Annotated in this window: 100 protein-coding genes, 1 tRNA gene and 5 pseudogenes (2 of these 106 only partly in view); 47 read left to right on the forward strand and 59 right to left on the reverse strand. The window is 73.6% G+C overall.

Going from position 1 to position 111,855, the window contains the following annotated elements:
* Both ACIBCA_RS20225 and ACIBCA_RS20230 read left to right on the forward strand, forming a co-directional pair.
* Positions 1-1,653 carry the 3' portion of an amino acid adenylation domain-containing protein gene (locus ACIBCA_RS20225; RefSeq protein ID WP_396284303.1) on the forward strand. Its footprint begins 201 nt before the window's first position, so only the last 1,653 of its 1,854 coding nucleotides appear in the window; its start codon lies beyond the left edge, outside the window; its stop codon occupies positions 1,651-1,653.
* Positions 1,650-4,502 (forward strand): condensation domain-containing protein, encoded by a 2,853-nt coding sequence (locus ACIBCA_RS20230; protein ID WP_396284304.1) that lies wholly within the window; start codon positions 1,650-1,652, stop codon positions 4,500-4,502. Before ACIBCA_RS20225 ends, ACIBCA_RS20230 begins: the two co-directional genes overlap by 4 nt.
* A gap of 121 nt (positions 4,503-4,623) precedes the next feature.
* Here ACIBCA_RS20230 and ACIBCA_RS20235 read toward each other — a convergent pair whose 3' ends face one another.
* From ACIBCA_RS20235 to ACIBCA_RS20245, 3 genes are all read right to left on the reverse strand, one after another.
* Positions 4,624-5,874 (reverse strand): VWA-like domain-containing protein, encoded by a 1,251-nt coding sequence (locus ACIBCA_RS20235; RefSeq protein ID WP_396284305.1) that lies wholly within the window; start codon positions 5,872-5,874, stop codon positions 4,624-4,626.
* Positions 5,871-7,112 carry an AAA family ATPase gene (locus tag ACIBCA_RS20240; RefSeq protein ID WP_396284456.1) on the reverse strand — a complete coding sequence of 414 codons (1,242 nt, stop codon included), beginning with the start codon at positions 7,110-7,112 and terminating at the stop codon, positions 5,871-5,873. Before ACIBCA_RS20240 ends, ACIBCA_RS20235 begins: the two co-directional genes overlap by 4 nt.
* An 81-nt stretch (positions 7,113-7,193) precedes the next feature.
* Complete coding sequence (locus tag ACIBCA_RS20245) at positions 7,194-8,531, reverse strand: hypothetical protein (protein ID WP_396284306.1); 1,338 nt, start codon at positions 8,529-8,531, stop codon at positions 7,194-7,196.
* Between the two features lie 298 nt (positions 8,532-8,829).
* Here ACIBCA_RS20245 and ACIBCA_RS20250 point away from each other — a divergent pair, with 298 nt between their 5' ends.
* Positions 8,830-9,414 (forward strand): DUF1772 domain-containing protein, encoded by a 585-nt coding sequence (locus ACIBCA_RS20250; RefSeq protein WP_396284307.1) that lies wholly within the window; start codon positions 8,830-8,832, stop codon positions 9,412-9,414.
* Between the two features lie 252 nt (positions 9,415-9,666).
* The gene (locus ACIBCA_RS20255; RefSeq protein ID WP_396284308.1) at positions 9,667-10,353 is read left to right on the forward strand and encodes a polysaccharide deacetylase family protein; all 687 of its coding nucleotides are present in this window, start codon (positions 9,667-9,669) and stop codon (positions 10,351-10,353) included.
* A 9-nt stretch (positions 10,354-10,362) separates the two neighbouring features.
* On the opposite strand, the gene ACIBCA_RS20260 is transcribed toward ACIBCA_RS20255, so the two are convergent.
* A complete protein-coding gene (locus ACIBCA_RS20260) occupies positions 10,363-10,857 on the reverse strand; it encodes a DUF1772 domain-containing protein (protein WP_396284309.1) in 495 nt (164 codons plus the stop codon).
* 199 nt (positions 10,858-11,056) lie between these two features.
* Here ACIBCA_RS20260 and ACIBCA_RS20265 point away from each other — a divergent pair, with 199 nt between their 5' ends.
* Positions 11,057-12,076, forward strand: a complete 1,020-nt coding sequence (locus tag ACIBCA_RS20265; RefSeq protein ID WP_396284310.1) for an AraC family transcriptional regulator — start codon at positions 11,057-11,059, stop codon at positions 12,074-12,076.
* A gap of 30 nt (positions 12,077-12,106) precedes the next feature.
* On the opposite strand, the gene ACIBCA_RS20270 is transcribed toward ACIBCA_RS20265, so the two are convergent.
* On the reverse strand, positions 12,107-13,078 hold the full coding sequence (locus tag ACIBCA_RS20270) for a phosphotransferase family protein (RefSeq protein WP_396284311.1): 972 nt from the start codon (positions 13,076-13,078) through the stop codon (positions 12,107-12,109).
* Between the two features lie 121 nt (positions 13,079-13,199).
* Here ACIBCA_RS20270 and ACIBCA_RS20275 point away from each other — a divergent pair, with 121 nt between their 5' ends.
* Entirely contained in the window at positions 13,200-14,195 is a 996-nt protein-coding gene (locus tag ACIBCA_RS20275) for a zinc-dependent alcohol dehydrogenase family protein (protein ID WP_396284312.1), read from the forward strand.
* Between the two features lie 173 nt (positions 14,196-14,368).
* On the opposite strand, the gene ACIBCA_RS20280 is transcribed toward ACIBCA_RS20275, so the two are convergent.
* Positions 14,369-15,574 carry an MFS transporter gene (locus ACIBCA_RS20280; protein ID WP_396284313.1) on the reverse strand — a complete coding sequence of 402 codons (1,206 nt, stop codon included), beginning with the start codon at positions 15,572-15,574 and terminating at the stop codon, positions 14,369-14,371.
* A gap of 190 nt (positions 15,575-15,764) precedes the next feature.
* On the opposite strand from ACIBCA_RS20280, the gene ACIBCA_RS20285 reads away from it, so the two are divergent.
* Positions 15,765-16,130, forward strand: coding sequence for an ArsR/SmtB family transcription factor (locus ACIBCA_RS20285; RefSeq protein ID WP_396284314.1), 366 nt, complete (start codon positions 15,765-15,767; stop codon positions 16,128-16,130).
* A gap of 158 nt (positions 16,131-16,288) precedes the next feature.
* On the forward strand, positions 16,289-16,768 hold the full coding sequence (locus ACIBCA_RS20290; protein WP_396284315.1) for a hemerythrin domain-containing protein: 480 nt from the start codon (positions 16,289-16,291) through the stop codon (positions 16,766-16,768).
* 1 nt (position 16,769) lies between these two features.
* On the opposite strand, the gene ACIBCA_RS20295 is transcribed toward ACIBCA_RS20290, so the two are convergent.
* Positions 16,770-17,324: an NUDIX hydrolase gene (locus ACIBCA_RS20295; RefSeq protein ID WP_396284316.1), complete on the reverse strand. Its 555-nt coding sequence runs from the start codon at positions 17,322-17,324 to the stop codon at positions 16,770-16,772.
* 510 nt (positions 17,325-17,834) lie between these two features.
* Between ACIBCA_RS20295 and ACIBCA_RS20300 the strand changes: the two genes are divergently transcribed.
* Positions 17,835-18,740: a neutral zinc metallopeptidase gene (locus tag ACIBCA_RS20300; RefSeq protein WP_396284317.1), complete on the forward strand. Its 906-nt coding sequence runs from the start codon at positions 17,835-17,837 to the stop codon at positions 18,738-18,740.
* Positions 18,741-18,879: 139 nt separating this feature from the next.
* Positions 18,880-19,245 carry a hypothetical protein gene (locus tag ACIBCA_RS20305; RefSeq protein ID WP_396284318.1) on the forward strand — a complete coding sequence of 122 codons (366 nt, stop codon included), beginning with the start codon at positions 18,880-18,882 and terminating at the stop codon, positions 19,243-19,245.
* 108 nt (positions 19,246-19,353) lie between these two features.
* Here the strand turns inward: ACIBCA_RS20305 and ACIBCA_RS20310 are convergent, their stop codons facing one another.
* The gene (locus ACIBCA_RS20310) at positions 19,354-20,265 is read right to left on the reverse strand and encodes an MBL fold metallo-hydrolase (RefSeq protein WP_396284319.1); all 912 of its coding nucleotides are present in this window, start codon (positions 20,263-20,265) and stop codon (positions 19,354-19,356) included.
* Between the two features lie 136 nt (positions 20,266-20,401).
* On the opposite strand from ACIBCA_RS20310, the gene ACIBCA_RS20315 reads away from it, so the two are divergent.
* On the forward strand, positions 20,402-21,370 hold the full coding sequence (locus ACIBCA_RS20315) for an AraC family transcriptional regulator (protein ID WP_396284320.1): 969 nt from the start codon (positions 20,402-20,404) through the stop codon (positions 21,368-21,370).
* 54 nt (positions 21,371-21,424) lie between these two features.
* Here the strand turns inward: ACIBCA_RS20315 and ACIBCA_RS20320 are convergent, their stop codons facing one another.
* From ACIBCA_RS20320 to ACIBCA_RS20330, 3 genes are all read right to left on the reverse strand, one after another.
* Positions 21,425-23,062: an alkaline phosphatase D family protein gene (locus ACIBCA_RS20320; protein WP_396284321.1), complete on the reverse strand. Its 1,638-nt coding sequence runs from the start codon at positions 23,060-23,062 to the stop codon at positions 21,425-21,427.
* A 296-nt stretch (positions 23,063-23,358) separates the two neighbouring features.
* Complete coding sequence (locus ACIBCA_RS20325) at positions 23,359-23,832, reverse strand: hypothetical protein (RefSeq protein WP_396284322.1); 474 nt, start codon at positions 23,830-23,832, stop codon at positions 23,359-23,361.
* Between the two features lie 74 nt (positions 23,833-23,906).
* Positions 23,907-24,137, reverse strand: coding sequence for a hypothetical protein (locus ACIBCA_RS20330; RefSeq protein ID WP_396284323.1), 231 nt, complete (start codon positions 24,135-24,137; stop codon positions 23,907-23,909).
* 667 nt (positions 24,138-24,804) lie between these two features.
* Between ACIBCA_RS20330 and ACIBCA_RS20335 the strand changes: the two genes are divergently transcribed.
* Positions 24,805-28,722 carry a Pls/PosA family non-ribosomal peptide synthetase gene (locus ACIBCA_RS20335; protein ID WP_396284457.1) on the forward strand — a complete coding sequence of 1,306 codons (3,918 nt, stop codon included), beginning with the start codon at positions 24,805-24,807 and terminating at the stop codon, positions 28,720-28,722.
* An 874-nt stretch (positions 28,723-29,596) separates the two neighbouring features.
* A complete protein-coding gene (locus ACIBCA_RS20340) occupies positions 29,597-30,199 on the forward strand; it encodes a hypothetical protein (protein WP_396284324.1) in 603 nt (200 codons plus the stop codon).
* A gap of 1,263 nt (positions 30,200-31,462) precedes the next feature.
* On the opposite strand, the gene ACIBCA_RS20345 is transcribed toward ACIBCA_RS20340, so the two are convergent.
* Positions 31,463-32,449, reverse strand: a complete 987-nt coding sequence (locus ACIBCA_RS20345) for a hypothetical protein (protein ID WP_396284325.1) — start codon at positions 32,447-32,449, stop codon at positions 31,463-31,465.
* 436 nt (positions 32,450-32,885) lie between these two features.
* Positions 32,886-33,509, reverse strand: coding sequence for a carbonic anhydrase (locus ACIBCA_RS20350; RefSeq protein WP_396284326.1), 624 nt, complete (start codon positions 33,507-33,509; stop codon positions 32,886-32,888).
* Positions 33,510-33,739: 230 nt separating this feature from the next.
* Between ACIBCA_RS20350 and ACIBCA_RS20355 the strand changes: the two genes are divergently transcribed.
* On the forward strand, positions 33,740-34,108 hold the full coding sequence (locus ACIBCA_RS20355) for a helix-turn-helix transcriptional regulator (RefSeq protein ID WP_396284458.1): 369 nt from the start codon (positions 33,740-33,742) through the stop codon (positions 34,106-34,108).
* A 10-nt stretch (positions 34,109-34,118) separates the two neighbouring features.
* A complete protein-coding gene (locus ACIBCA_RS20360; protein WP_396284327.1) occupies positions 34,119-34,556 on the forward strand; it encodes a VOC family protein in 438 nt (145 codons plus the stop codon).
* A 39-nt stretch (positions 34,557-34,595) separates the two neighbouring features.
* On the opposite strand, the gene ACIBCA_RS20365 is transcribed toward ACIBCA_RS20360, so the two are convergent.
* The 4 genes from ACIBCA_RS20365 to ACIBCA_RS20380 form a co-directional block, all read right to left on the reverse strand.
* A complete protein-coding gene (locus ACIBCA_RS20365) occupies positions 34,596-34,838 on the reverse strand; it encodes a hypothetical protein (RefSeq protein WP_396284328.1) in 243 nt (80 codons plus the stop codon).
* Between the two features lie 324 nt (positions 34,839-35,162).
* The gene (locus tag ACIBCA_RS20370; protein WP_396284329.1) at positions 35,163-35,732 is read right to left on the reverse strand and encodes a maleylpyruvate isomerase N-terminal domain-containing protein; all 570 of its coding nucleotides are present in this window, start codon (positions 35,730-35,732) and stop codon (positions 35,163-35,165) included.
* A gap of 1,355 nt (positions 35,733-37,087) precedes the next feature.
* Entirely contained in the window at positions 37,088-38,335 is a 1,248-nt protein-coding gene (locus ACIBCA_RS20375; RefSeq protein WP_396284330.1) for an FAD-dependent monooxygenase, read from the reverse strand.
* A 174-nt stretch (positions 38,336-38,509) separates the two neighbouring features.
* Positions 38,510-39,457 (reverse strand): hypothetical protein, encoded by a 948-nt coding sequence (locus ACIBCA_RS20380; RefSeq protein WP_396284331.1) that lies wholly within the window; start codon positions 39,455-39,457, stop codon positions 38,510-38,512.
* 2,208 nt (positions 39,458-41,665) lie between these two features.
* Between ACIBCA_RS20380 and ACIBCA_RS20385 the strand changes: the two genes are divergently transcribed.
* From ACIBCA_RS20385 to ACIBCA_RS20395, 3 genes are all read left to right on the forward strand, one after another.
* Entirely contained in the window at positions 41,666-41,878 is a 213-nt protein-coding gene (locus ACIBCA_RS20385) for a hypothetical protein (RefSeq protein ID WP_396284332.1), read from the forward strand.
* Positions 41,879-41,900: 22 nt separating this feature from the next.
* Positions 41,901-42,803: a helix-turn-helix domain-containing protein gene (locus ACIBCA_RS20390; protein ID WP_396284333.1), complete on the forward strand. Its 903-nt coding sequence runs from the start codon at positions 41,901-41,903 to the stop codon at positions 42,801-42,803.
* Positions 42,804-42,966: 163 nt separating this feature from the next.
* Complete coding sequence (locus tag ACIBCA_RS20395; protein ID WP_396284334.1) at positions 42,967-43,374, forward strand: sigma factor-like helix-turn-helix DNA-binding protein; 408 nt, start codon at positions 42,967-42,969, stop codon at positions 43,372-43,374.
* A 38-nt stretch (positions 43,375-43,412) separates the two neighbouring features.
* Here ACIBCA_RS20395 and ACIBCA_RS20400 read toward each other — a convergent pair whose 3' ends face one another.
* Entirely contained in the window at positions 43,413-43,853 is a 441-nt protein-coding gene (locus ACIBCA_RS20400; RefSeq protein ID WP_396284335.1) for an XRE family transcriptional regulator, read from the reverse strand.
* 504 nt (positions 43,854-44,357) lie between these two features.
* Here ACIBCA_RS20400 and ACIBCA_RS20405 point away from each other — a divergent pair.
* The 3 genes from ACIBCA_RS20405 (at position 44,358) to ACIBCA_RS20415 (ending at position 46,865) form a co-directional block, all read left to right on the forward strand.
* The gene (locus ACIBCA_RS20405) at positions 44,358-45,104 is read left to right on the forward strand and encodes a hypothetical protein (protein ID WP_396284336.1); all 747 of its coding nucleotides are present in this window, start codon (positions 44,358-44,360) and stop codon (positions 45,102-45,104) included.
* Between the two features lie 89 nt (positions 45,105-45,193).
* Positions 45,194-45,709: a hypothetical protein gene (locus ACIBCA_RS20410; protein ID WP_396284337.1), complete on the forward strand. Its 516-nt coding sequence runs from the start codon at positions 45,194-45,196 to the stop codon at positions 45,707-45,709.
* A 352-nt stretch (positions 45,710-46,061) separates the two neighbouring features.
* Complete coding sequence (locus ACIBCA_RS20415) at positions 46,062-46,865, forward strand: DUF4253 domain-containing protein (RefSeq protein WP_396284338.1); 804 nt, start codon at positions 46,062-46,064, stop codon at positions 46,863-46,865.
* A gap of 225 nt (positions 46,866-47,090) precedes the next feature.
* Here ACIBCA_RS20415 and ACIBCA_RS20420 read toward each other — a convergent pair whose 3' ends face one another.
* Positions 47,091-48,035: an NAD-dependent epimerase/dehydratase family protein gene (locus ACIBCA_RS20420; RefSeq protein ID WP_396284339.1), complete on the reverse strand. Its 945-nt coding sequence runs from the start codon at positions 48,033-48,035 to the stop codon at positions 47,091-47,093.
* Positions 48,036-48,129: 94 nt separating this feature from the next.
* On the opposite strand from ACIBCA_RS20420, the gene ACIBCA_RS20425 reads away from it, so the two are divergent.
* From ACIBCA_RS20425 to ACIBCA_RS20445, 5 genes are all read left to right on the forward strand, one after another.
* Positions 48,130-48,651 (forward strand): peptidylprolyl isomerase, encoded by a 522-nt coding sequence (locus ACIBCA_RS20425; RefSeq protein ID WP_396284340.1) that lies wholly within the window; start codon positions 48,130-48,132, stop codon positions 48,649-48,651.
* A 572-nt stretch (positions 48,652-49,223) separates the two neighbouring features.
* The gene (locus ACIBCA_RS20430; RefSeq protein WP_396284341.1) at positions 49,224-49,985 is read left to right on the forward strand and encodes a hypothetical protein; all 762 of its coding nucleotides are present in this window, start codon (positions 49,224-49,226) and stop codon (positions 49,983-49,985) included.
* 70 nt (positions 49,986-50,055) lie between these two features.
* Positions 50,056-50,976: a hypothetical protein gene (locus ACIBCA_RS20435; protein WP_396284342.1), complete on the forward strand. Its 921-nt coding sequence runs from the start codon at positions 50,056-50,058 to the stop codon at positions 50,974-50,976.
* Positions 50,973-51,839, forward strand: a complete 867-nt coding sequence (locus ACIBCA_RS20440) for a hypothetical protein (protein WP_396284343.1) — start codon at positions 50,973-50,975, stop codon at positions 51,837-51,839. Before ACIBCA_RS20435 ends, ACIBCA_RS20440 begins: the two co-directional genes overlap by 4 nt.
* Positions 51,836-52,864 (forward strand): hypothetical protein, encoded by a 1,029-nt coding sequence (locus ACIBCA_RS20445; protein WP_396284344.1) that lies wholly within the window; start codon positions 51,836-51,838, stop codon positions 52,862-52,864. Before ACIBCA_RS20440 ends, ACIBCA_RS20445 begins: the two co-directional genes overlap by 4 nt.
* Positions 52,865-53,271: 407 nt before the next feature.
* Here ACIBCA_RS20445 and ACIBCA_RS20450 read toward each other — a convergent pair whose 3' ends face one another.
* The 3 genes from ACIBCA_RS20450 to ACIBCA_RS20460 form a co-directional block, all read right to left on the reverse strand.
* The gene (locus ACIBCA_RS20450; RefSeq protein WP_396284345.1) at positions 53,272-53,574 is read right to left on the reverse strand and encodes a DUF6087 family protein; all 303 of its coding nucleotides are present in this window, start codon (positions 53,572-53,574) and stop codon (positions 53,272-53,274) included.
* A 446-nt stretch (positions 53,575-54,020) separates the two neighbouring features.
* Positions 54,021-54,620 (reverse strand): ATP-binding protein, encoded by a 600-nt coding sequence (locus tag ACIBCA_RS20455; protein ID WP_396284346.1) that lies wholly within the window; start codon positions 54,618-54,620, stop codon positions 54,021-54,023.
* Positions 54,621-54,934: 314 nt separating this feature from the next.
* Positions 54,935-55,171, reverse strand: coding sequence for a hypothetical protein (locus ACIBCA_RS20460; RefSeq protein WP_396284347.1), 237 nt, complete (start codon positions 55,169-55,171; stop codon positions 54,935-54,937).
* Between the two features lie 344 nt (positions 55,172-55,515).
* Between ACIBCA_RS20460 and ACIBCA_RS20465 the strand changes: the two genes are divergently transcribed.
* Both ACIBCA_RS20465 and ACIBCA_RS20470 read left to right on the forward strand, forming a co-directional pair.
* Positions 55,516-56,391: a helix-turn-helix transcriptional regulator gene (locus tag ACIBCA_RS20465; protein ID WP_396284348.1), complete on the forward strand. Its 876-nt coding sequence runs from the start codon at positions 55,516-55,518 to the stop codon at positions 56,389-56,391.
* Positions 56,360-56,488 (forward strand): DUF397 domain-containing protein, encoded by a 129-nt coding sequence (locus ACIBCA_RS20470; RefSeq protein WP_396284349.1) that lies wholly within the window; start codon positions 56,360-56,362, stop codon positions 56,486-56,488. The genes ACIBCA_RS20465 and ACIBCA_RS20470 overlap by 32 nt, the downstream gene beginning before the upstream one ends.
* A 375-nt stretch (positions 56,489-56,863) precedes the next feature.
* On the opposite strand, the gene ACIBCA_RS20475 is transcribed toward ACIBCA_RS20470, so the two are convergent.
* From ACIBCA_RS20475 to ACIBCA_RS20490, 4 genes are all read right to left on the reverse strand, one after another.
* On the reverse strand, positions 56,864-57,157 hold the full coding sequence (locus ACIBCA_RS20475; RefSeq protein ID WP_396284350.1) for a DUF6087 family protein: 294 nt from the start codon (positions 57,155-57,157) through the stop codon (positions 56,864-56,866).
* Positions 57,158-57,427: 270 nt separating this feature from the next.
* Entirely contained in the window at positions 57,428-57,868 is a 441-nt protein-coding gene (locus ACIBCA_RS20480; RefSeq protein WP_396284351.1) for an NUDIX hydrolase, read from the reverse strand.
* A gap of 21 nt (positions 57,869-57,889) precedes the next feature.
* The gene (locus tag ACIBCA_RS20485; protein WP_396284352.1) at positions 57,890-58,687 is read right to left on the reverse strand and encodes an STM4013/SEN3800 family hydrolase; all 798 of its coding nucleotides are present in this window, start codon (positions 58,685-58,687) and stop codon (positions 57,890-57,892) included.
* Positions 58,684-58,923 carry a hypothetical protein gene (locus tag ACIBCA_RS20490; RefSeq protein ID WP_396284353.1) on the reverse strand — a complete coding sequence of 80 codons (240 nt, stop codon included), beginning with the start codon at positions 58,921-58,923 and terminating at the stop codon, positions 58,684-58,686. The genes ACIBCA_RS20485 and ACIBCA_RS20490 overlap by 4 nt, the downstream gene beginning before the upstream one ends.
* A gap of 215 nt (positions 58,924-59,138) precedes the next feature.
* Between ACIBCA_RS20490 and ACIBCA_RS20495 the strand changes: the two are divergent.
* A pseudogene (locus ACIBCA_RS20495) lies at positions 59,139-59,966 on the forward strand (helicase DnaB); the annotation flags it as partial.
* 81 nt (positions 59,967-60,047) lie between these two features.
* Positions 60,048-60,494 (forward strand): hypothetical protein, encoded by a 447-nt coding sequence (locus ACIBCA_RS20500; RefSeq protein WP_396284354.1) that lies wholly within the window; start codon positions 60,048-60,050, stop codon positions 60,492-60,494.
* Between the two features lie 72 nt (positions 60,495-60,566).
* Here ACIBCA_RS20500 and ACIBCA_RS20505 read toward each other — a convergent pair whose 3' ends face one another.
* Positions 60,567-64,325, reverse strand: a complete 3,759-nt coding sequence (locus ACIBCA_RS20505) for a helix-turn-helix domain-containing protein (RefSeq protein WP_396284355.1) — start codon at positions 64,323-64,325, stop codon at positions 60,567-60,569.
* Positions 64,326-64,657: 332 nt separating this feature from the next.
* Here ACIBCA_RS20505 and ACIBCA_RS20510 point away from each other — a divergent pair.
* Positions 64,658-64,771: transfer RNA gene (locus tag ACIBCA_RS20510), tRNA-Phe, on the forward strand.
* Positions 64,772-64,937: 166 nt separating this feature from the next.
* A pseudogene (locus ACIBCA_RS20515) lies at positions 64,938-66,078 on the forward strand (IS30 family transposase); the annotation flags it as partial.
* A gap of 106 nt (positions 66,079-66,184) precedes the next feature.
* Here the strand turns inward: ACIBCA_RS20515 and ACIBCA_RS20520 are convergent.
* Both ACIBCA_RS20520 and ACIBCA_RS20525 read right to left on the reverse strand, forming a co-directional pair.
* Positions 66,185-67,471 carry an MFS transporter gene (locus ACIBCA_RS20520; RefSeq protein ID WP_396284356.1) on the reverse strand — a complete coding sequence of 429 codons (1,287 nt, stop codon included), beginning with the start codon at positions 67,469-67,471 and terminating at the stop codon, positions 66,185-66,187.
* Positions 67,468-68,373 (reverse strand): DMT family transporter, encoded by a 906-nt coding sequence (locus ACIBCA_RS20525; RefSeq protein WP_396284357.1) that lies wholly within the window; start codon positions 68,371-68,373, stop codon positions 67,468-67,470. The genes ACIBCA_RS20520 and ACIBCA_RS20525 overlap by 4 nt, the downstream gene beginning before the upstream one ends.
* A gap of 130 nt (positions 68,374-68,503) precedes the next feature.
* Between ACIBCA_RS20525 and ACIBCA_RS20530 the strand changes: the two genes are divergently transcribed.
* Positions 68,504-69,409, forward strand: coding sequence for a LysR family transcriptional regulator (locus tag ACIBCA_RS20530; protein WP_396284358.1), 906 nt, complete (start codon positions 68,504-68,506; stop codon positions 69,407-69,409).
* 290 nt (positions 69,410-69,699) lie between these two features.
* Here the strand turns inward: ACIBCA_RS20530 and aspA are convergent, their stop codons facing one another.
* The 5 genes and pseudogenes from aspA to ACIBCA_RS20555 all read right to left on the reverse strand — a co-directional run bounded on the left by aspA (position 69,700) and on the right by ACIBCA_RS20555 (position 75,179).
* The gene (aspA, locus tag ACIBCA_RS20535; protein ID WP_396284459.1) at positions 69,700-71,112 is read right to left on the reverse strand and encodes an aspartate ammonia-lyase; all 1,413 of its coding nucleotides are present in this window, start codon (positions 71,110-71,112) and stop codon (positions 69,700-69,702) included.
* A gap of 54 nt (positions 71,113-71,166) precedes the next feature.
* Positions 71,167-72,183, reverse strand: a pseudogene (locus ACIBCA_RS20540) (asparaginase); the annotation flags it as partial.
* An 11-nt stretch (positions 72,184-72,194) separates the two neighbouring features.
* Entirely contained in the window at positions 72,195-73,652 is a 1,458-nt protein-coding gene (locus ACIBCA_RS20545; protein WP_396284359.1) for an amino acid permease, read from the reverse strand.
* Positions 73,649-74,326 carry a FadR/GntR family transcriptional regulator gene (locus ACIBCA_RS20550; RefSeq protein ID WP_396284360.1) on the reverse strand — a complete coding sequence of 226 codons (678 nt, stop codon included), beginning with the start codon at positions 74,324-74,326 and terminating at the stop codon, positions 73,649-73,651. The genes ACIBCA_RS20545 and ACIBCA_RS20550 overlap by 4 nt, the downstream gene beginning before the upstream one ends.
* Positions 74,327-74,693: 367 nt before the next feature.
* Positions 74,694-75,179 carry an Imm1 family immunity protein gene (locus ACIBCA_RS20555; RefSeq protein WP_396284361.1) on the reverse strand — a complete coding sequence of 162 codons (486 nt, stop codon included), beginning with the start codon at positions 75,177-75,179 and terminating at the stop codon, positions 74,694-74,696.
* A gap of 260 nt (positions 75,180-75,439) precedes the next feature.
* Here ACIBCA_RS20555 and ACIBCA_RS20560 point away from each other — a divergent pair, with 260 nt between their 5' ends.
* Complete coding sequence (locus ACIBCA_RS20560) at positions 75,440-75,616, forward strand: hypothetical protein (RefSeq protein WP_396284362.1); 177 nt, start codon at positions 75,440-75,442, stop codon at positions 75,614-75,616.
* Between the two features lie 140 nt (positions 75,617-75,756).
* Here ACIBCA_RS20560 and ACIBCA_RS20565 read toward each other — a convergent pair whose 3' ends face one another.
* On the reverse strand, positions 75,757-76,620 hold the full coding sequence (locus ACIBCA_RS20565; protein ID WP_396284363.1) for a helix-turn-helix domain-containing protein: 864 nt from the start codon (positions 76,618-76,620) through the stop codon (positions 75,757-75,759).
* A gap of 550 nt (positions 76,621-77,170) precedes the next feature.
* Between ACIBCA_RS20565 and ACIBCA_RS20570 the strand changes: the two genes are divergently transcribed.
* Complete coding sequence (locus ACIBCA_RS20570; protein ID WP_396284364.1) at positions 77,171-79,579, forward strand: HelD family protein; 2,409 nt, start codon at positions 77,171-77,173, stop codon at positions 79,577-79,579.
* Positions 79,580-79,634: 55 nt separating this feature from the next.
* Here the strand turns inward: ACIBCA_RS20570 and ACIBCA_RS20575 are convergent, their stop codons facing one another.
* From ACIBCA_RS20575 to ACIBCA_RS20585, 3 genes are all read right to left on the reverse strand, one after another.
* Positions 79,635-80,726 carry a polyprenyl synthetase family protein gene (locus ACIBCA_RS20575; protein WP_396284365.1) on the reverse strand — a complete coding sequence of 364 codons (1,092 nt, stop codon included), beginning with the start codon at positions 80,724-80,726 and terminating at the stop codon, positions 79,635-79,637.
* Positions 80,727-80,809: 83 nt separating this feature from the next.
* A complete protein-coding gene (locus tag ACIBCA_RS20580; RefSeq protein WP_396284366.1) occupies positions 80,810-81,250 on the reverse strand; it encodes a hypothetical protein in 441 nt (146 codons plus the stop codon).
* Between the two features lie 158 nt (positions 81,251-81,408).
* Positions 81,409-82,080: a TetR/AcrR family transcriptional regulator gene (locus ACIBCA_RS20585; protein WP_396284367.1), complete on the reverse strand. Its 672-nt coding sequence runs from the start codon at positions 82,078-82,080 to the stop codon at positions 81,409-81,411.
* A gap of 114 nt (positions 82,081-82,194) precedes the next feature.
* On the opposite strand from ACIBCA_RS20585, the gene ACIBCA_RS20590 reads away from it, so the two are divergent.
* Together ACIBCA_RS20590 and ACIBCA_RS20595 are read left to right on the forward strand one after the other, a co-directional pair.
* The gene (locus ACIBCA_RS20590) at positions 82,195-82,872 is read left to right on the forward strand and encodes an NADPH-dependent FMN reductase (protein WP_396284368.1); all 678 of its coding nucleotides are present in this window, start codon (positions 82,195-82,197) and stop codon (positions 82,870-82,872) included.
* A gap of 4 nt (positions 82,873-82,876) precedes the next feature.
* Positions 82,877-84,265: a DHA2 family efflux MFS transporter permease subunit gene (locus tag ACIBCA_RS20595; protein ID WP_396284369.1), complete on the forward strand. Its 1,389-nt coding sequence runs from the start codon at positions 82,877-82,879 to the stop codon at positions 84,263-84,265.
* 96 nt (positions 84,266-84,361) lie between these two features.
* Here the strand turns inward: ACIBCA_RS20595 and ACIBCA_RS20600 are convergent, their stop codons facing one another.
* Together ACIBCA_RS20600 and ACIBCA_RS20605 are read right to left on the reverse strand one after the other, a co-directional pair.
* Positions 84,362-85,075, reverse strand: coding sequence for a hypothetical protein (locus tag ACIBCA_RS20600; RefSeq protein WP_396284370.1), 714 nt, complete (start codon positions 85,073-85,075; stop codon positions 84,362-84,364).
* 163 nt (positions 85,076-85,238) lie between these two features.
* Positions 85,239-85,469 carry a hypothetical protein gene (locus tag ACIBCA_RS20605; RefSeq protein WP_396284371.1) on the reverse strand — a complete coding sequence of 77 codons (231 nt, stop codon included), beginning with the start codon at positions 85,467-85,469 and terminating at the stop codon, positions 85,239-85,241.
* A 118-nt stretch (positions 85,470-85,587) separates the two neighbouring features.
* Between ACIBCA_RS20605 and ACIBCA_RS20610 the strand changes: the two genes are divergently transcribed.
* The gene (locus tag ACIBCA_RS20610) at positions 85,588-86,778 is read left to right on the forward strand and encodes a UDP-N-acetylglucosamine--N-acetylmuramyl-(pentapeptide) pyrophosphoryl-undecaprenol N-acetylglucosamine transferase (protein ID WP_396284372.1); all 1,191 of its coding nucleotides are present in this window, start codon (positions 85,588-85,590) and stop codon (positions 86,776-86,778) included.
* 289 nt (positions 86,779-87,067) lie between these two features.
* Here ACIBCA_RS20610 and ACIBCA_RS20615 read toward each other — a convergent pair whose 3' ends face one another.
* The 4 genes from ACIBCA_RS20615 to ACIBCA_RS20630 form a co-directional block, all read right to left on the reverse strand.
* A complete protein-coding gene (locus ACIBCA_RS20615) occupies positions 87,068-87,913 on the reverse strand; it encodes a hypothetical protein (RefSeq protein ID WP_396284373.1) in 846 nt (281 codons plus the stop codon).
* Positions 87,914-88,100: 187 nt separating this feature from the next.
* Positions 88,101-88,541: a helix-turn-helix domain-containing protein gene (locus ACIBCA_RS20620; protein WP_396284374.1), complete on the reverse strand. Its 441-nt coding sequence runs from the start codon at positions 88,539-88,541 to the stop codon at positions 88,101-88,103.
* A gap of 187 nt (positions 88,542-88,728) precedes the next feature.
* A complete protein-coding gene (locus ACIBCA_RS20625; RefSeq protein WP_396284375.1) occupies positions 88,729-89,871 on the reverse strand; it encodes a Fic family protein in 1,143 nt (380 codons plus the stop codon).
* Between the two features lie 308 nt (positions 89,872-90,179).
* Positions 90,180-91,145: a serine/threonine dehydratase gene (locus tag ACIBCA_RS20630; protein ID WP_396284376.1), complete on the reverse strand. Its 966-nt coding sequence runs from the start codon at positions 91,143-91,145 to the stop codon at positions 90,180-90,182.
* Positions 91,146-91,242: 97 nt separating this feature from the next.
* On the opposite strand from ACIBCA_RS20630, the gene ACIBCA_RS20635 reads away from it, so the two are divergent.
* Complete coding sequence (locus ACIBCA_RS20635; protein ID WP_396284377.1) at positions 91,243-91,758, forward strand: DUF6879 family protein; 516 nt, start codon at positions 91,243-91,245, stop codon at positions 91,756-91,758.
* Between the two features lie 225 nt (positions 91,759-91,983).
* On the opposite strand, the gene ACIBCA_RS20640 is transcribed toward ACIBCA_RS20635, so the two are convergent.
* The 4 genes from ACIBCA_RS20640 to ACIBCA_RS20655 form a co-directional block, all read right to left on the reverse strand.
* Complete coding sequence (locus ACIBCA_RS20640; RefSeq protein ID WP_396284378.1) at positions 91,984-92,451, reverse strand: NUDIX domain-containing protein; 468 nt, start codon at positions 92,449-92,451, stop codon at positions 91,984-91,986.
* A 108-nt stretch (positions 92,452-92,559) separates the two neighbouring features.
* The gene (locus ACIBCA_RS20645) at positions 92,560-93,654 is read right to left on the reverse strand and encodes a protein-L-isoaspartate O-methyltransferase (protein ID WP_396284379.1); all 1,095 of its coding nucleotides are present in this window, start codon (positions 93,652-93,654) and stop codon (positions 92,560-92,562) included.
* A 9-nt stretch (positions 93,655-93,663) separates the two neighbouring features.
* A complete protein-coding gene (locus tag ACIBCA_RS20650) occupies positions 93,664-93,816 on the reverse strand; it encodes a hypothetical protein (RefSeq protein WP_158845688.1) in 153 nt (50 codons plus the stop codon).
* A 558-nt stretch (positions 93,817-94,374) separates the two neighbouring features.
* Positions 94,375-94,914, reverse strand: coding sequence for an ATP-binding protein (locus ACIBCA_RS20655; RefSeq protein ID WP_396284380.1), 540 nt, complete (start codon positions 94,912-94,914; stop codon positions 94,375-94,377).
* A 230-nt stretch (positions 94,915-95,144) separates the two neighbouring features.
* Here ACIBCA_RS20655 and ACIBCA_RS20660 point away from each other — a divergent pair, with 230 nt between their 5' ends.
* Both ACIBCA_RS20660 and ACIBCA_RS20665 read left to right on the forward strand, forming a co-directional pair.
* Positions 95,145-96,512, forward strand: a complete 1,368-nt coding sequence (locus ACIBCA_RS20660; RefSeq protein ID WP_396284381.1) for a tetratricopeptide repeat protein — start codon at positions 95,145-95,147, stop codon at positions 96,510-96,512.
* Between the two features lie 27 nt (positions 96,513-96,539).
* Positions 96,540-96,833 (forward strand): annotated as a pseudogene (locus ACIBCA_RS20665) (YdcF family protein); the annotation flags it as partial.
* 420 nt (positions 96,834-97,253) lie between these two features.
* On the opposite strand, the gene ACIBCA_RS20670 reads toward ACIBCA_RS20665, so the two are convergent.
* Positions 97,254-98,234, reverse strand: a complete 981-nt coding sequence (locus ACIBCA_RS20670; protein WP_396284382.1) for an NADPH:quinone reductase — start codon at positions 98,232-98,234, stop codon at positions 97,254-97,256.
* 22 nt (positions 98,235-98,256) lie between these two features.
* Complete coding sequence (locus ACIBCA_RS20675; RefSeq protein ID WP_396284383.1) at positions 98,257-98,829, reverse strand: PadR family transcriptional regulator; 573 nt, start codon at positions 98,827-98,829, stop codon at positions 98,257-98,259.
* 113 nt (positions 98,830-98,942) lie between these two features.
* Between ACIBCA_RS20675 and ACIBCA_RS20680 the strand changes: the two genes are divergently transcribed.
* Positions 98,943-99,362 carry an ester cyclase gene (locus tag ACIBCA_RS20680; RefSeq protein ID WP_396284384.1) on the forward strand — a complete coding sequence of 140 codons (420 nt, stop codon included), beginning with the start codon at positions 98,943-98,945 and terminating at the stop codon, positions 99,360-99,362.
* A gap of 118 nt (positions 99,363-99,480) precedes the next feature.
* Here ACIBCA_RS20680 and ACIBCA_RS20685 read toward each other — a convergent pair whose 3' ends face one another.
* Entirely contained in the window at positions 99,481-99,681 is a 201-nt protein-coding gene (locus ACIBCA_RS20685; protein WP_396284385.1) for a hypothetical protein, read from the reverse strand.
* Between the two features lie 35 nt (positions 99,682-99,716).
* Here ACIBCA_RS20685 and ACIBCA_RS20690 point away from each other — a divergent pair.
* Together ACIBCA_RS20690 and ACIBCA_RS20695 are read left to right on the forward strand one after the other, a co-directional pair.
* Positions 99,717-100,097, forward strand: a pseudogene (locus ACIBCA_RS20690) (YdcF family protein); the annotation flags it as partial.
* Positions 100,098-100,373: 276 nt separating this feature from the next.
* A complete protein-coding gene (locus tag ACIBCA_RS20695) occupies positions 100,374-100,997 on the forward strand; it encodes a GNAT family N-acetyltransferase (RefSeq protein WP_396284386.1) in 624 nt (207 codons plus the stop codon).
* Between the two features lie 140 nt (positions 100,998-101,137).
* Here the strand turns inward: ACIBCA_RS20695 and ACIBCA_RS20700 are convergent, their stop codons facing one another.
* Both ACIBCA_RS20700 and ACIBCA_RS20705 read right to left on the reverse strand, forming a co-directional pair.
* Positions 101,138-101,980: an aminoglycoside phosphotransferase family protein gene (locus ACIBCA_RS20700; RefSeq protein WP_396284387.1), complete on the reverse strand. Its 843-nt coding sequence runs from the start codon at positions 101,978-101,980 to the stop codon at positions 101,138-101,140.
* Between the two features lie 64 nt (positions 101,981-102,044).
* On the reverse strand, positions 102,045-102,740 hold the full coding sequence (locus ACIBCA_RS20705) for a TetR/AcrR family transcriptional regulator (RefSeq protein WP_396284388.1): 696 nt from the start codon (positions 102,738-102,740) through the stop codon (positions 102,045-102,047).
* Between the two features lie 37 nt (positions 102,741-102,777).
* Between ACIBCA_RS20705 and ACIBCA_RS20710 the strand changes: the two genes are divergently transcribed.
* Positions 102,778-103,104, forward strand: coding sequence for a rhodanese-like domain-containing protein (locus ACIBCA_RS20710; protein WP_396284389.1), 327 nt, complete (start codon positions 102,778-102,780; stop codon positions 103,102-103,104).
* 201 nt (positions 103,105-103,305) lie between these two features.
* Here the strand turns inward: ACIBCA_RS20710 and ACIBCA_RS20715 are convergent, their stop codons facing one another.
* A complete protein-coding gene (locus tag ACIBCA_RS20715; RefSeq protein ID WP_396284390.1) occupies positions 103,306-103,707 on the reverse strand; it encodes a hypothetical protein in 402 nt (133 codons plus the stop codon).
* 152 nt (positions 103,708-103,859) lie between these two features.
* Positions 103,860-104,411 (reverse strand): SRPBCC family protein, encoded by a 552-nt coding sequence (locus tag ACIBCA_RS20720; RefSeq protein ID WP_396284391.1) that lies wholly within the window; start codon positions 104,409-104,411, stop codon positions 103,860-103,862.
* A gap of 218 nt (positions 104,412-104,629) precedes the next feature.
* On the opposite strand from ACIBCA_RS20720, the gene ACIBCA_RS20725 reads away from it, so the two are divergent.
* Positions 104,630-105,541, forward strand: a complete 912-nt coding sequence (locus tag ACIBCA_RS20725) for a LysR family transcriptional regulator (RefSeq protein WP_396284392.1) — start codon at positions 104,630-104,632, stop codon at positions 105,539-105,541.
* Positions 105,542-105,571: 30 nt separating this feature from the next.
* On the opposite strand, the gene galE is transcribed toward ACIBCA_RS20725, so the two are convergent.
* The 4 genes from galE to ACIBCA_RS20745 all read right to left on the reverse strand — a co-directional run bounded on the left by galE (position 105,572) and on the right by ACIBCA_RS20745 (position 110,582).
* Positions 105,572-106,609 (reverse strand): UDP-glucose 4-epimerase GalE, encoded by a 1,038-nt coding sequence (gene galE / locus ACIBCA_RS20730; RefSeq protein ID WP_396284393.1) that lies wholly within the window; start codon positions 106,607-106,609, stop codon positions 105,572-105,574.
* Between the two features lie 186 nt (positions 106,610-106,795).
* A complete protein-coding gene (locus tag ACIBCA_RS20735; protein WP_396284394.1) occupies positions 106,796-107,275 on the reverse strand; it encodes a ricin-type beta-trefoil lectin domain protein in 480 nt (159 codons plus the stop codon).
* A 629-nt stretch (positions 107,276-107,904) separates the two neighbouring features.
* Positions 107,905-109,008 carry an NADH:flavin oxidoreductase/NADH oxidase gene (locus ACIBCA_RS20740; protein ID WP_396284395.1) on the reverse strand — a complete coding sequence of 368 codons (1,104 nt, stop codon included), beginning with the start codon at positions 109,006-109,008 and terminating at the stop codon, positions 107,905-107,907.
* Positions 109,009-109,187: 179 nt separating this feature from the next.
* Positions 109,188-110,582: a uracil-xanthine permease family protein gene (locus ACIBCA_RS20745; RefSeq protein ID WP_396284396.1), complete on the reverse strand. Its 1,395-nt coding sequence runs from the start codon at positions 110,580-110,582 to the stop codon at positions 109,188-109,190.
* Between the two features lie 649 nt (positions 110,583-111,231).
* Here ACIBCA_RS20745 and lanKC point away from each other — a divergent pair.
* Positions 111,232-111,855 carry the beginning of a class III lanthionine synthetase LanKC gene (lanKC, locus tag ACIBCA_RS20750; protein ID WP_396284397.1) on the forward strand. It continues 2,028 nt past the right edge of the window, so the window shows 624 of its 2,652 coding nt (coding positions 1-624); the start codon lies at positions 111,232-111,234; the stop codon falls past the right edge of the window.

Raw genomic sequence — 111,855 nt, forward strand, 5'->3', positions numbered from 1 at the left:
GGCGTCGGCCCCGGCCACGCCGTCGGCCTGCTGTGCGCCCGAACCGCCCGCCTGGCCGTCGCCCAGCTCGCCGTCTGGCGCGCCGGCGGCCACGTCGTCCCGCTCGACCCGGCCTACCCGCGCCCGCGCCTCGCCGAGACGATCGAGGACGCCGGAGCGCGGCTCGTCCTCGGCGACAAGGCCCTGCTCGCCGAGACGGGCCTGCCCGCCGAGCGCACCCTCGTCCTCGGCGAGCACGACGGCGACTCCGCCTGGGGAGCCGCCCCCGACACGGCCCGCGCCGACGGGCTCGCCCTCGTCTTCCACACCTCCGGCTCCACCGGCCGGCCCAAGGGCGTCCTCGTCCCGCACAGCGCCGTCACCGACCTGGTCACCGCCCCCGACGCGCTCGCCCTTGGCCCCCGCGACCGGGTGCTGTGCCACTCCGCCCTCGGCTTCGACGCCACCACCTTCGAACTGTGGGCCCCGCTCGCCCACGGCGCCGCCGTCGCCGTCTCCTCCGCCGACCGGCCCACCGCCGAGGACCTGGTCCGTGACGTCGAACGGTACGGCGTCACCACCCTCTTCCTCACCACCGCCCTCTTCCACCACCTCGCCGCCCGGCAGTCCCGCGTCTTCGGCGTGCTGCGCACCCTCGCCGTCGGCGGGGAGGCCCTCTCGCCCGAGTACGCCGGCGCCGTGCTGCGGGCCTTCCCCTGGCTGGAGCTGTACAACGTCTACGGCCCCACCGAGGCCACCACCTTCACCTCCCTGCACCGCATCACCCCCGCCGACTGCACCGGCGAGGCGCCCGTCCCCATCGGCCGGCCCTTCGGCGGCGCCCGCGCCCTCGTCCTCGACGAGCGTCAGGAGCCCGTGGCCCCCGGGGAGAGCGGCGAACTGTGGATCGCCGGCGCCCGCGTCGCCCAGGGTTACCTCAACCGGCCCGAGCTCACCGCCGAACGCTTCCGCGACCTGCCCGGCGCCGGCCGCGCCTACCGCAGCGGCGACGTCGTGCGCCAACGGCCCGACGGCGCACTGGAGTTCCACGGCCGCACCGACGACCAGGTCAAGGTGCGCGGCTTCCGCATCGAGCCCGGCGAGGTCGAGCAGGCGCTGCTGCGCCACCCCGAGGTCGCGGAGGCCGCCGTGGTCGTCCGCCACCCCGGCGCGCCCGACGCCGCGCTCACCGCCTGCGTCGTCCTCGCCGAGGGCCACCGCCCCTCGGTCGCCACCCTGCGCGAGCGGCTCGCCGCCCAACTGCCCGCCCACCTGGTGCCCACCGCCTGGGCCGTGCTCGACGCACTGCCGCTCAACGGCAGCGGCAAGGTCGACCGCAAGGCGCTCGCTCACCCGGGCCCCGCCACGACGGCCGACCCCGTCGAGGCGGGCGCCACCGCCGGCCTCACCCCGATCCAGCAGGTCGTCGCCGACGCCTGGGCCCGCGCCCTCGGCCGGCCCGTCACCGACCCGGCCGCCGACTTCCTCACCGAAGGCGGCCACTCCCTGCTCGCCATGTGGATCGTCGACGACCTGCGCGAGGACCTCGGCGCCGAACTCTCCCTCGCCGACTTCCTCGGCCACCCCACCGTCGCCGCCCAGGCCGACCTGCTCGAACAGGCCCTGCGCGCCGCCCACGGCACCGACTCCGACGGGGAGGAGCCCGCCCGATGAGCATCGTCGACCAGAGCGACCTGCTGCGCCGCGCCCGCAGCCGCCCCGTCAGCCCCGCCGCGCCGCGCCCCGGGGGCGGTGACCTCGGCCCCGCTCCGCTCTCCCACGCCCAGCAGCGGATGTGGCTCATGGACCGCCTCGGGCAGGGCGGCGCCCTCTACAACGTGCCGCTCGCCACCCGGCTGCGCGGTCCCCTCGACTCCGGCGCCCTCGCCGTCGCGCTCACCGCCCTCACCGAGCGGCACGCCGCGCTGCGCACCCGCTACCCGCAGCGGGGCGAGGAGCCCTACCAGCAGGTCGACCCGGCGGCTCCGGTGGAGCTGGTGATCGAGGAGCTGGTGATCGAGGGGCTCTCGGCCGAGGGGCCGGTGATGGAGGGGCTTTCGGCCGAGGCGTTCGCGGCCCGGCTCGCGGAGGAGGCCGCCAGGCCCTTCGACCTGACGGCGGGACCGGTGCTGCGGGCGCTGCTGCTGCGACACGCGGCAGAGGACCACACACTGCTGCTGGCGATCCATCACATCGCCGTCGATGGCGGCTCGTTGCCCGTGCTCGCCGAGGACCTCGCCGCCCTCTACGCCGCCGCCCTCGACGGCTCCGCGCCCCAACTCCCGCCGTCCGCACCGCCGTACACCACCTACGCCCGGGAGGAGCGCGCCCGCGACGCCGAACTCACCGCCGCCGCCGACGCCCGCGCCCGCCAGCTGGCCGGCGCCCGCCCGCTCCCGCTGCTGCGGCCCGTCCCGCCCGGGGCGCGCGAACGCCGCGCCGCCCTGCACACCGCCCCGCTCGCCCCCGGCACCGTCGAGGGCCTGCGCCGCCTCGGCGCCCGGCACGGCGCCACGCTGTACGCCGTCCTCCTCGCCGCCGCCTTCGCCACCCTGCGCACCGCCACCGGCGAGGACGACCTCACCCTGGCCTGCGCCAGCGGCCACCGTGCCCGGCCCGCCCTGCGCCGCACCGTCGGCCTGGCCGTCAACACCCTGGCCGTCCGCGCCGACCTGGCGGGCGATCCCGCCTTCACCGAGGTCCTGAACCGGGCCAGGGCCGCCCTGCTGGACGCCCAGCAGCACCACGACGTGCCCTTCGACCTGGTCGTCGAGCGCCTCGGCACCGCCGCCCGGGGCGCCGACGGCACCCCGCTGCTGTCCGTCAGCTGCGACCTCGTCCAGGCCCCGGCCCCGCTCACCCTGCCCGGACTCGCCGCCGAGAGCGTCGAACTCGACCTGGGGCTAGCCAAGTTCGGGCTCGCGCTGCTGCTGGAGGACGGGCCGCAGCCGCGCTGCCTGCTCCAGCACGACCGGGACGCGCTGGACGAAGCCACGGCCGCCCGGCTGCTCGGCGGCTTCGCCGAGCTGCTGACCGCCGTGGCCGAGGACGGGGACCGGCGGTTGAGCGACCTGCCCGGCGAGCGCCTCGCCGCCTCCGGGCACCCGGTCGTCGAAGCCCTGCTCGCCGATCTGCGGGTGTCCGACGCGGCCGTGGCCGAGACCGGCGACGGGCCGCCCCTCGCCTACGCCGTGGTGCGCGGCCCCGTCGCGCCCAGCGGCACCGACCTGCGCGCAGCGCTGCGCGGGCGGATCTCCTCCGGCCAACTCCCGTACGCCGTCACCCTGATGGACCGCCTGCCGCGCCACCCGGACGGCAGCCTCGACCACGGACGCCTCCCCGGGGCGCGCCCGGCCGCCTCCGGCCCGATCGAGGAGGTCCGCACGGCCTTCGGCGAGCTGCTCGGCGCCACCCCGCCCGCCGACGGCGACTTCTTCGCCCTCGGCGGCCACTCCCTCGTCGCCGTCCAGCTCGCCGAGCGGCTGCGCACGGTCCTGGGCCTCCCGCTGACGGGCCTCGACATCCTCGAACAGCGCACCCCGCGCGCCCTCGCCGCCCTCCTCGCCGCCCGCGCCGAGGAACGCCGCGCCGCGGGGCCCCGCGCTGGTGGGTCCCGTGCTGGTGGGCCCCGTGCCGGTGGGTCGGCGCGTCGCACCGGCACCGTCCTGGTGACCGGCGCCACCGGCGGGGTCGGCGCCGCCGTCCTCCAGGAACTCATGGCCCAGGGCCGGCCCGTCCGCGCCCTGGTCCGCCCCGAGTCCGCCCACCTTCCCGCCCTGCACGGCGCCGACCTCGCCGAGGGCGACCTCGCCGACCCGGACAGCCTGCGCCGCGCCGTCGAGGGCGCGGACGCCGTGATCCACGCCGCCTGCACCTTCACCGACCACGACACCGACCGCGCCGCGATGCGTGCCCTCCTCGACGGCTGGAGCGGCCGGGGCCCGTTCGTCTTCGTCAGCAGCATCGACGCCTACGGCCGCCCGGACGCGACCGACGTCCCCGAGGGCGGGCCCGCCGGCGCGGGCGTCAGCCCGTACGGGCAGGCCAAACTGGACTGCGAGCGGCTGCTGTTCGAAGCCGCCGGTCGCGGCCCGGTCACCGCCGTGCGCGCGCCCATCGTCTGGGGCCCGCACCAGCGGCTGCGCGACCAGTTGCGCTGGGGCTCCACCGGCGCGCTCTACCAGGCCGCGCTGGCCGGCGAACCGATCATCCTCCCGGAGGTGCCCTCCCGCGCCGCCTGGGTGCACGCCGCCGCCCTCGCCCGCGCGCTCGCGGGCTGCGCCACGGCGGGACACCCCTCCGCCGGACGCGTCGTCAACGCGGTCGGCGGCCATGTCTCCTGGCAGGAGTTCACCGCCGAACTGGTCCGGCTGCTCGGCTCCACCAGCGCCGTCACCGCCGGCCCGGACGCCGACCCGGAGCTGCGCCGCCCCTGGCACTACCGTGCCGAAACCCTCGCCGGCCTCCTCCACCCGGAACCGGGTGAGGACTGGCGTGCCGTCCTGGCTGCCATGGTCGGCTGACCCGACCCTCTCCGGGCCCCTCCCGCCGCCCCGCTGTCTGGGCTGCGGGAGGGGCTGGGCCGCCACTATGCCTGTAGTGTCACTACGTCAGTAGTGGCACTACAGGCATAGTGCGAGGTGGTCACCCGATGGTGACCACCCGCGCCCAGTCCGGCGGCTGGTCCGGCCGGTAGTCCGGGTCCCACTCCCGCGCCCGCGCGGGCCGGGGGAAGAGGCCGACCACCGTCCGGCACGGCGGCGCCGCCGTCGGCCACGGCGTCTGCCCGTCCGTCAGCACGACCACGACGTCCGGCGCGGGCCGGGCCCGCAGGGCGGCCGCGAAGCCCGTCCGCAGGTCCGTGCCGCCGCCCCCGACGAGTTCGATGCCCTCGGCCCGGCACAACTGCTGCACGGCCTGCGCCGCCGCGTCGCAGGAGAGTACCGAGACCTGGTCCCGGCGGCCGCCCACCGCCTTGCCGATCGCCGCCACCTCCAGCAGGGCGCTGCCCAGCTCCGCGTCCGAGACCGACCCCGAGGTGTCCACCACCACCGCCACCCGCGGCGGGCGCCGCCGCAGGCTCGGCAGGACCACGCCGGGCAGCGAGGCCGAGCGGCGCGCCGGGCGGCCGTAGCTGTAGTCCTCGCCCGCGCCGCCCGAGGCCAGCGCGGAGCGCAGCGCGGCGCCGAGCACCTCGCGCCAGGGCTGCGGCGGGTGCAGGGCGTCCTCGGCCCAGCGGCGCCAGCCCTTCGGCGCGTCGCCGGGCCGGCCCCGGATGCCCTCGGCGACGCGGAAGCGCACGGCGTCCCGTTCCTGCGGGCTCAGGCCGTGGCCGCCGTCGGGGCCGAGCTCCCAGGGGCGGGCGAGCCCGTCGGCGCCGGCGCCGCAGTCCAGCCAGGCCACGTACGGGTCGTGCGGATTGACGTGCACGCTCCGGACGTAGTCCTCCATCAGCCGGCCCGCCGGCAGGTTCAGCAGGGCAGGTGCGACCGCGCCCTCGGGGGCGATCAGGCCGTCGCCGTACGCGTCGTCGTTGATCTCGCAGTCGGCGGCGATGTTGACCCGCAGCCGCCAGGCCGGGCCGTCCTCGCCGAGGCGCTTCGCCAGGCGGTCGCCGCGCCCGTGGTGGTCGCGCAGCAGGTGGGACACCTCGTGCACCCACACCGAGGCCAACTCCTCGACCGGGGTGCGGGCGACGAAGGCGGGGGAGGCGTAGCAGCGCCAGTACGGGTCGACGGCCATCGTCGGCACCCGGTGGGACTCGACCACGTGCAGCGCGAACAGGGCCGTCGCCAGGTACGGCCGGGCGCGGGTGGCGTGCAGCCGGGCCGCGTACAGCTTCTCGAGGTCCAGGCCGGGCGGGGCGGCGGCAGTGGTGGCAGTGGCGCCGCTCATCCGCGACCCTTCGCGGCGAGGGCGTCCGCCCGCCGGGAGATCGCGAGCGTCGGGGCCAGACGCTCGATCGACTCCGGCACCTCCCAGTCCTCCCGCCGCAGCGAGGCGAGCGTGGTCGCCGGGACGACCAGCAGGTCGGGCGCGCCCGTGCGCAGCGCCCCGGCCAGCAGCTCCCAGGCCGCGTCCCAGCGTTCCCGCTCCGGCCGCCGGCGTACGGCGGCCACCACCGCGTCCAGCACCACCTGCCGCAGGTCGCCGCGCTCGGGCAGGACGGCGGCGGAGGGGTCGGCGAGCAGGTCCTCCGGGTCGGGCAGGTCCATCCGGTCCAGGTACGCCATCAGCTCCAGCCCCGGGCCGTCCCCGACCGTGCCGCGGACCAGCAGCGACAGCACCTCCCGGGAGGAGCCCGCGGCGGTGGCGAAGGCCGTCAGCCGCAGCGTCATGTCCCAGCTGCGCGGGGAGGGCCAGGCCCCGCCGCGCCTGGTCTCGGTGCTGGGCAGCCGGTGCACCAGCTCCGGGCGGGCGGCCAGCAGCCCGCACACCGCCCGCCGGGCCAGTGCCACCGCCGGCTCCAGCGCCTGCGGGTCGAGCCGGGGCAGCGTCGCCACCGGCCACACGCCGCCGAGGCCCCGCACCACCACCTCGGGGTCGTGCGCCCACTGCAGGTGCACGAACCGGTTCGCCAGCGGCGGGCTCAGCTCCCACCCGTCGGCCGCCGAGGAACGCGGGTTGGCGGCGGCCACGATCCGTACGCCCGGCGGCAGTCGGAGCGCACCGATGCGCCGCTCCAGGACGAGCCGCAGCAGCGCGGCCTGGACGGCGGGCGGCGCGGTGGACAGCTCGTCCAGGAACAGCAGGCCCCGCCCGGCCCGGACCAGGCGCACCGCCCAGTCCGGTGGCGCCAGCGGGACGCCCTGCTGCGCCGGGTCGTCGCCGATGATCGGCAGTCCGGCGAAGTCGGAGGGCTCGTGGACGCTCGCGATCACCGTCGTCAGCGGCAACTCCAGGGCGGCGGCGAGCTGGTGGAGCGCGGCCGTCTTGCCGATGCCGGGCTCGCCCCAGAGCAGGACGGGCAGGTCGGCGGCGACGGCGAGGGTCAGCGCCTCCAGCTGGTCGTCGGGGCGCGGCTCGGTGCCGGTGTCACCGAGGAGACCGAGCAGCCGGGCGGCGACGTCGAGCGGGGCGGCCGGGGGAGTGGACGTGGATTCGGACGTGGATTCGGACGTGGACGTGGGCATGGGCATGCGTCATCACCTCGTGAAGTCGTGTCGAGTGAGAAGGCGTCGAGTGAGAACGTGTCGAGTGAGAAGGTGTCGGGCTCAGCGCCCGGTGGTCTCGCGCGGGTGGGACCGGTGGTTCTTCGGCCGGCGGCCGCGGTGGTACGCGGAGTCGCCCTGCGCGGTCAGGCCGTTGCGATAGAGCCCGTACGTGACGCGCCGCTCCGCGATCGCGTCCAACTCCGCCCGCAGCGGGCCCTCGGGTAGCCGTGCCCGCGCGCCGAGCAGGGCTTCGACCTGGGTGAGCGCCCCGGCGTGGTCGCCGTGGTGGAGCCGTTCGCGGATGTCGGTGAGCTCCGAGGGCCGCCGGTGCGCCTGTTCGACGGCCCGCAGGCAGGGCAGCGGGGTGCCGGAGAGCGCCGACAGCAGCCGCTCGCGCCGCAGTTGGGCCGGATCGTGGTCGAGCGGGGTGAGTGCCCCGTCGACGACGGCGATCCGGTGCACGGCCCCTCGGCAGTCCACCAGCCGCTGGGTGGGCGGGAGTTGCGGCCCGCCAGGCCCGCCAGGCCCGCCCGTCCCGGCCGAGGGATGCCCGGACGGCGCCAGCGCGGCGGCCACCAGCGGGTGCAGCAGATCGGCGCCGAGCACGCCGCAGCGCAGCAGGTCCAGATCCGGCGGCACCCAGGTCGCGGCCTCCGGCAGCAGCGGCAGCGCCTTCACGTCACCGGTGGCCTCGACCGGCCGGGCGTCGCCGTCCGGGTCGATCAGCAGCCGACGGTGCCCGCCGAGCCGCACCACGACCGGCCCGGCGGGCCTGCCCTCGGCACGCAGCAGCAGCGAAGCCTCGGCGGCCCAACGGTCCACGGCGGGGCGCAGGTTGACCGGGTCGGAGTCCGCCGCCGGCTCCCCGCGCCCGGCCCGCAGCGCCAGCTCCCCGCTGCGCCCGGCGTCCCACAGGTGCCGGTGCAGGTCGAGGCGGAAGCGCCGACTGGGGTGCGGATGCGGGTGCGGGGGCGCGCCGGACGGCGAGCCGTCCCAGAGCGCCAGGCTGATCCGCTGGCCGAACTCCGCCCAGGCGGGGGGAGTCCGGACGACGAGCGTGAGCGGCCGTTCGCCCGGGTAGCGGGCCAGCGGCACGGTCAGGCCCGCCCGCAGCAGCCCGTCCGGGGCCGTTCTGGGCAGGTGCCAGCGCAGCAGGTCCGGCGCCAGGCGGCGCAGGTCGTCCCGTACGCGGTGGGTGAGGTCCCGGCCGTGGACGCGTGCGACGTCCCGGAGCCGGAACTCCACGTCGACGCGGGCGGCGGAACACGCTCCGGCCCAGTCGCCGACGAGGCGGCGGGCGGTGGCGGTCTCGATCATCTCCGGCGGGACGGCGTAGTCGCGCACCCGGCGCCAGAGGGAGAGGTGGGAGGTGTGCCCGTCCAGGGCGGGAGTGCTCATCAGCACTCACCTTGCGTGGACGGGACCTCCGATCTGCGGAGGGCGTGAGTCTTCATCGCCGGGAGCATAACCACAACCACGGCGCGTCCGCCAGGCGGATTCCGGCTCTGGAGGCCCGCTGGAGAGGTGGTCGAAGCCGCTGGCTCGCGCGGTGGAGGCCGTGCTGTGGTGGTCGGCGGAGCCGCTGCGTCCGGGTGCGTCCTGCCCTGGCCGCCGCCGCCCAGGGGGCCTGCCGTTCAGGCCAGTTGACCGCAGGGCCCGCGCCCGACGCGGGCCGGGGAGAATCGAAGGACCGCCGATGACCTGGAACCAGAGTGCGACCCCGGGGTCGCACAGCACCGCACCGCCGCCGGCCGCCCTCGCAGCCGACACCGCCGCTTCGGGGAGTCGGGCCGCCGGTCCGGTGCTGGTGGGGGCGACGATCGCGATGGGGTTGATGGCGGGGCTGTTCTTCGCGTTCGACGTGTCGGTGATGCCGGGGCTGGCGGCGGGGGACGACCGGACGTACGTGACGGCGATGCAGCACATCAACAAGTCGATCGAGAACGGGGTGTTCTTCCTGGTCTTCACGGGCGCGTTCGTCGCCGCCGGCGTCGCGGTGTGGCTGCAGCACCGGGCCGGGCGGCGGCGGGTGGCGCTGTGGGCGGGGGTGGCGACGCTGCTGTACGCGGTGGCGCTGCTGGTCACCATGGGCGTGAACGTGCCGCTGAACAACGAGCTCGCGGCGGCCGGTGACCCGGCGCGGATCCACGATCTGGCCGCCGTGCGGGAGAAGTTCGCGGGCACCTGGGTGGCGACGAACATGCTGCGTACGGCGCTGTGCACGGCGGGCCTGGGCGCGCTCGCCCGGGCGCTGGTCCTGCACGGCCGCGCCACCCGCTGAACCACCCGCTGAGCCACTCGCTGAACCACCTGCTGAACCACTCGCTGAACCACCGTCGGGCCCCCGGTGCACGCCGGGGGCCCGCTGTTCCTTCAGCTCCCGCCAACTCCCGTTCTGATTGGCCGAATCAACGCCCAACCGACCCGCAGTCCCTCGCCGCGCGGCCCCCTCGGCGCGCACACTGGCCGTAGCCGGACATGCCCGGAAGGACCGGGAGGTGCCGGCAGTCACCGACCACAGGGGGGTTGGCCAATGGCCTTACGAATCGGCAGGCGCAGCGCGGCCGGCAGGTTCCGCACCGCGATCGGCGCACTCGTCGTCGCCCTGACCGCCGGTGCGGTCGTCGCCGTGCCCGCCGCCGAGGCGGACGCGGCGGGATCGAAGGTGGTCTACCTGACCTTCGACGACGGCCCGAGCACCGCCTACACGCCCAAGGTCCTGAACGTGCTGGCCCGTTACGGCGTGCGCGCGACCTTCTTCGAGGTCGGGCAGGAGGTCACCGCCCACCCCTCCGTCACCGGCCAGGTCGCCGAACAGGGCCACAGCGTGCAGAACCACTCCTGGTCCCACCCGGACCTCAGCCGGCTCTCCGCCTCCGCCGTCACCTCCCAGGTGTCCAGGACCGACCAGGCCATCCGCGCGCAGACCGGCCGCACCCCGTCCTGCCTGCGCCCGCCCTACGGGAGCCTCAACTCCACGGTGCGCTCGCGGGCGGCGGCCCTCGGCAAGCAGGTCGTGCTGTGGTCGGTGGACCCGCAGGACTGGGCCCGCCCCGGCACGGGCGCGATCGAGTCGCGGGTGCTGCGCAACGTCCGCCCCGGCTCGGTGATCCTGATGCACGACGGCGGCGGCAACCGCAGCCAGACCGTGGACGCGCTGCCGACGATCATCTCCACCCTCAAGGCACGCGGCTACACCTTCGGCGTCCTCTGCCGCTGAACTCCGCTCTCAGCCGCGCCCGTTCAGCACCAGCGCCCACACCAGGCAGGCCAGGGCGCCGGTGCTGAGCAGGGTGCGCAGCAGGTTGAAGCGCACCCACCGCGCCTCGAACCGGGCCCGCACCGCCGCCGGATCGGCGATCAGCGAGGGCTCGCCCGCGGCGGCGAGTGCGTCGTTGAGCGGGATGTTGACGGCCCGGGTCACGCCGATCACCGCGCCGTACAGGACGAGGGCGGCGGCGCTCGGCCCGAGCGCCCGGTGCCCCTCGGCGGGCAGGTGCAGGGCCACGGCCACGGCCGTGGTCAGCAGCGCGCCGACGAAGCCGAGGAAGAACCAGCCGTTCAGGATCGCGACGTTGATCCGCTGCATGACCTCGACGAACGTCCGGTCCCCCGCTCCGGCCAGGGCGGGCATCACCGAGCAGGAGTAGGCGTAGAACAGTCCGGCGGACAGGCCGCAGGTGACGGTGGCCGCCACCAGGGCGAGCGTGCGTGCCAGTTCCATGATCGGGTGCCCCCGGGTGGTCGCGCGGATCGGTTCGCGGTCGATCATCGGGCATCGGCGGCCACCGGGCCAGCCCCGCCGCTCAAGAGTCCCTCGAAATGACGGTCCGTCAACTGATGACAGGTCATCTGCTGTTGCCGCCGATCGCCCGCCGATTGGCCTCCGAACGGCCGTCGATCACCGCCGTTACACTGGGTCGATGGACACGCTGACCGGACTCCTCGACGGCCCCAAGGCCCGCGGCGCCTTCCTGCTGCGCTCGGTCCTGACCCCGCCGTGGGCCCTGCGGATCGAGGACGGGGCGCCCCTGTCGGTGGTCACGCCCGTGCGCGGCGACAGCTGGATCCTCCCCGAGCACGGCGCCCCGCTGCTGCTGCACCCCGGGGACGTGGCGATCGTGCGCGGCCCGCAGCCGTACACCGTCGCCGACGACCCGGCCACCCCGGTCGACGTGGTCGTCGGCCCCGGGCAGGTCTGCACCCGCGAGGGCGAGGACGTCTCCGCCTCCCTCTCGCTCGGCCTGCGCACCTGGGGCGACGGCAGCGAGGCCGACGAGCACGCCTCCGTCCTCCTGTCCGGCACCTACCAGGCCGAGCACGAGATCGGCCAGCGGCTGCTCGGCTTCCTGCCGACCCTGCTGGTCCGCCCGGCCGGCACCGGCGCGGACGACACCCTGGTGCGGCTGCTCGCCGCCGAACTCGGCCGCGACGAACCGGCGCAGGAACTCGTCCTCGACCGCATCCTCGACCTGCTGGTGGTCTCCGTCCTGCGCTCCTGGCTCGCCGACCCCGACTCCGGAGCCCCCGCCTGGTACCACGCCCAGCACGACCCGGTGGTCGGGCCCGTCCTGCGGCTGATGCACGACGACCCGGCCTCGGCCTGGACGGTCGCCGACCTGGCCCACCGGGTCGGCGTCTCCCGGGCGGGCCTCGCCCGGCGCTTCACCGCCCTGGTCGGCGAGCCGCCCATGGCCTACCTCGCGGGCTGGCGCCTGGCGCTGGCCGCCGACCTGCTGCGCGATCCGGACTGCACCATCGCCTCCGCCGCCCGCAAGGTCGGCTACAGCAACGCCTTCGCGCTCTCGGCCGCCTTCAAACGGGTGCGCGGCCTCAGCCCGCAGGAGCACCGCCGCCTGGCGGCCGCCGGGCAGGCCCCGGCCCGTCCGCCGGAGGCGGCCGCGGGGTCGTCCGTTCCGCGCACGGTGATCCTGGCGGGCTGAGCGGGGCTGAGCGGGGCTGAGCGGGTTGAGCTAGTTCCCGAAGCGGTCGAAGAGCGCCTGGAGGTAGTCCTCCAGCCGGCCGGCGAGCACGGCCGGCGTCAGGTCCTCGCGGCCGAGTTCGCGCCAGGGGACGGCGACCTTCTCGGCGTCCGGGGCGAAGGCGAGCGCGTCCAGGAGGCGCCAGTACAGGTGGTCGCCGGGCTCGGGGCTCAGCAGACCCCCGGCCTCGCGGTAGCGGTCGGCCAGGGACGTCCCGGCCTCCACGCCGTGCAGCAGCGCCAGTGCGGTGGAGCAGTGGGCGACGTCCAGGTCGGCCGGGCCCCAGGAGGTCTCGACCCAGTCGACGACCCCGCTGATCCGGGTCTCCGCGCCCGAGCCGGTGAACAGCACGTTGCCCGGGTGGAAGTCGCGGTGCAGGAAGCAGGCCCGGTGCGCGGGCGCCTCGCGGTCGATCGCGGCGATGGCCCGCGCCCACAGGTCGGGCCGCGCGGTGTGTTCGGGCACCGCCACGCGTTCGGGCGCCGTCCACGGCTGCCAGGCGCGGGGGCGCCGGTCCTCCGGGGGCGTCACGGCGTGCACGGTGGCCAACTGCCGTGCGAGCAGCTCGATCCGGTGTCCGATCTCAGGGCCATCGGCCAGCCGCAGGGTGCCCGGCAGCAGGGACATCACCAGCGAGGGGTGGTCGCAGTGCTCCGCCGTCGCGTCGACGCCGTACACCCGCGCGGCCGGGACGGGCCCGGGGGCGAGCAGGCGCAGGATGTCGGCCTCGCGGTTGAGCAGGCCCTCGGCGTGGCGCAGGTAGAACGGCTTGACGAAGGAGCGCAGCACCAGGGTGCGGCCCTCGCCGCCCTCGCTGTCCACGTCCAGGCGGCGCATCACCGAGGTCCACCCGCCCCGCAGTGTCCGTACGGTGCCTATCCGTTCGCCGGGCGCGAGCAGGCCCTCCACCCAGCGGCGCGTGGCGCCCCACTCCGGCGCGGTCTCCCCGTTGTTCTGGATCATGTGGGTCACCCTATGCCAGGGTATTTCGACGATCGTCGAAATTTGACAGAGTGCCGTGACGCGGGGTTGTGTGGTGCCCGATCGATCCGTCAGCAGCAGTCCGCAGCAGGGGAGTTGCGCCATGCCCAGGAGCGTCGTCTTCGCCACCGTCGGAGGACCGGAGGTCCTCACCGTCCGCCCCGCCGAACTCCCGGAGCCCGGGCCCGGTGAACTGCGGCTGCGCGTCGCGGCGATCGGACTCAACCGGGCGGAGGCGCTGTTCCGCGCCGGGCTCTACCTCGAGCAGCCGAAGCTTCCCTCCACCCTCGGGTACGAGGCGTCCGGCACCGTCGAGGCGGTCGGCGAGGGCGTCACGGGCTTCGCGCCCGGCGACCGGGTCGACGTCGTCCCCGCGTTCTCGCAGACCGACTACGGCACCTACGGCACCCACGTGCTCGTCCCGGCGAGCGCCGTCGTCCACCACCTCGCGGGACTCACCCCGGCCGAGGGCGCGGCCGTCTGGATGCCGTACCTCACGGCGTACGGCGCCCTCGCCGAGGACGGGCACCTGCGCCCGGGCGACTTCGTGCTGATCACGGCCGCGGCCTCCGGCGTCGGCCTCGCCGCCATCCGCACCGCGCGCCGCCTCGGGGCGGTCCCGATCGCCACGACGCGCACCGCCGCCAAGAGGCAGCGCCTGCTGGACGCCGGGGCCGCCCACGTCGTCGTCACCGGCGAGGAGGACCTCGTGGCCTCCGTCCTCGACGCCACCGGCGGCCGGGGTGTACGCACCGTCTTCGACCCCGTCGCCGGCCCCGGCGTCCTCGACCTCGCCCGCACCGTCACCCCCGGCGGCCGCCTCATCGTCTACGGCCGCCTCGACCCCACCGACACCCCGCTGCCCGGCCAGGACACCTTCGTCTCGGTGCTCAGCCGGTTCTACTCCATGCACGAGGTGACCCACGACGCCGAACGCCTCCGCCGCGCCCACGCCTTCGTGACGGCGGGGCTGGCCGACGGCAGCTTCGTACCGGTGATCGACCGCGTCTTCGAGGGCCTGGACACGGTGGTCGAAGCCCACCGCTACCTGGAGGCGGGCGCCCAGGTCGGCAAGATCGTCCTCACCGTGACGGACTGAGGCACCGCCTCCACCTTCGTGTCCCGGTCGGCTCCGGCTTTGGATGGATCGGCTCCGGCCAGGAGGCGTCTCCTGGCCGAACGGCTCCCGGAACTACGGAAGTAGTGCCACTACGCGAGTAGTGGCACTACTTCCGTAGTGGCCGGCCAGGCTCTCCGGGCCGCCGCCTACCCCTACGGAGCCGGCTGCGGAGCCGGCTGCGGAGCCGGCTCGCGCGGCGCCGCGCCGGAGGCCGGGACGCCGGCCGACCGCGTGGTCGCCGCCGCCGTGGCGCAGGCGGCCAGGGCCCAGACCGCCGCCGCGAGGGGGAACCAGTCGGCGCCGAGGACGGTGATGGCCGCCGAGCCGGCCGCTCCGCCGGCGGCGGTGCCGAGGTAGAGGGCGCTGCTGTTGAGCGAGATGAGCAGCGGGGCGTTGGCCGGGTCGATCGAGGCGAGGCGGTGCGGCAGGGCGACCGACACCGACCAGCCGGCCAGCGGGACCACCACCGCGTAGACGAGCGCCCCCGGCATGCTGCGCCCCAGCCAGGGGAGGGCGGCGAACATGGCGGCCGCGACGGCGGAGCCGATCAGCAGGACGGGCCGCACCCCGACCCGGTCGACGAGGCGGCCGCCGAGCCAGCTGCCCGCGACGGACGCGACGCCGGCGGTGAGCAGCACGAGGCTGAGGCGCCCGGCGTCACCGCCGGTGGCGCCGTGGACGGCGGTGGCGAGGTAGATGTAGACGCTCTGGAAGGCGAGGAAGAACACCAGCGTGGTGAGCGCGGCGCCCAGCACCGGGCCCTTCCCGAGCGGGGCGAGGCGTTCGCGCAGGCCGGGCGGCGCGGTGACGGGGGCGGGCAGGTCGCGCAGAAGGGCGGCGAGCCCGGCCCAGGCGATCAGGCCGAGCGCGGTGACCAGCCACATCGTCAGCCGCCAGTCGCTGCGCCCCACCCAGGTGCCGAGCGGGACGCCGAGCGCGGTGGCGACGGTCATGCCGCCGAGCACGGTGGCCAGGGCGCGTCCGCGTCGTTCGGGTGCGACGAGCGTGGTGGCGACGGCGTTGGCGTTGGGTGTGTAGAGCGCGGCGCCGGCGGCGGCGAGGACGCGGGTGGCGAGCAGCAGTCCGAAGCTGGGGGCGACGGCGCTGAGCGCGTTGGCGAGGGTGAAGACGGCCAGCGCCCCGAGCAGGAGCCGGCGCCGGGGCAGTCGGGCGGTGAGCGCGGCCAGGGGCGGGGCGAGGAGGGCGTAGGCGAGGGCGAACACCGTCACCAGCTGGCCGGCGGTGGGCACGCTCACCCCGAGGTCGGCCGCGACGGGGGAGAGGATCCCGGCCACGACCATGGAGTCGGTGCCGACGGCGAAGGTGCCGAGGGCGAGCAGGAGCAGGCGTACGGGCACGGGACGGTCCCCCCGGAATTGTTGGACAACTGGGCAACAGTTTGATGCTCGCCAAACAATCGGGGATTGGTGGATAATTGTCAAACCATTCCGTACGCCTGAACACCTGAACGCCTGAACGCCTGAACGCCCGCCGACCAGCCCACCTGCTGACCAGCCCGCCCGCCGACCCGAGGACCGATCCGCCGCCATGACCCCGACCACCACCCCCGCCGCCCCCGTCGCCGAGGACGAGCGCCTGCCCCAGCCCGCCGCCGGGGACATCGAGCTCGTCACCGTCCTCCACGCGCTCGGCGACCCGGTCCGGATGCGGCTCCTGCTCAACTACGCGGACGGCGCCGAGCACTCCTGCGCCCCCCACGACCTCGGCCTGGACCACCTCCACAAGTCGACCGTCTCCCACCACATGCGGGTCCTGCGCGAGGCCGGAGTCACCACCACCCGCGTCGCCGGCCGCAACCGCTTCGTCAGCCTGCGCCGCGCCGACCTCGACGCCCGCTTCCCCGGACTCCTGGACGCGCTGCTCGCCTCCGCGCCCGCCCTCACCCGAGGCTGAGCACCCCTCACCCGAGGAGCCCCTCACCCGAGGAGCCCCTCACCTGCGGCACGCCCTTGCCAGGCGGCGGCCGCCCGTGATCCGATGGCGCGAGCATCGCGTGCCGGTGACGGATCGCGTCAGGCATGGAGGTGCGGAATCGAAGGAGTGGCCCCTCCGTGGCCTCCCGCAACGAGGGCGAGCGCGTCCTCGCCCTGAGCCTTCAGCTCACCCGAACCCATGACGAACTGCGCCGCCGCATCCGCGACATCAAGGCGGGCCTCGGCCGCGCCCGTGGGATCGACGAGGCCCTGCGCACCCACTGCCTGGCCTTCTGCAGCGCCCTGACCACCCACCACCGCGGCGAGGACGAGGGCCTGTTCGCCGAACTCCTGCGCCAGCGGCCCGACTTGGCCGGGACGATCGCCAATCTCGTCCAGGACCACACGATGATCTCCGGCATCCTCACCCGCGTCGTCGACCTCGCCGCGAAGGCGGCCGACGGGCACCATCCGGACCCCGCCGCGATCGGCCGCGAACTCGACGGCCTGGCGGCCATCATGGAGTCGCACTTCCGCTACGAGGAGCGCGTCCTGGCCGACGCCCTGGACGCGGGGGTGCCGGACACCGGCTGGTCGGGGCCCGTCCTGAACCCCTGAGTCAGCCGTCGAGGGCCTGCCGGGCGAGCCGGTACGGCCCGAAGTAGTACGACAGCGCGGCGATCGTGGCGCCGTCCGAGATGCCGCCGTTCGTGAGGAGGTCCAGCACCTCGGCCTCGGGCAGCCACTCCACCCGGTCGGCCTCCGCCACGTCCACCGGCTCACCGACCCGGGTGGAGCCGGTGGCGAGGAACGCGTGGAAGCGGGCGTCCGAGATGCCGGTCATCGCGAAGTACCGCGTCAGCGGCTCGACGGCCGCCGGGCGCCAGCCCGTCTCCTCCTCCACCTCGCGGGCGATGGCCGCCGCCGGGTCCTCGTCCGTCTCCACCCATCCGGCGGGCAGCTCCCAGCCCCAGCGGCCGGTGATGAACCGGTGGCGGTGGAGCAGCAGCACGTACCCGCGCTCGTCGACGACCACGGCCGTCGCGCAGGCCCGGGGCATCCGCACCGCGTGGTGGTCGACGCGGCCGACGCCGGGGATCTCCACGTCGTCCAGCCACAGCTCGACCCACGGCGACCCGTACACCTGCCGCCGCCCGTGCACCCGCCACTCCACGGTCCCGCTCCTCTGCTCGCCACCACCGACCCGACACCACCGACCCTCTCACGCCGAGGCCCCCGCCTGCCCCTGCCCCCTCGCCTGCCCCCGCCTTCCCGGGCCCCGCCGCCCGGCCCTCGCCGCCCCGCCCCCCGCCGCGCCGGGCGGCCTGGCGCAGCCGGCGGTGCGGGCCGGGCCTTAGGCCCTCTCTTCCGGATCTTGCCGGGCGGTCGCCGCTCCCCCAGCCTTCGGCCGGGAGGTACCCCCAGGGCACAAACGCACCTCGGCGGCTTCTCGTCAGTCGCCAGTGTCCCCCAGCCTTCGGCCGGGAGGTGCCCCCACCGCAATGGCTCCCTCCTCGGCGCCGCCGATGCACGCACCCATGGGGGCACCTCCCGGCCGAAGGCTGGGGGAGACGCCCGCTGATCCGACAACATCCGAAAGAGAGGGCCTAGGCTGGTGGCCGGTGCGCGACGGCGCGCCGCAGGACACGGGGGCAGCGACGGAAACGGCAGGTAGGCGGCGGCGATGCAGTTCGACGACCAGGGCGATCTCGACACCTCGCAGGTGGACGACAGACGGGGCATCCCGGGCGGCAAGGTCGCCATCGGCGGCGGCGCGGTGGGCCTGATCGCCGTCCTCTTCGCCGTCCTCCTCGGCGTCGACCCCAAGCTGCTGGGCCTGTCCTCCGGGGGCGGCGGCAGCACCGGCTCGTCCACGGCGCGCAACGCCGGCGAGGTGCAGCAGGCCTGCAAGACCGGTGCGGACGCCAACAAGCGCCAGGACTGCCGGATCGTGGCGGTCACCAACAGCCTCCAGGACTTCTGGCGCGCCGAACTGCCCAAGCAGACCAAGTCGCCGTACAAGGCCGCCGAGACGGTGCTGTTCACCGACCGGGTCAACACGGCCTGCGGGAGCGCGACCTCCGCCGTCGGGCCGTTCTACTGCCCCGGCGACCAGAAGGCGTACTTCGACCTCGGCTTCTTCGACGAGCTCTCCACCCGCTTCGGCGCCAAGGGCGGCCCGTTCGCCGAGTCCTACGTCGTCGCCCACGAGTACGGCCACCACATCCAGACGCTGCTGGGCACCATGCAGAAGGTCGGCAACGACCGCCAGGGCGCCGCCAGCGCCTCCGTCCGCCTCGAGCTGCAGGCCGACTGCTATGCCGGAGTGTGGGCGCACCACGCCACCACCACCCCGCAGGCGTCCACCGGCCGCCCGCTGATCAAGGCCCTCACCGACCAGGACATCGCCCAGGGCCTGGACGCGGCCGCCGCGGTCGGCGACGACCGCATCCAGAAGCAGGCCACCGGCCGGATCAACCCCGAGGCGTGGACGCACGGCTCCTCCGACCAGCGCAAGGCGTGGTTCACCACCGGCTACCGCAGCGGCGACCCCACCCAGTGCGACACGTTCTCCGCCGCCAAGCTCTGACGGGCGGCCACCGCGGAGGTCGGCGGCGGACCCCTGACACCTGTCAGGGACCGCTGCCGCCCCCGCCTTCCTAGGCTGGCGAGCACAGGCCCCGGGGAACCCCCGTCAGGGGCCCTGACCAGCAAGGGAGAACCCTCACATGCGCAGGATCACCCACGCCCTCGCCGCCCTGGCCCTCGCCTCGGCCGCCCTCACCACCGCCGCCGCCGGCACCGCCGACGCGGCGGACGGCTCCTGGGCCGGCTGCCCGTACGGCGCCGTCTGCGTCTACCCGCAGAACCAGGACCCGGCCTCCAGCCCCAGCGAGGTCTACTGGAGCTACGGCGCCCACCGGCTGAACAACCAGTACGGCAACCACTGGGTGCTCAACAACCAGTCCGGCGGCGCCCACGCGCACCTGTGCCGGGGCTCGAACGGCACCGACTGCGTCTACGACATCGCCGCACAGAACGGGGTCTGGTACGACCTCGGGCCGATCAACTCGATCACCCTGGACCGTCCCTGACGGTCCGTCCGATACGTGCGTGTGGTGCCCGTCGCGCGGGGGGCGACGGGCACCACACGTCACCGCCGCGCGAGCACCCACGCGTCACCGCTGCGCGGGCACCACGCGTCACCGCCGCGCCGGCACCGCCCAGTCCGCGGCGAAGCCCGCCCCCGCGCGCCGCACCCGCGCCGCCCCCGCCCCGGCGAAGTGCGCGGGCGCCACCAGGGCCCCCTCGTCCGCCGCCCGCGCCAGCACCCGCAGCCGGCTCTCGGCGGCCCGCGCCGGATCGAGGCAGAAGCAGCTGGAGCAGGACGGGTGCGCCAGCTGGACCGGGGAGTGCATCAAGTCCCCGACGAACACGGCCCGTTCGCCACCGGAGTCGACCCGCAGCACCGAGGAGCCCGGCGTGTGCCCGGGCGTCTGCTCCAGCACCAGCGAGCCGCCCAGGCGCACCGACCCCGACCACTCCACCGCCTGCCCGGAGGCGAGCACGGGCGCGACGCTGTCCTCGAACACCAGGTCCCACTCGGCCCACTGCCCGGGGTCGATGACGCCCGCCGTGCGGAGCGGGTTCGCGGCCGCCGGGTCGAAGAACTCCCGGTCGGCGGCGGGCAGGTAGTAGGCGGCGTTGGGGAAGGTCGGCACCCACTCCTCGCCCCGCCGGTGGGTGTTCCAGCCCACGTGGTCGGCGTGCAGATGGGTGTTGACCACCACGTCCACGTCCTCCGGCCGCACCCCCGCCTGCGCCAGCAGTTCGAGGAACTCGCCCTCGCGCCGGTGGAACATCGGCGTCGAGGGCCGCTCCCTGCCGTTCCCGACCCCGGTGTCCACCAGCACCGTCCGTTCGCCGTCGCGCACCACCCAGGTCTGCAGCGCGCCCACGTACGCACCCGCCTCGTAGTGCTCCGGCACCAGGTCGTCGCCCTCCGTCCAGGCCCGCTCGGCGAGTTCGGGCACCACGACCGCGGCCGGGGCGAACGCCCCCTGCCACTCCAGCACCCGTACGACCTCCACGTCCCCCAGTACGAACCGTTCCACAGCAGCCTCCCAGGCGATCTCGATCGGTTGTCCCTGCTCTGCTGTCGAGCCTAGGGAGGCCGGATGAGCCGCTCAATGCTCCATCGGCTCCATCCGATACGCGTACGGCTCACATCCGGCCGCTACGATGGCCCGCATGGACGTGGTCAGTGACGCCATCGCCGCCGTACGCACCGGCCGGCCCTCCACCAACCGCCTGCGGGTGAGCGGCCGTTGGGGCGCCCGCCTGCCCCCGTACGCCGGCGCCGGCTTCCACGTGGTGCTCGCCGGCCGCTGCTGGCTGCACCCTGACGGCGGCGACCCGCTGCCCCTCGCCGCGGGCGATGTCGCGCTGCTCCCGCGCGGCGGCGGACACGCCCTCGCCGACCGGGAACTCACCCCCGAACAGGCCCTGCGGCTGCCCGAGTTGGACACCCTCCTGCCCCCGAACGGCCGAGCCCGCCGGAACCATGACCTGCCGGACGCGGCCGACGAACTCCTCTGCGGCAAGTACCGCCTCGACCACGCCGTCTCCCACCCGCTGATGAGCGAGCTCCCCGAGGTCGTCCACTTCTCCACCCACGACGGCGAGCACCCCGAACTACGCACCGCCGTCGACCTGTTGGGCGCCGAAGTGGCCTCCGTGCGGCCCGGGGGAGAGCTCGCCGTCCCCGCCCTGGTCGACCTGCTGCTCGTCTACCTGGTACGCGCCTGGACCACCCGCCGCAGCGCGGACGGCTGGGGCGCCGCCCTGGCCGACCCGGTGGTGGCCGCCGCGCTCGCCGCCCTCCACGAGGACCCGGCCCACCCGTGGACGGCCGACACCCTCGCCCGGCACGCCGGCGTCTCCCGCGCGACCCTGGTGCGCCGCTTCACCGCCCTCACCGGCCGCCCGCCGATGGCCTACCTCGCCTGGTGGCGGATGACCCGGGCCGCCGGACTGCTGCGCCGGGGCACCGACCCGCTGGAGTCCGTCGCCCGCCAGGTCGGCTACGGCAGCCCGTACGCCCTCTCCCACGCCTTCCACCGCCACTACGGCACCACCCCGGGCCGCTACCGCGCCGCGGGGGCAGCCGCCGGGGCAGCCGCGGAGGCAGCGGCCGGGGTGCCGGAGTTCTCCGCCTGACCGGTCGCCCGGCTCCCGTGGCGCGGGAGGCCGGGCGACCGTTCCGACGAACCGTCAGGCCGGGTGCAGCCCGGGGTTTCCGGCCTCCGTGACGAAGGAGGAGGCGGTGGACAGGGTGCCGCCGGGCCGGGTGATGTGGGAGACCACCCGGTGGTCGGCCCGCGCCTGGTGGTGGTCCAGGGCGACGACGGTGTAGCCGCGGCGGGCGTCGAAGAACCTCAGGTGCGGGTTGGCGGCCATCATCGTGGCCCAGTCGGAGGGCCGCTCCGCGCCGTCGCCGTCGCTGCTGATCGAGGTGCCGACCAGTTCCACGCCCACCGTCCGCGAGTTCGGGTCGTCGAAGTTCCGCTTCACGTCGAAGGCGTAGGCCACGTGCACGTCGCCGGTGAGCAGCACCAGGTTCCTGGTGCCGGCCTGGTCGACGGCCGTCAGGAAGCGTTCGCGGGCGGCCGGGTAGCCGTCCCAGGCGTCCATGGAGAGCTTGGAGCGCTCGGCGGTGGTGTTCTTCCGGCGGGAGAAGACGACCTGCTGGGGCACCAGGTTCCAGGTGGCCGTGGAACGGCGCAGCCCCTCGGCGAACCAGCGCTCCTGGGTGGCGCCCATCAGTGTGCGCTCGGGGGCCTCGGACTCCGGCGTCGGGTACTTCCAGCCGTCGCCGTTGGCCTGGTCGTCGCGGTACTGGCGGGTGTCGAGGATGTCGAACTGCGCCAACTGCCCGAAGTGGACCCGCCGGTAGAGCGTGAGCTCGGTGCCGCGCGGCTGCGGCAGGCGCAGCGGCTGGTTCTCCCAGTACGCCCGGTAGGCGGCGGCGCGGCGGGCCACGAAGGGCGCCGGGTCCTGGTTCTTCTCGGGGATGCCGGCCGCGTAGTTGTTCTCCACCTCGTGGTCGTCCCAGGTCACGTACCAGGGGTGCGCGGCGTGGGCGGCCTGGAGGTCGGGGTCGTTCTTGTAGAGCGAGTAGCGCAGCCGGTAGTCCGCCAGCGTGGTCGTCTCGTGGTTCAGCGCGGCGGGCAGCGTGCGGTCGGCGTACCTGCGGTCGCCGCCGACGGCGTCGATGCCGTACTCGTAGATGTAGTCGCCGACGTGGAACACCGCGTCGAGGTCCTCGTCCGCGAGGTGGCGGTACGCGGTGAAGTACCCATCCTCGTAGGCCTGGCAGGACGCGACGGCCAGCCGGCTGCTCTCCGGCCTGCGCCCGCGCGCCGGGGCGGTGCGGGTGCGGCCCACCGGGCTGGTCCAGGAGCCCACGGTGAACCGGTACCAGTACTCGCGCCCGGCCTGGAGGCCGTCGACGTCCACGTGCAGCGAGTAGCTGAACTCGGCGTGCGCCCGGGCACTGCCCCGGCGCTCCACCCGCCGGAACCTCTCGTCCCGCGCGATCTCCCAGCCCACCCGCACGGACCCGACGGGCGGCAGCCCGAAGTCGGGCTCCAGCGGGCGCGGAGCCAGGCGGGTCCACAGCACGACGGCGTTCGGCAGCGGATCGCCCGAGGCGACGCCGAGGGTGAAGGGGTTCTCGGTCAGCGCCTTCGGCGCGAACTCGGCGTCCGCGGCCTGCGCGGAGGGCAGGTTGACGCCGAACGCGAGCGCGGCGGCGGCGGAGGTGACGGTCAGGAAGCGGCGTCGGTCCAGACGTGCGGCGGCCTCACGCAGCATCTGGTCGGGGGAGGGGCGGTCGGCGGGGCGGGTCATGGGGTGGTGAATCCCTTCGCTGCTCGGTTTCCCGGGTGTGTGCGAAGGAATTCGAGTGGACGGCCCCGTACGCCGGGGGTCGGTGTCCGGTCGAAGGGGTGATCATCTGATGGGGGAGATGTGAAGCTCCGGCATCTCTCGTCGAACCGGGGCGATCACGGACGAACCCTCCCTCCCTTGCCCTGTCGAGGGTTCCGTCCGTCCTGCCGCGCCGGTCGGCGGGCCGCCGAAGGCCTTCTCCGGGTAAGGGGAAGGTCAAGAGCTCGAGGATGCCCGCTGCTCCAGCTCCCCGCGGTTCAGGAGAGGACGGAGAAGGCCGTCTCCGGCAGGCAGTAGGCGCGCAACCGGCCCTGCAGGCGCTCGTGTTGGTGCGCGGTGACGGCCAGCCAGAGCGAGGTGCCGGAGTCGCAGGCGCTGAATATCAGCCGCTCGGCGCGCCAGCCCTCGGCGCCGATCGTGTGCGGCGCGAGGGCCAGCAGCAGGGCGAACTGAGCGTCGTCCCTGGTGTCGATGGAGATCCCCGAGGCCGGGTCGCCGCGGTGCCGCCCGGCCTCCCCGGCCTGGGCGCGGCCCAGCGCGAGGGCCCGTCGATGGGCCGGGACGACGGTGTCGGGCCAGGGCCGGTCGCTCAGGGCGTCGAGGCGGACGGTGTCGAGGTTGTACCGCAGGACCTCGAGGGCGGCGCGGTGTGCGCGCGAGATGTTGGCGAGGTCGAGTCCGTCCTGGAGGACCAGCTCACGCTCGGGGAGCCCGTCGTCGGTGATCATCACGAACCCGAGCTTGCCACACCCGACACGCCGTCCGTCATCCGGTCGAACCCAGGGAACGGGCACACCCCGGAGCCTCACGAACGTCCTCGCCCCGTCCGCCGCTGGTAGGAGAACGAACAGACGCCGAGGGAGGCCCCGAGCGAGAAGAAGGCGACGAACCCGATCACGAACACCCCCGGCGCCAGCCCCGCCGTGTGCACCGTGTGCAGCCGCCCGGTCAGGATCGACACTCCCGCGACGGCCGTCCACGCGACGGGCGGGGAGGGGGCGCGATAGTGCGTGACCTGCTGGTTCGTGTGCGTCATGCGGCCATCGTGGCGAGCCGGACGCCGGCCGGTCCTCCCGCGTGAGAACGGACTGAGAGTCCTTAAGTCCCCCTGTGGGGGGAGTCACTCTCTCTGAGTGACGGCTGGGTGTGACGGTTGGGGTCTGGGAGCACACCTGTGACGGATTGTGGTGGGCGGGTGGGCGGGTGGGCGGGTGGGAGGCTTCTGGTCGGCTTCCCGTCATCTTTGAGGTGGGTTCGGTGGCTAGGGTCCTTGCTTGGTTTTGGTAGTTGTGCCTGGTTTTCGTGGCCCATTTGTCGTGACCATGACGGGTTTGTGGTGTGGTTTCTGAGAAGTTTCTTTGATCCTGGGGGTGGGGTGGGAGTCGGGCTTCTGGGTGGGTGATGGTGGTGGGTGGTGTTTCCTGCCGGTGTAGCTGCATGTGCACGCTTTCGTTTACTTTTCTTTCGGTTTTTTGTAGAGGATGTTGTTTTTCATGAGTGCAGGCCAGGGGTTGGCGGGTTCTTCGGTGTCGGGGTCTGTGGTGTCGGGGTGGGGGTTGGGGTCCGGGGCGGGGTCGGTGTCGCAGTCTCAGCCGGGTGTGTGGCCGGTTGTCCCTGTTTCGGGGTCTGGGACGTTGTTGGACGTCTTGTGGTTGACGGTTCAGCGTTTTCCGTCGGCGGTGGGGTTGGTGGGGGGTGGGGTGGTGTTGGACTATGCGTCGTTGTGGGGGGAGGTGGAGGCGTTGGCGGGGGTTTTGGCGTCGTACGGGGTGGGTGTGGGTGATCGTGTGGGGGTGTGTTTGCGGTCGGGTGGTGTGGGGTTGTATGTGGGGGTTTTGGCGGTTTTGCGGTGTGGGGCGGCGTATGTGCCGGTGGATTTTGATGATCCGGTGGAGCGGGCGGAGTTGGTGTGGGGGGATGCGGGTGTGTGTGGGGTGTTGGGGGAGGGTGGTTTTTGGCGTCGGGATGGGTGGCCGGTGGGGTCGGGTGTGTCGCGGTGGCCGGTGGGGTCGGATGAGGCGTGGGTGATTTTCACGTCGGGGACGACGGGGCGGCCGAAGGGGGTGGCGGTGTCGCACGGGTCGGCGGCGGCGTTTGTGGACGCGGAGTTGGGGTTGTTCTGTCGGGAGGCGCCGTTGGGCCCGGGGGATCGGGTGTTGGCGGGTTTGTCGGTGGCGTTCGATGCGTCGTGTGAGGAGATGTGGCTGGCGTGGGGGTCGGGGGCGGCGTTGGTGGCGGCGCCTCGTGAGGTGGTGCGGGCGGGGGCGGAGTTGGGGTCGTGGTTGGTGGAGTGGGGGGTGACGGTGGTTTCGACGGTCCCGACGTTGTTGGCGTTGTGGCCGGTGGAGTGTTTGGCGGGGGTGCGGTTGGTGATCGTGGGGGGCGAGGCGTGTCCCGCGGGGTTGGTGGAGCGGGTGGCGGCGCCGGGGCGGGAGTTGTGGAACACGTACGGGCCGACGGAGACGACGGTGGTGGCGACGGCTGCGCGTCTGGTGGCGGGGGAGCCGGTGCGGATCGGGGTGCCGCTGGCGGGGTGGGAGGTGGCGGTGGTGGACGCCTCGGGCGCGGTGGTGCCGTGGGGTGGTGTGGGTGAGCTGCTGATCGGTGGGGTGGGGTGTGCGCGGTATCTGGATCCGGTGCGGGACGGGGAGAAGTTCGCGCCGCATCCGGCGTTGTCGTCGGCGCGGGTGTACCGCAGTGGTGATCTGGTGCGCAATGAGCCTGAGGGTCTGGTGTTCGTGGGGCGTGCGGATGACCAGGTGAAGTTGGGTGGGCGGCGGATCGAGTTGGGGGAGGTGGATGCGGCGCTGTCCGCGTTGGAGGGGGTGGTGGCTGCTGCGGCGGCGGTGCGCAGGTCGCCGGCGGGTGCGGAGTTGCTGGTGGGGTACGTGGTGGCGGCGGCGGGTGTGGTGCTGGATGTGGCGGTGTTGCGGCAGGTGTTGTTGGGGAGGTTGCCGCGGGCTCTGGTGCCGGTGCTGGCGGTGGTGGGGTCGTTGCCGGTGAAGACGTCGGGAAAGGTGGACCGGGGGGCGTTGCCGTGGCCGCTGCCCACGTCCGGTGGTGGTTCGGGTGGTGGGGACGGTGTGGGTCTCAAGGGGACGGCGGGGTGGCTGGCGCAGGAGTGGGAGCGTCTGCTGGGGGCGGTTCCTGGTGAGGGGGATGATTTCTTCGCGTTGGGTGGGTCGTCGTTGACGGCTGCGGGGTTGGTGTCGCGGTTGCGGGTGCGTTTCGGCGGGGTGTCGGTGGCGGATCTGTATGCGTATCCGGTGCTGGGTGATCTGGCGGTGTACCTGGATTCGTTGACTCCTGTTGCCGGTGCCGGTGCCGGCGATGGCAACGGCGAGGGTCCGGATGCGGGTGTTGGTGTGTCGGCGGGTCCGGGTGCGGATGGGCGTGAGGTTTCGTCTGTGCGTTCGAGTGGTTCGCGTGTGGGTTCGGGCGCCGGTGCCGGGACTGCGGGTGTGGGGCGTGGGGTGTGGCAGTCGTTGGTGTTGGTGGTGTTGTTTTCGGTGGTGGGTGTCCGGTGGGTGGTGGTGTTGGCGGGGTTGGACAATGTGTTGGGGGAGCGTTTGGTGTGGGCGCCGCGGGTGTCGTGGTGGGTGGTGGTGTTGTTGTTGTCGGTTTTCTACAGTGCGCCGGGGCGTGCGGTGGTGGGGGGTCTGGGGGTTCGGTTGTTGACGGCGGGGGTGCGGCCGGGGTCGTACCGGCGGGGTGGGTCGGTGCATGTGCGGGTGTGGGCGGCGGAGCGGTGGGCGGGGGTTTTCGGGACGGGGGCGTTGGCGGGGACGCCGTGGGGGGTGCGGTTCGCGCGGATCGTGGGGTGCCGGGTGGGTGGGGGTGTGGTGTTGCACGCGGTGCCTCCGGTGACGGGTCTGGCGCGTTTGGGTGCGGGGGCGTGTGTGGAGCCGGAGGCGGATCTGGCGGGGTGGTGGCTGGACGGTGCGGTGTTCCATGTGGGGTGGGTGGAGGTCGGTGAGGGGGCGGTGGTCGGCCATCGTTCGGTGTTGATGCCGGGTGCGCGGGTGGGTGCGGGCGCGCGGGTGGCAGGGGGTGCGTGTGTGACGGGTGTGGTGCCGGCGGGTGCCGTGTGGCATGGTTCGCCGGCGCGTGAGGTGTCGGGGGCGGCGGCGCACGGTGTGACGGTGTGGCCGTCGGTGGCGCCGGGTGGGGTGTCGCGGTGGTGGGGTGTGGCGTATTCGGTGGCGTTCGCGGTGTTCGGTGCGGTGCCGTTCCTGGCGGCGTTGCCGGGGCTGGCGGTGGTGGTGGCGATGGTGGGTTCGTCGTCGTCGCCGGTGGGGGCGCTGGTGGGGGTGTTGCCGTGGCTGGTGCCGTTGGCGGTGGTGACGGTGGCGTGTCACGCGGTGCTGATAGCGGTGTTGGTGCGGGTCTTGTCGGTGCCGTTGGAGCCGGGGTTCCATCCGGTGGCGGGGCGGGTGGCGTTTTGCGCGTGGGCGGTGAGCCGTCTGTCGGATACGGCACGGCGTTCGTTGTTCCCGTTGTACGCGTCGTTGTTGACGCCGGTGTGGCTGCGGATGCTGGGCGCGCGGATCGGTCGTGGGGTGGAGGCGTCGACGGTGTTGTCGCTGCCGAAGCTGATGCGGGTGGGGGACGGGGCGTTCCTGGCGGACGACACGTTGGTGGCGCCGTACGAGTTGTGTCGGGGTTGGATGCGGCTGGGGGAGGCGCGGGTGGGGCGGCGTACGTTCGTCGGGAATTCGGGGATCGTGGGTGCGGGGCGGGTGCTGGCGGACGACACGCTGGTGGGGGTGCTCTCGGACGCGCCGGCGAGTGCTCCGCAGGGTTCGTCGTGGCTGGGGCGTCCGGCGTTCGCGTTGCCGCGGGTGGCGCGGGGTGGTGACCTGTCGCGTACGTATGCGCCGGCGCGGCGTCTGGTGTGGGCGCGGGGTCTGGTGGAGGTGTGCCGGCTGGTGCCGGTGGTGGTGGCGGCGTTGCTGGCGGACGGGGTGCTGGCGGTGTTGCAGGAGGTGCGGGACGCGTTCGGGCTGGTGCTGGCGGGGGCGGTGTCGGGGCTGGTGCTGATCGGTGCGGCGGTGGTGGCGTGTGGGGTGACGACGGTGGCGAAGTGGCTGCTGGTGGGGCGGTTCACGGTGGCGGAGCATCCGTTGTGGTCGTCGTTCGTGTGGCGCAACGAGTTGTACGACACGTTCGTGGAGGAGCTGGCGATGCCGTTCGGGGGCGGGGCGATCACGGGGACGCCGTATCTGAACGTGTGGCTGCGGTCGCTGGGGGCGAAGGTGGGGCGGGGTGTGTGGTGTGAGACGCACTGGCTGCCGGAGAGTGATCTGGTGACGGTGGGGGCGGGGGCGAGTGTGAACCGGGGCACGGTGCTGCAGACGCATCTGTTCCACGACCGGGTGATGCGGCTGGGTCCGGTGGATCTGGGGGCGGGCTCGACGTGTGGTCCGCACTCGATCGTTTTGCTGGACTCGTCGGTGGGGGCGGGGGCGACGGTGGGTCCGGCGTCGCTGGTGATGCGGGGAGAGAGTGTGCCGGAGGCGACGCGCTGGCTGGGTAACCCGGTCGCGGCGTGGGAGGCGGACGCGACCCCGCCGCCCGGGCGTCGCGCGGCCCGGCGGCGCCGCGCGGCGGCGCGGGCCTGAGGAGCGGGGCCCGGCCGCGGGCCGGGCGGGCGAGGGCGTTGCGCCCCTGCCGGTCCGGCCCGGCTTGTGCGGCTCTGCCCTGACCCTGTGGCGGGGCTGGCTGGCGAGGGGCGGATGTGCCCTGCTTGCCTGGGCCCCGGGTTGAGATCCTGTCCGTCCGGCCTGGCTCGTGGTCAGGCCGGGCCCGTGGCCCCGTCCGCTCCCGCGGCCCGGCCTTTCCTGTCCTGCCGGGCCTGTGACCTTGTCCGTGTCCGGCCTTGCCCGCCGGGGGCTCGGGCCTCGCGGGGCAGGGCCCGGCCGTCGCCGTATGTGGTGTGCCGGCCTGGTGGGCCGGGGTGCCCGGCCCACCGGAGCGGCCGGGCCCGTGGTCCGTGCCGGTTCGCGGTTCTGGCCATGTACGGGGCTGGGTTGAGTGTGGTGTGTGGTGCGGCCGTGGTCCGGTGGATCGTGGCCGCACTGTATTTCTGTGTGTCGGGTGCTGTCGTTGTGTTTGTTTCAGTCGGTCCGGGTTGGGGGTGTGCGGGCTGGGGATGCGGGAGGCGGCTTGTTTTGCGGGGTGCGGGGCGGCGCCGCTTTTGGTGTGGGTGGCGGTGGGGGACCGGGTCTCCTTCGCAGGGGTGGGGTGGTTGTTTGGGTGTGTCTGGTTGTGTTGTGTGGGGGTTTGGGTGGGTTCGGGTTCGGTTTCGTGGTGGTGTTGGTTGGTGGTTTTCGGGGGTGGTGGGGGGTGGGGGGCCGGGGGGTGGGTGGGGGTGGGGGCGGGGTAGTTTTGGCGTGGTGGCGTGAGGGCGGCGTGAGGGTTGAGTCGATGGGTGTGGGGGTGGGCGGGATGACGTGGCAGGGGCATGGGTATTGGCGGGTGGTGGATGGTGTGCCGGTGAGTGCGACTCAGGCGCAGATCGTGTGGACCAGGGCGGCGTATCCGGCGTTGGTGGAGGTCGCGGGGCGTTATCACGCGGTGATCACGTATGGGGATCTGGCGGTGGTGGTGCAGGAGGTGTCGGGGGTGCGGACGCGTTTCGATCAGCGGCAGTGGCTGGGGAAGGTGCTGGGGCTGGTGGTCCGGGAGGCGCACCGGCGTGGGGATCCGCCGTTGACGTCGTTGGTGGTGCATGCGCAGGACGGGCGGGTCGGGGTGGGCTATCAGGAGGTGCTGGCGGTGGCGGGGCATGCGCCGCTGGGGTCGGAGATGGACCGTGAGGAGCACGCGGCTGCGGCGCGGTTGGCGTGTTACCGGCATTTCGGGGCGGTGTTGCCGGAGGACGGGGGGACGCCGGCGCTGGCGCCGCGGTTGCGGGAGTCGTTGTCGCGGCGGGCGTCGGGGCGGGCGGCGCCGGGGTCGGGCAGGGCGGTGTCGGGGCGGGGTGGGGCGCGGGGTGTTTCGGCGGTGCCGGTGCGGGTGGCGGCGGTGTGTCCGAGGTGTTTCATCGAGTTCCCGGCGACCGGGGTGTGTGATTCGTGCGGGGAGTCGGCGCGCTGACCTGCCGGTCTTTCGGGGCGGACGGGCCGGCCGGGCGGGCTGTGTGGCGGTGCGGCGGGGGCGGGGGCATAGGTTGCCCCCGGGGGGATGCCGGTTTCACGGCGGGGGCCCTGTGTCCGAAGGCGCGGGCGCGGTCCGGGCGTGGGGCGGGCCGTGTGTGGCGGGGGTGTGGGTGTGTTCTCGCCCGGTGGTGTCGTCGTCGGCTGGGGGCGGTCCGTCCGGGGGAGCGGTTCGTCGGCGTTTCCGGTCCGGGTGCGCGGGGGCGGGGCGGGGGTGGGGGCGCAGGTTGCCCCCCGGGGGGATGCCGGTTTCAGGGCGGGGGTCCTGTGCCCGAAGGCGCGGGTGCGGCCCGGGCGGCGTGGGGCGGGCTGTGGTGTGCGGGGGAGCGTTCGGCGGGGCCGTCGGTGTGGTGGTGGGCCTGTTGTTCTTCGGTGGTGTCTGAACTGTGCCTGGGGGCGGGGTGGTTGGGCGGTGTGCGGGCTGTGGCGTCCGGGTGGGCGTGTTCGCGGGAGGGTGTGGTCCGGCGGGGTGGGTGTGTGGCGTCGGCCCGGTCGGCCGGGGGTGGTGCCTGCTTTGGTGGGCCCGGTCGTTGGGTGTGGGTCCCTGGTGGTGTCTGAACTGCGCCTGGGGGTGGGGCGGTTGGGCGGGCCGGCCCCCGGCTGGTGTCTTCGCGGCCGGTGTGGGTGTGGTTCCGGCCGGGCGGGTGGTTCGCCGGGGGTGGTTGTGGGGTGGCGCTGTCGCAGCCCGTGCCGTGGTCGGCGGGTGGGTGCGGCGGTGGGCGGGTCGTGTTGACGGCGGGGCGTGTGGAGTGTGGTCCGGCCGGCTGGGGGCGATGGTTGCTCCGGTGGGCCCCGGTGCGTGGGGGTGTGGCCTTTCGGTGTGCTCTGAACTCGCCCCCGGGGGCGGGGTGGCCTTTCGGGGTGTCTGAACTCGCCCCTGGGGGTGGGGTGGTTGGGTGGTGTGCTCTGAACTCGCCCCCCCGGGGGATGGTCCCCCCGGGGGGTGGTGGGGTGGTCGGGTGGTGTGCGGGGTGGCCGGTACGCGAGCTGTGGTGGTGGCGACGCGGTTGTTCCGGGCGGGGGCCTGGCCGGGGTGTGGTTCGCGGGGGAGGGGGTGTGGTGTTGTGGTGGCCGGGGGGCTGATGACGCTCCCCGAGAACGGCCACCCGTGCTATGGGGCTGGCCAGGCCTGCTCGCCTTGATTCCCCGTGGGGTTGCCCGGCCCGGACGAATGCCACAACCCCGCATGGAACGCGCCGGCTGTCTACTGCATGACCTCCAGGTGCGGGTGACCGAAGGAGGCGGGGCAGTGGTAGAGCTGCATGTCGTAGCTCCGTCCGATCACGATGCCGATGTCCTCGGCGGAGTCCCGGTCCTCGACTGGATCCCAACCGCTGCCGTCCAGGGCGCCCGAACTGATCGTCAGCAGCGGCCTCATGACGCACCTGCAGATCGTGCACCGCATGACCGACGGATCGCTGAAACTCCACGGGCCCCAGCCGCCCACCTTCCACCCCGGGGCGACGGACAGCTCGTACTGGTAGTAGGCCCGGAACTCCTCTTCGTACAGGTACCTCGGGTCAGTGCCGGTGAACTGCTCTTCGCACCAATCCCCGACACGCTGCGCGAGGTCCGGTTCCAGCTCCAGCGGAGCCGGGTACTCGGTCACCACCTCGGGGTGCAGCACGCACGGCTCGGGCAGGTAGTCGCCGTGCCCCGACACGTCCGCGGGCAGCGGCGGTTCGACCAGCAGTGCGCCCGCCGCGGCAGAGGCGCGCCACACCACCCGGGCAGTCGGCATCCAGTTCGGGTCGTGCTCCAGCGGACACCACAGCACTTGCAGCAGGTCCGAATCCGCAGGGCACGGCAGCCCGGGGATGTCTCTTGCGTAAAGCTGGGCCACCGGCAGCAGGGCATTGGGCTCCTGGCTCCACGGATGACCCACGTACGTCGCATCGAGCGCCGCGCGCTCCTGTTCGGTGGGACTCCCGCCCGCCCAGCCCGTCCTGTGAAGCTCGCGGCGACGCCGGACGTCCGTCAGTGACACCGGCAGGTCGACCTCCGGGTGCGGGCCCTCACAGGCCGGCCACGGCTCGTCGGCGGGCCACAGGAGCGGGCCGCCGACCGAACTGTCGCGAACGGCAGGCACGCCCAGCCGAGGGTGCAGGCGGACTGCCTGCCGGGCCAGCAGCGCCAGTTCTGGGAAGACCGCAGCGATGTCCACGCGGCGCGGCGGGGTGGTGCGGGCCATTGAGACCGTCCTTCAACGGAGCAGGAGACAGACGAGCGGACCCTGACCGCTACCACCGTCAACCACAGTTCCCGGAATCCGCGCCACAGCAGCAGACCGCGGACGCGGCCAGGGGCTGGGCCCTGCATGTCCAACGCTGGTCGCTCTTCAGCGTCCTCAGATGCTTGAACGACCAACGATCTGAGGAGCGGGAGCAGGGGTGGGGAAAAAATCCCGAATCCTCATCAGGGGCTGCGTGTACGGGTGTGCGTGTTCGTGGCCGGGGTGTCGCCCGTCCGGCCGGGTGCCTGTCCGTCCGGCCGGGTGGGTGGGGGTGTGGTGTGGGTTCGGTCTGGCTGGTCGGGGGTCGTGTTCGTTGTGGTGGGTTCTGGTGTCTGGGGGTGGCTGGACTTCGTCTGGGGGTGGGTGGTGGGGGGTGGTTGCGTTTGGTGGGGGGTCAGGTGAGGGGGCCGTGGGTGGCGATGGTGCGGGCGTGGCCGTCGAGGAGGCGGTAGGAGAGGCCGACGACGGCGGTGTGGCCGGCGGCGGTGCGTGAGGCGAGGACTTGGGAGCGTTCGAGGAGGAGGGCGACGCTCTGGCGGATGTGTTCGTCGACGATGCCGTCGATGTCGGTGATGCCGGCGGCCCGGGCGGACAGGACGCTGGGGGTGACGCGTTCGACGACGTCGCGTACGAAGCCGCCGGGCAGGCGGCCTTGTTCGAGGGATTCGACGGCGGCGGCGACCGCGCCGCAGGAGTCGTGGCCCAGGACGACGACGAGGGGGCATTCGAGGACGCTGACGCCGTATTCGATGCTGCCGAGGGCTTCGGCGCCGGTGACGTGGCCGGCGGTGCGTACGACGAACAGGTCGCCCAGGCCCTGGTCGAAGATGATCTCCGCGGCGAGGCGGGAGTCGGAGCAGCCGAACAGGACGGCGAAGGGCCGTTGGGCGGGGGCCAGGGCGGCGCGGCGTCCGGCGTCCTGGTTGGGGTGTTCGGGCAGGCCCTCGACGAAGCGGGCGTTGCCTTCCATCAGCACCCGCAGGGCTTCGGCGGGGCTGGATATGGGGGAGGAGATCATGGTCTCCACCCTAGATCGGTGTCTTCGGGGTCCGCAGCCGGGGCCGGGCGGGCCCGGGCCGGGGGTGGTGGCGGGGTTCGGGCCTGTGCCGGTGGCGGGGTGCGGCCGGGGGTGGTGGCGGGGTGCGGGCGGGGGTGGTGGGGTTGTGGTGGGGCGGGGGTACGGTGGCGGGTGTGGCGAGTCGTGTTCCGTTGGAGGATCTGGTCCGGTTGCGGTGGGCGCGTGACCGGATGGACCGGGAGTACGCGCAGCCGTTGGACGTGGCGGCGCTGGCGGGGACGGCGTTGATGTCGGCGGGGCATTTCGCGCGCAGTTTCCGGGCGGTGTACGGCGAGACGCCGTACGGGTATCTGATGACGCGGCGTATCGAGCGGGCGAAGGCGCTGCTGCGGCGTGGGGACCTGTCGGTGACGCGGGTGTGTGTGGAGGTGGGCTGTACGTCGCTGGGGTCGTTCAGTGCGCGGTTCACGCAGCTGGTGGGGTGCAGTCCGAGTGTGTACCGGGCGGCGGACCACGGGGCGGGGGCGGTGATCCCGGCGTGTGCGGCGAAGGTGGGTACCCGGCCCGGGCGCGGGGGCGGGGGTGGGGGGCGCGGGTAGCGTGGGGGGTATGGGCATTCAGCTGGCGCAGTGCTTCATCGCCGTCGACGACCACGACCGGGCTCTGGCGTTCTACCGGGACGTGCTGGGGTTCGAGGTGCGCAGTGACGTGGGTTTCGAGGGGATGCGGTGGGTGAGTGTGGGCTCGCCCGAGCAGCCGGGGGTGGAGATCGTGCTGGAGCCGCCGGTGGCGGATCCGCACGCCAGTGCCGAGGACCGGCTGGCGGCGGCGGAGCTCTTGGCGAAGGGCCTGCTGCGGGGGGTGATCTTCCGTACGGACGACTGCGACGCGACGTATGAGCGGCTGCGGGCGGCGGGGGCGCAGGTGCTGCAGGAGCCGATGGACCAGCCTTACGGGGTGCGGGACTGTGCTTTCCGTGATCCGGCGGGCAACATGCTGCGGTTCAACCAGGTGCGTGAGGGCGGTGCCCGGGCGCCTGGGAAGTGAGGCCGGCGGGGGCGGTGGGGCCCGGTGAGGGGGGTGGGGTCAGGGTCCGGGGTCGGCGTCGGCGCCGGCGGCGGGTATCGCGGCGGTGACCTGCCGGGCGGTGTCCTCGTCGCAGATGAGCAGGGTGGTGTGCGGGGCGTCGCGGGGCCGGGGCGGGTGGCCGGTGCCGGTGTCCGCGGGCTGCCGGGGCCCGTGTTCGGTGGTCCACAGTGCCTCGAGGGCGGCGGCGGGTCCGGTCCCGGCGGCCCGGGCGGCGGCGCGGGCGCGGTGCCTGTGCGGCACGGCGCTTGTGCGGGGGGAGCCGGGTCAGGCAGGGGCCGTCTGTGGGGTGGGTGTGCGGGGTGTCGCCCCGGCGGGCGTCGTGGCCCCGGGCGGGCGCGGGGGCGGCGGCGGGCAGGGGGCGGCGGGCAGGGGTTGGACGGGGCTGGACGGGGCCGGGCCGGGGTGTGTGGGGTGGCCTTGCTCGTCGGAGCCGAAGTGCGGGGTGGGGCGGCAGCTCGGGCGCCGGCCGATCGTGCACCGGCGCCCGCCGTAGGGGCCGGCACCCGGGCCCGCCCGCCCGCCGTGGCGGCCCGGGCCCGGGTCCGTTCCCCGCCTCACCTCACCTCACTTCAGCGCGGCCTTCCAGAGCCAGGAGGTGACGCGCGGTCGGCCGGGGAGATCGCCCCGGCCGGTGGACCACAGCAGGACCTGGACGGGGTCACCGTGGGGGGTGTCGGGGAAGAGCCGTTCCAGCACCGCCGCGCACAGGTCCTGCGGGGGGAGCCAGGTGATCCCCAGTCCCCGGGTGATGTCGTGCGTGTGCAGGAGTGTCTCCGCGACGCCCATCGCGGCGAACCCCGCCGGATCGCACGGTCCCCAGTGCCAGGCGCGGTCGCCGGGCGCGGCCGCGGCGACGGCGGCGCCGAGCAGTCTTCCGCACGCGCTCACCACCTCGAGCACATCGCGCACCGGGGTGGCGGGGTCGACGGCGAGGTCGAAGGGCAGGTAGGCGTTCGCGGGGCGGGCCGCCAGCTGTCCGGCGTAGGCGAGCAGGTCGTGCGCGACGTGTACGGCGGTCCGCCGGCAGCTCCACTCGAGCGATCCCGCGCGGGCCTGCCAGCGCGCGTCGTTGTCGTGCGGGGCCAGGACCCGCACCATCTCGTCCACGGCCCGCTCGACGTCCTTGCTGCTCATGCCATCCATCCGGTGATCCTCGCAGCGCCGCGGACAGCCGGACAAACGCATTGCGGGCGGGCCCGCCCGCCGCTCCCCGCCGGCCGCGCCCCGCCGGCCGCGCCCCGCCGGCCGCGCGCCGCGTACCGCGCGCCGCCGGCCGGGACACGGCTCCCGGGTGGACCACCGCTTCGACGCACCGCCCACCGCGCGGCCCCGCCCGGTCGAGGGCCGGGGCCACCGGGACCGGGAATCCGCCCCTGCCCGGGGCCTCGCCCGTGCGGCGCGGGAGCGGGGCCGGGCGGGTAGGCGCCGCCGGGGAGTTCGCCGCCTGGCCGCGGCGGCGGGGTGCCCGCCCGGCCGGGCGGCACAGGGGCGCTCCCGCGCCGCTCCCGTGCGGGGCCGCACGCGGCTGCGCGGGGCGCCGTCCGCTGCGCGGCCGTGGAGGGCCTGACGCCGTCTTTGCGCAGGTGTGGCAGGCCCTCGGCGCCTGCGGCCTCGCCGCGCTGGAGGCCGCGCTGGGCCGGGCCCGTGTGGCGAAGGTGCCCGTCCTGGACGGTCAGGGGCGCTGCCTGCTCCACGAGCGCTGTGACAACGGTCTGCCCGGGGCCTCGCCCGTGCGGCGCGGGAGCGGGGCCGGGCGCGTAGACGCCGCCGGGGAGTTCGCGGTCCGGCCGCGGCGGCGGGGTGCCTGCCCGGCCGGGCGGCACGGGGGCGCGCCCGCGCCGCTCCCGCACGCTCCCGCAAGGGGGCCGCACGGGGCCGCGCGACGCACCGCGCGCCACCGGGACCCGGGAACCCGCCCCTGCCCGGGGCCTCGCCCGTGCGGCGCGGGGCCGGGCGCGTAGCGCCGCGGGGGAGTTCGCCGTCTGGCCGCGGCGGCGGTGGGGTGCCCGCCCGGCCGGGCGGCACGGGGGGCGCTCCCGCGCCGCTCCCGCACGGGGCCGCTGGTGCTGCGGGGCCGCGCGGCTGCGCGGGGCACTGTCCGCTGCGGGGCCGTGGCGGGCCTGACGCCGTCTTTGCGCAGGTGTGGAAGGCCCTCGGCGCCCGCGGTCTCGCCGCGCTGGAGGCCGCGTTGGGCCGGGCCCATGTGGCGAGGGTGCCCGTTCTGGACGGTCAGGGGCGCTGCCTGCTCCACGAGCGCTGTGACAACGGCCTGTCCGGGGCCGGCACCGGCGGCCGGGCCGCGTCGCCGGACGGCGGCCTGCGGTGGTGTGGGACGGCGGCCTGTGGTGGTGTGGGACGGCGGCCTGCGGTGGTGTGGGACGGCGGCCTGTGGTGGTGCCGTGTGGCGGGTTCCGTCCGCCGTGCGCGGCCGGCGGATGCCGCCCGGCGGGGTGCCCGGCGCGGTGCCGGGCGGGGTGCCGGGCGGGGTGTCAGGTGTGGGTGGGCAGGGGGTAGTCGGGCAGGGTGATGGCGTCGGCTTTGGCGAACTGGGCGGCGAGCAGGGGGCGCAGGGGCCAGCGGTTCATCCAGCGCATGGAGAGGGCGCGCAGGCGGATGGTGAGGGCGCTGTGGGGGGCGTAGCCGCCGATGCCGCCGGGGGGCAGTTGCTGGGCCTGGGTGACGTAGGGGCGCATCCGTTCCTCGTAGCGGCGGTAGGCGAGGGTGAAGTCGCCTTCGGTGGTGGCGAGTTCACCGGCGAGGAGGTAGGCGCCGACGAGGGCGAGGCTGGTGCCCAGGCCGGTGAGGGGGCTGGGGCTGTAGCCGGCGTCGCCGAGCAGGGCGATACGGCCGCGGGTGTAGTGGGGCGCGTGGACCTGGCCGAAGGTGTCGAAGGCGAAGTCCCGGGCCCGGTGCATGCCTTCGAGGAGGCGATCGGTGTGCCAGCCGGCGCCGGTGAAGCGTTCGGTGAGCAGGCGCTGCTGGGCGGCGCGGCCGGCGCGGCCCGCCGGAAGACAGGCCGGGACCTCGCGCAGGGCGAGGCCGGCTTTGACCTCGCCGCTCAGGCGGCCGGGGCGGGCGCCGGCGACCAGGCCGCCGGGGGCGTTGTACATCAGGAACCAGTGGTCGAGTTCGCGGGCGAGGGCGGGGTCGTCGACGGTGAACCAGGCGTGGGCGCCGCCCAGGGGCCGGTAGTGGTCGGCTTCGGGGCCGAAGGCCAGGCGCCGCACGGTGGAGTGGGGGCCGTCGGCGCCGACGACGAGGGCGAAGCGGCGCGCGGGGGCGTTCTCGAAGCGCACGCTCACGCCGCCGGCGTCCTCGTCGAGGGCGGTGACGGTGTCGTCGAAGAGGTACTCCACGCCTTCGGCCACGCTCGTCTCGTACAGGAGGGCGGCCAGGTCGCCGCGCAGGATCTCGATCTCGGAGACGATGCCCTCGCCCCCGAACAGCTCCACCGGCAGCCGGGCGCTGTGGCGGCCGCGGGTGTCGACCAGGGCGATGCCGCGCTGTTCGACGGCCAGGTCGCGGCAGCGGGGCATCAGGCCCATGCGCTCGACGACGGTGCGCGCCGCGCCGCGCAGGTCCACGCTCTGCCCGCCCGGGCGCGGGGCCCGGGCGCGTTCGACGACCACGGGGGTGAAGCCGAAGCGGCGCAGCCACAGGGCGAGGGCGGGTCCGGCGATGCCGGCGCCGCTGATGAGGACGTCGGTGGGCTGCGGGGTGGTCCGTGAGGTCTCCATACCCGTGACCGTACGCCGTACGCGCCGCGCTCAACAAGCCCTGTACTGCGGCTATTTGGAATTGATGCACTAGTGCACTAGGGGGTGTGGGCAGTGCACCGCACGGGCGGCGGGCGCCATCGGCGCAGGCGGTGGGGCCCGCGCCGCCCGTCCGGGTGCACTAGTGCGCAGGCGTTAGTGCGCAGGCGTGGACGGCCCGGCCGGCACGGAACCGGACGCGGGCGCGGCGGGCGCGGTGGGGGCGGTGGGGGTCATGAGGGTGTGCAGCAGGTCCTCGCCCAGTGCCGCGGAACCGTGCGACTGGTCGGGCAGGTGGTAGTCCTCGTACCACTGCGCCGGCGCCTCCGGGTGCGGCCCGCTCACCGCGACCCGGCCCGCCCCGTAGGAGGCCACCACCGCGGCCGGGCGCTGGTTGGTGTAGCGGGCCAGGACCTGCGCGCCGGGGCCGTCGTCCACGTCGAAGTACGGGCCGTCCTGGAAGTACATGTGCTGCGGGTGCCCGCGCCAGGCCACCTCCACCAGCTGGTCGCCCTCGCCGCTCACGCTCGCCCCCTGCGAGCGGATGTACTGGCCCGAGTCGCCCGGCAGCAGGTCGTAGCCCGGGTCGCCCGCCAGGTAGCCGCCCATGCACAGCCCCAGGTAGCGGCCCCCGCCGCGCACGAAGTCGCGCACCAGGTCGGGGGAGAAGCCCTCCTCGCGCCGCAGCAGGCGCCACGCGGTGCCCACCTCCTGCCCGTTGCTGCCGCCCGGCTGCACGTACAGCGCCACCCCCTCCAGCGCCGCGCGCCCGAAACGCACCCGCTCCCCGGGGCCGACGAACCGCACCGCGAACCCGCCGCGCTCCAGCATCCCCGAGGCCGCCTCCGCGCACCCCTCGCAGGCCGCCGGCCCCCGGTACACCAGCGCCACCGGCCGCCCCGCCGCGCCCGGTGCGGCGCCCGGTGCGCCCGACGCGGCGCCCGGTGGGTCCGTCGCTGCGCCCGGGCCGGGGGCGCTGTCACCGGAGAGCGCCGGCGCCGCCTCCCGCCCGCCCGCAGGCACCCCCTCGCACCCGAAGGCCCCCAGCACCGCCACCGCCGCCACCACGGCCCCCACCGCCCGCCCGCCCCGCCACCCGCGCACCCCGACACCCCTTCGTCCCGCCTCGACCCGCCACCGCCACCGCCGTCCCGACGCTAACGCCCCGCCGGGCCCGGACGGCCCGCCGGCCCCCGAACGGGTGAGGCTGCGCACCCCGCCCGTTGACACCCCGTCACCGCGCCCGGCGCCCCTGCCGCCGCCGTGCCCCGCCGCCTGCCGTGGGGCGGCGGGGGACGGCGGCCCGGTGGCAGGGGCGGCGGGGCGGGCCGGGCGCCCGCCCCGGCCCGCGGTCTTGCACCGCTTCGCCGTGGCGTTCCGGTTTCGACGCGCCCCGCCACCTCGCAGGGCGTGGAAGCCCAACGCGCCGGACAACGCCGCGAGTCGCCCGACCGCCCTGGCCCGCGCCCGGCCGCGCCACCGCTCCTTTTGGGGCGAGGGGCCGGATGGTCGGCAGCCGCGCGCCCCGGCCCGTTCCCTCCCCTCGCCACCCCGTCCACCGCGGGAAGGCGCGCCGCACCGGTGCGGCGGGGGAACGGGGCGGGCCGGCCGCCTGGTCCCGCGCCCGGGTTCCCGTCCGCTCCCCCCGTACTCCCGCGCGCCGTGTCCCGCCGCCACCGCGCGGTGACGGGAGGGCGGCGGGGTCAACGGGCCGGCAGGTGGCGCGAGTTGGACGTCACGGCCGGTGGCCCGCCCTGCGAACAGCCCTCGCCCCGGCCCCGTGCGTACCTCCTGCCGTGCCGTGCCGTGCCGTGCGGTGCCGTGCCGTGCCGTGCGGTGCCGTGCCGGGGCGGCGGGGCGGCCCAACGCACTGCTCGACGGCGCGAGTTGCCCACCCTGCGAACAGCCCTCGCCCCGGCCCGTGCGTACCTCCTGCCGTGCCGTGCCGTGCCGTGCCGAGCCGAGCCGGGCCGAGCCGCGCCGTGCCAGGCGGCGCAGCCCAACACGCTGCTCGACGGCGCGAGTTGCCCACCCGCACGGCCCCACCGCCGGCCGGAGGAGGGGATGTGGACGCCGGCTGCTGCTGCGCCCCCGGCCCCCGTCCCCGTCCGGTCGCTGCGGGGCGGCGCTGCGGCGGGGCGGGGTGGATGCCCGCCCGGCCGCTGCGCCCCGTGAACCGGCCCCTGCGCCCGAGGGGGAGGGGAGCGTCGCCCCCCCTCGGGCGGCCCCGGCCGTGCCCGCTCCGGCTCCGCTGCGGGGCGGCGCTGTGGCCGGGCGGGGTGGATGCCCGCCCCGCCGCTGCGCCCCGCCTTCGCGGGGAGGGGCTGTGCCGTCGCGCCCGTGCCGCCCCCACGGGGGTGCTGCGCTCTCACGGCGGGGGAGGGGACGGGGTTGCGGGCGCCCCTCCGGTTCCCGCGCTCCGGTGGTGCCGGGCCCCGGCCCGGTGGCGGGTCGCGGGGCGGGCGGGGGTGTGGAACGGTGGAGGGGCCCGGGGTGACCGGGTGCCGGGGCAGGTGCCGGCTGAGGAAAGGGGCGTGGCCCTCATGTCGTCCAAGCGTCGCCGCAAGAAGAAGGCCAGGGCCCGGCGCGGGGCCAACCACGGCCGCCGTCCGCAGTGCTGAACCCCCTCTGAACCCGTGCCCCGGCCAGGACGCCGGAGCACGGGTTCGGACACGTCCGCGCCCGCCGCACCGGGGGGCCTTGGGCGAGCCGGGGCGGCCGGTGGTGCGGGTGCCGGCACGTACCCCGCCCGTGTGCTGCGCCCCGTGGGGCCGCGCGGCGGCCGGGCAGGCCGCCCCCGGTGCGGGGGAGTCCGTTCGCCGGGCCTCGGCTGCGTCGTCGGCACACCGTTCGTAGGGCCCCCGTCCCGGGGAACGCAGAGAGACCGCTCGGGCCGCAAGACGAGGGGCCGGGCGGTCTCTGCTGTCCGGACGGGCCCATGCGCCAACACGGCCCGCTGCCGGGGTTCCCGAGAATGTTGGAGCCGACGGCGCCCCCGGGTTCCGGGCCCAGGGCCCGGACGACGCCGCCGACCATCGTCACATCCGGCCACGGTGGCCACAAGGCCACCTTGCACGAAAGCGCATCAAATCCGGGTTTCGCGGCCGTGACCTGCACCGCCGTGACCGGGTGTGAGCGCGATCGCGGACGGGGAGCGGGACGCGGGCGCATCAATCCGCGCGATGTTCACCGAAGCGATTGGGATTCACCCGTACGCCTGACACAGTGTTGTGTCACCGGGCACCGGGAGCGACGCCAACCGCCGAAAGTGCCCGCCTGTTGGAGCAGACGGTGATATAGGAGGGCTCCTCGATGACGAGGAAGCGCAGCAAGCACACCCCCGTCCACCCCGGCGCCGCCCACGGCCCCCACCCCCACCCGCGCGCCGCGCACCCGGTGGTGGTCGTCGTCGTGGTCGTCGTGGCCGCCGCCCTGGTGCGCACCGGCACCCCGGTGCCCGCCGCACTCGAACTGGCCGCCGCAGCCTGCCTGTTGGGAGCGCGGGCGCGGCGGGAACGGGCCTGACGGACACCGGCGCCGACACGCGATGGGACGCCCCGAGAAACCGATCGAGGCCGCCGAGCCCGCCCTGGGCAAGCTCGCCTCCTGGCTGCGCGAACAGCGCCAGCGCTCCGGCCTGACGTACCGTCAGCTCGCCGAGAGCACCAACTTCCACCCCACCACCTTGCAGCGGGCCGCCGCCGGACGCACCCTGCCCGGCTGGAAGACCGTCGAGGCGATGGCCGGCGCCTGCGGCGGCGACCTCAAGGCCGCCCGGCGCAAATGGGCCACCGCCGCGTACTGGAACCGGGTCCCGCACGCCGGCGGCACCCGGCGCCGGCGCGCCCTCAGATGGCGCGAGCGCCACCCCGACGACGCCGACTCCTCCACCGACCTGCGGCAGGCGATGGTGGAGATGCGCCGCAGGGCCCACTGGCCCTCCCTGGAGGAACTCGACCGCCGCGCCCGCCTGCTGGGACGGCGCCTGCCCTCCTCCACCCTGGCCCTGGTCCTGCGCGGCGAGGCACCGCTGCGCAGGGAACTGTTCCTCACCTACATGGAGGTCCTGGGCGTCAAGGAGGCCCGGGCACGCCTGTGGGCGCAGGCGTGGGAACGCACCCACAGCGCCCGCACCCCCGCCCAGGCCGCCGGGCCCCTGGCCCGGGAGCGCGAGTTCACCCTGGCCATGAGGTCCTCCAGCGCCGGCGCCTCCACCGAGATCCTCTTCCGCCTCTGGGCGGGCCTGCGCGCCGGCCTCGCGGCCGACCGCGACCGGGAGGAGGCCGACGGCGTCCCGTACGGCCTGCACGCCGCCCACGGCCCCTACCACTCCTACGGCCCCCCGGGCCACCACCCCGCCCCACCCGCACCCACCGCCGCCACCGGCACCACCGCCACCGCTGCGGCCGCCGCGGCCGAGGGGCCGGGCCGCGCCCGGCCCCTGCCGTAACACCCGGCGCCCGCGGCACGGGCGGGCACCCGGGCGCACACACGCCCCCGGGCGCCCGCCCGCACCCGCCGCCCACCCCGAACACCACCCTTCCGAACGCCCCCTTCCGAACGCCCCCTCCGAACGCCACCTTCCGAACACCACCTTCCGGGACACGACACCCATGCCCACACCACCGCCGCACGCCGGCACCCAGCTCCTGGGGCTGCGGGCCCTGCACGACCTGCACCTGCCCCACTACCTCGCCTACGCCGCCCTCCTGCTGCCCTGCGCCGACGCCCCGCCCGCCGTCGAGGACGCCTTCGGCGACCTCGCCCGCCACTGGCCCCAGGCCCTGGCCACCGCCAGCCCCGCCGCCTGCGCCTGGCAGGCCGTACGCCACCGCGTCCGCACCCGCGCCGGCCCCCGGACCCTGCGCACCCTCGCCCACCTGAACGCCCGCCAGCAGGACGTCCTGCTCCTGCACCTGGTCCTGGACCTGCCCTGCGAGCGCATCGCCGACCTCACCGGCACCGAACCCGCCGCCGTCCACGCCCACCTGCGCTCCCTGGCCACCGCCACCCGCCCCTGACCCGCCCCGGCCCGCCCGGGCCGGCGGAACCACCGGGCTCAGACGGGCGGGCGCCGGCGCGCCGCGTCCCGGCGGGCGATCACCTCCACCAGCTCGCCGACCGTGTCCAGCCCCTCCGGCGACAGCGCCACCGCCCGCAGCGCCAGGCTGCGCACCCCCGCATCACGCAGCGCCCCCAGCAGCGCCAGCTCACCCGCGATCCGCGCCCCCTGACACCCGTCGAAGAAGTACGCCGGCGGCACCTCGAAGAACCGCGCCAGCGCCTCCAGGTGCCGCTTGGTCGGGTTGTCCCGCCGCCCGGTGCGCAACTGCCACAGGTAGGTGGTGGAGAACGACTCCCCGCTCGCCTCCCGGCAGGCCCGCGCGACCTCCTCGTTGGTGTACTGCCCGCGGTCCGGGCGCCGCACCGCGGTGAACAGCGCCTCGATCCGCGCCGCCAGCCCCCGCGCCACCACACCCTCCACCGCGCCCGCGTCCACCGCACCCGCCGCCGCAACACCCGTGCCCGCAACACCCGTGCCCGCAACGCCCGTTCCCGACACGCCCGTGCCCGACACGCCCGTTCCCGGTACGGCCCCGGGCACCGCGTCCCGGGCCGGTGGGCCGTCCCCCGACCGCGCCATCCCCAGCCCCCGTCCCCGTGCACCACCGGCGGATCGCGCCAGCTGGCATGGATGTGACGATACCCATGATCCATGCCAGTTGACCCCCGTCGGGCACGGCTGACATTCTGGCCCGGGGGGCCTGCGCAGCGACACCGACCGGGCCGACGCCCCGTCAACTGCCGTTCGCACCAACGTAACCCGGCATACCCGACCACCCGGAAAGCGCCCGGACGACCCCGGCCGCCCCCGGCAAGGGGACAGCGGCCACCCCGCGCGGGGACACCAGCGGCACCACCGAGCCCGCGCCCCGCACCCGCAAGGGGGGAAGGCGGCCCGACCGGCCGCCCCTCCCAAGGCCCGCAGCACCCAGGAGGGGCCGTGGTGGACACCACGCCGCACACCCCGAACACCACCGCGCCGCACACCACCCCCGACACCCCGCACCCCGCCCCCGGCACCGCCGCGCGCACCGCGCGCACCGCGCGCACCGCGCGCACCGCGCCGGCGTCCGTGACCCGCCCGGCACCCGCGCACCGCACCGTGCGCCTGGCCTTCCTGTGGCGCGCCGCCGGCGCCCCCCTGGGCTGCCTCACCGCCCTGGCCCTGGGCCTGGTCCTCACCCGCACCGGCGCCGCCGCCCGCCTGGGCGCCGTGCCCGCCCTCCTGGTCTCCACCGCCGCCGTCCTGGCCGCCGCCGCCCCCGTCCCCTTCGGCTTCTGGCTGCGCGCCCGCCCCGCCGGCCTGACCCTGGTGCGCGCCTACCTGCCCCGCCGCTACGCCTGGGAGGCCATCCACTCCCTGGCCATGGACACCAGCCCCGACCCCGACACCGGCGCCGCCCGCCTCGTCCTGCACCTGCGCCTGCACCCCCACCGCCCTCGCCCGGGCCGCACCGGACCCCTCCTCGGCGTCCTCGCCACCACCCCCGCCGGCCTGCCCCAGGGCACCGAACCACCCCACCTGGCAAGCCTGTTCGACCTGCTGCGCCGCAACGGCGTCCCCCTGGGCGACCACCGCTTCGCCGACCTGGTCCTCACCGCCCACGGCTACCCCGCCCTCACCCACACCGCCCACACCGCCCGCGCCGCCGCACCGGCCGTCTCGGCCGCCCGCACACCGCGCTGAGCCGGCGGGGGCCTTCGGCCCGTTGACGGGGACGGAGCGTGCCCGCCGTCCGGGGCCGGGCGCGCCCGCCGGCCGCCCGGGAGGCGCCCATGCACAGGTTCCACGGCGCGTGGCGGATCACCGTCACCCTGCGCGACGCCGACTTCGAACAGCGCGCCGTCGTCCGCGGCCGCTACGGCACCCGCGTCCTGCCCGGCACACCCGGCGCCACCCTCCTCGTCGACGAGGAGGACTGGACCCTCTCCCTCGAACACCTCCCCACCGCCCGCACCTGGCAGCCCGACCTGCGCACCACCCTGGGCCCCCTCACCCGCCGAGGCGGACGCGTCAGCCGCCTGGTCACCGGCAACGACTGCCACCAGGCGGGCAAACCCCTCGACTACGTCAACTTCGCCGTCCTCCTGGAAAGCCTCGACCAGCCCCGCCCCGCCACCACCCCCGCCATCACCCCCGCCGCCGCACCCCTCACCCGCCCCGTCCCCGCCCGCACCCCCCACACCTCTCCTGCCCCGGCCGGCGCCCCCGCCCCCGTGCGCACCTCCAGCGACGGCCACCCCCTGCCCGCGATCCCGCGCCAGCGCCCCGCCACCGGCCCCCACTTCTAGGCCCTCTCTTTCGGATCTCGCCGGGCGTGCGACGCCGGATCATCCCTTCCCCCCGGCCTTCGGCCGGACCGCCCGAGTACGTCCGGTACGAGGACGGTCCGGCCGCACGCCCGGGCGTGCGCCCGGCCGGGCGCGAAACGGGGGCACCTGCAGGCCGAAGGCCGGGGGAGCGGCCCGCTTGACCCGGCGTGAGCCGAAGGGCACGCCCCAGCCCCGCCCGCACCGCACCCCGCACCGCACCGCACCCCGCCCGCACCGCACCGCCCCCCGGCGGCGGCCACCGCCGCAGCCCGCGGCGGGAGCGAACCCCCGCCCCACGGGCTTGTCGCACCCCGCCCCTAGCCTGGCCCCCATGAGCACACCCCTGGCCGGCGCCCTGGCCGCCCTGACCGTCCCCCTGCCGCCCGGACGCACCGTCACCGGCGAGGACGACGCCCGCCGGCCGCTGCTGTGGGTCGGCGACGGCCCCGCCCCGATCGGCCTGTGGGAGCGCCTGCACCGCGCCCACCCCGCCACGGGCCTGTGGCCGCTGCTGCTCAGCCCGCTGCGCGAAGGCGACGAGGACTTCCGCCCCTGGCACACCGGCGAACTGCGCCCCGGCCGGGACGCCGACCCCGGCGCCCACGACCCGCAGACGCTGCTGCGCACCTGGTGGCAGGGCATCCAGCCCGACGAGGACGAGGACGAGGAGGAGGCGGCGCAGGCCCTCGCCCCCTACGGACCCGCCTGGCCCGCCCCCGCGCCCGCGCCCGCCGCCGTCCCGGACGCCGCCGCGGCGGACGCGGCCGCCTACGACCTCGCCGCCGCCCTGGAGGCGGTGCGCCCGGTGCGCCTGGGCCTGGTCGCGGCCACCGGCGGCGCCCACGCGCTGGCGGCCTGCGGCTGGACGGGCCCGGTCAACCACCACACCACCGGAGAGGTCGCCGCCGTCCTCGCCGACTGGGAGCACCGCTACGGCGCCCGCCTCGTCGAGGCCGGCTTCGACACCCTCGAACTGAGCGTCCCCCACCCGCCCGCCACCCCCGAGCAGGCCCTGCCCCTGGCGGCGCAGTTCGCCGCGCTCTGCCCCGACCAGCTCTTCCAGGGCGCCGGCACCCTCACCGAGCTGGCCGGGCAGCTCGCGGGCGCCCGCCGCTGGACCCTGTGGTGGGACTGAGCACCACACCCCCGCGGACCCGGCCGGACGGCCGACAGCCACGCCCTGCCGCACCGGCCAACCGACTACACCCACAGTGCAACTACACCCACAGTGCAACTACATCCGTAGTGATACTGCGGACGGGTGACACTACGCCAGTAGTGCCACTACCGGCGTAGTGCCACCGCGCCGTCAGAAACCCCTGACCCCTGCGCCCCGCCGGAGACCCCCCGGGCACGCCCCCTAACCGGCGCGTTCGCGCCACCACGCCACCGTCGCCGCGACCTGCTCCGCCACCGGCGTCGCCCGTACCGCGAACCGGCCCTCGTACGCGGAGCAGTCCACCACGAACGGCGCGTCGAACTGGTAGCGCACCTCCCGCAGCTCCCGCAGCACCGGCGAGACCAACCCCGCCGCACCCAGCACCAGCGGCGACAGCCGGCGCACCCGCACCGCACCGCCCACACCGGCCTCCTGCGCCACCAGCTCCGCCATCCGCCGCACCGACAGCGCCGGCGCCGTCGGCACGTGCCACGCCCGCCCCCACGCCTGCGGCGCGCCCGCCAGCTCGGCCATCGCCCGGGCCACGTCCGGCACGTACGTCCAGCTGTGCGCCGCGTCCGGATCACCCAGGCACGACACGGCCCGCCCGGCCAGCAGCGCCGGCACCACCCGCTCGGCCAGGTGCCCGCCCCCCGTCACCCCGGGGCCGAAGAAGTCCGAGGCCCGCGCCTCCACCGCCCGGACGCGCCCCGCCTCGTGCGCCGCACGCACCAGCTCCCACACCCCGGCCCGCGCCCGGCCCTTGCGCCCGGCCGCCGCCTGCGGCAGGTCCTCGCGCAGCGCACCCGCCACCGGCCCGTAGCCGTACAGGTTGCCCAGCATCACCAGCACCGCGTCACCGGCCCCGGCCGCCGCGCACAGCGAGGACGCCAGCGCCGGCCAGTCCCGCCCCCACCGCTGAAGCGGCGGCGCCGCACACCCGTACACCGCCACCGCCCCGCGCACCGCCGCCGTCAAAGCGGAGGCGTCCGCGGCATCCGCCGCCACATGCTCCACCCCCGCCACCACCGCACGCCCCGCGCCCCCCGTACGGGTGACCACCCGCACCTCGTGCCCCTGCCCGGCCAGCAGCCGCGCCAACGCGGCCCCCGCCGGCCCGTACCCCACCACCACATGAACGCTCATCCGGCCCACCCTAGAGCCAGCACCCGAACCCAGTGCACCCTGTGCCACCATGGGCCCCTCCCGCACCCGCCCCCCTTCCCCGAGGAGCCGCGCCGTGAGCGACGCCCGCTACGCCGTCCTGCACACCACCGAGGGCACGATCCGCCTGGAACTGCTGCGCTTCCACGCCCCCAAAACCGTGCGCAACTTCGCCGAACTCGCCGAGGGGAAGCGCCCCTACACCGACCCGCGCACCGGCCTGCCCGGCAGCGGCCCCTACTACGACGGCACCCTCTTCCACCGCGTCGTGCCCGGCTTCATGATCCAGGGCGGCGACCCCACCGGCACCGGCACCGCAGGCCCCGGCTACACCTTCGCCGACGAGTTCCACCCCGAGCTGTTCTTCACCCGCCCCTACCTCCTGGCCATGGCCAACTCCGGCCCGGGCACCAACGGCTCGCAGTTCTTCATCACCCAGAACACCCCCACCCACCTCAACCGGCGCCACACCATCTTCGGCCAGGTCGCCGACGCCGCCTCCAAGGCCGTCGTCGACGCGATCGCCGCCACCGCACTCGACGGCGAACGCCCCGTGAAGGACGTGGTGATCAGCCGCGTCGAGATCCAGTACGGCTGACCCGCCGCCACGGACCGCCCCCCGCCCCGCCCCCGGCCCGTTGCGTTTGGGTCACGGAGTGTCCGAATGCTCAGGCAATGCGGGGGAGTGTGGTGATTGAACTGGTTGGCGCGTTCGCCGTCGAACTCTCATAATCCCTGGTGAGACGCGCGATGGACGGTCCGGGGACACGCTTGGGGGAGCGGTGCCCGTGAGAAGGGCCCGCGCGTGGAAACCACGATCGTTCCCCGGGGGGGAGTCCTTTGTCCGCGCCCGACCACGAGAGCGCCACCACGGGTCCGGCGGCACCGCCGCAGCCCGAAGCCGCGCCCGCCGCACCGCAGCCCGCGCCCGTACCTGCCGTACCCGAGCAGGCGCCCGAGCCCGTACCCGCCGTACCCGGGCAGGCGCCGGGGCCCGAACCCGAGCCCGCAGCCGACCTGTACGGGCCCGGCGACCCGTCAGACCCCGCCCCAGACCCCGCGCCTGACCCCGCCCCCGCGCCAGACCCCGCCCCAGACCCCGCGCCTGACCCCGCCCCCGCGCCAGACCCCGCCCCAGACCCCGCGCCTGACCCCGCCCCCGCGCGCCGGATGCCGCGCGCGGCGCGGATCGCGCTGGCCACGGCGGGCCTGCTGGCCGTCACCGCCGCCTCCGCCACCGCCACCGTCGCCCTCGGCAAACCCGACGCGCGCCCGGTGGCCGCCGCGCCCGCACACCCCGCACCGACCGCCGCCGCCACCGCGACGGCGCCCGCGAGCCCGAGCCCGAGCCCGAGCCCGACGGCCGTGCCCGTCCCCGTGCCCACGCCCGCCGCGCCCGCGCCCAAGCCCGCCAGCACCGTCAAGGGCACCGTCAGCGGCGGAAAGCACGAAGGCGACCTGCGCTTCTTCCTGCTGCCCATCCCCGACGGCGGCGAGTCCTACGGCTCCGCCGACGGCACCGGCCTCAGCGACGACCAGGTCGCCGGGATCTTCGGCAAGCAGGACGGCATCAAGGACCTCCTGCACTCCTTCGGCTACCAGGACGCCGCCACCCGCATCTACCGCACCGCCGACGGCAAGGCCGAGGTCACCGTCACCCTCATCCACCTGGGCTCCACCGCCCAGGCCACCCGGTTCGCCAAGGGCTACAGCGTCAAGTCCCAGGAGTCGATCGACATCGACGGCGACCCCGACGCCCACGGCTTCGTCCACCAGCCCAAACAGCAGGCGTACACCGGCTCGATGACCGGCATCTCCAGCCAGGGCGACGTCCAGTACACCATCGACGTCGACGTGAAGGGCACCCCGGACAAGGCGCTGCTGAGCGACCTGATGAAGCGCCAGCGCGAGCGCCTGGCCTCCGGCGGCTGAACTCCGGCGGCTGAACTCCGCCGCCCCGCCCCGCAGCCCGCACCTCACCCCCTCCTTCCGGAGCCGCCCCGTGACCACCGAACCCGCGCAGCCCGCGCCCGCCCAGCCGCCCGCGCCGCCTGCCTCCACCCCGCCCGCGCCGTCCGCCTTCGCGCCGCCCGCCGGGCCCGCACCGTCCGTCTTCGCCCCGCCTTCGTTCGCGCCGCCCGCAGGGCCCGCGCCCGCCGTGCCCGGCGGCGCCCCGGTCTACCCCGACACCGTGCCCGCCCCCCTCACCGCCCTGGACGTCCTGGCCGCCGGCCCCGAGCAGCCGCCCCGCCCGCCGCGCCGCCCCCGCCCCGTCCTGCTGTCGGTGTACGGCCTGGCGCTGGGCGTCCTGGCCGGCGCCGCCGTCGGCTACGCCGTCCAGGCCCAGCGCCCGCCCACGCCGCTGCCGCCGCTGCAGGTCGCCCGCCCCGCCTACCCGCAGCAGAGCGTGGACGCGAGCGCCTTCGCCGCCACCCAGCCCAGGCCCCCGGCCGTCGAGGGCGACCTGACCAAACTGCTCGTCAAGCCCCCCACCGGCTCCGCCCCCTGGGGCGAACTGCCCGACCAGCCGTCCTGGGTGTCGGCCGGCGACATCGCCCAGCACCACGGCGACGCCGCCCGACAGTTCAAGGCCCTGCTCGGCAGCGGGTTCCGCCGCGCCGCCGAGGTCGACTGGACCAAGGACGAGATCCGCTACCGCGTCCTGCTCACCCAGTACGCGCCCGAGCACTCCGACGCCGCCACCGTCCCGTCCGGACAGCCCTTCGCCCCCGACATCGAGGGCACCTACCGCGTCTTCGACGAGCCCGACCACTGGGCCGAGAGCACCGAGCAGTTCTACTACGCCCGCGCCGGCGCCCGGCGCGGCGCCCTGGTGATGGAGATCGAGGTCTTCTCGCCCAGGCCCGTGGACCCCGAGAGCGTCAAGAGCCTCGCCAAGCAGCAGTGGGAGCGGCTGGTATGACCGACGAGACCCGGACCGGCACCCCCGGCACCCCCGACGCGCAGCCGCCCGCGCCCGACGCGCCCGACGTACCCGAGGTGCAGCCGCCCGTACCCGCCGCGCCCGCCGAGCCGACCGCCGCCGTACGCCCCGCCCCGCACCCCCTGGTACGCGCCGGCGCCGCGACGCTCGCCGCGGCCCTGGTCGGCGTGGTCATCGGCGTGGGCGTCATCAAGACCCGCTACGACGACCCCGCCCCCGCCGCCGCCGCCGCCGACGCGCCCGCCGCGCCCGCGCCCACCGCCACCCCCTACGGCGCCAAGTCCAACGGCAGCCACTTCGGCTCCCTGCGCGACCTGCTGCTGCCCGTCCCGGCCGGCTACGAACCGGGCCCCGACGAGGGCGGCTACGGCAACGACACCGAACTGGGCACCCAGCAGCTCGCCGAGCAGCTCGACGCCGAGCTCCAGCAGGTCCCCAAGGCCAAACGCGACACGATCCGCTCCTACTGGGAGGGCCTGCACGTGCGCGGCAGCGGCGTGCGCACCTACCGCACCAAGGAGGACGACCTGCTGATCGGCCTGAAACTGCGCCAGTTCAACCAGCAGGAAGTCCAGCGCATCAACGAGTACACCGCCGTCTTCACCGGCGACACGGGCCTCTTCCGCGTCGGCCCCTCCGTGCCCGGGCACCCCGAGGCGCACTGCTACCTGATGCCCGCCCCGCCCTCCGCCCCCATCGACTACCTCGAGTGCTCGGCCGCCGAGGGCGACCTGCTGGTCATCATGAACGCCGAGGGGCCCGCACCGCTGCCCAAGGACAAGATCATCGCCCTGTACGCCGCGCAGCTCGACCGCCTCGCCGCCCCGGGAGCCACCGCATGAGCGACCACACCGACCAGCCCCGCACCCCGGCCCCGGCGCCCACCCCGGCCCCCACCCCGGCCCCGGCGCCGGGTGTCGGCGAGACCCTCGAACTGGCCGCCACCTCCGACCCCCACGCCGCCCCCGCTCCCGCCTTCCCGGCCCCGGGCCCGGCCGCCGCGCCGCCCGACCCCCAGGCCCGCCGCGCCCGCCGCCGCGCCGCCCTGCGCTGGGGCAGCGCCACCCTCGTCTTCGCCCTCGCCGGCACCGGCACCGCCCTGGCCCTCACCGCCCCCGAACGCACCGACATCCCCGGCCTGGCCACCGCCGGCGACGGCCGCTACACCTTCCCCGCCCTGGCCCTGCCGCCCCTGCCCGCCGGCAAGAAGGCCCCCGACGCCAAGAACAACGTCCCCCACTGGGCGGACCTGCGCTACCTCGTCCTGCCCGCCCCCAGGGAAGCCGGCGCCCCCGCCACCGCCCAGCCCTTCCCCACCCCCACCGCCACCCCCACCCCCACCCCGACCGACACCCCCGCCCCCACCACCACCACCCCCGCCACCCCCACGGCGGCCCCCACCACCCCCGCCGCCACCGCCTTCGCCGACTGGACACCCTGCGACGCCATCGGCGCCGACCAGCAGGACGCCACCAAACTGCGCCCCATGCTCCAGCGCAACGTCTGCCTGAGCGCCGTCGTGCGCGAATGGACCACCTCCGACGGCACCCGCACCCAGATCCGCCTGCTGCGCTTCGCCTCCCCCCACGAATCCTGGGACGCCTACACCACCGTGCGCGCCCGCAGCGCGCCCAAGGCCCTGCCCGACTCCGACACCATCTCCCTCAAGGACTGGGACAGCACCGACGGCGTCGCCCTCACCGCCCTCAACGGACGCAAGAAGACCGCCAAGGACCTGCCCACCGCCCGCCTGGCCTACCTGTCCGCCTCCGACGTCATGGGCGTGGTCACCATGACCAACCCCGACGGCGTCCCCCTCGCCTCCTTCCGCCAGGTCGTCACCCTCCAGGCCGACCTCCTGGGCTGAACACCCGCGCGTGGAACCCTTGCTGAGAAGGCCCGCCGCCGTTCCCCGCCATCCACCCCCCACCCGCCTGCCGGCGGGTGCCCGCCCCGGCCCACCGCGTCCGGCGCCCGTCCCACCCCGGGCCGGGCGCCGCCGGGTGAACACCCGCGCGTGGAAGCCTTGTTGAGCAGGCCCGCCGCCGTTCCCCGCCATCCACCCCCCACCCGCCTGCCGGCGGGTGCCCGCCCCCGGCCTGGCCGCGCGCCGCACAGCCGGGCCGTGCGGCGCACCGGGACCGAACCGGGGGCGCATCGCACGCTCGCGCCGCCGTGCTCCAGGTCGAGCCGGTGACACGGGAGTTCGGGCAGCGGGCAAAGCATCGAGGCCCTCACCACGGGGAGGGGCCTCGCCGTGCTTCGGACCCGCAGTCAGTCCTTGCGGTGCCGCCCGCTCCCCTTGCGCAGCAGCGCAACGGGGGTGTCGTCCTGCGGCGGAGCGAAGCCGGCGCCGCGCCGGACGATGACCGGGTACGCCTCCGAGTAGTTCTCGGCCACACCGACCGGCTGCCACACGGCCCCGTCCCATTCGACGACCAGACAGGGCGTGTCCTCGAAGAGGCCGCTACGGGCGTCGGGGTCGAGGACTATGGCATCGCGCGTGCCCGCCGGCCGGCGTCGGCTGCGCCGGGCGGTGTACCAGCCGGACAGGCTCTCCTCGTCGGGGTCGAGCACCGTTCCCCACCTCTCCTACGCCGTCCCCCAGAGGCTAGTGGCCGAGCCCATCCGGTGGTGGGAGCCAGCCGAGTTAGCCGAACGGAGCCCGCGTCCGCAGGGCCTCGGCGTAGTCACCCCCCCGAACTCGATGTAGTTCATGATCGGCTCCTGCGCCGCACGCAGCCCGATCCGCGCTCGTCCTGGTGGTGCCCCGGCTCCTCCAGGCCGGCAGGTACTCGTCCTCGTCCAACGGACCGGTCGGACGCGGGCCCGGCCCGGGGGAGGGCCGGGCCCCGTGCCGGCGGCCCACTTCGCCAACGGGCCGCCGGGGTTCACCGGACCCGGTGCCCTTGGAGGGTGCAGGGGTCCGGTGGTGCGGCGAGCACGGCGCCGGTCGGAGCGGCGGCGCGGTGCTCTCCCGCAACCCGCCCCTCACGGGGGCGGGCGCTGTGGAGCCCGGAGGGTCACGCGGCCGGTATTCGCTCCAGCGCCGCCGAACCTCCCGGCGGCGCCGACACCGCCGACCGGCGCCGCTGCGCCCGCGCGGCGACACGCAGGCCGGTCACGACGGGAGGGGCGGGTACGGGCAGGTCGAACTCCGCCCACACCGACTTCCCGCCCCCGGCAAGGGAGTCGACACCGAACCGGTCCGCCACGGCCAGGACGAGCGCGAGCCCACGCCCGCCGACGGCCTCCCCGTCCGCAGCGCGGCACACAGGCCGTCCGGGCCCGGGATCGCCGACGCACACCCGCAGCGCACCGCCCTCGGTGAGCCCCAGTGCTGCGCCCAGCACCGCATTCGCCCCCGCGCCCGCGCAGCCGTGAACGACCGCATTGGTGGCGAGCTCGGACAGCACGAGCTTCACATCGCCTGCGAGGTCATCGAACTCCGGCACGTCCAGGCCGAGTTCGGGAAGAACCTGCTGCGCCCAGCGGCGGACGGAGCCGATGCTCGCCCGGTCGGCGGGGAACCTCGTCGTGACGGTTCGTGACCTCGGTTCCATGGAGGGCCTCACTTGCTCGGGGTTGTGCCGCCCGGTCTCGTCCTCGTACGTCTTCGGCATGGATCGTTCGTCCGTTCGGGCGCGGCGCAGCATCGTCCTGGTCGCTGCTCGTCGGATTGCCGGTCAGCATCCCCGCCCACTGCTCCGGCCGGCCTTCGTCCAGGAGGTGTCGCGCCGCCCCGGCGGCGGCGAGCCGCACAATCCACGACTGGAGCTTCATCGGCTCTCCAGTCCTTGGGCGATGGCCGGCGGGCGGAACGACGGACGGCGGGTGCGGGCGTCGCGGCATCCGGCCGGTGCGGGCGGCGGAATACTGCCCGAAGCCGGCGGGGCGACGCTTCGGGCACCGGCCGTCGCGACGATGGGCGTGGGACTCACAGGGGCCCCGTCTGGAACACCCGCATCGGGATCTCCGCGACGAGCCGGTACTCCCGGTGGTCGAGATGGGCCCCGGTGTGCCGCCCGGCCCATTCCCCGTACGCCTCGGCGCTGTCCAGGCTGCCCGAGGTCTCGTTGCAGGCCCTTCCGGGTCCGGTCTCGGAGATGCAGACGAGGACGTACTCGGCCGGCTCCTGGGGCGTGGGGTCCATCGAGATGGCCCACTCGCTCACGCGGCTCACCCGGCACCCTGCCCGGTCTCGGCTGCGGGCAAGTCGTGCGACCTGTCCGGCAGTTGCTCGGTTCTCGCGGCGTGGACCGCCCGGTTGTCGGCCGGCTCGCCGGCCTGCGGCCGGTGGCGCGTCGTCGCGTGGGAGGGCGTAGGAGGGTGTCTGCGCATGGGCATGGAGGTCTCCATGGGATTGCTCGGCGCTACCGGCGCCTCACTGGGTGTAGCCATGGTGGCGTGTCGGCCCCTACGATTGAAAGGGTTTCAAATCTCTAGTCGATCCGGTTTTAAAGGGGAGGGATCTTGCCCCGTCGCACACTTGACCCAACGTCATCACCACTGGCGGCCTTGGCTGTTCAAATCACCAGGTCACGTGAGGCCAAGGGGCTGACGCAGATCCAGCTCGGCAAGCTGGTGGGGTACTCCAATGTCTACATCTCGAATGTCGAGGGTGCCAAACAGGCGCCGTCTTTAAAGTTCGTAGAGCGGGTGGATGCCGCCCTGGACGCGGGCGGTGCCCTGACCGGGCTGTGGTGGAGCTGGAAGCACGGAGCTCTTCTTCCCGGCTTCCCCGAGTACCTGCGCCGGGAGCGCGAAGCCATCGCGGCCAGGCTGTTCGACACCGACATGGTGTCGGGCATTCTCCAGCACCCGCAGTACAGTGCCGCCTACGAAGCCGGGATCGTCCGGCGGGGAGAAGCGACCCGGGAGCAGGCGGACGGCCGGCTCGCAGTACTCGCCCAGCGCCAACTCATGCTCCAGCGGGGCACGTCGGTCCACGCCGTCCTCGACGAGGGCACCCTCTACCGGCCCATCGGCGGCCCGGAGGTCATGGCCCTGCAGCTCGCGCACCTGGAGAAGCTCAGCGGCCTTCCGAACGTGGTCATCCAGATCGCCCCCTACCGCCTCGCCGAGGACCGGCCGCTGTCCCACCCCGTCGTGCTCCTCACCCTTCCCAACCGGGCACTGGTCGGGTACACGGAGACCCTGCAGCGGGGATACCTGGAACAGGATGCCGACACGGTCGCCCAGTGGCTCGCTAGATACGATCGGCTCCAGGTCAACGCGCTCAGCCAGCCGGACAGTTTGGCCGAGATCCGGAAGGCACGGAAGGAACTGGACCATGCACGATCCGACGGGCGCCACGTGGCGCAAGAGCACCTACAGCAACGGCGGGGGCGGCTGCATCGAGGTGGACGACGCGCATCCGGGCAGGGTCCGTGACTCCAAGGACCCCGACGGCCCGGCCCTGCTGTTCCCGGCCGACGCCTGGAAGGCGTTCGTGGCCGCGACCGTCGCCGGAGAGTTCGGCGAGGTCTGAACGGCACGCCCGGGACCGAGGAGGCCCCGCCCGCCAGGGCAGGGGCCTCCTCGCTGTTTGTCCGGCCGAGCGGAACCGGCTCGTGGCCCCTCTCGGATGCGGTGTGGCCTTCGGCGGTGACGGTGAGGCCGAAGGGGGCGAAGCCTGGCCGGCCCTGGCCGTCCCGCCGACGAGTCGTTCGGCAAGCGTGCAGGAGTTCCTCGAACAACTCGGCGGACGGATCGCAAACCAGCACGAGTAGTGGTCGTCAGACCCGTCGAGCGATGCCGACTTCGCATCTCCGGGGGAGAAGGTGGAAGCCTGCCCCGCCCGAACATCTGGCGCTCGAGCATCTTGCTCCGGGCGCCACGAGAGGCCCGGACACCTGCGGCACGGTCAGGGCTTTCGGTGCCTGCCTGCGGGCTTCCTCGGCGGCTGGGCCGACGTCATGGGGATCACGCCGTCACCCTGGATGCCGTGGAGGAAACGCTGCGCGGAGGCGTAGTTTGCCGCGATGGTCTCCGGAACCCACTCGTAGCCGTCCCAGCGGGACACGAGTCGGGGTTCCTTCGGGTGCAGGTGGGCCGGCGCGCCCTCGTGGCCGATGGTCACGGCCCTGAGCTCGCCGACAGGCCGGCGCCGTGCCTCCCGGCGGGCCGCCCACTGCTCCAGCGGCTCGTCCTCGTCCACCTGTCCTCCTCTGCAACGGATCCACCCGCTGCTCCTCGCCGGCCATTGTCGGGCCGAACCGGTCCTGTTCCCCGTCGCCGGTCCTCTCCCAGCGCCCGAAAGCACGCTCCACCGTGTCCCGGAGCGGCAGCGCCCCGAAGCCGGTGGACCGTCCAGCCGGACCGTCCGTGCCCGCGAGCCGGCCGCGGTGTCCGGCAGGACCGCCTGAGCCCCCGAGCCCAGCAACTCGGCGCACGGCGCGCAAAGCTGGGCAAGGAACCGCCCCGGCCGTCAGGCTGCGGCGGGCCGCCGGTCGGCGAGGAGCAGGGCGAGGGGACCGCCCTGGAGGAGGAAGCGGCCTTCGTCGACCGCCGCGAGGGCGTCCTCCATGGGCCACCACATGAGTTTGAAGCCGTCTTCCCCGGGGGCGAGTTCCTGCGGGCCGAGGGTGAGATCCCGGGCCTCGAAGAGGTGCAGGCGCGCCGTGGAGCCCGGCACGATGGCGTAGGAACCGAGCGGGAGCCAGGCCCCGGCGGTGATACCGGCCTCCTCGCGCAGTTCGCGCCGTGCGCACTGCTCCGGGCTCTCCTCGCCTTCCCGGCGCCCTCCGGGGAGGAACAGGTACTCGCCGCCGTGCAGCGGGAACAGAGCGGTCAGCACGGCGACGTGGCCGTGGGCGTCGCGGGCGACGACCACGGCCGCGTCCCGGGTGGGCGACTGCGTGTTGGTCATGCTTCGGAGCGTAGGCCGGGGTCAGAGCACCATGCAGGCGAACGGCACGTTCGTCACCGTGGGGTGGATGATTCCGCGCCCGCGGTAGCCGTCCTCACCGAAGGCGTCGCCGTGGTCGGCACACATGATGATCAGCCACCTCCTGTCGCTGGTCAGAGCGTCGACCAGGGCGCCCAGATGCTCATCGGCGTAGGCGATCGCGGCGGCCTGGGACTGCCAGGAGTCGCAGCTGTCCCCCAGGTAGTGCCCGTGGGGGACGTGCGTCGCCGAGACGTTGACGAACAGGAACAGCGGCCGGTCCGACCGGGCCCCGGCGACGCCGAGGGCGTGCTCCACCTGGTAGCGGGTCGAGTCCGGCTCGGGCGAGCAGAATTCCGGGCGCCAGAAGTCCTCATCGAACATGTCGGGCAGGACCGAGCCGAGCGGCGTCTCCCGGGAGAAGTAGGTCACCCCTCCGATGCACACCGTGCGGTAGCCGTGCTGGCCGAGGCCGACGAGGAGGTTCGGCGCGTCGAGGACGAACGTGCGCGGGTCGACGTCCTTGAACGCCGGGGGCCGGCACTCCCACAGCCGCGGTGGTTGTTCCGGCTGCGGGAGCTTCGGCAGGAACCCGGAGAAGAACGCCATGTGCGCGGGGAGGGTGAACGTGCCGGGCGTGCGGCGCTCCTCCCACTGCCCTCCCGGCAGGAGGCCGGCGAGGCGGGGTGTCTGGCCGGCGTGCAGCGTTGCCCGGGCGACGTCGTAGCGCAGCGAGTCCAGGGTGACGAAGAGGATGTTCGTCCCGGACTCGATGATCCTGGCGGCGTCGATCATGGTCATCCCTCCGCAGTGGCGTAGTGCTGGGCGAGGTCGGGCCGGTGGACGACCCGGCCCCGGGAGTGGTCGTTGACGGGGATGGGCACCTTGTCCCGGGCGATGAGGTCACAGATCCGCTCCAGACCGGTGCCTTCGGTGATCAGTGCCCCGTCAGCGGTGAAGAGGCGGATCGTCACCGCGGCGCCGGTCGTGCTGATCCGGGCGCCGGGCACCTGAAGGGTGCGGATTGCGTAGGCCAACAGGTCCTCGTCACCTTCGCCGATGACGGACACGGTCGCCGCGCGGTGCCGGCAGTTGATCGCACCCCGGTTGAACAGGCCGCTGTACTGCTCGGCCAGCTCACTCCCGTCGTGGACCAGCGCGACACCGTGGGCCCCGGTGGTGAGGACGAGGCAGGAGCCGACCCACCAGGCGACGGCCGGGTGGATCTCGACCGGGTGCAGGCCGCCGACCCGGCCGCCTCGGCCTGCAGGCCGCCGTCCTCGACCTTCCCGTCGCCGAGGGAGAACGCGTCCTCTACCTGGCCATGGACCGCCCCCAACAGATCGCCCGCGCAATGGCCCGCCGCATCACCCCCGCCGACGAAGCCCACCTGCGCGACCGGCTCGCCGTGTGGCAGGGCCCGCTCCCCGCCACCGTCGACAAGGAACCCGACCTCCTCGCCGACCTCGCCGCCGCCCACCGCGCCGACACCATCGTCATCGACAGCCTCAAGGACGCAGTCAGCACCCTTGTCGACGACTCCCTGGCCGTCGCCTTCAACAACGCCCGCATGCGCGCCCTGCGCGCGGGCGTCCAGATCATGGAGCTCCACCACCAGCGCAAGGCAGCCGCCGACGCGCCGCGCGGCCAGCGCCCGACCCTGGACCGGGTGTATGGCTCGACCTGGCTGACCGCCGGAGCGGGCAGCGTCCTGTTCATCGCCGGAGAGGCCGGCGACCCGGCGGTCACCATCCACCACCTCAAGACCGTCACTGGCGAGATCGGCCCCCTGCCGGTCTTCCACGACCACCAGCTCGGCACCACCCACGTCGAACCCACCCTCGACCCGGTCACCCTCCTGCGCGCCGCCCCGGACGGCCTGACCACCCGTGACCTGGCCACCGCCCTAACCGGCGAAGCCAACCCCGACCGCGCCGACATCGAGAAGGCCCGCCGTCACCTGGACCGCCTCGTGAAGAGCGGCCTCGCGGTCAAGGCCGACGGCACCGCCGGAGGCACCGGAGGTGGCCAGCAGGCCCGCTACCACCCCTCTGCCCGGCACATCACCGCCGTCTCGTGACCACCACCACGGGGGCCGAAGTGACCGGGGGCGGCGCACTGACCGCTGCCTCCGGTCAGTCCGTCGTACTGACCGACGGCAGTGACCGAGATTCCGGTCAGCCTGTCACTCCGACGGACCGAGCTGGCCGGAGCGACCGCGCCAACCACCATTTCACTGACCGCACTGACCGACGCCCACTGGGCATCGGCGGCCGGTGTGGACCGTTCACGGGACCGTACACGCGCCCCTGCCGCGAAGGTCCCGGCGCCAACCGCACTGGAAGCGTGGAACTACTGGAACGCCGAGGGCATCCCGACACCGTTCAACGGCACGATCCCGAAGGGCGAGATCGGCATCAACACCGCCTACCCGCGAGCCGCTTATGCGGTGTGGATTGCGGAGACCTGCGAGCGCGGCCTGCTGCATCCGGTCGAGCGGCTCGACGTGACCTTCGTCCCCCGCCTCGCTGACTTGTCCATGACTGCCATGCGAAGGGACCAGGCAGGAAAAGCCGCAGGCCACCTTCGGCATGCCCCATCGCACTGAGGCCTGAAATGGCCTCGCTGCGTCCAGTGGCCGTCCCAACTGGCCCGGAACCCGTCGGTTTGAAAACGGACCTTAGAGGTCGCGAACCTCCCATGCACGCAGCCCCTCGTACGAAAACCCCATCAGGAACGTGACACGCCGGTGCGCCGACCCGCGCTGGTGTCCGGCGCGGCCTGGCACGTAGAACGCCTTAAGGGCCCCGATATCGATCCATCCCTTGGTCGGACCCACATACTCACCAACCCGGCCTTGGATCCGCTCAAGCAGAGACGAGTGCTTGAAAAAATCCTGACTTTTGTCCCATTCTCCCATACGAGTCTGGTGAACCAAACGAGACATACCGGTACCTGCTCCAAGCCACTCGAAGCTCCGCGTCCGGTCAGTGCGGAACTGTGCGCGCCTCCTGCACTCTTCGAGGTAGCGGTCTGCCTCTCCACGGGCGACAGGCGACGATGATTCGAGGTATTTGAGGACCTGCAGAACGTACAGGTAATAACTCGAATCTAGCGATGGATTATCCCTGTGCCATATGTCAAGCTGACCAAGCAGCTCGTCAATTGTCGGCGGTTTAACGGCATGGCGCGCGGCCCTGATCCACAGGCGCATGGTCCGATCATCACTTGCCCGCTCCCGAAGATTTTCACGGAGGAGCTTCTCGATGGTTTGCATATCTTTATGCTTGACGTTCTGCCACTGCCCTTGGGATTTCTTCAGATAGACCCAGACCAGGCTCCTCCTCACGGATGACCTATCAATGTCTGTCCGACCAAGCAGAGTCTGGTAGCGCAGAACAGCTTCCTCGTGGTTGCCGTAGAGCTCATCCAGTTGCGCCCGGCATTTGATCGCATATTGGCTTGCCTGGTCGCCAGTCCGCAGCTGGGCGACCTGAGCCAGCAAGTCTTCCGCCCGCTCGAGCGCGGTGTCCACCAGATCGATTCCAGTGTGAGCGAACGAGACAACACGCTGTCTGTCAGGCGTCAGACGGGAGTACTCAACGAGTCGGATCAGCATCTGGATCTCACTGATGTATCCATGCTCGTTGTCCCGGCGCATCTCACGCGACGTAATAAACGATTGGCTCGCCAGCTCTGCTGCATCAGCAACTTCGGCAAGAGCAGACTTCTGATCCATAAGGTCATAGACCTCCTGGCGATAGATCATCCCCTGCATGTGGTAGACGACCGAATCACCGGTGGAGAGGTCCACCGCGCGGGCAATATTCCGCTTCGCACTTGGCAGATCGTGCATACGGACTGCCTGGTACCTGGCCAGATGCGCATAGAGATGAGACTCGGACGGGAAGAGTTCGGTCAACGTCTCGAGTAGTCGGACCGCCGAGTTCGGCAACGTGACATCCTCGATTAGCTGAGAGAACGACCGACTTCCAGCCTGCTCCGTTCCCAGCAGTTCATTGCTGTCCCGGTAAATGAAAATCCGCTGGATCAAGTCGAGTTCGCTGTCGCCAACCGTACCGCCGCTGCCGCAACAAAGACGGGCGAATTCGATAGCCGCATCGGGAAGACTGGCCTTCCACTCTCTCGCGTCCGAGATTCGAGCTCCGAGCAGCAGGCGAAGGACCGCTTCGGCAAGCAGAGTGTGGGCCATTCGCCACACCCCGTTTTCCTCTTCGACAAGCAGGTCCAGCACATCGTCAGGAAGCAGCCGAGCCAGCTTCACCGGCTTAGTCGGAGCGCCCCCGAGGATCTCGCCGAACAGCTGGGCTGACATTCCCTTCTGTCCGTAGTAATAGGCCAGGGCAATATTCTGAAGCAGCTCGCATGCCGAGGGTGCGAGATTCTCGAGCCGTGTCGCCACATACCGTTCTAGTCCAAGAAAGTCCCGTCCGTACGCAGCTAGGCCGAAATGGAACGGAACCCGTTCGCGAACATTGGATGACTCTCGGATCACACGGAGTTCGTTCCGACGGTCGGGTCGCGCTCGCGAATATTCCTCGAGAAATCGATCCGCCTCTGAATTGATCAGAAACGCTGGCAGCTGAACGACACGCACGTCGTCCGCCTCGGCAGATGCGCGCCGCATGACCTGCAGGACAACGGCGTTGACCTGGCGATTCCTGAGCGAGTCATATAGATCGTCTAGAAGCCGTCGCGGAACTTTACTGCCCTCAGCCAGAACGAGCACTCGCCGTTGCGTAGTATGCGCCAAGCGCATAATGCGCTCGGCATTGTCTTCAGCCCATCTGTTGCCGACGTACTGGGCTGATGGATTTCCACGTAGCACAACGCATGGATAGACAGTATGCAGATCCCAGAGCACGCGTCGAGCTACTGTGGTGCCGCCCGCCCCGGGGGTATGGTAGAGATTTACCCGCACAGCGCTACCACCGCTGTCCAGCTCCCTTACGACCTTGGTGCTCAACTGTGAGGTCTTGACTCGGTCGATGTCCATCCGCCGGTTCAGGTCATACCAGCTGATCTCGCTCCCCGCAAGGAAGTCGCCGCTATCGGCATCCGGGGCTTCACTCGGAGAATCGAGGTAGAGGACCTCAAGTTCCTCTTCAATCCAGGGGACATCAGCAGGATCCAGAGCCACCGGAGCGCCCGAGAGGCTCGGCAACATACGCTCGTTTTCAAGATGAGCCGACTGTGGCTGAAGGTGAATCAGGCCCGCGCAGAGTTCATTAACAGAAATATGGACAATACTGGCCTCAAACATGCCTGCCAGTTGCTGATAAGCCGCCGGATCGTCTGTAGCGATCAGGACGTCGAGGGCCTCACCTACACTGCCTGAAAGCTCAGTGAGAATCGCCTGGAAGACCAGGGTCTCTGCGTCGCCGTACCCGAGGATCACACAAGTGACCGGCGCAGGTGCAAGGGCAGCCGCCAACTGGGCAAGATGCCGGCCCAGATTCATGGAGAACTGGGCGGACCACTGACGAAACGAAAGCGACCCATTGAACCCTGGCTCCGACGCCAGCCCTTTGGCGAAGATCCACTGCACTGACCTACGCCCACCCAAGGCCATGGCAGGATCCTGCGGCACGACTCTGTAGAGACTCTTCTCACGCTGGATCTCTCCCTCCAGCGATCCCATTAGCCCGCCATTCTCACTGTCCGGGTCCAGATCAAGGACAGCGGACCACGGCGGCCCTGCGAGGCCCTTGAGATCCTTGACCTGCCCTGCCTCCATGCGGGGCGAGATCAGCAGATAGTGCTGGCTATCCGCGAATCCGTGGACGTGACTAAGGAATCGCTCCCATCCACCCTCGCGCGAGGCCGCGCCACCTCTCATTGGCTCAACGACACCACTCGCCATCCAGTGGACGATCCAGCGAATAGCGTCCCCGCCGGCTGGGGTGTTGCTGCTGCCTCTGCGGTAGTAGATGACTCCAGGAACCAGCGTCCCGGATCCGACCTCCTTGAACTTGCTCCGCCACTCCGGCCGCACCAGGTAGGGACCGCGACGCTCTGGAGGGACCGTCAAGACTGCATAGAGGAGACCGTCGAGCTGTACCGGCTCAAGGCTGAAGCGCGGTGGCGACTCAACGGCTGACCCAAGGATCTGCTGCCAAGTCGCGTCGTCCGGAACATGGTCCACGCCGACGCGATTGATCGACCCGTTGCCCAGTTCCTCGACGCCGAAGATGATGTGGGCGTCACCATCCCGGGGGGTGTTCGCCATGCTGAGCACGTCGCAGACGAGACTGACTTTGCCCCGGGGGGACGAGGTGTCGTGCAGCTTCAGCTTGAAGTCGTGGCTTTCACCCTCGGCTCGACACAGAAGCTCTCTCAGCCCATCGGGAGTCATCCGGCGCCCTTCAGAAGGTGGTTGCGCGAGGTTGGCGATCCTACCAACGTCGTAGACCTGCACGGCAGAGTTCTTGACCTACCGTCACATACTTGATCCGATCAGAGCAGGAGGTCGACCAAGCACGAACGGCCTGATCACCGAGACACCTGCTACGCGACCAGGTGCGGCGAGTTCGAGCAGCCGGAAATACTCCTCGAAGCTCCGAGGCTCGATCTGTCCGACGAGGTGCATGTCGGCGAGGTCGCAAGCAGTGTGGGCATCATCCGTGTCAGCGGTTCGACGGCCCATGCGAGGTCAGCTTCCACACCTTGACCGGTCAGCCCCTCACGCCCCTCCGTGGTCTCAGTTTTGGTCTCATTCACCCCCGTCCAGCGAGGTTCAGAGCCCACCGTGGAGGAAGCTCAGCAGCAGGTCAGAACGGGTATGAACCTCGCCGAACGGCTCCCAGCAGAATTGGAAAGCGTGTTGGGGGCAACCCCTCACGAGTTCGAATCTCGTATCCTCCGCCTCCGCCCGCCAGGGCAAACGAAAGGCCCCGACCGGGTTCTTGGGTTCCAGGAGTCGTTGTAACACCCCAGTTCAGGGGATGCATTGGACTTCGAGATCCGTGAGGACCGGACGGCCCAGGGGCCGGTGAAGATGAGCCGGGAGCGGGCGGCATGCTCCCGGCTCATGGGGCAGGGCCACACCAACACGCAGGCGTGCCGGATCGTCGGCGTCGACAGCAGGACCGGCCGCAGGTGGCGCAGCGGCCGCAGCGCGGACCGCCGACGGAAGGCGGCACCACCGATCGACGCGGTGGTGCCGCCTTCCGGTCCGTCCAGGTGCCTGACCGAGGCCGAGCGCATCCACATCGCCGACCGCCTGCGGGAGAAGGCCACGATCCGGCAGATAGCCGCGGAGCTGGGTCGCAGTCCCTCCACGGTCAGCCGGGAGACCCGACGCAACCTGCGCCCGGGCAGCGGCGCCTACCGGCCCCACGCGGCCCAGGCCCGCGCCGATGCCCGCCGGCCCCGCCCCAAGCCCCGCAAGATCCTCTCGAACTACCAACTGCGGGCGGCGATCCAGGAGTTACTGGACGAGCGGTGGAGCCCCGAGCAGAGATGCCAGGCTCTGCGGACCAGGTTCCCCGACCGGCCGGAGATGCACGTCGTGCCCGAAACCGTCTACCAGGCCCTCTACGTCCAGGGCCGGGGCGAACTGCGGCGCGAGCTCGCCGGCGCCCTGCGTTCCGGCCGCGTCCGCCGCAGGCCCCAACGGCAGGCCAACCGCCGCCGGCCGCGCTCTATCGACCCGATGGCCGTGATCGGCGAACGCCCCGCCGAGGCCGAGGACCGGGCAGTGCCCGGCCACTGGGAGGGCGACCTGATCGTCGGCAAGGACCACAAGTCGGCGATCGGCACCCTGGTCGAGCGCTCGACCCGCTACGTGATGCTGCTGCACCTGCCCGGCGCCCGCACGGCCGACGCCGTCCGCGACGCCCTGGTCGCCGCCGTCCAAACCCTCCCGGCCGAGCTGAAGCGCTCGCTGACCTGGGACCAGGGGGCCGAGATGGCCGCCCACAAGAGTTTCACCGTCGCCACCGTCGCCACCGACGTCCCCGTCTACTTCTGCGACCCGGGCAGTCCCTGGCGGCGCGGCTCGAACGAGGACACGAACGGCCTGCTGCGGCAGTACTTCCCCAAGGGCACCGACCTGTCGGTCCGCACCCCCGAACACCTCGACGGCCGTCGCCGACCAGCTCAACCGCCGTCCACGCGAAACGCTCGGCTGGGAAACCCCAGCCGAGCGTCTGGCTGAACTCCTCGCGGCCTGGACCACCGACCACGTGTTGCGACAACCGACAGAAACCGCCTCAGCGGTCCGGGCCTTCGTCGTCGCGTGTCCGCGCAGCGGTGTGGAGCGAGGCGAGCGGTCGGTCAGGACTTCCGCGCCGGGATCTTCGCAGGCGAGACTTCTTGCTGCTTCGGCAGTTCGCGTCGCGTTCGGACCGGCGAGAGGAAGACGGGGAGAAAGGCCGTCGCCAGGAAGGCGGCGCCTACCCAGAGCGTGGTGTGAACGGTGGCCAGCTCACCGATCACGCCTGCCACGGCGGAGCCGATGGCGAGTGCACCGGTGAGCAGGAAGCGGAAGGTGGCGTTCATCCGGCCGAGGAGTGCATCCGAGGTCGCACGTTGCCGCAGGCTTACGCCCAGCACGTTGTCCATACCCGTCTTGAACATGGCCAGCAGCCAGCCGGTGCCTGCCAGCCAGAGCCAGGGACCACGCCCCACCAGCGGGACGAGCAGTCCTGCGGGCGCCAGCCACAGGCCGAGCAGACCGAGGGTGCGGCCGTGACCGAGGCGCCGGGCGATGGGCCGGGCGCAGCGCGCTCCGAGCAGGAGGCCGACTCCGCCCATCGCCCAGAACAGGCCCAACACCTCGGCCGGGAAATGGAGTTCTCGGATGAACAGCACCGGGAGCATGGTGTTGATGATCTGGGAGCCGAGGTTGCTCAGGGCCGCGGTGAGCGCGAGGGCTCGTAGCTCCCGGTTGCCGAAGACGTGCCGCAGGCCCTCGGCGATCTGCGCCCTCAGCCGCGTGGGCCTCCCGGACGGCAGTGAGGCCGGCGCAGGTGTGCGGCGGATCGCGGTGAGGCGCAGGGCCGAGGCCAGGTAGCCCACGGCCGCGCAGGCCACGGCCACGGGGGCCGTGAGCAGTTGGACGAGTTCTCCGCCCGCGCCCCGGCCCGCCACGTTGGCGACGGCCATCAGGCTCACCACGGCAGCGTTCGCCTGGACGAGACCGTCGCGGCCGACCAACTGCGGCAGCACGCTCTGTGAACCGACGTCGAAGAAGACGGTGGCGCAGCCGTTCAGCAGGACGGTCACATACAACTGGCCGAGCGTGAGGGAGCCGAGCCACCAGGCCAGCGGGACGGTGGCGAGGAGAGCTGCTCGTATCAGATCGGCGGCGATCAGCACACGCCGGTGCCGCATCCGGTCCACCCATGCTCCGGCCGGCAGGCCGACGAGGAGAAAGGCGGCAGTGCTCAGGGCGGCAAGTACCCCGACCTGGCCGGGGCTCGCGTCGAGGGCGGACACCGCGATGAACGGGAGGGCGACGTAGCCGATGTTGGTACCGAGCTGGCTGAGTGTCGTCGCACTGAACAGGGTGCGGAAGTCGGCCTCTCGCCAAGGGGATCCGGCCTGCGTAGTCAATCTCATCCGATGCTCGATCCAGACCTTCGCCGCGGCGCAGCGGCGCCGGACCGGGTGAGGCGGCTGTTCTGGCTGTACGTCAGTCCGACGCCGACGAGCACCAGGGCCATACCCGCGATGACGCGAAGGCCCACCCGTTCGTCGAGGACGATCGCGCCCAGCGCCACCGAGACCACCGGCAGCAGATAGCCGACGGCCGCAGCAGTGGTGGGGCCCTCGTCGGCGATGAGCCGGGAGTTGAGGTGGAACGTGACACCCGTGCCGAAGACGCCGAGGACGGCGACGGCGGTCACCGCGGTGAGGGTGGGAGCGGACGGGGTCGTGGTACCTGCGGGAAGGGCAAGGGTGGTCAGACCTGTCGCGGCGAGGAGTTGGGCCGCCGAGAGGGCCAGCGGGGCGGTCCGGCGGCCGATGAGGTGCCGAGCCATGTAGGCGAAGGCCACCGCGTAGCTGACGGCTGCGGCGAGCAGGGCCGACACGCCCCAGCCGGTCAGGCCGCCGCGCTGCCACGGGGCGAAGATGAGCAAAGTACCTGCAAAGCCGATCAGGAGGCCGACCAGGCGGACCGGACGGATACCGCGCTCCGTGCCCAGAGCGACTCCGATGGCCAAGGACCACAGCGGAGTTGTGGCGTTCAGGACGCCGGCCACGCCCGAGTCGACGCTCTGTTCGCCGATGCCGAAGAGGAAGAACGGAAGGGCATTGCAGAAGAAGGCGGCTACCACGAGGTGGCTCCAGGTCCTGCGGTCGCGCGGGAGGCGCTGGCCGCCGGAGCGGGCCAGAAGCAGCAGAACGCCCGCTCCCGACGCACAGCGGATGACGGTGATGTGGAGTGGGGACAGGCCGCCGTCCAGGGCGAGTTTGATCCAGAGGAAGCCCGATCCCCACAGCAGGGCAAGGACGGACATGCGCGTGAGGGTTCCGCGTGGGCCGCTGAGCACTGTCCGCCTCCTGAGGGGTTCTTCCTCCCCGTACGGTGCCTCGCAGGTCGCCGTAAGACAAGCGAAAAGATCTGGATGGAGAGTTAAGCTGTTCTACATGCTTGATATGCGGCGTATGCAGGTGCTGAGGGCCGTGGTCACCAGCGGATCGGTCACCGCGGCAGCGCGAAATCTCGGCTACACGCCTTCCGCCGTCAGCCAGCAGATGGCGACACTGGAAAAGGAGGCCGGGATCGGGCTGCTGGAGCGAACCGGGCGGGGCGTGCGGCCCACGGAGGCCGGGAGGCTGCTCACCGAGTACGCGGCCGTCATAGGCAGGCACGTCGCCGAGGCGGAGACCGCGCTCGCCGAACTGCGGGCCGGACGGACGGGCCGGGTGGTGGTCCGGTACTTCGCCACGGCAGGAGCGACGATGGTGGCCCCGGCCGTGGCAGCGCTGCGCCGAGAGCAGCCAGGTGTTCAGGTCGAACTCAGACTGAGCGATCCCGAGGGTTCCCTACTGGAGGTGAAGGAGCGTCGGGCTGACGTGGCCCTCGTGGTCCGGCCACGGGACAAGGTGTCCGTGGACGGCATCCGGTTCGTGCACCTGGCCGACGACAGGTATGTCGCAGTGTTGCCCCGGGGACACCGGCTTGCCACGAAGCAAGCACTCGACCTGACCGACCTCGCCGACGAGCCGTGGGTCGGCAGCGACCAGCCCGGCCCCTGCCTTGACCCCGTCCTCGACGCCTGCGCCTCGGCCGGCTTCAGCCCGGACTTCGTCGTCGAGAGCGGGGACTACGCCACTGCGCAGGGGTTTGTCGCCGCCGGGCTCGGGGTGAGCCTGATTCCGACGATGGGGCTGGCCGACCGCCATCCCGGCGTAGTCGTACGCGAGGTCCGCAACCCGGAGCCGGTGCGGGCGATCTACGCAGCGGTACGGGAGCCGTCACCCGCCCAGCCCGCGCTGCACAGACTGCTCGACGCGCTGCGGAGGGCGGCCGCTCGGCCCACCGAGCGCTGAGCATGCCCAGGCATTCCGCGTTGCCGGAAGGAACTGCGGACCGTTCTCCGGTCGCAGTTCTGGTGGCATTCATAGCGCTCCGGCGGCGTTCGGAGCCCGCGACCACCCGCGACCGGAAGCCGCTCGGCTGCGGCTTTCGTGCCGGCTGCACGGCAGTGGCTGGAAGAACGGCCCGGGGGGGTCTACCCGCCCGGCGGCCCGGGGGAGTTCTACCGGCCGGGCGGCCCGGGGGAGTTCTACCGGCCCGGCGGCCCGGCGGCCCGGCGGCCCGGCGGCCCGGCGGCCCGGGGTCACGGCTGCGGCGAAGCGCTCCCCGCGAGCACCTCGGGCCGCAGCAGCGCCTGCAGCCGCTCGGCCGGCAACAGGCCTTTCTCCAGCACGAGTTCGGCGACGCCGCGCCCGCTGACGAGGGCCTCCTCGGCGATGCCGGTGGCCGCCTCGTAGCCGATGTGGGGGTTGAGTGCGGTGACCAGGCCGATGGAGTTCTCCACGGCGGCCCGCAGTTGCGCCTCGTTCGCCGTGATCCCGGCGACGCACCGCTCGGCGAGGGTCAGGCAGGCGCGCTCCAGGTGCATGATGCTCTTGGAGAGGGAGTGCAGGATGACCGGCTCGAAGGCGTTCAGCTGGAGCTGCCCGGCCTCCGCGGCCATGGTGATGGTGACGTCGTTGCCGATCACCTCGAAAGCGACCTGGTTGACGACCTCGGGGATCACCGGGTTGACCTTGCCGGGCATGATGCTCGAACCGGCCTGCACCGGCGGCAGGTTGATCTCGTTCAGGCCCGCGCGCGGCCCGGACGACAGCAGCCTGAGGTCGTTGCAGCTCTTGGAGAGCTTGACGGCGATCCGCTTGAGCACGCCGGACATCTGCACGAAGGCGCCGCAGTCCTGAGTGGCCTCGACCAGGTTGGCGGCCGTCACCAGCGGAAGGCCGGTGATGTCGGCCAGGTGGCGACGCGCCGACTCGGCGTATCCGGCCGGGGCGTTGAGGCCCGTGCCGATCGCCGTGGCGCCGAGGTTGATCTCCTGGACCAGCTCGACGGCCTCCGCGAGCCGGCTGCGGTCCTCGTCGATCATGACCGCGTATGCCGAGAACTCCTGCCCCAGCGTCATCGGCACCGCGTCCTGGAGCTGGGTGCGGCCCATCTTCAGGACGTCGCGGAACTCGACGGCCTTGCGGGCGAAGGCGTCCTGGAGCACGGCCATCGCCTTGAGCAGACCGTGCACGGCGAAGACCGTGGCGATCTTGACGGCGGTCGGGTAGACGTCGTTGGTGGACTGGCCGAGGTTGACGTCCTCGTTCGGGTGCAGGTGCCGGTACTCGCCCCTGGCGTGGCCGAGCAGCTCCAGCGCCCGGTTGGCGACGACCTCGTTGGCGTTCATGTTCGTCGAGGTACCGGCGCCGCCCTGGATGACGTCGACGACGAACTGGTCGTGCAGCTTGCCGTCGCGGATCTCGCGGCAGGCCTCGACGATGGCGGCGGCCTTCGCCGGCTCCAGCAGGCCGAGTTCCTCGTTGGCGAGGGCGGCGGCCTCCTTGACGGCGGCGAGGGCGTCGATCAAGTGCGGGTACGCGGAGATCGGCGTCCCCGAGATGGCGAAGTTCTCCTTGGCGCGCAGGGTGTGTATCCCCCAGTACGCCTCGGCGGGTACGTCGCGGTGGCCGAGCAGGTCGTGGTCGCTGCGGTGGGCTGCGGAGGTCATGGCTGGGTGGCCTCTTTCGGAGGTGGACGATTCGCCCGGTCGGGCTTGTGTCGGGGAGAGCGGGTCGAGCGCACGCACCGGCCGGACGCTGCCGACCGGCTTGCCGCCTCCGAGCAGCGCTTCACCCGCGAACTCGGCGAGAGCCGCCCGGTCGACACCGGCGCGGGCGAGGGCCGCGGCAACGACCGGTGTGCGCGCCCGGTTCGCCCCGTCGGAGATCTTCACGGCGACGGCCCGGCCGTCCGGCAGGGCGGCGACCTGGACACCCTCGAAGCCGTCCTTGGTGAGGAGCCCGGGCACGGCGCGCATCAGCGCGGCGACGTCGCGCCCCGAGCCCGAGGCCATCTCGGCGTGCTCGCGCATCGCGTCGGCCACCCGGGCCTCCGGGGTGCCGGCCGGCGAGGTGGTGATCCGGGCCGCGGCGCGCGCGAGCCCGTACAGCGAGACGGCGAACAGGGGCGCGCCGCAGCCGTCGACGCTCACCTGGGCGATCGCCTGGCCGGTGAGGTCCTCGACGGTCTCGGCGATGACCCGCTGGAGGGGATGGGCGGGGTCGAGACAGTCCTCCGGCGACCAGCCGTTGAGCTCGCAGGTGTACAGCATCGCCGCGTGCTTGCCGGAGCAGTTCTGCGCGAGCCGGGACGGCAGGCGCCCCTCGCGCACCCAGGTGTCGCGCACGACCGGGTCGTACGGAAGGTCCGGGATGTTGCGCAGGTCGTCCTCGCGGGCCCCGGCCAGCTCCAGGATGCGCCGGGTGCCGGCGAGGTGCGGTGCCTCGCCGGAGTGGCTGGCCGCGGTCAGCGCCAGCAGCTCCCCGTCGAGCGGCAGCCCCGCCCTGACCATCGCCACCGCCTGCAGCGGCTTGAGCGCCGAGCGCGGATAGAAGGCGGCTTCGATGTCACCGAGTCGGAGCTCCACGGCCGAGTCGGCGCCGAGGAGGACGACCGAGCCGTAGTGGACGCCTTCGACGACTCCACCGCGGACGAGGTGGGCGACCGGGGCGTGGCGGGGCTCCCGGATCACCGGAGGCCGGGCCGGCGGACCTCCGTACGACACTGCGTGGTTGTACAGCACTGCGTGGTTCACACATCCGCCTTGGAGGACTTCGTACGGGCGACCCGCCCGCGTACGCCGTACCAGCCGGCCACCAGGGCGGCCGCGATCAGCGGCACGCACAACACGGTGGTGCGGCTGGCGCCGCCGTCGGCGTACATCAGGACGAATACGCAGAGGAGGAAGCCGAGCGTGACGATCTCGGTCCACGGAGAGCCGGGCAGCCGGTAGCCCGGCCGGGACAGTTCGCCCGCCTGCGTCTTCCGCCAGAACAGCAGGTGGCAGATCATGATCATGCCCCAGGTGGACAGGATGCCGATCGCCGCGAAGTTGAGCACGATCTCGAACGCGTCGGCCGGGACGACGAAGTTGAGGCCCACACCGAGGACGCAGATGCCGCTGGTGAGCAGGATGCCGCCGTAGGGGACCTGGGTGCGGCTCATCACTCCCGTGAACTTCGGTGCCGAGCCGGACATCGCCATCGAGCGCAGGATGCGCCCGGTGGAGTACAGGCCGGAGTTGAGCGAGGACATGGCCGCGGTGAGCACGACGAGGTTCATCACGGCGCCGGCCGCCGGGACGCCGATGTGGGAGAGGACCGTCACGAACGGGCTCTGGCCTGCGGAGTACCTGTTCCAGGGCAGCAGCATCGACAGCAGGACGACCGAGCCGACGTAGAACAGGCCGACGCGCCACATGATCGAGTTGATCGCCTTCGGCAGGATCTTCTCGGGGTTCTCGGTCTCGCCCGCCGCGACGCCGACCAACTCGACCGAGGCGTAGGCGAAGACGACACCCTGGATGATCAGCAGCATCGGCAGCACGCCGTTGGGGAAGACACCGCCGTGGTCGGTGATCAGCGACGGGCCGGGGGTGGCGCCGTCGACCGGGTGCCGGGTGACCAGCAGGAAGACGGCGATCGCCATGAAGATCACGAGGGCGCTGACCTTGACGATGGCGAACCAGAACTCCAGTTCGCCGAAGATCTTCACCGAGATGAGGTTCACGGTGAGGACCACGGCCAGGGCGACGAGCGCGATCACCCATTGCGGAATGTCGGAGAACAGGCCCCAGTAGTGGGTGTAGGTGGCCACGGCGGTGATGTCGGCGATGCCGGTGGTCACCCAGTTGAGAAAGTACATCCAGCCCGCGGTGTACGCGCCCTTCTCACCGAGGAACTCCCGGGCGTACGAGACGAACGCGCCGGACGAGGGCCGGTACAGGACGAGTTCCCCGAGGGCGCGGACGACGAGGAAGGCGAAGACGCCGCAGACCGCGTACGCGACGAAGAGGGAAGGGCCGGCGTCGGCGAGACGGCCGCCCGCGCCGAGGAACAGGCCGGTGCCGATGGCGCCGCCGATGGCGATCATGTTGACGTGCCGGGACTTGAGGGACTTGCGGTAGCCCGCGTCACCGGCGTCGACGTGACCGGACGAGGTGCGCGTGTCCGCCTGAGCGGACTCTTCCTGCAGGGATTGCTCGCTCACGCCTCGGGTCCGCCTTCCGTGGGGATGTCCGTGCGCGGGGGGCGCACGATGTCGGTGAGGGTCGTCTCGACGCGGTCGAGGTGGTGGGCCATGGCCTCCACCGCGTCGTGTCGGGAACCGTCCACCAGCGCCTCGACGATCGCCCGGTGCTCGCGGTTGGACTGCTCGCGCCGACCGCCCAGCTCGTTGAGGAAGGCCGACTGGCGGGCCAGCGCGTCCCGGATCTCCTCGATGATCCGGCGGAACACCGGGTTCTGGGCGGCCTCGGCCACGGCCAGGTGGAAGAGCGTGTCCATCGCGACCCACGCGGTGGTGTCGGTCTCCCGCTCCATCCGGTCCAGGAGGCGGTCCAGGTGGTCGAGGTTCTCCGGAGTGCGGCGCAGCGCCGCATAGCCGGCGACCGGGATCTCGACGTGTCGGCGCACCTCCAGCAGGTCGCTGGCCGCGTAGTCGCCGAAGGTGGGGTCCTCGACGGCGCCGGCGACGACGAACGTGCCCTTCCCCGTCCTGGAGACGGTCAGCCCCATGGTCTGCAGGGCCCGCAGGGCCTCGCGCAGCACGGGGCGGCTGACCTCCAGAGTGCGGCAGAGCTCCGCCTCGGAGGGGAGCTTGTCACCGATCGCGTAGTCGCCGCGCTCGATGGCGCGGCGGAGGTGGGTGAGGACCGCTTCCATGGCGCTGACACGCCGCAGTCTCGTACCACCTGTCTGGCTGTCTGACAGGTTCACGGGAGTGATGTTCCGGTTAACGGGACGTTACTGTCAAGGGGTTGGAAGCGGAAGCAGTCCCACCGAATCCAGCTGACCGCCGGCCCGCCCCGCCAAAGCGCTGGACGCATCCCTGAACATCGCCCCGGACGGCGACACCTCCACTGTCGCCTTCACGCCGCACGCCGCCTGAGCCCGTTTTGGTCCCAGTCCTGGTCTCATTCATCAGAGTTCAGGGTCGCCGGCTTTCTCCACACGAAAGGCGACGGCTGCAGCGACAGCGGCCCGCGAGGCTTCCCCGCCGCCCCTGACGCTCCCTCCAGGCCGACACCGCTCACCGCGGCGGCGGGTCTCCGGGGATGCCGCCCCTGCCGTTGTCGTTGCGGTAGCCGTTGAACTCGCCGGTCACCCAGTCGACGGAGGCCGGGCGTTCGCCCGTGCCGCCGAGGCAGTACTCGCGGACCGCCGCGGTGATGGAGGCCAGCGGCAGGACGCTGGAGGGGTCGTAGTAGGCACCCGTGCAGTTGTCCGAGACCAGCGCGGGTTCCGCCCCCGAGGGGCGGGGGTTGTCGGAGAGCCAGCACCAGTCGTAGACCCCGCCCACGTGCAAGGTGTTCATCCACAGCAGAGCCCCGTAGTCGCCGGCCTCGCCGACCGTCGCACGCAGGTAGGCCATGCGACGCTCGACCCCCGGCTCGAAGAAGGAGAACACCGCCTGGCCCCCGACCGCGGCACGAAGAGCCTCGGCCATCACGGCCTCGACGTCCCGCTCACCGACGGGCAACTGCTCCCGTCCCTTGGACCAGACCTTCAACAACACGACCGGACACCCCTTTCAAAGAGCACACCTGACTGCCTGCGGGGCAGGTCAACGCTCCGCACCGGAACGAAGCCCTGCCCTGGCCAGTATCCGTGAAGCGCAGGGTTCACCGTCCGCCTCTCCGCGCCTCTCCGCGCCTCTCCGCTCCGGCGACCGACCCGCTCGAGTGGCTGCGCACCGCGCTTGGCGGGCAGCCGGGGTGGCCGGGCCGAGGACAGGCCGGGCCCTGACCGGTGCACTTCGCCACGAGGGGGCATGACGTGCTGGTCTCCATCGCATCGGCCCCGAACCCGGGCCGGATCGACGAGGACTTCGCGATCGCCGGCCGCCACACGCGCGAGCTCGAACGATCGGACCCGCAGCGGCGGCGCCGGCCCCGCTCGAAGTGCCACGACGACGCCACGGCGGTGCTCGTGCGGCAGGAGCTCGCACAGTGACTCAGCCGGTAAGCCCGGGCCCGGACGCGTCGGTTGGAGCCGGTGAGGGGGTCGGTGAGCTGTGGTTCCCGGTCCGGGGGACACGCTTGTCGGCGCCGAGGGGTCACGCTTCCTGTCACCGACCGCGAGTCGGGGCCCGGTCATCGCGCGCACAGCCGCTCCAGGAGCGCGCGGCTCTCCTGGTCCGCGGCGCGGTAGACCAGCAGCCGCAGCTCCGGGTCCTCCAGCGGGAGCAGGATCTCGAAGTCGACGGTGATCGCCCCGACGGCCGGGTGCCGCCGCGGCTTGCGGCCGCGGCCGTTCACGCGGACCTCCCGCTCGGCCCAGAGCCGGGCGAAATCCTCGTCCTGTGCGGTGAATTCGGCGATCAGGCCGGCCAGTGCCCGGTCCTGCGGGTGGGCGGCCCAGGCCGCGCGCAGGTGGGCGACACCGTCCCGCAGCACGGACTCGCGGTCGGCGTAGAAGCCGCGCATCGGCGGGTGCAGCAGGCACAGCCACATGGCGTTGCGCCGGCCCGCCGGCACGGCGTCGAAGTCCGGTAGCAGCCGGGCCATTTCGGGGTTCCAGGCCAGCAGGTCGTAGCGGTGGTCCATCAGCATGGCCGGCAGCGGGGAGAGGTCGTCGACCAGGCGGGCCAGCGACGGCGCCGGGCCGGCGTCCGCCCCGCCGCCGGTGCCGCCGGGGCGGCGGTGTCCGGCCAGGTCGAACAGGTAGTCGCGTTCGCCGGGCGCCAGCCGCAGAGCCCGGGCCAGCGCCGCCAGCACCTGCGCGGAGGGCCGCAGCCCCCGGCCCTGCTCCAGCCGGACCACGTAGTCGGTGCTGACCCCGGCCAGCTCGGCGACCTCCTCGCGGCGCAGTCCGGGCGTCCGCCGGGCCCGCCGGCGCGCGGGCAGGCCCAGCCGGTCCGGGGCCAGCCGTTCGCGCCTGCTGCGCAGGAAGGCGGCCACGCTGCGGAAGCCGGGTGTGACGAGCACGCTGCTCGGCGCCCGCTCGGCCAGCCGCACGACCTGCTGGCGGGCGAGCCCATCCGCCAGGTGACCACGGGCGGCCTGCGGATCGAGACCCGCCGCTGACGGGAGCCGGCGGGCGCGGGCCGGCGCCGGCGGACCGGGTCGCCGTGAGGGTCGGGCCCGGCGTCCATCCGCTGCCCGCCGACACCGGCCCGGCCCGGCGGCTCGACGGTGACCGCCCACTCCGCCTTCGGCAGCACCTTCCCCGCAGGGCCGGGGAGGCCGCGCACGAGCGGAGACCCGAACGGGTCCGTCGCCCGGTGAACCCGCCCCGGACGCGCAACAAGCGGTACGCGGCAGTGGGACCGGAGCCGGCGGCGAGGCCCGCAGGGGCCGGCAGGGCGCCCCGGCGTGCAGGCCACCAAGGGGCGGTGGACCGGCGGTGCCGCCGCGCGGGGGCGGGGGGTGATGCGGGCGCGGGCGCCCCCGTGGGCGTGGTCCGGGCGCGAGCGGGGCTTGGAACGGGCCGCCGTGCGCCGGAACTCCCGGGGACTGCCGTCCGTATGACGACCTGTTCCCCCGACCCTCGAGCTGTGGAGCACCGTTGCCCGGACAGTCCCAGCAGCCCCGCGTCGCCGCCGAGCTCGCCCGCGAGCAGAGCCGCCTGGACCACCTGTACGAGCGCCTCGACGCCGAACGCGCCACGGCGGCCGCCGAGTTGGCCGAGGCGGTGCGCCGGCCGGCCGGCACCGCGCAGGCGCGGCTGGAGAACGAGGCCGCCGTGCGGCGCCTGCGTGCGCGTGTCGGCGGGTTCGACGCGGCCGAGAACGGGCTGTGTTTCGGGCGTCTGGACCCCGTCGGCGGGCGGGCCCGGTACCTGGGGCGGACCTCGCTGCGCAATCCCGACCCCGACGGGGACGAGGAGCCGCTGCTCATCGACTGGCGTGCGCCGGCGGCGCGTCCCTTCTACACCGCGACGGCCGCCGCCCCGCAGGGAGTGCGGCTGCGCCGTCACCTGCACGCGCGCGGCCGTACGCTGGCGCGGATCGACGACGAGCTCCTAGATGCGGGTGCGGCCGATCCCGGGGGTGGTGAACTCGTCGGGGAGGCGGCCTTGTTGAGTGCGCTGACCGCGGGGCGCAGCGGGCGTATGCGCGATGTGGTGGCGACGCTGCAGGCCGAGCAGGACCGCATCATCCGCTCCCGTCCCGCCGGGGTGCTCGTCGTGCAGGGCGGGCCGGGCACGGGCAAGAGCGTCGTGGCGCTGCACCGTGCGGCCTATCTCCTGTACACCCATCCGCGTCTGGCCGAGCGCGGTGTGCTGGTCGTCGGGCCCGGGCCGGTCTTCCTCGGCTACATCGGGCAGGTCCTGCCCGGGCTGGGGGAGACGAACGTGCTGCTGGCCACCGTCGCCGACCTCTTCCCGGGGGTCGCCGTGGAGGGGGCCGAGAGTGCGCAGGCGGCCGGGATCAAGGGCCGGGCGGTCATGGCCGAGGTGATCGCGGCGGCGGTGCGCGGGCGCCAGGCGGCCGTGGCCGGGCCGGTGGCGGTGGAGGCGGGCGGTGAACTCCTGTACTTGTCGGTGGAGTTCCTGCAGCGCGCCGCCGAGGCGGCCCGTGCGACCGGTCTGCCGCACAACCTGGCCCGGCCCCACTTCGTGCGCCCGGTCCTCGAGCACCTCGCCCGGCGCCTGGCGCGCGTCATCGCGGACCTCGAGGAGCGCATCGACGCCGACCTCGCCGACCGTATCGACACCGCCGCCCTGGACGCGGCCGTCGCCCGCGACCTCGCCGCCGCCCTCGGCGCCGGGGCGTCCGCCGCCGTCCCCGGCGACGGGGAGCAGGACGAGATCGCCGCCGCCGAGGACCACTGGCGCCACACCCTGCCCCGCCTGCCGCAGGTGCGCCGCCTCCTGGACGGGCTGTGGCCGGCCCTGACCCCCCAGCGCCTCCTCGACGACCTTCTCGCCGACCCGGCCCGCCTGGAGGCGGCCGCCCCCGCCCTCACCGGCGCCGAGCGCGCCGCACTGCACCGGCCGGCGCGCTCGGCGTTCACGGCGGCGGACGTGCCGCTGCTGGACGAGGCCGCCGAACTCCTCGGTCACGACGAGCGCGCCGAGCACATCCGCCAGGCCCGTGAGCGGGCCGAGCGCGTCGCCTACGCCCAGGGCGTCCTGGACATCGCCCGCGGCTCGCGTGCGGGCGAGGACGACGACGAGGACGCGGCCGGGCGCCTGGGCGCCGCCGACCTGGTGGACGCGCACCTGCTCGCCGACCGGTACGAGCAGTGGGACGCGCGCACCGTCGCCGAGCGCGCCGCCGCCGAGCGGACCTGGGTGTTCGGGCACGTGATCGTCGACGAGGCGCAGGAGCTGTCCGCGATGGCCTGGCGCCTGCTGGTGCGCCGCTGCCCGACGCGTTCCTTCACCATCGTCGGCGACGTCGCCCAGAGCGGCGCCCCGGACGGCGCCCGCTCCTGGGAGGAGGCCCTGGAGCCGTCCTTCGGCAGCCGCTGGCGCCTGGAGCAGCTGAGCGTCAACTACCGCACCCCCGAGGAGATCGTCACCGCCGGCGGGCCGGTCCTGGCCGCCATCGGCCCCGCCCTCGCGCCCCCGCGCGCCGTGCGCCGCAGTGGACGGCCCCCGCGCCGCCTCCACGTGCCCGCCCATCAACTGCCCGCCTGTGTGGCTCAGTTGGCCGAAGCCGCCCTCGGGCAGGTCGCCGTCATCGCCCCCGAGAACCTGCTGCCCGCCCTCGCCGCCGCGCTGCCCGCGGCCTCCCACGGGCCGCGCGTGGACCTGCTGCGGCGCGTCGTGCTGCTGAGCGCCCGCCAGTCCAAGGGCCTGGAGTTCGACACTGTCCTGCTCCTCGACCCCCAGGGCCTGCTGTCGGCCTCCCCGCGCGGTCTGAGCGACCTGTACGTCGCCCTGACCCGCGCCGCCTCCACCCTCACCGTCCTGCACCCCGACCCCGCCCCGCCCGCGCTCCTGGCGCACCTGCCCGCCGCCACCTGACGCACCCGGGCCCCGCCCGCCGCCGGTGACGCCACCGCCACCGCACCGGCGCCGGTCAGTGGTCGCGGGCCACGCTCCAGGCCGGCAGGTGCTCGAAGAAGGCCACCGCCTCCTGCCGCCAGCGCCCCCGCCACGCGGCGGCCTGCCGCTCCGCCCGCTGGGCGTGGCGGCGGGCGTCGCCTTGCAGGGCGCGGTCGACGCCGTGGGCGCGGGCGATGGCGCGTACGCGCTCCAGGGTGTCCTCGCCGAAGGAGCGGTCCGCCAACGCGGCGTCCAGGAAGGCGCGTTCGGACGGGTTCGCGGCGGCGAGCAGAGCCCGTACGGCGTAGCTGCGCCGGCCCGAGCGCAGGTCGGTGCCGCAGGGCTTGCCGAGGCGGGCGGGGTCGCCGAACAGGTCGAGCCAGTCGTCGTGGATCTGGTTGGCGGTGCCCAGCGCGGTGGCGTAGGCGCGCAGTTCGCCGTCGTGGGCGGCGGGGTCGGCGCCGGCGGCGAGCAGGCCCAGGCGCAGCGGGGCGAGGACGGAGTAGCGGGTGGACTTGAACTCGGTGACGGTGTGCAGGAGTTCGAGGCCGGGGTCGGGGTGGAAGTCGCGTTCCAGGTCGAGGATCTGCCCGGTCACGGTGGCGGCCGCGGCGTCGGCGTGGACGGCGGCCATCTCCAGGGCGCAGGCGGGCGGCAGGGCGGCGGTGAGCAGGACGCGCGCCGAGAGGAAGGCGGCCAGGTCCCCGGCGAGCAGGGCCAGGGCCAGGGCGGTGTCGGGGCGCTCGGGGAACTGGTCGCGGTAGGCGTAGTAGGTGGAGGGGCCGGCGCGGCGCAGGGGGGCGTCGTCGATGATGTCGTCGTGGATCAGGCCGTGGGTCTGGAGCAGTTCGATCGCGACGGCGGCCTCCTGGAGCCCGCCGACCTCCTCGCCGGTGACCAGGGCGGCGGCCTCGTACAGCAGCACCACCCGCAGGCGTTTGCCGCCGCGCAGCGACAGCTCGCGCACCAGGTCGAGCGCGCGGGCGGGGAACGCGCCGTGCGGCGGGGTCTGCAGGGCGCCGCCGGCGGGGTCGGTCAGGGAGTCGAAGTACGCGGCGAAGCGGGCTTCGAAGCGGCGCCGGTGGCCGGCGGCGCGCTCGCGGGCGGCGGTGAGGGCATCGTTCACCAGGCAAGACTTCCACACACCGCCCCGCGCCCGGCCGGGCGGCCGGGCTGCCGGGCCGCCGGGCTGTCAGGAGGTCAGGGCCGTCAGGAGTCGTCGATGGGCACCCCGACCTTCCACCGCGTGCCGGTGAACGGCGGGTCGGTGCTGGGCGCCAGACCCACCGTGCCGTCGCCGGTGCGCCCGTCGAGGAAGCGGTTGCCCTCGACCTCGCCGAGGCACTTGAACGTGGTCGAGCCGTCGCCGAGCCTGGTGGCCAGCCACCGCGTGCCGGTGAACGGCGGGTCGGTGTTGGGCGCCAGGCCCACCGTGCCGTCGCCGGTGCGCCCGTCGAGGAAGCGGTTGCCCGGGACGTCGCCCTGGCAGACCAGGGTGACGACGCCCTCAAGGCCGCCGTTCATCTGCCACCGCGTTCCGCTGAACGGCTCACCGGAGTGCGGGGCCAGGCCCACCGACCCGTCGCCGGTGCGCCCGTCGAGCATGCGCGGGCCCTGGACGGTTCCCAGGCAGGTGATCAGGACGTTCATGACCGGGCTCCCTTCCGTCGCCGCCGCGTGGCGGTGATCCTGTGCCGAAAGGGGGCACGGTCGAAGAGGCGCGGTGCCCCTGTTACCAATCTGCGCCCGCCGCCGGGGCGGGTCAAACGCGCCGCCCGGGCCCGGTGGCGGGGCAGGCCCCCGGCCCCTCAGGCGGCCCGGTAGGCGCGCAGGAACGCCGCCACGCCGCCGGTGATCTGGCGCCGCGTCTCCTCCTCGGGCAGCGCCAGCACCCCGTAGTGCGTCAGCTGCACGATGGAGTGCGAGGTCAGCGCCATGAAGTGCGCCGCCGCCAGCGCCGCGTCCCCGTGCACGTCGAGCAGCCCCGCACCGGCCAGGGCGCCCAACGCCTCGGCGAGCGCGCGCCCCACCGGGCCCGGGCCGGCCTCGCGCCACGCCTGCAGCACCTCCTGGGGCACGTGGTCGGCCTCGGCGTGGATGTGGCGCACCAGCGCGAAGTGGTCCGGGTGCTCGGCCATCAGCGCCACGAACGCCCGGGCCAGGGCGACCAGGACGCGCTCCAGGTCCTGCGGCGCCGGCGGGTGCCCGGCGTCCAGCAGGGCGTCGAGGCGGGCGATCTGGGCGTCGCGCACCTCGCCGGAGGTCCAGGACACCACCGCGCGGAACAGCTCGGCCTTGCCGCCGGGGAAGTGGTTGTAGAGCGTGCGGGTGGACACGCCCGCCGCCGCCGCCAGCGCGTCGACGGAGGCGCGCGCGTAGCCCTCGCGGCCGAAGACGGCGCAGGAGGCGCTCGCGATCGCCGTCCGCTTCGCCAGCGCGCGCGGCGACAGTGCGGCGGCGGCCTCGTTGCTGCTGCTCACCGTGGACTCCTCTCAAGAATGACAACGAGCGTTGCACTTTTTACAACGCACGTTGTACTTTACCGGAGGAGCGGCCGGGACCACCGGCCGGCCGCCACAGGAGGGGAATCCGCCATGCCCGACACCACCACCGACACCGACACCACTGCCGCCGCCGCCATTGCCACCGCCGACACCACCGCCGACGCCACCGCCGCCGCCGCCGGGAAGCTGCGCGTCGCCGTGATCGTGGGCAGCGTCCGCGAAGGACGCCTCGCCCCCACCGTCACCGACTGGTTCCTCCAGAGCGCCGCGAACCACGCCCCCGACCTCGACCTCGACGTCATCGACCTCGCCGACGTCGACCTGCCCCTGGCCATGCCCGACTGGGGCGCAGCGCCCACCCCGCGGGCCGCCGCCGCCCTGGCCGGCGTCACCCCCCGCCTCGCCCGCGCCGACGCCTTCGTCGTCGTCACCCCCGAGTACAACCACAGCTTCCCCGCCGCCCTGAAGAACCTCATCGACTGGCACCGCGAACAGTGGCAGGCCAAGCCCGTCGGCTTCGTCTCCTACGGCGGCCTCGGCGGCGGCCTGCGCGCCGTCGAGCAACTGCGCCTGGTCTTCGCCGAGTTGCACGCCGTCACCATGCGCGACTCGGTCAGCCTGCACGGCCCCTGGTCCGGCATCGGCCCCGACGGCCGGCCCCGCGACGGCGCCGTCGGCGAAGGCGCCGCCAAGGGCATGCTCGGCCAACTCCACTGGTGGGCCCGCGCCCTGCGCACCGCCCGCACCCGGCACCCCTACGGGGCGTGAACCCGTGACCCTCCACCTCACCGCCGCCCCAGCCCCCGCCGCCACCCCGCCCCGGCGCTCCGCCCTCGCACGCACCGTCGCCGTCGTCGTCACCGGCTCCCTGCTCTCCGTCCTCGACACGACGATCGTCAACGTCGCCCTGCGCCGCCTCACCGAGGTCTTCCACGCCCCCATCGCCACCGTCCAGTGGGCCACCACCGCCTACACCCTCGCGCTGGCCGCCGTGATCCCCACCGCCGCCTGGGCGATGGCCCGCCTCGGCGCCAAACGCACCTACCTGCTCGCCCTCGCCCTCTTCACCGCCGGCTCGCTGCTGGCCGCCTGCGCCTGGGACATCGGCGCCCTGATCGCCTTCCGCGCCCTGCAGGGCCTGGGCGGGGGCCTGCTGATGCCCGTCGGCATGACGATGGTGATGCGCGCCGCCGACCGCACCGGCCTGGGGCGGGCCATGGCCCTGCTCGGACTGCCCGTCCTGGTCGGCCCCGTGGCCGGACCGGTCCTGGGCGGATGGCTGCTCGACACCGTCTCCTGGCGCTGGATGTTCCTGGTCAACCTGCCCGTCGGACTGCTCGCCCTCGTCCTCGCCCGCCGCCTCCTGCTCCCCGACGCACCAAGGGAGCCGGCCTCGCAGGCGCCGAAACTGGACCTGCCCGGACTGCTGATGCTCTCACCCGGCCTGGCCCTGCTCCTCTACGCCCTCGCCGGCGAGCACCCCGCCTGGCCGCCCGCCGCCGCCGGCGCCCTCCTGATCGCCGCATGGACCCGCCGCTCCCTGACGATCCGTCACCCCCTCATCAACCTGCGCCTGTTGCGCGACCGGACCTTCGCCTCCGCCGCCGCCACCCAGGCCCTGTTCACCTGCGGCTACTTCGGCTCGATGCTGCTCGCCCCGCTGTACTGGCAGCAGGTACGCGGCCAGGGCGCCATGGCCGCCGGACTGCTCGGCGCACCCGTCGGCCTCGCCGTCGGGGTGACCATGCAGATCGCCTCACGGCGCCTGGACGCCATCGGCCCCCGCCGCCTCGTCCCGCCCGGCGTGGCCCTCGGCGCCCTCGGCATGGCCCTGACCGCCTGGCAGAGCGGCCAGGCGGACGTGCCCGCCTGGCGGGTCGTCACCGCCGCCATGGTCATGGGCACCGGCGCCGGCATGGTGCTCATGCCGACCATGACCACCGCCACCCGCCACCTGCCCCAGGACGAACTCGCCGCCGCCACCACCGCGCTGAGCATCAACTCCCAGCTCTGCGCCTCGATCGGCACCGCCCTGACCTCCACCACCCTCGCCGCCGCCGGCACCGCCCCCGCCGGCTTCCGCACCGCCTACACCCTCGCCGCCGCCGCCCTGGCCCTGGCCCTGCTCCCGGCCTGGGCCCTGGTGCGGCGGCGCGGGTGAACGCCCGTACGGAGTGCGGCTGTCGAGCAATCTCCCCGCCGCTCCCCGCCGCTCCCCGCCGTCCACCCGGCCGCCGGCCGGCCTGCGCGGGCCCCGTCAGGCAGCGGCCGCCGGGGCCCTGTAGGGCGCGAAGCCCGCGTTGGACTTGCAGCCGAGGTTCTCGAAGGTGCTGACCTTCGTGTCCGGATCGGTGGCGGTCAGACGGTACTTGCAGGCGCCCTTGAGGTAGCGGCCCTCGACCCCGCCGGGAAAGTCGATCTCCTTGTTCCACAGGTAGGGCGACTGGTAGTCGTTGACGCGGGCGGTGGCGTTGACGTCGATGCCGCCGGGCGCGTAGATCTCGTACACCCAGCCCGTCCTGGCGGCCCCGTACGTCGCGAACTTCTGCGCCACCCACATCGCGCAACTGGTGCTCAGGTGGGCGCTGTCCTGCCCGCCGCCCTTGACGATGTACTGGTCCAGCGGGATCAGCTGCTCGCCGCGGGGCACGAACCCGGATTGGAAGATGTCCTCCACGTTCTCCCGGGTGTCGCCGCGCCACAGCGTGTTGACGTCGTTGCGCCACCGCCAGCGCTCGGCCGTCGCCGTCTCCGCGACCGTCTGCGCGATCTGCGGCTCGGTCGTGGTGCGCCACCAGTCCGAGGCGCGGTAGTCGGAGACCGGCCCGCAGGGGCTGGTCAGCTCGTCCGCGGCAGCCGCCCGCGGCGCGGGGGAGGAGGCCGGGGCGGCGGCCGCCGGGGCGACGGCGACGGCGGAGACGGCGGAGGCGAGACACACGGCGGCGAGCACCCGCGAAGCGGCCTGCAGCATGGTGAGAGCCCATCAGTCGGACAACAGGACGGGCCCCTTTATAGGCGCGCCGGCCACGCGAAACGGGCAGCGATACGCCGGAACCACCTGACGAGTGGATTAAGTCGTACCGGCACCACCCGGCCCGGCCGCCCGCCGCCGGGGCCGCCGGCCGCCGGGCCCGTCAGACCCTCGGGTGCAGACTGGCCTGCTTGAGCGCCCGGTTGGCCAGGTGCCACCGCTCCTCGGGCACGGACTCCCAGAACGGATGCGCGGAGATGCGCTCCCCGAGCTCCAGCTGCGCACGGCGGGGCTCGGGCGACTCCATCGCCTCCGCCCACATCGTCCGCCTGGCGGCGTTGTACTCCCGCTGGAGCAGGATCAGGTCATCGGGGAAGGACCACTCGTCGGACATGCCCCGATCCTACGAACACCACCACCGCCAGGGGGAGCCCGGGCCGTCGCGCAGGCGTCCTTGACGGCCGGTCAGACCGGCGGCCGAAGCGCCCCGGCGGCACTGGTATCTTCCAGCGGTGCACCGAGACCCCAGCGACCTCCTCGCCCGCCTCGGCCGCCCCCTGCGGCTGATCGTCACCGGCGGGGGAACGGGCGGCCACACCTATCCGGCCCTCACCGCGATCCGCACCCTGCGCACCCGCCTGGCCCAGGCCGGAGGCGCCCTGGACGTCCTGTGGATCGGCACCACCGCCGGCCTCGAGGTACGAGTGAGCGCCGCCGAGAACATCCCGTTCACCACCGTCGCCACCGGCAAGATCCGCCGCCACGCCAACCCGCTCAGGATGGTCTCGCCCGCCAACGTCCGCGACATGGGCCGCGTCCCCCTCGGCGTGGCCCAGGCCCGCTCCGCAGTCGCCGCCTTCGCACCCGACGTGGTCCTCGGCACCGGCGGCTACGTCGCCGTACCGGTGGGGATGGCCGCCCGGATGTGCCACCGCCCGCTCGTCGTGCACGAGCAGACCGTCCGCCTCGGCCTCGGCAACCGGGCACTGGCCCGGATGGCCACCCGCGTCGCCCTCTCCTCCGAGTCCACGCTGCGCCTGCTGCCCAGGGCCGTACGCGCCAGAGCCGTGGTCACGGGCAACCCGGTACGCCCCGAAGTGCTCACCGGGCACGGGGAGAAGGCGATCTCGGCCCTCTCCCTGTGGGGCTTCGACCGGTCGCTCCCGACGGTCTACGTCACCGGCGGCGCCCAGGGCTCCCAGCAGATCAACGAGCTGGTGAGCGAAGTCCTGCCCTGGCTGCTCGGCCACGCCAACGTCATCCACCAGTGCGGGCCCGGCCACGAGGGACGGCTGCGCCGGCGCGCCGCCGCGCTGCCCGAACACCTGCGCCCCCGCTACCTCGCCACCGGCTTCGTCGGCCCCGAACTACCCGACGTGCTCGCCCTCGCCGACGTCGTCCTCTCCCGCAGCGGCGCCGGAACCCTCGCCGAACTGACCGCGCTGGGACGAGCCGCCGTCTTCATCCCCCTCGCGGCCTCCGCCGGCGGCGAACAGGAACACAACGCCCGCCACCTCGCCGACGCCGGCGCGGCACTCGCCCTGCTCGGCCCCGCCACCCCCGACGCCCTGCGCCAGACCATCGGCCCACTCCTGACCGACCCGGCCCGCCGCACGCGGATCGCCCAGCGGGCCGCCGAACACGGCCGCCCGGACGCCGCCGAGCGCCTCGTCGACGTCCTCCTGTCGGCCGTGGGGCACTAGCCTCGCAGGCACGGAAGGTACGGGACGGCACCGGGCGAGGCGCCCGCCGCCGGGTGAACACCCGCGCGTCATCAGGTGTGTTGAGAAGTTCTCCCGCCGTTCCCCACCGTCCGCCCCCCCGCCCGCCTGCCGGCGGGTGCCCGCCCCTGGCCTCGCCGCGCGCCGCCGGGCCGGGCGGCGCGCGGCGCTGACGGAGCAGGGCGATGTGCGGGCAGTAATGGAGCAGGGCGACGTGCCTGCTGGAGGAGGAGGCCAGTTCCGCTGGTGCCCTCTGGACCGGCAGCGTGTCTCAGGCGGCGGCGTGTGCGGGCCGTCTGCCGGTAAGTGCCGTGCGCAGGGCGGTTCGGACCCGCGCGGCACCTTCGGCTGCCACGTCCACGCCTTGGCCGGCCGTGGGGGTTCGGGCTGTCAGGCCGGCGCAGGGGCGACAGATGCCCGGCCGGGGCACGGGATCGTGGCACTTGGCGCACTCCGAGTACCGGGCTGCGACCGCTGCGCCGGGGACGGGGGGCATCTTGCGCTCCAGGCGGTAGCGCAGCACCGCCACCGCCGAATGCATCGGCACGGGCAGGCCCGGCACCAGCGCGTGGGCGAGGTCGGCGGCCGTGCTGCCGCGCGCCAGCCACTGCGCGACCAGGGGCGCCAACTCCCGTGCCTCGGCCTCGCCGAGGCGCAGGCGCGGCTCGGGCCGGATCACCCGGAACAGGGTTTCTACCGCCTTGAGTTCGGGATCCGAGGGCGCGGGGAGGGTGGGTTCTTTCCGCCGGTTCTTTACTACTTGGCCGACAGCGCGCCCGGTGGCCCCTCCACCGGAGGCCGGAGGGGTGACACTCGGCGGCCCGAGTTGCGGGGTGTCGTAGACGTGGGTCTCGGTGACGATCCTGCCGTCCGGCAGACGGACCTTCTCGACCCGGTAGTACCCGGCCTCGGTCAGCTCCTTGAGCGCCTTGCGGATCGCGCCGCGCCCCTGCGGGCTGGTGTCGGCCATGTGCCGCCCGTCCTCGCGCCACCCGTCCGGGCGGGAGAGCAGGTCGGCGAGTAGGCCGCGGGCGGTGTAGGACAGCCGCCGGTACTGCAGCACGCAGTTGGGCAGCACGGTGAAATCGCGCACGTGGGCGCTACGATGAACGCGCATTGGGAGTTCGGACTCCTGGTGCCGGACCCCGGGATGTTGGCGCATCGCCGGGGTCGCCTATTTTCTATTGGTCCACGGAACGTACCACAGCGTCCTGACAAACAAGCCGCTTCCATTGCAGACGTATTGACGGATCGTCAGATCACGCACCCGCTTCGGAGTCAGGGCAGAATGTGGCGCTCGGGGGTTACTCCTCCCGGTGCGCGAGGGTGACCGTCACGTGGTCGGCCGCGAACCGGCGAAGTGCCTCGACGGTCAGGCGCATCCCGACGCCCTTGCCCCGCCACTCCTGCGACACCTCCACCGACTCCAGCAACAGCAGGAGCGATGGACGCAACTCGGCGACCACCGGGGCGAGTCCGCCGTCCTCGGTGAAGATCGCGCGCGGGATGCGGTCGAGCAGGCCGGGGTCCGCTTCGAACGCCTCCCGGGGGTTCGGCGTCACCTGCAAGGCGGTAGCCAGGTTGGGTAGCCACTTGACCGGCGTACGCCCGCCGTTCTCCCAGCGGGACACCTCGTCGCGTGTGACGGACTCTCCCGTCAACTCCTCGAGTCGGGCCGCCAGTCGGCGTTGCGACCAGCCCAGCCCCAGGCGAAGCTCCCTGATCAGCTCCCCGATGGCGGTCATGGCGGCAGCCTACGCCTGCCGGCCCGAGGCCGAACGGCAGAACATCCTGCCTGACGCCCCGCCGGGGGCTCGCATGAAACGCAACGCGGCGCCGGGCAACGGCGCGCGCCGTTTCTCCTTCGCCGTCACCGGCCTCAGCCTCACCGCGACTTCCGGGGCCGGCCCTCGTGCCGGTCGCAATCGCCCGCTACGTGGCGGTGTACGGGTCGACGATGGCGTGGTGCCGCCGGGCGGTCTCCAGGACCTCCTGCGGAAACCGGGGGCCCGCGACGTAGTGGCGGCCCTTCGTCTGCCCCACCGCTGTCAGCAGTTCCGCCTTGGTCAGGGCCTGCAGGTCCCTCGTCGCCTGCTGGGTGTTGATCGCCTCGGCCTTCTCGTAGCGCGAGCGGCGCACCCGCCCCACCATCGCCACTTCGTGCAGTGCGGTCGTCTGGCGTTCGGTGATCCCGTACCGGTCGGCCGCCTCGACGAGCTGCGTCCAGCAGTCGTTGGACCGGTCGACGCGGCGCTGGACCCGCTGCGTCTGCTGGTGGTAGGCGAGGAGGTTGAACTTGATCCAGGGCAGGGTGTTCCGCTGGGGCGACCAGACGGGACCGCCGACCTCGCGCAGCACCTTGTAGTACTCCCAGGTGTTGCCGGGCATCCCCAGCCACTCCTCGATCGAGGAGAACTCGGGGGCGAGGACTCCGCCCCGGGCGATCAGGAGGGTCTGCAGGGAGCGGGACATCCGGCCGTTGCCGTCCGACCAGGGGTGGATCTTCACCAGGTTGAGGTGCGCCATCGCGGCCCGCACGAGGACGTGGTGCTCGAGGTCGCCCTCGTTGAGCCAGTCGACGAGCTCACCCGTCAGAGCGGGCAGCAGCTCGTGGTCCGGTCCCTCGTAGTCCGTGGCGAGCTCGTCGCCGGGGGCCGTGATCCGAACGGCCTTTCTGCGCCATTGGCCGGCGGTCCTGCGCGGGTGGTGGTGGCCCTGGAGCATCCAGTGCAGGGCGTTGAGCAGTTCCTTGCTGTAGCGGAAGTCGGCGGCGTCGTGGAGGGACTGGATGTAGGTCATGGCCTGCTGGTAGGCCAGGGTCTCCGCCTTGTTCTCGTCGCTGGCCTCGACCTCGCGCTCGCCGTCCATGATGTCGGCGACGTCCCTTGCGTCGACCCGGTAGCCCTCGATGGTGTTCGAGGCCGCGATGGCACTGGCCGTGAGGGCCTTGCGCAGGTCGAGCGTCCACTTCATCGGCGCCTGCTGGACCGCGTGCCGCAGCCGCTCGCGCATGGAGTCGATCTGCTCCAGGACCTGGTGGTCGACAGGCTCAAGGCGGGGTGTCTGATACAGCATGAGTCAATGATACCCATCTCCTATCATTCAATCCAGCCGCCGAGGCCCCGCCGAGGCCCCGCCGCGGCCTCCGCGTCAGTCCGCGCGCAGCACCCGGGACACGTAGACCCGCGGCGGGCGCTCCTACCAGCGCGAGCGCCGAAACCCACCCGCCCCGGCCCCGGTCGGCCGCGCGGCTCGAAGAACCAGCGGCCCACCGCGCGCTACGAGGTGGACAGAGTCCTGGCCACCGGCGAGGCGTACGCCCCGCCCGCCCACCACAAGAAGGGCGCCAAACCCAACGAACCGCTACAAAAGAATCGACGAGCTCAGGTGGTGACGAGGTCCGACGGGTCGGTGTTCGCCCCGCACAGCACCACGGCCACACGCTCGCCCTCCCCGGGAACGTAGGCACCGGAGGTCAGCGCGGCGAGCGCCGTCGCGGCGGCGTGCTCGACGGCCAGGTGGCGCTGGTCCCACAGCAGTTGCCGGGCGGCGCGGATCGCCTCGTCGGTGACGAGGACGGAACGGGCCCGGACGCGCTGCGCCCAGTGCAGGGCGGTCTCGCTGACGCGGCGGGCTCCCAGGGAGTCCGCCGCGACCGAGTCCACCGGGACGTCCACGACCTCACCGGCCTCGATCGCGGCGTTCAGCGCCCGGCAGTTCTCCGGCTCGACGGCGACGACCCGCACCCCCAGCGTGTGGGCGGCCATGGCGGTGCCGGCGAACAGCCCGCCGCCGCCCACCGCGACGACGACGGTGTCCAGGCCGGGGACCTGGGCGTGGATCTCGCCGAGCAGGGTCCCGGCACCGGCGGCGATGTACGGGTCGTCGTACGCGTGCGAGGCCAGAGCCCCCGTCGCGGCGGCGAACTCGGCCGCAGCGGCCGCGGCTTCGGCGTACTCGGCGCCGACCTGGCGCACGTCCGCGCCGAACGCGCGCAGCCTGGCGACCTTCACCGCCGGGGCGGTGACCGGCACGAACACGGTGGCCCGGATGCCGTGACGCTGCGCGGCCCACGCACACGCCAGCCCGGCATTGCCCCCGGAGGCGATCACCACCCCGGCCCCGGGCATGCTCCCGGCCGCCAGGTGCGCCCCGATGAAGTTCGCCGCGCCCCGGTCCTTGAAGGACCCGGAGGACTGCGTGAAGTCCAGGGCGAGGAAGACGCGGGCGGTGCCGAAGGTCTCGCGGTCGATCTCGAACACGGGGACGGGGCGGATGACGCCGTGGACGCGGTCCTTGGCGGCCTTCACGTCTTCGTACGTCGGGAACGGGTCGGTGGTGGTGGTCATAGGGTGGATTCTCCCAGGGGCGGCGGATCGGTACCCGAGGGCGAGTTCATCGTCAGGCTTCCGGCCTGAATGGTGCCCATGATCAGAGAGGCGTGCGATGCCATCGAGCGTGCCCAGCTTCGCTGACCTGCTCGAGCAGTGCTGGCGCTCCGCCGTCCATCTGGAACTGCGGGACGCGTACGCCCCGACCGAGCGGTTCGAGGCGTGGCGGCGCGGCGAGCGGATCGACTGGGCGGACCGGCAGTCCTGGTGGCATCCCTACGACCAGTTGATCACGGACACCGTGGCGCGGGGCGTGGCCGTCCGGCGGGCCCGGATCGTCTCCGAGCCCGTGTCCGAGTACATCCGGTGGGAGCACTACGTCACCCACGCCAACGTCACGGCGGGCGAGGACGTCCGCTGGCTGCCACGGCGACGGGCCACGGGCATCCCCCTGCCGGGGAACGACTTCTGGCTGTTCGACGGGGCGCTGCTTCGGGTGCACCACTTCTCCGGGGACGGCGCGGTGATGGAGGACGAGATCACGGCGGACCCGCAGACCGTGAAGCTGTGCGCCACGGCGTTCGAAGCGGTCTGGGAGCACGCGATCCCGCACCACCTGTACGCAATCTGACGAAGGCCAGCCAGCTCCATGCCCGCGCACCCCTCCGAAAGCGCCCAGAAGGCCATGAGAGGCTGTGTGGACATCCGCGCTTGATTGCCTTGCAGCGCACGTCCGCCGCCGTTCCCCACCGTCCGCCCCCCACCCGCCTGTCGGCGGGTGCCCGCCCCTGCCGCGGGTTCGGCGCCCGGCCGCACCGGCCGGGCGCCGGACCGCTGCCGACGTCCGGGGGGCGTTTCAGGGTGTCGGCCAGCCGTGGAACGCCAGGCCGCCGGGGTCGGTCAGGGCGCCGTGGATGCCGGCGGCCGGGTAGGGGATGAGGTCCTCGGGCAGGTCGTGCTCGGCGAACCAGCGCAGGTCGAGGCACTTGTCCGGTTCGCGGTTGACGGGCTCGCCGCTCCACTCGGTGGCGACGTAGAACAGGCCGAGGCGCTGCGTGGTGGGGCTCTGGTGGTGCAGGACGGTGTAGGCGAGGTGCAGGTGCTCCGGGTCGACTTCGAGTCCGGTCTCCTCGTGCAGCTCGCGGGCCGCGCCGACGGCGGGCTTCTCGCCGGGGTCGAGCTTGCCGCTGGGGGCGTGCCACTGGCCGTGGCCGTAGGGTCCGCCGCGCTGGGACAGCAGGATCTCGCCCCCTGGGGCGCGCACGATGACGTGGACGTCCACCACCGGCGGGGCGGGTGCGGGGCTGGTGCTGTCGGTGCTCATGGTCTCTCTCACTCTCCCGAGGGGCTGTGGTGCCGGCGCCCGCCCGGGGCAGTTGCGTCCGCCGCCCGGCCCGCGCGGGCCGGGCGGCGGACCGTTATGCCTGGGGTGTCAGCCCTGGCCCGGGAGGGGGTTGTCGGGGTGGTCCAGCCACACGGTGTGGCGTTCGGGGGTGACGGTGAGGCCGAGGCGCTCAAGGCCGGGGCGGCCCTGGTCGTGCCACCAGCGGTGGGCGGTTTCCAGTTCGTCCCACAGGCTGCGGGGCCCGGACTGGGAGACGGCGTGCGGTCCGTCCCAGTCGGCGTAGCGGCAGTGGGCGTAGGAGGTGCCGTCCCAGATCTCGGTGCGTCCGGTGCCGTGGCGGTCGTATCCGGCCCACACGTCCTGGCGGTACAGGTCCGGCAGGCGCAGGCCGACGGCGAAGGCGGCGTGGGTGTGGTCGGCCAGGTCGGCGGGGTCGGTTGCGGAGGCGCTGCGGCGGATGTCGTCGATGTCGAACTCGCCGCTGTCGGGGCGCTGGTCGCGCACCCACATGAACGAGACGTCCTCGAGGAAGGGGCCGCTGGCCGAGCGGCCGTCCTGGGCGACGGTGAGCCGCAGCAGCGCGCCGTTGCAGAACGGGGTGCCGTAGGGGGCCAGGACGATCCCGCCGGGCCGGGTCTGTTCGACGATCGTCCAGGGGAGGTGCCGGAGCGCGGCGGTGAAGTGCACCCGGTCGAAGGGCGCGCCCTGGGGGTGGCCCAGCGTGCCGTCGCCCGTGACGACGGCGGGGTGCAGGCCGGCGGTGTGCAGCCGGTGGCGGGCCCGGTCGGCGAGGTGGGGGTCGACTTCGACGGTGGTCAGGTTCGCGTCGCCGACGCGGCGGGCGAGCAGGGCCGCCGTCCAGCCGGTGCCGGTGCCCACCTCCAGGACCTTCATGCCCTCGGCCACGTCCAGGTGGCGGAGCATCTGCGCGACCACGGTGGGCATGGAGCTGGACGACGACGGCGTGTCGCCGCCGTCGTAGACCTGTGTGACCAGGGCCAGGTCGGAGGTGACCAACTCCTCCCACCGGTGGGGGAGTTCGGCGCGGTCGACCCACTCGCCGTCGTGGAGGATCCGGTCCGGGGTGAACACCTCGCGCGCCGTGGCGCGGAAGGTCTCCTCCCAGTCGGCCGACAGCGCCCCGCACTCCCGGAGCACGTCCGTCAGCTTGTCCCAACTCATGTTTCCCCCTTACGGCTTGGACGGCTTGGGCAGGTCGGTGGGCGGCGCGTCGCGCTGGCCGTCGTGCGGCGCGGTGTCGGGCTTGCCGGAGTGGCCCCCGCCGCTGCCGCCGCCGGCCTTGCCGGGGCCGTCGTTGCCCGATCCTCCGCCGTGCTTTCCCATGGGATTCCCTTTCCGTGAACGGACTTCGGCGCTGGTCCCGAGCGGGCGCCGCCGCAGGCAAGTTGCTGCGGCGCCGCCCACTCGGCGGTGTGCTGTCAGGCGCGGGCGGTGACGGGGATCCCCGGCCCGGGACCGGGCGGCGCGGGCGGGCCCGGAGGCGCGGGCGGGGTCGGCGGCTTGGGCTGCGGCGTGCTCATACTGCTCTCTCTTCACACAGGTGGGCGGGCCACCGGCTGGTGGCCTGACTGCTCGGTGTTGCGGGCCCGCCCCGGGCGCTGCCACCTGCCAGGGCCGGCGGCCGGGGGCGGGGCTCCGGTGACCCGTGCCGATGTGCTTGCTCGTTCGGAGGGTCGGTTGCGAGGGCCCGGCCTGAAGGGAGGGGCCGGGCCCCGTTTCGGAGGCCCAATTCGCCAACGGGCCAACGGGGTTCACCGAACCTGGCGCCCTCGCCGGGCGGCGCGGTCCGGTGCCGCGGTGGGCCCCCGCGCCGGTCGGAGCAGCGGCGCGGTGCTCTCCCGCGACCCGCCCCTCACGGGGCGGGCGCTGCGGGGATCGGGGTCACGCCGCCGGTATTCGCTCCAGCGCCGCCGGGCCTCCCCGCGGCGCCGACACCGCCGACCGGCGCCGCTGCGCCCGCGCGGCGACACGCAGGCCCGCTGCCACGGGACGGGCTGGTGCGGGCAGGTCGAACTCCGCCCACACCGACTTCCCGCCCCCGGCAAGGGAGTCGACACCGAACCGGTCCGCCACGGCCAGGACGAGCGCGAGCCCACGCCCGCCGACGTCCTCCCCGTCCGCAGCGCGGCACACAGGCCGTCCGGCCCCGGGATCGCCGACGCACACCCGCAGCGCACCGTCCTCGGTGAGCCCCAGCGCCGCGCCCAGCACCACATCCGCCCCTGCGCCCCCGCAGCCGTGAACGACCGCATTGGCGGCGAGCTCGGACAGCACGAGCCTCACATCGTCCACGAGACCTTCCAACTCGCCCACATCCAGGCCGAGTTCCCGTATCGCCCGCTGCGCCCAGCGGCGGACGGAGCCGATGCTCGCCCGGTCGGCGGGGAACCTCGTCGTGACGGTTCGTGACCTCGGTTCCATGGGAGCCTCACTCGATCGGGGGCCTGGCAGAGTTCCTCGACGCGTCCCCGACAGGTGGATGATTCACCATCAATCAGCTCAAAAGGACCGCCGATTCCGAGAACCGGCGATACGTTGGGAGCCGTACCGGGGCGCCTGATCAGTTCAACACCGCACCAGTGCCTCTCGGTACAGGCTTCGCCACGGAAAGTGGTTTTCAGGGTTAACAGCCGAGACCGGGGTGGAAACTCATGACGGCGGCATCCGGCACCGCGCTCCAGCGGTTCATCAGCGGCCACGGGCTGAAGCTCGAGGCCGTGGCGCGCGCCCACCGCGAACAGGCCGCGCTCAACGGCGACCTGGACGTCCGCACTGGCAAGGCGACGGTGTCGCTGTGGTGCAGTGGGCAGCGGCGGCCGAGGGGACGCAGCGCCGAGTACCTGGTCCAGGCATTGAGCAAGACCGTCGGTCGGCTGGTCACACTGGACGAGATCGGGTACGGGGACGTACAACCACAGCAGTCGCCGACGCTGGCGGTCGACCCGGTCGCCGCCACCACCGACCTGGGAAGGGCCCTCATGGACGTGAGCCGCCGTGACATGCTCCACAGGGCCGTCTACGTCTCAGGGGCCCTGGCCCTGCCGCTGAACTACGACCACGAGGCCGTCGCCCGCGCACTGCACGCCCGCCGGCCCGGCGCCAGGGTCGGCCGGGCCGACGTGGCCGCCGTGCGCAACACCGTCCAGGCGTTCCGCGCGGCGGACGAGCAACTGGGCGGCGGCCACGGCCTGTCGGCCGCCACCTTCTACCTCACCGACGCCGCCGCCCCGATGCTCAGCGGCCGCTACGACGACGAGGCGGTGCGCCTGGACGCCTACGGCGCCGTCGCCGAACTCGCCTACCTGCTCGCCTGGAAACACCACGACCTCAACCAGGAAGGCGCGGCCCAGCGCTACTACCTCCTCGGCTACCAGCTCGCCTGCGTCAGCGACTTCCACGGCCACGGCGCCTGGATGCTGCGCGCACTCGCCCACCAGGCCCTCAACCTCAAACAGCCCGGCCACTGCGTCGACCTCGCCGAGGAGGCCCTGCGCCGCTCCGCCGGCCACGTGGACGCGCAGACCCGGGCCCTGCTCCTCATCACCAGCGCCCGTGCCTACGGCGCCACCCGCCAGGGGGACAAGGCCGCAGCCGCCCTGCTGTCCGCCGAGGACGCCCTCACCCGCGCCGACGGCCCGGTCGCCGACTACGCACTGGCCGCCGGCCCGCCCGGCGCGACGATCAGCTCCCACACCGGCAAGACGCTCTCCGAACTCGGCGACCACAAGAACGCGGAGAAGCACCGCCGCAACGCCCTGGTGGGCCGCGACCCGCACCGGTTCCGCCGCATCCACGCCCTCACCATGGACGAACTCGCCGGCACCCTCGACAAACAGGGCCTCATGGACGAGGCCGTGGCGACCTGGGGCACCGCACTGGACTTCATGGACGGCGTCTCCTCGGCCCGCAACACCGAATCCATCAAGGCGATGCGCACCACCATGCGCCGATACCAGGCCCGCGGCGTCCCCGGCGCCGGAGCCCTGTCCGAACGCGCCCGCAAAGCCCTCGCCGGCTGACCCACCACCAGCGCCCGGGAGAACGAGATGACCGACACCCGCCGGCCCGGGATCACCGCCCGGCAGTGGGCGGACGCCGCACTGGTCTGGGACTACCACCGCATGGGCCACGAACGGCGCCCGTGCGACGTGGCGATCGGCCTGGGCTGCCACGACCTCGGCGTCGCCGCCGAGACCGCCGCGCTCTACCTGGACGGCCTGGTGCCCAGGATCGTGTTCACCGGCGGGCCCAACCCGGCCCGGCCGGAGCGCTTCCCCCGCGGCGAGGCCGCGCACTTCACCGAGCACGCCCTCGCCCTCGGCGTGCCCGCCCACGCGATTGGCTCTGTCCATGAGATTCGACAGCGTTTGTTCATGACTTCAGACAGCAGGGCTTGGTCAGGCGATTCGAACAGCGCAGTCCTGCAGCCCGTTTGGTCACCCAACCGAATGAGGCCGGCCAACCAGGCGGAGTATCCAGGCTGACCAGCCTCGTCGCTTCGTCGGTTCGTTGCGTTCAGCCGAGACTCTGCGACCGCGAGGCCGACGATGGCGGCGAGCATCCGCGCCGTGCCGGTGACGACCGCGATCTGGGATTGTCTTCCTGATCTCGCAGGTCAACGCGAAATCAGACGTTCTGTCATAGGAGGCACGCTCAGGTCTTGTCTCGGCTGAGAACGTCGCGCCGCCCCTGGCACCGCTCGGCTGCTTCCTCGGCTGATCAGGGGGCGCACTCGTGGGCGCGGTGAACGACGGCCGGGGTCACTGGGGGAGGGTGACCAGGACGCGGCCGCGGCTGCCAGCGTCGACGCGGTCGTGGGCCTTGGCGATGTCCGCCAGTTCGTAACGGTCGCCGACTTCGACGGTCAGGGCGCCCACGGCGGCCGCGGCGGTCAGATCGCGTGCTGCCTGGCGTTTCGCCTCTTCGGGGAAGTCGTCGCTGCCGATGAGGCGCAGGATGACGTTGTTGAACAGCAGCGGCCAGAAGGGGATCTCGGTCCGGTCCGCGCTCGTCGCGTAGGCGGCGATGACCGCGCCGTTCGCGACCACGGCGTTGTCGAGGTCTGCGTTGTCGGACAGGGATACCTCGACGATCCGGTGCACGCCCTCGGGTGCGTACGCGCGGATCGCCGCCGCCGGGTCCTCCTGGTCCAGGGCCACGGCGTGGGACACGACAGCCGGATCGACCTGTGCGAGATCCGCGCCGCGCCGGACAGTGGCGATCACCCTGGCCCCGCCCCAGCGGGCGAGCTGCGCGGCCAGGGAGCCGACCCCGCCCAGAACGCCGTGCACCAGCACGAGCTCGCCGTCGACCGGTCCGTCGGCGAACACGGCGCGGTGGGCGGTGATGCCGGGGATGCCCAGGGCCGCGCCGACCTCGTCGCTGAGGTGGTCGGGCAGCGGAACAGCCAGATCGGCGGGTACGACGGTGTACTGGGCGGCCGTGCCGAAGGGCCGGTAGGACTGGGCGCCGTAGATCCACACCCGCTGTCCAAGCCTGCGCTCGTCGACTCCCTCGCCCGCGGCGTCGACGACTCCGGCGGCGTCGCTGTGCGGGATCACCCGTGGGTAGGGCATCGAGGAGCCGAGCCAGCCGCGCCGCTTCTTGGTGTCGCCGGGGTTGACACCGGAGACGGTGACGCGGACGCGGACCTCGCCGGGGCCGGGGGTGGGGTCGGGCAGCTCGCCGACGCGCAGCACGTCGGCGGCGGGGCCCTGTCGGTCGTACCAGGACGCAAGCATGAGCGGTTACCTCCGGGGCTGGTCAGCGCACAGGTCGTCCGAGCGTAGAGGGGTCTGTCTCGGTGCGCGCGGTGACTGGCTCGTCACCGTCCAGAACCTGGTGCAACCAGGCCCGTTCGGCGCTACTGATGGCGCGGGCGGTCAGCAGCATGCCGCGCCGGTAGGGGTCGGTCATGTCCTCGGCACGCAGCGGCCGGTCGCCGTCGTAGAAGAAGCTTGCCGGCTGCTCCAGGAACTCCAGTCGCCGCCGCAGCACCGCGTGCTGTTCGGCGACGTCCGGCAGGAGGGACAGGAACGCCAGGACGGTGAAGAACCGCGTGAAGTCGCTGATCTCGTGGTCGGCGGGCGCGCGCAGCCGCTTCAGCAGGTCGGTGCGCCCGGCGTCGGTCACGCTCAGTATGTAGCGGGCCGGGCCCGCCGCTGGGTCCGTGCGCCGTTCCAGCAGGCCCGCCGCGGCGAGACGCTTGATCGCCGGGTACAGACTGCCGTCGCTGACCGGCCGGGTGTAGCCCGTCAGCTCCGAGAGTCGGCGGCGTAGTTCATGTCCGGGCAAAGGCCGCTCGGCCAGGAAGCCCAGTATCGCTAGGTCAAGCATGTCCCTATCGTCCCACACCTACATCGATTCGATGTACACATCGATTCGATGTACTGTGGTACTTCCGCTCGCTCGTTGCGAGGGGCAGTGCACGAAGAGAGAGGCGGACGGACATGTCGCCGCAATCCACCGAATCCGTGATGAGTCGCTTCGTCGAGTTCATCAACACAGCTGACGAGGACCTTGCCCGTGAGGTCATCGCCCCCGATGCCGAGTTTCATGCGCCGAGCCACGCGGAACCGCTGCGGGGCCCTGAGGGCTACCTGGAGCTGATCGCGATGATGCGCGCGGGGTTCCCGGATGTCCGGTGGACTCTGGAAGAGACCGTCACCGAGGGCGACACGGTGGCCGCCCGGTTCACCATGCGCGGAACGCATCAGGGCGAGTTCTTCGGAATCCCGGCCAGCGGAAAGACCATCTCGGTCCAGGCCATGAACTTCTACTACCTGGCCGGCGGAAAGATCATCAAGGAGCGGGGCCAGCCCGACCTCCTCGGGGTGTTGCAGCAGATCGGTGCCGTGCCTGCGCCTTGAGAGCGCAGGTCCGCCGGCGGCAGCGCCGGACGTCCACCGGCTTCCGGCGGTGCGAGGGTGGCGTGCCAGACCATTGGCCCTGGCGCACCACCCTCGTCTCATGTCACCTCGCCGGTGGTCAGCTCTTCGCGTCCGGTCGCGACTCGGCGGCCGCGAGGCCGGCGATGGCCACGAGCATCAGCGCCGTGCCGACGACCGTGGCCGCGGTGAGCCGCTCGCCGAGGAGCGGGCCCTCTCTGCGGAGCTGCGATCCACCGCTGTGCCGCCGCAGTGGCCCTAGGAATCGAACACGGGCGACCTGGGTGCTGTCCGAAGTCATGAACAAACGCTGTCGAATCTCGTGAACAAAGCCACGCGATCCACCGGGAACCGCGGGCCCGCAACACCGGGCAGAACATCCACTTCTCCCGCGAGGTCCTCCAGGCCGCCGGTGTCGACGTGCGCTCGGTCCTGCTGGTCAGCACGCCCTACATGCAGCGCCGTGCCTACGCCACCTGCCGCAAGGTGTGGCCGGAGGTGGAGGCGGTGTGCGCCTCGACCCCGATGAGCCTGGACGACTACGCGAGGACGATCGGCGACGACGCTCTCGTGATCGACAGCCTCGTCGGCGACCTCCAGCGGGTGATCGAGTACCCGAGGCGAGGCTTCGCCGTCGCCCAGGACGTCCCGCACACCGTCCGCGACGCCTACCGGCGGCTCCTGGCCGACGGATTCGACGGCAAGTCGCTCACCTGACCCGCACCGGCGACCGCACGCGCCACGGCGCCGGGTCGCCTCGCACGGCGTGGCGGGCGGGAACAGGCATGCCCCCGCCCGGAGTTCAGCCCGGTCCGAGGCGCGCGAGCGAGGAGCGGACCGGGCCGAGTCCCCGTCGGCGATCTGCTCTGCGTTGAGCGTCGGCTGAAGCAGGTGCCGCCGGCCTCAGGTGACGTAATATGTGCTCTTAGGCGATGGCTATTACATTGCCGATGGGTGGGGTCACAGCTTCGGGAGGGCTTGATGGTCGGGGACATGGTCAGGACCTGGGCGGCGGGCTGGGCAGTGTCCCGACGGACGCCCGCGCCGGTCGAGATGCCCTGGGGGTACTACATCGAGGTGGCCGACAACCCCGACGAAGTGGGGCGCCATGTTCTCCCCGAGGCCGAGGAGTCATTGGTCCGCAGCGCCGCTGCCTGCGTGTCCGCACCGCGGACCTGGATGAAGATGCCCGCGGAACCGGAGGAGATCGAACCCTGGCTGCCCGGTGGATGGGTGGTGGCTTGGGAGGAGACCGGACATCTGATGGCCGTCGACCTGATGGCCACACATCCGGTCCCGCCCGACGGGTACACCACGACGGTCGAGACCGTAGGAGCCGTCACCTGCATCCGGGTGCTGGATGCGGCAGGCGAGCAGGCCGCCAAGGGGCAGCTGGCCGCCCTTGGGGAGGCCGTGGTCGTGGACCGGGTGGTGACGGAGGAGAGCCACCGGCGGCGCGGACTGGGCGGCTTCGTGATGCGTTCGCTCGCCGACCACGCCCTGCGGGAGGGCGCGGTTCTCGGTGTTCTCGGCGCAACGGACGCTGGGCGCGCGCTGTACGAGTCGCTGGGCTGGAAGAAGCACGCAACGCTCGCGGAGTGCATCTACCGGCCCTGAAGCCAGAAGCACCCCTCTTGCAAGAAGCGGGACACCGACAGCAGCGAGATTCGACCTGGCCCGGCATCACGATCTCGGAAACGGCCGGCGACTTCGGCGTCCCCACACCCTGAACCGACACGAAAGGACCCCGCCGGAGTTCAGCCCGGTCCGAGGCGCTCGAGCGAGGAGCGGACCCGGTCGAGCCCTTCCGCCCTCCAGTGGTCCCGGTCGGGCATCCGGTCGTCCCGGCGCCAGCGCCAGGCCGAGAACATGGCCCAGTCCACCGCGCGGCACCGGTGGACGAGGTCCTGGTCGGCTCCCGCGTAGTGCTGCGCCACCTCGTCGGGCGCGTGGGCGAGGTCGAACTCGACCGGGCCGCGGCAGCACGTGACGAGGTCGACGAAGAGCGGCCCCCTGTTCGTGCCGAGGAGGTTGCCCGGGTGCGGTTCGCCGTGCAGCAGCTGGTCGCCGGCCTTGTCCGCACCGATCTCCGCGCCCAGGTCGCGCAGGGTGCCGATGAGCAGTTCCCGGTCGGCGCCGGGCAGTTCGGCAGAGCGCTCCCGGTCCTCGACCACCCTCAGGGCTCCGGCGACCCGGTCGCTGAAGTGCGGTGCGTCCAGGTCGATCCGGCGCAGCGCGGCATGGTGGCGCATGAGCGCGTCCGCGTAGTCGCCCGGTGCGATCTGCGGCGCCACGGGCTCGTAGTAGGTCCACAGGGAGACGGCGAAGCCGTCGCGCACGTGGACGCGGGGGGCGACCCGGGGCTCCAGAACGGCCACCGGGGCGCCGGCCTCCGCGAGCCGGCGGGCGACCTCCACCTCGAACGCGGAGTCGGCCAGCTGCCCCGACGGCGCGACCCGGGCCAGCACGTCGCACGGCAGCAGGCGCAGCGCCACGCGGTCCGAGTCGTGGACGACGACCACGTCCTCGACGACAAGGCCCGCCCCCGAAGCGGCCGCCCGCCCCGCCTCGACCGCGCGGCGCAGTTGCGAAGGTTCCATCGGCGCATCATGCCACCGCCCGTTCGCGTGCTTGCCGGTGCCGTTCGGACGCACCGTCACCGGCTCAGTCGCCCCCGGCGCCGGCGAGGCGGGCGGCGAGGCGGTGGGCGCCGTCGCGCAGGCGCTGTTCGCCGAGGTGGGGGAGGAGGGCGTGGACGTGTTCGGCGGCGAGGGTGGCGAGGAGGGAGTGGGCGTCGTGGTCGGGGTCGGGGGTGGCGGCGCGGGTGAGGAGGAGGGCGGTGTGGCGGTGCCAGAAGCGGTAGGCGCCGATTTGGTAGCGGGCGCCGGGGGTGGCCGTCTCGGACATGCGCACCAGGTCGAGGTGGGGGAGCAGGTAGTCGAGGTAGGCGTCGACGAAGGCTGTCAGCCGTTCGGCGGGGTCGGGTTCGGGGGCGCCTGCGGGGCCTGGGCCGAGCGGTGCGGGGCCGCGCAGGACGGCGTCCTGGAGGACGCGTTCGCGGGCGTCGAGCAGGGCGGCGCCGAGTCCGGCCTTGCTGCCGAAGCGTCGGAACAGGGTGCCCTTGCCGACGCCCGCCGCCGCGGCGACCTGGTCCATGGAGACGGCCGCCACCCCGTGTTCGGCGAAGAGCCGGGCGGCGGCCTCCAGGACGGCGGCCCGGTTGCGGGCGGCGTCGGCGCGCTCGGCGGGCGGCGGGGTGCGCAGCAGCTCCAGCGGGACAGGGGCGGGGCCGTCGGCGGCCAGGGCGTCCGCCGGGGGGATTGCAGAAGCGGACTGTGGTCCGCTACGGTCGTGAGCCATAACCGGACTATAGTCCGAATCTCAAGGAGGTAGCGGCATGACCGCGCTCATCACCCGGGACGACCTCGCGGCCGCGATCGAGACCGGCTCCGTCACCGTCGTCGACACCCTCGGCGGCGACCACTACGCCCGCCAGCACCTGCCCGGCGCGCTCGCCCTCGTGCGCGACGACGTCGACACCCTGGCCCCCGCCCTGCTGCCCGACCTCCACGCCGCGATCGTCACGTACTGCTCCAACCCCGCCTGCGCCAACAGCGGCCAGGTCGCCGACCGCCTCACCGCCCTCGGCTACACCGACGTGCGCAAGTACCGCGAGGGCATCCAGGACTGGACCGAGGCCGGCCTGCCCGTCGAGTCCGCCTGACCGCAACCACCGGGAGGGTCAGGGGCAGCCGATCCGCACGGCGACGTTCTCCACGACGGCGCTGCCGTCCAGGGTCTGGCCGGTGATCAGGAGGCGGGCGCCGACGTCCTGTGCCCGGAGGGGCAGGTGCCCGCACCCGCCGAACGGGCCCGCGCGGAAAGCGCCCGCCGAACGGGCCTGGTCGGCGCGTCGCCCCCGCCGTCAGTTCCTGCCCGGCAGCGTCATGCCGTCGCTCAGGAACGGCCCGACGGCGGTGCCGGGGGCGCAGATCGCGAAGGCCCGCACGTTCTCGGGCCCGCTGCCCCAGTTCTTCGCCCGGACGATCCACTGCCGCCCGGTGGCGTACAGGAAGTCGGGGTTGATGTTGCCCGTCGTGGCCGTGCCCATGCCGCCGCCCGTGGGCACCTGCCCCTCCGGGCACAGGACGTCGGCGCCCGCCTCCTGCCCGGGCTGGAGCGTGATGTTGTCGCCGAACACGTACTGGTAGGTGGTCCCCGCAGCAGCAGCAGCGGCGGCGGGCGCGGGGCCGCCCTGCGCGAAGCCCAGGGCGCAACCGAGGGCGCCGGCGCCCAGGACCAGGGCGGGAATGCGGAGCCGCTTCATGGCGGTGAACCTTTCGAAGGACCGACGTGTCGCCACATCCGATAGCCCCCGCCGGGCGCGCCCACTCCCTGTTCCACCCGAACGACCCAAGCAGAAACGATCACCCACCGCCCGTCCGGGCGAACACCCCACCACCACCACGCCGGACCTGCCTAACCCCCCTGCTCCGCCAGCGACTTGACCCCCGCCAGCGTCGCCTCCACCCCCGCCCGCAGCTCGGAGAGGCGGAACGCGACGAACTCCTCCTCCCGCTGCGGCTGCGCGTCGATCGCCACACTCAGCCCGCTGCGCCCCGGGCCGATGACCACCGACAGCCGCACCCGCACCCCGCCGTCCCCGCCGCCGGACAGGTCGGCGAGGTCGGCGACGTCGAAGCGCCAGCGCGCCAGCGCCCCCGCCAGGGCGTCGACCGGCTCGCCGTAGCAGCCGTCCGCGTCCATCACGCCCCAGGCGAAGACGCGCCCCTCGACCAGCTCCGTCACCTCGCAGACGGTCCGCCAGTCCGCCGTACCCGCACGCCGGTTGTGGCCCTCGAACCGCGCGCCCACCGCGGGGCCGCTCGCCCCGTCCAGCCAGGCCGTGCGCTGCAGTTCGGGGCTGAGCCGGGCCGGCAGGGCGATGTCGCTCACCAGCTCCCACACCCGCCCGGGCTCCGCCGCCACGACCACCTCGCCGTGCGTGCCCGGCCCCTGCGCGTACCGCATCCCCCGCACCCCCACATCCGTTGCGTCCCCCGACCGGGTCGGCACCCGCCGTGCCCCCGCCTCTCGGCGTCCGGAGCGCCGCGAAGGCAGCGGGCGGGTTGCCGCCCACCTCGTCGCCGCCCACTTCAGCGGGCCCACCAGCGATGATCGATCCCCCTCGACACCCAAGTCAATCCACCGATTCCCTGGGACACCCCCAAGCGATACCTTGGATGACCATGACCCTCGACGATCTGCGCGTCTTCGCCGCCGTCTGCCGGGCCGGCTCCCTGAGCGCCGTCGCCCGCGACCTGACCTGCAGCCAGTCCGCCGTCAGCCAGCACGTCAAACGCCTGGAACGCGAACTCGGCCTGCCCCTGGTCGAACGCCACCCGCGCGGCGTCGTCCCCACCGCTGCGGGACGCCTGCTCCACACCGCCGTCGCCGGCGGACTGGGCGGCATCGACCACGCGCTGCGCACCATCGCCGAACTCGCCCACGGCGAGGGCGGATCGGTGCGGGTGACCACCGGCGCGGTGAGCATCCGGCACTTCATGTCGGGCGCGGTGGTGGACTTCCGCCGCCGCTACCCGCGCGCCAGCCTGGAGTTCCAGACGGAGGTGTCCAGCCGCAGCTGCCTGCAGGCGCTCGCCGCGGGCCGGGTCGACCTGGCCTGGATCACCATGGGCGCCGCGGTGCGCGGCATCGAGCAGCGCAGCGTGGTCAGCCTGCCCTGGGTGCTGGCCGTCGCCGCCCAGGACCCGCTGGCCGCCCGCACCCGCGTCGACGTCACCGACCTGCAGGACGCCCGCCTCATCGGCCTGCCCGCCAACTCCGTCGCCCGCTCCCAACTCGACGCCCGGCTCGCGGACTTCGGCATCCGCCCCGTCTTCGACACCGGCGTCGCCGACTGGGACACCGCCATCCTGCTCGCCGAACTGGGCCTGGGGCAGGCCGTCGTCCCCGCCCTGCCCCAGTGGCAGGGCCCCGGCCACCCGGGCCTGCGCCTGCTGCCCCTGCCCGGCCTGCCCCCGCTCACCGCCGGCTGGGCCGTGCGCGACTGGACCACCCTGGGCCCTCTCGCCCGCACCTTCGCCGACACCGTCGCCGCCCACTTCACCCACCCGCCGGCCCCGCCCGCCGACGCGTGAACGAAACGGCGCAGCGGGCGCGGCGGCTCGTCAGCCCGCGCCGAGGACGTCCTCGCGCACCGCGTGCCAGCGCAGGGAGTCGCGGATGCCGTCCTCGAGGGTGTGCTCGGGCTTCCAGCCGAGCAGGGCGGCGGCGCGGGTGCTGCGGGTGTAGGCGCCGGCGGCGTCGCCGGGGCGCGGGGCCGTCTCGACGACCTCCAGCTCCCGCCCGGTGACCGCACCGAAGGCCGCGACCAGTTCGCGCACCGTCGTACCCGTGCCCGTACCGAGGTTGATCACCTGGTAGCCGCCGTCCCCGGCCTGCGCCACCGCGTCGAAGTCGAGCAGCGCCCGCACATGGGCGTCGGCGAGGTCCCAGACGTGGACGTAGTCGCGGATGCCGGAGCCGTCGCGGGTGGCGTAGCCGGTGCCGGTGAGGGTGAACGCCTCGCCGCCGTGGTGGCAGTCGATCATCCTGCCCAGCGCGTGGGTGGGCCGGCGCACCTGCAGGCCCGAGCGCAGGCGCGGGTCCGCGCCGATGGGGTTGAAGTAGCGCAGGGACACCACCCGCAGGCCCCCCGCGGCGGCCACGTCGCGCAGCACCAGCTCGAAGACCTCCTTGGTGCGCGCGTACGGGCTCAGCGGCGCGGTGGGGGAGTCCTCGTCGACGGCGAAGTCCCCGGCGAAGTCCCCGGTGTGGTCCCCGATGAGGTCCCCGCCCGCCCGGTACAGCGACGCGGAGGAGGAGAACAGCAGCCGCGTGCAGCCGTTGCGCTCCAGGTGGCCCAGGAACGCGATGCCCTTGGCGACGTTGGCCCGGTAGTAGCCCAGCGGGTCCGCCACCGAGTCCGGCACCACGATCAGCGCCGCGCAGTGCACCACCGCCGCCACGTCCGGATGCTCGGCGAAGACCCGGTCCACCAGCGCCCCGTCGGCGATGTCCCCCTCGTAGAACACGCGCCCGGCGGCGAACTCCCGCCGCCCCGTCACCAAACTGTCCAGCACGACCACCTCGTGCCCCTCGTCCACGAGCCGCGAGGCGACGGTACTGCCGATGAAGCCGGCACCGCCGGCGATGAGGACCTTCACGACGGATGCGCTCCTCGCACTCGACACCACGGACCCGCCACCCCGGGGCGGCGGATTCCGGCGACCCTACACCGGCCCCGCCCGCCGGCCACCCGTGGCCGCGACCGCGCATCCCTGCTATGGAGGGGGACGCCCGTGCCCGGGTCCGCTCCAACGCGGCCCCGGGCACGGTGGATTGACGGTGCGTCAGACCAGGGCGAGGCTGATCTGGTCGTTGAAGACGACCCAGTGCTGGCCCGGGTCGGAGGTGTCGCAGGGCTTGGTGGAGATGTTCGGGGTGCCCCAGGCGTCGGCCAGGCAGTAGGCGGGCGCGAAGGTCAGGGAGATCTGCTGGCCCGTCACCGTCCAGTACTGGCCCTGGTCGGAGGCGTTGCAGGGCTTGGTGGACACGTCGGTGGCGTTCCAGGTGTTGGCCAGACAGTAGGCGCGCGCGTTGCTCAGCGCGATCTGCTCGCCCGACAGGGCCCAGTGCTGGCCCGCGTCACCGCCGTTGCACGGCTTGGCGGAGATGCCCGCCGCGCCCCAGGTGTTGGCCAGGCAGTACTGGTTGGGCGTGCGCACGGCCGCCCGGGCGGTGCCCGCCCCGCCCGGGCCGAAGGCCGGCAGCAGGGAGGCGGCCAGGGCGGCCGCGGCGATGGCGAGCGTCTTGCGCAGGGCGAAAGCCATGAGGGGGTTTCCCGTTCTCGCTGGGGGCCGCACCGCTCCAGCGCGGCCGGGGGGGCACGAGATTTCTAGCATCGATCGCCATCGAACCAACGGCACTGCGCACCGGGTCCACCCGGACGGCCGCCTTGTGCGACAAGTCCCACCCCGCCCCCGCACCCGCGAGCGCCGGGCCCGCCCCCACCCGAGGGGGCGGGCCCGGCGCAGCCCTCAACTCCCGTACGCACCGAGTCCGGTGGTGTTGGGCCGGGCTGTCACAGGGGGATGACGCGGGTGAGGAGTACGACGTGGCCGCGTGTATCGATGATGTACTCGACCAGGCGTCCTGGGCGGCTTCGGACGGCAGGACCGGCCACAGGTCGTCCGGCTCCTCGTTATTCGCCGGGCAGGTCCCCGCCCCGTTCGCGGCGCAGCCGCAGGACGTCGGCCATGGTGGAGGTGGGCAGGGTGGCGTTGCGGGCGGCGGCGATGCCGTCGGCAGTGCGGGGTACCCGGGGCTGCGGGGGGTGGTGCGCGGGGGGTGGTGCGCGGGTCGGACGCCCATGGGACTCCTCCCGCCTCCGCCTCTGAGGACCGCGGTGTCCGGTGCCGGTCGGCCGCCGGCCCGGCGGCCGACCGGCACCGCGCCGCCCCTACGCCCGGTGGTACTGGATCGGGCCGCGGGGCTCGGCGCCGAGCTGGGTGGCGGCGTGGCGGGCCCAGGAGGGGTTGCGCAGGAGTTCGCGGCCGATGAGGACGGCGTCGGCGCGGCCGGTGGCGATGATGTCCTCGGCCTGGCGGGCCTCGGTGATCTCGCCGACGGCGGCGACGGGCAGGCCGGAGCCGGTGCGGACGGCTTCGGCGAAGGGGACCTGGTAGCCGGGGCCGGTGGTGACGGCGGCGTCGGGGACCAGGCCGCCGCTGGAGACGTCGACGAGGTCGACGCCCAGGGCCTGGAGCTCCTTGGCCAGGCGCACGCTGTCCTGGACGGTCCAGCCCTCGCGGGGGTCGGCGGGGTTCTCGGAGAGCCAGTCGGTGGCGGAGACGCGGAAGAACAGGGGCAGGTCCTCGGGCCACACGGCGCGCACCGCGGCGGCGGCCTCCAGGGCGAAGCGGGCGCGGCCCTCGAAGGAGCCGCCGTAGGCGTCGGTGCGGTGGTTGGACTGGGGGGAGAGGAACTCGTGGATGAGGTAGCCGTGGGCGCCGTGCAGTTCGACGGCCTGGAAGCCGGCCGCGAGCGCCCGCTGCGCGGCCTCGGCGAAGCGGCGCACCAGGACGCCGATCTGCTCGGTGCTCAGCTCGTCGGGGGTGGTGTGGGCGGGGGAGAAGGCGCGGGCGCTGGGTGCCAGGGGGCGCCAGCCGTGCGGCTCCTCGGGGGCGAGGGGGCGGCCGCGCTCGACCCAGGTGCGCTCGGTGGACGCCTTGCGCCCGGCGTGGGCGAGCTGCACGGCGGGGACGGTGCCCTGCTCGCGCAGGAAGGCGGTGATGCGCTTGAACGCCTCGGTCTGGGTGTCGTTCCACAGGCCCAGGTCGTAGGGGGAGATGCGGCCCTCGGGGGTGACGGCGGTGGCCTCGACGATGATCAGCCCGGTGCCGCCGGCGGCGCGCGCGGCGTGGTGGGTGAAGTGCCAGTCGGTGGGCGCACCGGCCGCCTCGCCGTCGGGTGCCGCGCTGTACTGGCACATCGGCGGCATCCAGACGCGGTTGGGGGCGGTGACGCCGCGCAGGGTGTACGGGGTGAACAGGGCGCTGCTCATGGCGGGGCTCCGGATCGGCTGGGGCTGGGGCGGGACGTACCAAATTCCCTGCGAGCACAATAGTTGCACGCGCAGCTAATTGACAAGGGCAAGGGATGGCGGGGGAGAGGGGAGGGGCGGGGCGCCGCGGCACCCCGCCCCGGTCCCGCGGGGACCCCGCCCCTCCGCCGCGGGCCCGGTCAGGTGCGCCCCTCCTCCGCGCCCGTCCGGTCGTAGGAGGAGGTCCCCGCGTCCAGCAGCGGCTCCTGCTCCTTCAGGTGCGCCGGCGCCAGCGCCCGCAGCGCGTGGTAGCCGGTGACGACGACGATCGTGCCCAGTGCGATGCCGCTGAGGGAGAAGGTGTCGGTGATCTTCAGCGTCACGTTGCCGACGCCGATGATGATGCCCGCGGCCGCCGGCACGAGGTTGAGCGGGTTGCGCAGGTCGACGCCGGAGCGGGTCCAGATCTGCGCGCCGAGCAGGCCGATCATCCCGTACAGGATGACGGTGATCCCGCCGAGCACGCCGCCGGGGATCGCGGCGACGACGGCGCCGAACTTGGGGCACAGGCCGAACAGCAGCGCGAAGCCGGCCGCGGCCCAGTATGCGGCGGTGGAGTAGACGCGGGTGGCGGCCATGACGCCGATGTTCTCGGAGTAGGTGGTGTTGGGCGGCCCGCCGAGCGCGGTGGAGAGCATGGAGCCGGCGCCGTCGGCGGAGATGGCGGTGCCCAGGCGCTCGTCGAGGTTCTCGCCGGTCATCTCGCCCACCGCCTTGATGTGCCCGGCGTTCTCGGCGACCAGCGCGATGACGACGGGCAGGGCGACCAGCACCGCCGACCACTGGAAGGAGGGGCCGTGGAAGGCGGGCAGGCCGATCCAGTCGGCGCGCCCGACCCCGGACAGGTCCAGGCGCCAGTGCTCGACCGCGTGGCCGGCGGCGTCCACGGTGTGGACCTTGCCCAGGACGCGGTCGAAGAGGAAGGAGACGCCGTACCCGAAGAGCAGCCCCAGGAAGATCGCGATCCGCGACCAGAAGCCGCGCAGGCACACCACCGCGAGGCCCGTGAACAGCATCACCAGCAGCGCCGTCCACTGGTCCTGCGGCCAGTAGGTGGAGGCGGTGACCGGGGCGAGGTTGAAGCCGATCAGCATCACCACCGCGCCGGTGACCACCGGCGGCATCGCGGCGTGGATGACCCGCGCGCCGAAGCGCCGCACCGCAAGGCCCGTCAGGAACAGCACCACGCCGACGACGAAGACCGCGCCGGTGACGGTGGCGCTGGTGCCGCCCTGGGCGCGGATGACGGCGGCCACCCCGACGAAGGACAGCGAGCAGCCCAGGTAGCTGGGCACCCGGCCGCGGGTGGCGAGCAGGAAGATCACCGTGGAGACGCCGGACATCATGATCGCCAGGTTCGGGTCCAGGCCCATCAGCACCGGCGCCACGAAGCTCGCCCCGAACATGGCGACCACGTGCTGGGCGCCCAGGCCCGCCGTCCTGGGCCAGGAGAGCCGTTCGTCCGGGCGCACGACCGCCCCGGGCGCGGGGGTGCGCCCGTCACCGTGCAGCTTCCAGCGCACGCCGAGATCCATGTGGGGGTTTCGCTTTCTTCCAGCGGGGGGCGTACGGGCGCGGGCGCCGTACGGCCGGTTTCGCGCCCATTGTCCCGGCCACCGCCCGGGGCACCCGCACCCGCCCCGCCCCTGACCTGCGCACCCGCCCCGCCGCCCGCACCCGAAGCGCGCCCGGCCCCGGGGCCTACGACAGCCCGGCGCCGCCGAGTTGGCCGAAAATCGCACCGGCCGCCCGTATCCGCGAACCCCGCCCCCGGCCCGCATCCGCGAAACCCGCCGCGCCGCCACTACTCCCGTAGTGCCACTACGCCGGTAGTGCCACTACTGCAGTAGTGGAAACGCGCCCCGCGCCAACGGAAGCCGCCCCCGCCCCGGTTCACCGCGAACCGGCCGAACCCCCATCCGGCATATCCGGACACAACCACCGCCCGGGCAACACCGGTTAACACGCCGTCAACGAATTGGCAACGCCTTGCCCGCACTCCCCGGGCCGTGGATAACTGTGAACCCCCGCACCGAAACCGAACGCTCGGTCGGCCGGGGTGACCGGACAGCAACACCGGAAAGCAACCGCGACCGGACAGCCGACCGGACAGCAACCGGACATCCGGGGCCGGCCCACCCGCCACCGCGCCCCCCACCCACCACGGTCCAGGGGGAACCCCGCATGCGCCCGTCCGACTACGAGCCCTACTGCCAGGCGGACCGCGCCTTCTACGACGACCCCGCCGTCCGCGACGACACCGCCGGGCTCTACCCCCAGGCCACCGCCCCCCTGCCGCCCGGCTGGGAACGCACCCGCGACGGCGTCTGGGTCTACCACCACCCCCAGGGCACCGTCCTGCCCGACCAGGGATGGAAGATCCACGTCTCCGGCACCCCGGACGAGGCCCCCCGCATCATCGACACCGTCCTGGACCACTGCCACACCCACGCCCTGAGCGTGAAGTACCTGCGCAGCCGCGAGACCGTCCTCAAGGCCAACGCCAAGTACGCCCCCCGCGGCTCCAGCGGCAAACTCCTCACCCTCTACCCCCGCGACGAGGACGAGCTGCGCACCACCCTCGAGGCCCTCGAACCCCTCCTCGACGGACACCACGGCCCCTACATCCTCAGCGACCTGCGCTGGCGCACCAGCATCCTCTACGTCCGCTACGGCGCCTTCCGCCAGCTCTACTGCCTCGACGACCAGGGCCGCACCGTCTCCGCCCTGCGCGACGCCACCGGCACCCTCGTGCCCGACCGGCGCCGCCCCGTCTTCTCCGTCCCCGACTGGATCACCGTCCCGCCC

It is taken from the genome of Kitasatospora sp. NPDC051170 (assembly GCF_044455705.1).
Taxonomy (GTDB): Bacteria; Actinomycetota; Actinomycetes; order Streptomycetales; family Streptomycetaceae; genus Kitasatospora.

What these genes read in the sequence shown, in the direction of transcription:
- ACIBCA_RS20230 (WP_396284304.1), top strand. Translation starts at nt 1,650, where the DNA reads ATGAGCATCGTCGACCAGAGCGACCTGCTGCGCCGCGCCCGCAGCCGC.
- ACIBCA_RS20235 (WP_396284305.1), bottom strand. Translation starts at nt 5,874, where the DNA reads ATGAGCGGCGCCACTGCCACCACTGCCGCCGCCCCGCCCGGCCTGGAC.
- ACIBCA_RS20240 (WP_396284456.1), bottom strand. Translation starts at nt 7,112, where the DNA reads ATGCCCACGTCCACGTCCGAATCCACGTCCGAATCCACGTCCACTCCC.
- ACIBCA_RS20245 (WP_396284306.1), bottom strand. Translation starts at nt 8,531, where the DNA reads ATGAGCACTCCCGCCCTGGACGGGCACACCTCCCACCTCTCCCTCTGG.
- ACIBCA_RS20250 (WP_396284307.1), top strand. Translation starts at nt 8,830, where the DNA reads ATGACCTGGAACCAGAGTGCGACCCCGGGGTCGCACAGCACCGCACCG.
- ACIBCA_RS20255 (WP_396284308.1), top strand. Translation starts at nt 9,667, where the DNA reads ATGGCCTTACGAATCGGCAGGCGCAGCGCGGCCGGCAGGTTCCGCACC.
- ACIBCA_RS20260 (WP_396284309.1), bottom strand. Translation starts at nt 10,857, where the DNA reads ATGGAACTGGCACGCACGCTCGCCCTGGTGGCGGCCACCGTCACCTGC.
- ACIBCA_RS20265 (WP_396284310.1), top strand. Translation starts at nt 11,057, where the DNA reads ATGGACACGCTGACCGGACTCCTCGACGGCCCCAAGGCCCGCGGCGCC.
- ACIBCA_RS20270 (WP_396284311.1), bottom strand. Translation starts at nt 13,078, where the DNA reads ATGATCCAGAACAACGGGGAGACCGCGCCGGAGTGGGGCGCCACGCGC.
- ACIBCA_RS20275 (WP_396284312.1), top strand. Translation starts at nt 13,200, where the DNA reads ATGCCCAGGAGCGTCGTCTTCGCCACCGTCGGAGGACCGGAGGTCCTC.
- ACIBCA_RS20285 (WP_396284314.1), top strand. Translation starts at nt 15,765, where the DNA reads ATGACCCCGACCACCACCCCCGCCGCCCCCGTCGCCGAGGACGAGCGC.
- ACIBCA_RS20300 (WP_396284317.1), top strand. Translation starts at nt 17,835, where the DNA reads ATGCAGTTCGACGACCAGGGCGATCTCGACACCTCGCAGGTGGACGAC.
- ACIBCA_RS20305 (WP_396284318.1), top strand. Translation starts at nt 18,880, where the DNA reads ATGCGCAGGATCACCCACGCCCTCGCCGCCCTGGCCCTCGCCTCGGCC.
- ACIBCA_RS20315 (WP_396284320.1), top strand. Translation starts at nt 20,402, where the DNA reads ATGGACGTGGTCAGTGACGCCATCGCCGCCGTACGCACCGGCCGGCCC.
- ACIBCA_RS20320 (WP_396284321.1), bottom strand. Translation starts at nt 23,062, where the DNA reads ATGACCCGCCCCGCCGACCGCCCCTCCCCCGACCAGATGCTGCGTGAG.
- ACIBCA_RS20330 (WP_396284323.1), bottom strand. Translation starts at nt 24,137, where the DNA reads ATGACGCACACGAACCAGCAGGTCACGCACTATCGCGCCCCCTCCCCG.
- ACIBCA_RS20345 (WP_396284325.1), bottom strand. Translation starts at nt 32,449, where the DNA reads ATGGCCCGCACCACCCCGCCGCGCCGCGTGGACATCGCTGCGGTCTTC.
- ACIBCA_RS20350 (WP_396284326.1), bottom strand. Translation starts at nt 33,509, where the DNA reads ATGATCTCCTCCCCCATATCCAGCCCCGCCGAAGCCCTGCGGGTGCTG.
- ACIBCA_RS20355 (WP_396284458.1), top strand. Translation starts at nt 33,740, where the DNA reads ATGGACCGGGAGTACGCGCAGCCGTTGGACGTGGCGGCGCTGGCGGGG.
- ACIBCA_RS20360 (WP_396284327.1), top strand. Translation starts at nt 34,119, where the DNA reads ATGGGCATTCAGCTGGCGCAGTGCTTCATCGCCGTCGACGACCACGAC.
- ACIBCA_RS20370 (WP_396284329.1), bottom strand. Translation starts at nt 35,732, where the DNA reads ATGAGCAGCAAGGACGTCGAGCGGGCCGTGGACGAGATGGTGCGGGTC.
- ACIBCA_RS20375 (WP_396284330.1), bottom strand. Translation starts at nt 38,335, where the DNA reads ATGGAGACCTCACGGACCACCCCGCAGCCCACCGACGTCCTCATCAGC.
- ACIBCA_RS20385 (WP_396284332.1), top strand. Translation starts at nt 41,666, where the DNA reads ATGACGAGGAAGCGCAGCAAGCACACCCCCGTCCACCCCGGCGCCGCC.
- ACIBCA_RS20390 (WP_396284333.1), top strand. Translation starts at nt 41,901, where the DNA reads ATGGGACGCCCCGAGAAACCGATCGAGGCCGCCGAGCCCGCCCTGGGC.
- ACIBCA_RS20395 (WP_396284334.1), top strand. Translation starts at nt 42,967, where the DNA reads ATGCCCACACCACCGCCGCACGCCGGCACCCAGCTCCTGGGGCTGCGG.
- ACIBCA_RS20410 (WP_396284337.1), top strand. Translation starts at nt 45,194, where the DNA reads ATGCACAGGTTCCACGGCGCGTGGCGGATCACCGTCACCCTGCGCGAC.
- ACIBCA_RS20415 (WP_396284338.1), top strand. Translation starts at nt 46,062, where the DNA reads ATGAGCACACCCCTGGCCGGCGCCCTGGCCGCCCTGACCGTCCCCCTG.
- ACIBCA_RS20420 (WP_396284339.1), bottom strand. Translation starts at nt 48,035, where the DNA reads ATGAGCGTTCATGTGGTGGTGGGGTACGGGCCGGCGGGGGCCGCGTTG.
- ACIBCA_RS20430 (WP_396284341.1), top strand. Translation starts at nt 49,224, where the DNA reads ATGCCGCGCGCGGCGCGGATCGCGCTGGCCACGGCGGGCCTGCTGGCC.
- ACIBCA_RS20440 (WP_396284343.1), top strand. Translation starts at nt 50,973, where the DNA reads ATGACCGACGAGACCCGGACCGGCACCCCCGGCACCCCCGACGCGCAG.
- ACIBCA_RS20445 (WP_396284344.1), top strand. Translation starts at nt 51,836, where the DNA reads ATGAGCGACCACACCGACCAGCCCCGCACCCCGGCCCCGGCGCCCACC.
- ACIBCA_RS20455 (WP_396284346.1), bottom strand. Translation starts at nt 54,620, where the DNA reads ATGCCGAAGACGTACGAGGACGAGACCGGGCGGCACAACCCCGAGCAA.
- ACIBCA_RS20480 (WP_396284351.1), bottom strand. Translation starts at nt 57,868, where the DNA reads ATGACCAACACGCAGTCGCCCACCCGGGACGCGGCCGTGGTCGTCGCC.
- ACIBCA_RS20485 (WP_396284352.1), bottom strand. Translation starts at nt 58,687, where the DNA reads ATGACCATGATCGACGCCGCCAGGATCATCGAGTCCGGGACGAACATC.
- ACIBCA_RS20520 (WP_396284356.1), bottom strand. Translation starts at nt 67,471, where the DNA reads ATGAGATTGACTACGCAGGCCGGATCCCCTTGGCGAGAGGCCGACTTC.
- ACIBCA_RS20525 (WP_396284357.1), bottom strand. Translation starts at nt 68,373, where the DNA reads ATGTCCGTCCTTGCCCTGCTGTGGGGATCGGGCTTCCTCTGGATCAAA.
- ACIBCA_RS20530 (WP_396284358.1), top strand. Translation starts at nt 68,504, where the DNA reads ATGCTTGATATGCGGCGTATGCAGGTGCTGAGGGCCGTGGTCACCAGC.
- aspA (WP_396284459.1), bottom strand. Translation starts at nt 71,112, where the DNA reads ATGACCTCCGCAGCCCACCGCAGCGACCACGACCTGCTCGGCCACCGC.
- ACIBCA_RS20550 (WP_396284360.1), bottom strand. Translation starts at nt 74,326, where the DNA reads ATGGAAGCGGTCCTCACCCACCTCCGCCGCGCCATCGAGCGCGGCGAC.
- ACIBCA_RS20580 (WP_396284366.1), bottom strand. Translation starts at nt 81,250, where the DNA reads ATGAACGTCCTGATCACCTGCCTGGGAACCGTCCAGGGCCCGCGCATG.
- ACIBCA_RS20590 (WP_396284368.1), top strand. Translation starts at nt 82,195, where the DNA reads ATGCCCGACACCACCACCGACACCGACACCACTGCCGCCGCCGCCATT.
- ACIBCA_RS20600 (WP_396284370.1), bottom strand. Translation starts at nt 85,075, where the DNA reads ATGCTGCAGGCCGCTTCGCGGGTGCTCGCCGCCGTGTGTCTCGCCTCC.
- ACIBCA_RS20605 (WP_396284371.1), bottom strand. Translation starts at nt 85,469, where the DNA reads ATGTCCGACGAGTGGTCCTTCCCCGATGACCTGATCCTGCTCCAGCGG.
- ACIBCA_RS20615 (WP_396284373.1), bottom strand. Translation starts at nt 87,913, where the DNA reads ATGCGCGTTCATCGTAGCGCCCACGTGCGCGATTTCACCGTGCTGCCC.
- ACIBCA_RS20620 (WP_396284374.1), bottom strand. Translation starts at nt 88,541, where the DNA reads ATGACCGCCATCGGGGAGCTGATCAGGGAGCTTCGCCTGGGGCTGGGC.
- ACIBCA_RS20625 (WP_396284375.1), bottom strand. Translation starts at nt 89,871, where the DNA reads ATGCTGTATCAGACACCCCGCCTTGAGCCTGTCGACCACCAGGTCCTG.
- ACIBCA_RS20630 (WP_396284376.1), bottom strand. Translation starts at nt 91,145, where the DNA reads ATGACCACCACCACCGACCCGTTCCCGACGTACGAAGACGTGAAGGCC.
- ACIBCA_RS20635 (WP_396284377.1), top strand. Translation starts at nt 91,243, where the DNA reads ATGCCATCGAGCGTGCCCAGCTTCGCTGACCTGCTCGAGCAGTGCTGG.
- ACIBCA_RS20640 (WP_396284378.1), bottom strand. Translation starts at nt 92,451, where the DNA reads ATGAGCACCGACAGCACCAGCCCCGCACCCGCCCCGCCGGTGGTGGAC.
- ACIBCA_RS20645 (WP_396284379.1), bottom strand. Translation starts at nt 93,654, where the DNA reads ATGAGTTGGGACAAGCTGACGGACGTGCTCCGGGAGTGCGGGGCGCTG.
- ACIBCA_RS20650 (WP_158845688.1), bottom strand. Translation starts at nt 93,816, where the DNA reads ATGGGAAAGCACGGCGGAGGATCGGGCAACGACGGCCCCGGCAAGGCC.
- ACIBCA_RS20655 (WP_396284380.1), bottom strand. Translation starts at nt 94,914, where the DNA reads ATGGAACCGAGGTCACGAACCGTCACGACGAGGTTCCCCGCCGACCGG.
- ACIBCA_RS20660 (WP_396284381.1), top strand. Translation starts at nt 95,145, where the DNA reads ATGACGGCGGCATCCGGCACCGCGCTCCAGCGGTTCATCAGCGGCCAC.
- ACIBCA_RS20670 (WP_396284382.1), bottom strand. Translation starts at nt 98,234, where the DNA reads ATGCTTGCGTCCTGGTACGACCGACAGGGCCCCGCCGCCGACGTGCTG.
- ACIBCA_RS20675 (WP_396284383.1), bottom strand. Translation starts at nt 98,829, where the DNA reads ATGCTTGACCTAGCGATACTGGGCTTCCTGGCCGAGCGGCCTTTGCCC.
- ACIBCA_RS20680 (WP_396284384.1), top strand. Translation starts at nt 98,943, where the DNA reads ATGTCGCCGCAATCCACCGAATCCGTGATGAGTCGCTTCGTCGAGTTC.
- ACIBCA_RS20685 (WP_396284385.1), bottom strand. Translation starts at nt 99,681, where the DNA reads ATGACTTCGGACAGCACCCAGGTCGCCCGTGTTCGATTCCTAGGGCCA.
- ACIBCA_RS20695 (WP_396284386.1), top strand. Translation starts at nt 100,374, where the DNA reads ATGGTCAGGACCTGGGCGGCGGGCTGGGCAGTGTCCCGACGGACGCCC.
- ACIBCA_RS20700 (WP_396284387.1), bottom strand. Translation starts at nt 101,980, where the DNA reads ATGGAACCTTCGCAACTGCGCCGCGCGGTCGAGGCGGGGCGGGCGGCC.
- ACIBCA_RS20705 (WP_396284388.1), bottom strand. Translation starts at nt 102,740, where the DNA reads ATGGCTCACGACCGTAGCGGACCACAGTCCGCTTCTGCAATCCCCCCG.
- ACIBCA_RS20710 (WP_396284389.1), top strand. Translation starts at nt 102,778, where the DNA reads ATGACCGCGCTCATCACCCGGGACGACCTCGCGGCCGCGATCGAGACC.
- ACIBCA_RS20715 (WP_396284390.1), bottom strand. Translation starts at nt 103,707, where the DNA reads ATGAAGCGGCTCCGCATTCCCGCCCTGGTCCTGGGCGCCGGCGCCCTC.
- ACIBCA_RS20720 (WP_396284391.1), bottom strand. Translation starts at nt 104,411, where the DNA reads ATGCGGTACGCGCAGGGGCCGGGCACGCACGGCGAGGTGGTCGTGGCG.
- ACIBCA_RS20725 (WP_396284392.1), top strand. Translation starts at nt 104,630, where the DNA reads ATGACCCTCGACGATCTGCGCGTCTTCGCCGCCGTCTGCCGGGCCGGC.
- ACIBCA_RS20735 (WP_396284394.1), bottom strand. Translation starts at nt 107,275, where the DNA reads ATGGCTTTCGCCCTGCGCAAGACGCTCGCCATCGCCGCGGCCGCCCTG.
- ACIBCA_RS20740 (WP_396284395.1), bottom strand. Translation starts at nt 109,008, where the DNA reads ATGAGCAGCGCCCTGTTCACCCCGTACACCCTGCGCGGCGTCACCGCC.
- ACIBCA_RS20745 (WP_396284396.1), bottom strand. Translation starts at nt 110,582, where the DNA reads ATGGATCTCGGCGTGCGCTGGAAGCTGCACGGTGACGGGCGCACCCCC.